Here is a 112,321-nt window from a genome sequence, read left to right as displayed (position 1 = left end):
GCGTTCGCGCGGACGACGTGCTCCTGCCCGTGCTTGCGGTAGACGACGCCCGTGGCGCGCCCGTCCTCGATCAGGATGCGGGTGACGAACGCGTCGGTGCGCACCGTGAGGTTGGGCCGGCCCATCGCCGGACGGATGTAGGCGTCGGCGACCGACCAGCGCTCGCCGCGACGGTGGGTGACCTGGTAGACGCCGGCACCCTCCTGGTGGGCCCCGTTGAAGTCGTCGTTGCGCTTGAGGCCGGCGGCCACGGCCGACTCGACGAACGCCGAGGTCAGCTCGTGGGTGAACCGGCGGTCCTCGACCACCAGGGGGCCCTCGGTGCCGTGGTACGGACCCGACAGGCGCTGATTCGCCTCGGACTTCACGAAGTACGGCAGGACGTCGTCGTAGCCCCACCCCGTGGCCCCGTAGGCGTCGCGCCACTCGTCGTAGTCGGCGGCGTTGCCGCGGATGTAGATCATCGCGTTGATCGTGGAGCTGCCGCCGAGGGCCTTGCCGCGGGGCCAGTAGGCACGGCGGCCACCGAGGTGCTTCTGCGCGCTGGTCTCGTAGTTCCAGTCCCAGCGGGTCTTGAACAGCTGGCTGAACCCGGCCGGGATCTTGATCATGTCGTCCTGGTCGACGGGACCGGCCTCCAGCAGCAGGACCGAGCGGTCGCGATCCTCGGTGAGCCTCGCGGCGATCACACCTCCGGCACTTCCCGCACCGATGACGATGTGGTCGAACGACTCGTCGGCCATGTCCACTCCTGCCCAGCGCAACACGGTGTGACGCTGGCCACAAACCTAGACGGCGGCGAGACCCGAGACAACCGATTGCAGGGCACGGCGCCCGGCGCGCGTGACCTGCACCTCCAGCACCTCGATCCCGACCGGCGCCCGCGAGAGGTAGGCGGCCAGCTGACCGGCCTCGACGAGGCGGTGCTTGATGCCGTGCGCGGCGCAGAGCGCGTCGATCTTGGTGCGGGTGGGCGTGCCGAAGACACGCTCGAACGCGAGCGAGTACTCGGGCGATCCCTGCTCGAGGGTGTGGAAGATGCCGCCGCCGTCGTCGTTGAGCACGACGATCGTCAGGTCGGGCCGCGGCTCGATCGGACCGATCAGCAGACCATTGGCGCCGTGCAGGAACGTGAGGTCGCCCATCAGGGCGATCGCCCGGCCGTAGCTGGCGAGGGCGGCGCCGATCGCGGTGGAGACGGTGCCGTCGATGCCCGCGAGGCCGCGGTTCGCCAAGACGCGCGGGCCGGGGGCGCGGACCGGTGCCACGAGGTCGACGTCGCGGACGACGTTGGACGAGCCGAGAACGAGCAGGCCCCGCGTGGCCGCCTTCCAGACCGCGTCGGCCACCGTGAACTGCTCGGCCTGCAGCAGGGCGTTCTGGATGCGGTCGCCGGCCTGGAGCCAGCTGCGGAGCCAGGACTCGTCGCCCACGCCTCCGCGCACGGAGATGCGGTCGGCGAAGGTGACGTTCCCTCCGGGGACGCCGGGGAACGTGCTCGCGTCGCCGACGTGGATCGTGGGGAGGTTGGTCCGGGTCAGCAGGTTCGTGACGGGGCGCGACAGCGTGGGGTGCCCCGCGCTGACGATCCGCTCGACGCGCTCGATCAGCCGGCCACCCAGCACGACCCGCCCGCACGCGACCGCCGTGGGCGCGCCGCGCAGGCCGGACGACGGCTCCGCGAGGATCGGCCAGCCGGCCTGCTGCGCCACGGCGGCGAGCGCCGGGTCGGCGCCGTCACCGGCCACGAGGAGCGTGCGGGGTCCAGTCTCCAGGGTCTGGGTACGTCCCGCGACCGGGGTGTTCATGGACCACGAATTCTGCGGGAACTTCCACGAGACCGACTCGACGAGCGGCTCGTCGAGCTCGACGTTGAGGTGCACGGGGCCGCCGCCGCGCACGGCACCGGCCAGCCCGGTGATGCGGTCGGTGAACGTGATGCCGGGGAACATGCCCGGCTGCACCGTGGTCTGGTTGGCTCCGGTGCCGCGCAGGTGCCCCGGGCGGTCGGCCGTGACGGCCAGCACCGGGATCCGCGAGTGCAGCGCCTCGAGCAGCGCCGGGTGCAGGTTGGCGACGGCGGTTCCCGAGGTGGTGATGACCGGGGTCAGTCGGCCGGAGGCCTTGGCCAGCCCCAGGGCGAGGTAGCCGGCCTCGCGCTCGTCGACGCGGACGTGCAGGCGGATGAGCCCTTGGTCGTCGGCGGCGTGCAGGGCCAGCGCGATCGGGCCGGAGCGGGAGCCGGGCGAGAGCACCGCGTCGGAGACCTCCTGCGCGAGGAGGGTCGCCACGAGCCTTCGCGCCGTCTCGACGGCGCTCTCGTCGGTCACAAGGTCTCCCGTACGTGGGCCAGCCGGGCCTGCCAGCGCTCGTCGACCTCGGCGGACGCGGCGACCTTCGCGTAGGCCTCCTCGTCGAGCACCGGACGCGTGGGCCACAGGCTGCCGTCGACCGGCTCGAGCGGATCGGCGACGACGTCGCTCGTGAGCAGGTGGGCCGTGCCGATGCCGCAGGCGTAGGGCAGGTCCGGCAGCGCGGCGGCGAGCGCGACGCTGGCCGCCAGGCCGATCGACGTCTCGACGGCGCTCGACACGCTCACCGGCATGCCGATCTGTTCGGCGATCCGCAGGCACGCGCGCACGCCGCCCAGCGGCTGCACCTTGAGCACCGCGATGTCCGCGGCGTCGAGGTCGCGGACGCGGAACGGGTCGGCCGCCCGGCGGATCGACTCGTCCGCCGCGATGGGGACGTCGACCTTGCGCCGTACCTGCGCGAGCTCCTCGACCGTGGCGCACGGCTGCTCGACGTACTCGAGACCGCGCGCGACGTGGTCGAGCTTCTTGATCGCCTTGATCGCGTCCTTCACCTGCCACGCGCCATTGGCGTCGATGCGGATGAGCACGCCGGGCAGCGCGTCGCGGATCGCGGCGATGCGCTCGATGTCGTTCTCGAGGGTCTCGCCGGCCTCGGCGACCTTGATCTTGATCGTGTGGCAGCCGCTCTCGATCGCGGTGCGGGCGGCGGTGGCGCCGTCGCCCACGGCCGGGACGATGCCGTTGATCGGCACGCACTCGCGGACGGGCTCGGGCCACGGCTTGCAGGCCGCCTCCATCGCGGCCTGGAGCCACGGCAGGGACGCGACGTGGTCGTACTCGGGGAAGGGGCTGAACTCGGCCCAGCCTGCCGGGCCCTCGGCCAGCATCCCCTGTCGGTGCTCGAGCCCGCGGAAGCGCGTGCGCATCGGGATCGAGTAGGTACGGAACTCCACCCACGAGAGTATCCACGGAGAACCGCTCAGGTTCCACTGCGCCTCGAACTTCGCGGCGGGCGAACGCTTCGGGACCTGCCTACGGTGGAGGCATGTCCGACATCGCCATCGTGGGAGGCCACGGCCAGGTGGCCCGCCTCCTCGTCCCTCTGCTCACCGAACGCGGCGACCTCCCGGTCGCTCTCGTCCGCAACCCCGACCACGCCGCCGACCTGCCCGGCGCGGCCATCCGGCTGCTCGACATCGAGAAGGCCACGGCCGAGGACTTCGCGACGGCGTTCACCGACTGCGACGCCGTCGTCTTCGCGGCCGGCGGCGGGCCCGACGGCAAGATCGAGCGCAAGCGCAGCGTCGACCTCGAGGGCTCGCTGAAGTCGATCGAGGCCGCCAAGGCGCTCGGCATCCGCCGCTTCGTCCAGGTCTCGGCCATCGGCGTCGACAACGACCTCGGCGACGACGTCCAGCCCGTGTGGAAGGCCTACGTCGAGGCGAAGCGCGACGCCGACGCCGCCCTGCGCGACAGCGGCCTCGACTGGACGATCGTGCGCCCCGGTGCCCTGACCGACGGCCCCGGCACCGGCTCGGTGACCGTCGGCGAGACCGTCGACCGCGCCGAGATCCCCCGCGCCGACGTCGCCGCCGTCATCGCCGCGGCCCTCGCCGACGACGGCACCATCGGCAAGCAGTTCGAGGTCATCGGAGGCGACACCCCCGTCACCGAGGCGCTCCGCGGCCTCTGACGGAACTGACGGATTCCCCGGTGACGGCGAAACTTCCTCCCGCCAGCGCGACCCGGTCGGGCTTGCCGCCCGGGAGCAGCGGCAGGGCGTCGAGGACGTGGACGGCGCGCGGGGTCCACGCGCGGGGGTGGCCCGCGGCCTCGATCGCGGTGGCGGCGCCGGCCCGGTCTAGGTCGCCGACCACGAACGCCACGACGCGCTGGCCCCACTCGGGATCGGGCTGGGCCACGACCACGACGTCGAGCACGCCCGGCTCGTCGCGCAGCACCGATTCGACCGCGGCCAGCGGGACGTTGACCCCGCCGCTCACCGCCACCTGGTCGGCGCGGCCGAGCACGCTGAGCCGGCCGTCGGCGTCGAGCCGGCCGAGGTCGTTCGTGACCAGCCACTCCCCCGTGTCCTCGGCCAGCACCGGCCCGGCGATCGCCACGCGGCCGTCGTCCTCGATGCGCAGCCGCACCCCGTCGAGCGGGAGCCCGTCGTACACGCAGCCGCCGCACGTCTCGGTCATGCCGTAGGTCCGCACGATGCGTACGCCCGCCGCTGCGGCGCGGTCGAGCACCGCCCGCGGCGCGGCGGCACCACCCAGCAGCACGGCGTCGAAGGACGCCAGGTCCCCCGCCCGGCCGGCCTCGACGAGCCGGAAGAGCTGCGTCGGCACCAGCGAGGCGTAGCGACGGACTCCGGACATCGCCTCCGCGGCGGCGGCCACGTCGGCGTGCTCGTCGAGGAAGACCGGCTCGGTGCCCGCGACGATCGATCGCACCAGCACCTGGAGGCCACCGACGCCGGTGGGCGGCAGCGCGGAGAGCCACTGACCCGGGCCACCCAGCCGCTCCAGCGCGGCGTGCGCCGATGCGAGCACGGAGGCGTGGGACAGCCGGATCGACTTCGGCTCGCCGGTGCTGCCCGACGTGCGCATCACCAGCGGCGGCCCGCCGGCGGCGACCCAGGGCCGCAGCAGCTCCAGCACCTCGCGGGCGGAACCGGCGACGGGAGACAGGGAGGCGGCCACCCGACCACTGTAGGACCGGCCCGGATGCCGCCTCCTAGACTCACGGGGTGACCTCCCCGACCGGCCTGAAACTGTGGATCGAGGGCGCGCGGCTGCGCACGCTGCCCGCCGCCATCGCACCCGTCGCCGTCGGCACGGGTGCCGCCGCGTTCGACGACGGCGTCGTCTGGTGGAAGGGGTTCGTGGCGCTCGGCGTCTCGCTGGCGCTGCAGGTCGGCGTGAACTACGCGAACGACTACTCCGACGGGATCAAGGGCACCGACGAGAACCGCGTCGGCCCGCTGCGTCTCGTCGGCTCCGGCCTCGTCGCGCCAGCGAAGGTCAAGGCCGTGGCGCTCGCGTTCCTGGCCCTCGGCGCCGCCCTCGGCCTCGTGCTGGCCGCGACGTCGGGCTGGTGGCTCATCGCCGTCGGCGCGCTCGCGATCCTCGCGGCGTGGGGGTACACCGGCGGGGCGAAGCCCTACGGCTACCGCGCCCCCGGCGGGGGCAGCGGCTTCCTGTTCTTCGGCCTGGTCGCGGTCCTCGGCACCACCTACGTCCAGCTCGGCACGATCAACGACGTCAGCGTGGCGGGCGCGATCGGCGTCGGGGCGCTGGCCTGCGCGATCCTCGTGGCCAACAACCTGCGCGACATCCCCACCGACACCGAGACCGGCAAGCGCACGCTCGCGGTGGTCCTCGGCGACCGGCGCACGCGCTGGCTCTACGCCGCGCTCGTGATGACGGCCTTCGTCCTCGTGGTGGCCTGGTGCGCCACCGAGACGCCGTGGGCGCTGCTGGCCTGGCTCGGCATCCCGTTGGCCGCCCGCTCGGTGGCCGCCGTGCGCTCGGGCGCGACCGGACCCGCGCTGATCCCGGTCCTGAAGGACACGGGCATCGCCGAGCTCGTCTACGCGATCGGGCTGACGGCCGGGCTGTTCATCGGCCCGGTGTGAACGTCCCGCTGCTGGTCAGCTCCGATAGCTGCTGGAGGTAGGGCGTCGGGTCGAGTCCGTGCTCGGCCACCCAGCGGTCGTCGAAGTAGGTGTGCGTGTAGCGGTCTCCGCCGTCGCACAGCAGCGTGACGATCGAGCCCTCGCGGCCCTCGGCCACCATCTGCGCGGCGAGCCCGAGTGCCGCCCACATGTTGGTGCCGGTGGAGCCGCCGACGGGGCGCCCGATCAGGTCGGAGGTCCAGCGCATCGCCGCGATGGAGGCGGCGTCGGGGACGTGCACCATCTCGTCGACGACACCGCCGACGAAGGACGGCTCGACCCGCGGCCGGCCGATGCCCTCGATCCGCGAGGAGACGTCGGTCGTGACGTCGGACCGGTCCTGGTCCCAGCCCTCGAAGAACGCCGAGCCCTCGGGGTCGGCCACCAGCAACCGGGTGTGGAAGCGCCGGTAACGGACGTAGCGGCCGATCGTGGCCGACGTGCCGCCCGTGCCCGCGCTGACGACGATCCACGCCGGGATCGGGTGCGGCTCGGCCGAGAGCTGGGCGAAGATCGACTCCGCGATGTTGTTGTTGCCGCGCCAGTCGGTGGCGCGCTCGGCGTAGGTGAACTGGTCCATGTAGTGGCCGTCGCACTCGTCGGCCAGGCGCTGCGCCTCGGCGTACATCAGCCGGGCGTCGTCGACGAAGTGGCAGCGACCGCCGTACCACTGGATGAGCGAGATCTTCTCGGCACTCGTGCTGCGCGGCATGACCGCCACGAACGGCAGGCCCAGCAGCCGCGCGAAGTAGGCCTCGGAGACGGCGGTGGAGCCGCTCGACGCCTCCACGATCGTGGAGCCGCGGTGGATCCAGCCGTTGCACAGCGCGTAGAGGAACAGCGAGCGCGCCAGCCGGTGCTTCAGGCTGCCGGTCGGGTGGACCGACTCGTCCTTGAGGTAGATCTGCACCCCGTCGAACGGCAGGTCGAGGGCGTGCAGGTGGGTGTCGGCGCTGCGGTTCGCGTCGGCCTCGACCCGGCGGACCGCATCCGCCAACCAGTCGCGGTCCTCAGTCGACGTCTTCGGCACGGCGCGACTCCTCGATGCGCTCGTTGAGAGCCTGTGCCCGCTCCTGCAGCTTCACCGCCACCTGGTCGCGCAGGCGCCTCAGCGTGAGGATCGAGATGATCGACGAGACGATGAGCGCGAGCAGCAGGACCCACAGGTCCACGACGGCGCTCGGGTCGAAGACGAGGCGGGAGATCCCCCACAGCACCGCCCACGTGACGAGGAAGACCCCGAGTCGGGCGAGCGTGTACGTCCAGAAGGCCTTCATACCTCGGATTCTAGTTGTCGTCGCCGAGCACGGGACGGGCGGTGAGGTCACGTCAACACGGCGCGGCGCTGGAACGGGGTCGGTACGCTCTGGCCATGGGCAAGGTCTTCCTCGTACTGGCGGCCGTGGTTCTCATGGTCTACAGCCTGTACGACCTCGTGGCGACGCCGCGCGACCGCGTGCAGCACCTGCCCAAGTGGGGCTGGGCCCTGCTGATCGTCCTGGCGCCCTACGCCGGCGCCGCGCTGTGGCTGATCTTCGGCGTGGCCAAGGGCCGCTCCACGGGCGGCCCTCGCAAGCGTCCGCCGCCGCGCCCGCTGGGCCCCGACGACGACCCCGACTTCCTACGCGGTCTCTGACCCTCGCGCGTCAGGCGTCCCAGCGGAACACGCGCGAGGCGATGAGCGAGCAGACGGCGGCGAAGCCCAGCAGGATCGCCATCGGTGCCCAGATCGCCTCCACGCCCTGACCGCGCACCATGACGTCGAGCATCGCCTCGTTGAGGTGGCGCAGCGGCAGCAGCCTGCTGATCGCCTGGAGCCAGTCGGGCGCACCCTCGAGCGAGAAGAACGAGCCCGACAGGAACGCCATCGGCAGCACGATGAAGTTCGCCAGGCCGACCGCGCCCTCCTCGGTCTTGCTGATCGAGCCGGCCAGCAGCCCGATCGACAGGAAGGCGAGCGTGCCCGCCAGGACGAGCGGGATCACGAGCGGCCAGGACCCGCTGAGCACCAGTCCGAACGCGCCCACCGCCAGGCCCAGGAAGATCGCGGTCTGGCCGAGCGCGACCAGGACGCTGACACCGACGCGGGCCAGCACCACCGACGAGGTGCGGATCGGCGCCAGGCGCAGGCGGCGCAGCAGGCCGGACTGGCGCCACGATACGAGGTTGACCGCGGCACCGAAGGTGGCGCTCATGGCGATCGCCCAACCGAGCAGACCGGGCGTGACGTACTGGATCGGCTCGAGCGACTCGTCCTCGACCTGCTGCGTCTCCAGCGTGAAGGCGGGCGTGCCGCCCGCGGCGGCGAGGTTGGCGGAGTCGACGATGCCCTGGAACGTGCCGCGCACCCGCGCCGCCGTGACCTGGTCGGCCTGCGAGTAGTGCACGACGAGGCGGTCGCCCTCCTCGGTGATCACGGCGGCGAGGTCGCCGTCGCGCACCTCGCGCAACGCCTTCGCCTCGTCGGTGGCCGGCGTGATCTCGATGCTCTGCTCGAGGGCTTCGCGCGCGTCGGGCGCCATGTCGTCGAGCGCCGCCACGTCGCCGACCTGGGCGACCTCGAGCTTCGGGGCACCGTCGTTGGTGAGCAGGTCGCCGAACAGCACGAGGAACATGAGCGGAAACAGGACGGCCCAGAACAGGGTCATCCGGTCGCGGACGAAGCCCAGGAGCATCGCGCGGGAGAGCGAGGTCAGTGCGGTCACGAGCGGTACTTCCGTCCGGTGAGGCTGAGGAACACGTCCTCCAGGGAGGCGCCGGAGGCGCTGAGCCCGTCGAGGGCGTCGAGGCCGGCCAGCGCGGTCAGCACGTCGGCGGGGCGGCGGGTGGACAGGACCGTGCGGTCGGGGTGGACCTCGACGGCCTCCACTCCGCCGATCCCCCGGGCGCGGTCCTCGTCGATGGCTCCGGGCGCGAGGCTGATCCGCGTGGGCGCATCGAGCCCGCGCACGAGGGCGGCCGGCGAGTCGAGCTCGAGGAGGCGGCCGTGGTCGATGATCGCGACGCGGTCGCACAGCACCTCGGCCTCCTCCATGTAGTGCGTCGTGAGCACGACCGTGCGGCCGGAGTCGTTGAGGCCCTCGAGGAAGTCCCAGAGGTTGCGCCGCGCCTGCGGGTCGAGGGCGGCGGTCGGCTCGTCGAGGAAGACCACCTCGGGGTCGTGCACGAGCGCGCACGCGATCGAGAGCCGCTGGGCCTGGCCACCGGACAGGTCCTCGACCCGAGACCCGGCCTTGTCCTCGAGCCCGACCTGCTCCAGGAGGGCGTCCACGCGGTCGCCCCCCACGCCGTAGAGCGCGCCGAACGTGGCCAGCTGCTCGCGGGCGGTGAGCCGCTCGAAGAACGCGGAGGACTGCAGCTGCACGCCGATGCGACGCTGCAGCGCGGGGTCGCGCTTCCAGGGGTCGTGGCCGTCGATCGAGACCGAGCCCCCGTCGGGATGGCGCAGCCCCTCGATCATCTCCAGCGCGGTGGTCTTGCCGGCGCCGTTCGGGCCGAGCAGGCCGAAGAACTCGCCCGGCTCGACCGTGAACGTCAGGTCGTCGACGGCGGTGAGGTCGCCGTAGGACTTCGTCAGCCCCGCGACCTCGATGCGTGCACCCATGCGGACGACGCTAGCGAATCGGTCAGGCGTAGCTGTGCTGACCGGAGATGAACAAGTTGACGATGTAGTAGCTGATGATGAACGTCGTGAACCCGACGAGCGCGAGGTAGGCGGCGCGCTTGCCCTTCCAGCCGGCGGTCACGCGGGCGTGAAGGTAGCCCGCGTAGACGATCCAGGTGATGAGCGCCCAGACCTCCTTCGGGTCCCAGCCCCAGTAGCGGCCCCACGCGAGGTGGGCCCAGATCGGGCCGGAGATCAACGCGCCGAAGGTCCACAGCGGGAAGCCGACCGCGTTCATGCGGAACGCCACCTGGTCGATGCGCGCGGCGGCGGGGAACCGCTCCAGGACCGGGCCGACGCTGCCGCGCTCCTCGGCTCGAGCCTTGACGAGGTACAGCACGCTGGCCGCGGCACCGACCATGAACAGCGCGGCGGCGGTCATGATGGAGGTGACGTGGATGTACTTCCAGAACGTGTTCAGCGCGGGCACGAGAGGTCCGGCCGGCGTGTAGGTGGAGATGGACATCGCGAGGATGAACAGGCAGACGGCCAGCACGACGCCGCCCATCCACTGGATCTTCGAGCGCCACACCATGACGAGGTAGACCGACAGTGCGATCGCCGTGCCAGTCACGCCGAACTCGTACATGTTGCCGTAGGGCGCGCGCTGCGTGGCCAGGCCGCGGGTGACCGCAGCGCCGATCAGCAGCAGCGTGCCGAGCACGGTGAGCGACACGGCGACGCCGACGAGGCGGTCGGGCGTGTCGGTCTCGGCCTCATCGGTGTCCTCGGGGAGGACGTCGCCGCTCCCGGCCGCCACGGCGACGGGAGCCTTGGCGCGAGCCGTGAGCCACTCGGCGACGTGGCAGAAGAACGCGACACACAGCACGGCGAAGGCCGAGCCGGTGAGGTAGTTGGAGAGCTGGGCCCACTGGTCGAGTGTCATGCCTTTTCCTTCTCCTGCTCGCCCAGCTCAGCGTGGAGCCGGGACATCAGGTCGTCGAGTTCTGCGGGCAGGTCGTCACGGGGAACGCGGTCGAGCGCCGCCACCTCCACCACGGTACGTGATCCCTCGGCGCGGGCCCGGATCCAGGTGCGCCGGGGCCGGACGAGCAGGGAGGCGGTGAGGCCCAGGATGCCGAGGCCGACGCCGAGCAACGGGAGCCACGGGACCGGCGTGTGCCCGATCTGGAACCTCGCGAACTGCTTGAGCTCGACGAACTCGATCGTGCCGCCGCCGGGCAGCTCCTGGCTCTCGCCCGGGCCGATGTCGACGCGGAAGTTTCCGTCGCCGTCCTTGACCTGGGTCATCTTGCTGGTGTCGAGCGAGTAGACCGACTGCGAGACGCCCTCGTCCAGGCCGAGGTCGCCGGTCCACAGGTTCATGCCGATCCGCGGGTTCAGCGCGCCGGGGAACACCGAGACCGACGGCTTGTCGGGGCTCGAGGAGAACGCGGTGGGCAGGAAGAAGCCCTGGAAGCCCAGTTGTTCGCCGTCGGCGTCGGGCACCTTCACGACACCGGTGGAGGTGTACGTGGAGTCGGCGGGCAGGAACGGCACGGGGCCGTCGAACGCCACCTTGCCGGAGGCGTCGGTGACCCGGATGACGGGCGCGTAGCCCTGGCCCACGAGGAAGACGTCCTCGCTGCCCACCGAGAGCGGGTGGTTGACCTCGATCTTGAAGTCATCGTCGTCCTTCCCCGCCTCGTTGTAGGTGCCCGTGGCGCGGAACAGCTTGGGGGCGCCGCGCTGGTTGCCCTCGACGTAGAAACGGGCGAGGAGGTCCTCGAGCTGCAGCGACCACGGCTCGAGACCGGACTGGGCGTCGAACATCGCGCCGGAGGAGAACTCGTCGTACTGCGACAGGGTGTTGCTGAAGCCATTGCCCTCGACCACGATCACGTTGCCGCGGTAGCCCCACAGCGCGGCGGCGGCCACGCCCACGAGCGCCACGAGGACACACACGTGGAAGACCAAGTTGCCGAACTCGCGCAGGTAGCCCTTCTCGGCGCGCAGCTCGCCGGTGTCGCCCTCCTGGAGGACGTCGATGCGCGCGCGCCCGAGAGCACGACGACCGGCCTCCAGCACCTCGGTGACGGACCGGTCGGTCTCGAAGCGCTCCGAGGCCGGCATGCGGGCGAAGTTGCGGGGCGCCTTCGGCGGGCGGGCCCTGAGCGCCTGCGCGTAGACCCTCGTGCGCGGCAGGATGCAACCGATCAGCGAGACCATCAGCAGCAGGTAGATGGCGCTGAACCACACCGACGAGAACACGCTGAAGCCGCCCAGCCTCTCCAGCACGGGAGCCAGCTTCGGGTGGTCGAGGTAGTAGGCCTGCACGGCGCGGGCGTCGACGCCACGCTGCGGGATGAACGACCCCGGCACCGCCGCGACGGCCAGCAGCAGGAGCAGCAGCAGGGCCGTACGCATCGAGGTCAGCTGGCGCCAGGCCCAGCGGGCGAACTCGACGGGGCGCAGCTCGGAGGCGGTCTCGTTGCGCTTGTCGCGGGGGCTCACAGGGGGACCTCGAATCCATTGATCCAGTGCTGCAGGGCGATGACGATGTCCTGCCACCAGCCGGTGATCAGCAGGACGCCGGTGGCGATGAGCAGGCTCGCCCCGACGGCCGACACGGCACGCTGGTGGGCGCGCACCCAGCCGGTGACACGCAGGAACCGGGTGAGGAACAGGGCCGCGAGGACGAACGGGATGCCGAGCCCGAGGCAGTAGACGAGCGCAAGGAACGCCCCGCGTCCGGCGGTGGCCTCGTTGGCCGAGAGCGCCAGCACGGCCGTGAGCGTGGGACCGATGCAGGGCGTCCAGCCGACGCCGAAGACGACGCCCAGCAGGGGCGCGGCGAGCAGGCCGACACGGCGGACACCGTGCTTGCGCACGTCGCGCTGCAGCACGGGGACCCAGCCCATGAAGACCACGCCCATCACCACCAGCAGCACGCCGGCGATGATCGAGATCTCCCGCTGGTAGGGCAGCAGCTGCTGACCCGCGGCACCGAACAGCGCTCCCCCGGCGACGAACACCGAGCTGAAGCCCAGCACGAAGAGCAGGGAGCCCGTGACGACCCGGCCACGGCGCGCGGTCTCCAGCTCGGTGACCGCCACCCCCGAGACGTAGGACAGGTAGCCCGGCAGCAGCGGGACGACGCAGGGGCTGAAGAACGAGAGGAGGCCGGCGAGCAGGGCGACGGGGACCGTGAGGACGAGGTTGCCCGACGCGGCGGTCTCGAGGAACCAGTCGCTGACGTCGCCAGCGATCACTGGGTGCTCTTCTTGGTCTGGTCGACCAGACCGCGCAGCGTGGCGTCGGTGAGCTCGCCCATGACGCGCGCCGCGACCTTCCCGTTCTTGTCGATGACCCACGTGGTCGGGATCGCCATGGACGGCAGGACGTCGGCAAAGACGGCCTGGTTGCGGCCCGAGGAGTCGTCGATGCTCGGGTAGCTGATTCCGAAGGACTCGTTGAACGCCTTCGCGCTGGCCGGGTCGTCCTTGGTCAACAGGCCCAGGAACTGCACGTTCTGGTCGGCCAGCTCCCTCGAGGCCTTCGCCAGAGCGGGGGCCTCCTTGCGGCACGGAGCGCACCACGAGCCCCAGAGATTCACGACCAGGATCTTCCCCTGGAAGTCGGCGCTGCTGATCTGGTTGCCGTCCAGGTCGGCGCCGGAGAGCTCGGGCGCGGTCTTGCGCTTGCCGGGGTCGACGAAGGTGATCTCGCCGTTGCCGTTGATGAAGCCGTCCTCACCGGTGTCCTGCACCCCGCCGACGCACGCCGAGAGAACGAGTGCGACAAGAACGACCACGACGAGGCGAGCGAATCGAGTGCTTCTCATGCTCCGCCGACGAACTTCCCGCGCAGGACGTCGGGGATGAGGTGACCGGCGGGCTCGCTGTAGACCAGGCCCTTGAAGGCGTCGTCCTCGAACGTCAGCGTGGTGAGGCTGGCCAGCGAGCACTGGCGGTTGCGGGGGTCGTGCGCGAAGCGGCCCTTCTCGTAGGACTTGCGCGCGATCCACACGGGCAGCTGGTGCGACACGATGAGCGCCTCGTGACCGCGCGCGGCTTCGCGGGCGTCGTCGATCGCCAGCAGCATGCGGGCGGCGATGTGCGCGTACGCCTCGCCCCAGGACGGGCGGAACGGGTTCCACAGCCACGGCCAGAAGCGCGGGTTGAGGAAGGCCTTGGGGCCCACGCCGACGGTGCGGCCCTCGAACTTGTTGCCGGCCTCGATGACACGCTCGTCGGTCTGGATGTCGAGCTTGAGGATGTCGGCCACGGGCCTGGCGGTCTGCTGCGCGCGCTCCAGCGGCGAGGCGACCAGGTGCGTGATGTCGTTGGTCTTCAACGACTCCGCGACCGTGGCGGCCATCTGGTTGCCGAGATCGGAGAGGTTGTAGCCGGCCAGGCGGCCGTACAGGACCCCGCCGGGGTTGTGGACCTCGCCGTGGCGCATCAGGTGGACGATCGTGCGGGTGCTCATCTGGGTTCCTTCGTGTCAGCGGGCCGCAGCGGCTGCCGCGCGGGCCGCGCCGGGGAGGGCTTCGGCCAGTCTAGAGAGGGGCTCGGAGTCGACGTCGGGGTCATGGGCGGCCGAGAGGAACCAGGCCTCGTAGGCCGACGGCGGCAGGTAGACGCCGGCGTCGAGCATGGCGTGGAAGAAGGCCGTGTAGGCGCCGGTGTCCTGGGACTGCGCGCCGGCGAAGTCGGCCACCGGCTCGGCGACGCCCCAGAAGATGCTGAACATCGTCCCGGCGGTCTGCAGGGTGTGCGCGACGCCGGCCTCGGCGAGCGCCTCGGAGACCAGCTGCTGCACCTGGGACGACGTGGCGGAGAGCCGGTCGTAGACCTCGGGGGTGGCCAGCCGCAGCGTGGTGAGGCCGGCCGTGGTGGCGACGGGATTGCCCGACAGCGTGCCCGCCTGGTAGACCGGGCCGACCGGCGCGAGCAGGTCCATCACGTCGGCGCGACCGCCGAAGGCGGCGGCGGGGAACCCGCCGCCCATGACCTTGCCGAACGTCATGAGGTCGGGCTGCCAGCCCTCGACCTGGCCGTCGATCTCCCAGTAGCCGCTGCGCGCCGCGCGGAAGCCGGTCATCACCTCGTCGGTGATGAACAGGGCGCCGTTCGCGGCGCAGGTGCGGGCGAGGTGCTCGTTGAAGCCCGGGTGCGGCGGGACGACGCCCATGTTGCCGGCTGCGGCCTCGGTGATGACGCACGCGATCTGGTCGCCGTACTCGGCGAACGCGGCGTCGACGGCGGCCGGGTCGTTGTAGGGCAGCACGATCGTGTCGGCCGTGACGTGCGCGGGCACGCCCGGCGTGCCGGGGATGCCGAGCGTGACGACGCCCGAGCCGGCCTCGGCGAGGAGCGCGTCCACGTGGCCGTGGTAGCAGCCGCTGAACTTCACGATGCGGTCGCGGCCGGTGAAGCCGCGGGCCAGCCGGATGGCCGACATGGTGGCCTCCGTGCCGGACGAGACCATGCGGACGCGATCGACCGGGGTACGGCCGACGATCTCCTCGGCGAGCAGCACCTCGGGCTCGGCCGGGGTGCCGAAGCTGGTGCCGCGGGCGGCGGCGGCGGTGACCGCCTCGATGACCTCGGGGTGCGCGTGGCCCAGCAGCATCGGACCCCACGAGCCGACGAGGTCGACGTAGCGGTTGTCGTCGGCGTCGGTGAGCCACGCGCCCGAGCCGGACTTCATGAAGCGCGGCGTGCCGCCGACGGCACGGAACGCGCGCACCGGCGAGTTCACGCCGCCGGGCGAGACCTGCTGGGCCCGGGCGAACAGCTCCTCGGATGCGGTGGTGCTCATGCGTGCTCCTCTCGGGTACCCCGGCGGTCGAGTGTTCGCGAGGAAGGAGCGAACGTATCGAGACCACGTGATCTCGATACGACGTCTCGCAAGCTCGCCGTCACTCGATCACCGGCTGCGCAGTCGGCGGGCGACCTCGGCCGCCCAGTAGGTCAGGACGATGTCGGCGCCGGCGCGGCGGATCGACAGGAGGGACTCGTCGATCGCGCGGTCGCGGTCGATCCAGCCCTGGGCGGCGGCGGCCTCGACCATCGCGTACTCGCCCGAGACCTGGTAGGCCGCGACGGGCACGTCCACGGCCGCCCGCACGTCGGCCAGGATGTCGAGGTAGGACATCGCGGGCTTCACCATGACGATGTCGGCGCCCTGCTCGACGTCCAGGAGCGTCTCGCGCAGCGACTCGCGCCGGTTGCCGGGGTCCTGCTGGTAGGTGCGGCGGTCACCCTGCAGCGAGGAGTCGACCGCCTCGCGGAACGGGCCGTAGAACGCCGAGGCGTACTTGGCCGCGTAGGCCAGGACGACGACGTCCTCGTGGCCGGCGACGTCGAGGTCGCGGCGGATCACGTCGATCTGGCCGTCCATCATGCCGCTGGGGGCGACGACGTGGGCGCCGGCCTGCGCCTGCGCCACGCCCATCCGCCCATAGATCTCGACGGTGGCGTCGTTGTCGACCCGGCCATGCGCGTCGAGCACGCCGCAGTGACCGTGGTCGGTGAACTCGTCCAGGCACAGGTCGCTCATGACGAGCAGGTCGTCACCGACCTCCGCCCGCGCGTCGGCGATGGCGACGTTGAGGATGCCCTCGGGATCGAGCGCCCCCGAGCCCTGCGCGTCCTTGTGCTCGGGAACGCCGAACAGCATGACGCCGCCCAGGCCCAGTTCGACCGCCTCGGCGTAGGCCTTGCGGGCGGACTCGCGCGAGTGCTGGACGACGCCCGGCATGCTCGCGATCGGCCGGGGCTCGGTGATCCCCTCGGCCACGAACATCGGCAGGACCAGCTGCGACGGCACCAGGTGCGTCTCGCGCACGAGGCGTCGCACGGCCGCGGTGGACCGCAGCCGGCGTGGGCGTTCGATCATGCTTGCCTCCTGGAGTGATCGTTCCGTGATCTCGATACGGCGTCTCGCTGCGCTCGCCGCCACTCGATCACCGGCTCGGGCCCGGTGATCGAGTAGCTCCGCGAGGAACGAGCGGGCGTATCGAGATCCGCCCGACTCAGGCCTTGCGGCGCGAGGACGGCTTCTTCTGCGAGGGGCGCAGGACGGGGTCGCCGGCCTCGATGAACTGCAGGCGACGCTGCTCGCCGAACTGCGCGAGCGCGTCGGCCAGCTCCTCGGCGGACGGCTTCTCGGCCATCACGTCGACCCGCAGGCCGTGCTCCTCGGCGGTCTTCGCCGTGGCCGGACCGATGCAGGCGATGATCGTCGTCGCGTGCGGCTTGCCGGCGATGCCGACGAGGTTGCGCACGGTCGAGCTCGACGTGAACAGCACGGCGTCGAACTTGCCCGACTTGATCGCCTCACGCGTGGGCGCCGGCGGCGGCGAGGCGCGCACGGTGCGGTAGGCGGTGACGTCGTCGACCTCCCAGCCCAGCTCGACCAGGCCGGCCGCGAGGGTCTCGGTGGCGATGTCGGCGCGCGGCAGGAAGACCCGGTTGATCGGGTCGAGCAGCTCGTCGAACGGCGGCCAGTCCTCGAGCAGGCCGCGACCGGACTGCTCGCCCGACGGCACGAGGTCGGGGCGGATGCCCCACGTCTCGATGGCCTGCGCGGTCTTCTCGCCGACGGCGGCGATCTTCAAGCCGCTGAAGGCACGGGCGTCGAGGCCGTACTCCTCGAACTTCTCGCGGACGGCCTTCACGGCGTTGACGCTGGTGAACGCGACCCACTCGTAGCGGCCCTCGACGAGGCCGCGGACGGCCTTGTCCATCTGCTGCGGATTGCGCGGCGGCTCGACCGAGATGGTCGGGACCTCCTCGGACACCGCGCCGTACATCCGCAGGCGGGAGGCGAGGGACTGCGACTGCTCCTTGGTGCGGGGCACCAGGACGCGCCAGCCGTAGAGCGGCTTGGTCTCGAACCACGACAGGACCTCGCGCTGGGCGACGACCTCGCCCACGACCACGATGGCCGGCGGCGTCATGTGCGAGGCGGCGGCCGCCTCGGCGATCCCGGCCAGCGTGGAGACGACCGTCTCCTGGGCCGTGGTGGTGCCCTGGCGCGTCATCGCGACGGGCGTCTCGGGCGAGCGGCCCGCGGCCACGAGGCCGGCGGCGACCTCGCCGATGCGGTTCACGGCCGAGAGCAGGACGAGCGTCTCGTGACGCGCGGCCTCGCTCCAGTCGACGTTCGAGTCGCCGACGCTGACGACCTTGAACTCGCGGTGCTGCTTGTCGGTCAGCGGCACGCCGGCGTAGGCCGGGACCGCCGAGACCGAGGAGACACCGGGGACGACCTCGAAGGAGATGCCCGCCTTGGCGCAGGCCTGGGCCTCCTCGGGGCCGGTGGCGTAGGTGAACGGGTCGCCGACCATGAGGCGCACGACGTGCGCGCCGGTCTTGGCGTGCTTGACGACGAGCTTGCCTCGGGCGGCGTGGGTCAGGGTCTCGCCGGCGGCGTTCGTGCCGCCGTCGATCACGTCGGCGCCGTTCGTGACGAGCGCGTGCTGCTCAGGCGCTTCGACGATCACGACGTCGGCCTGGGCGAGCACCTCGGTGGCGCGGACGGTCAACAGGCTGGCGTCGCCTGGACCGGCGCCGACGAAGCTCACCCGCCCGGCGGGCTGGGCGGTCGGCGCGGTCGGTGCGGGGGACGTGGGCATCGCGGAGGTGGTGGACACGCTCTTCCTTGCTGTGATCGGTGGCGGAGTCTCGTGCAGGTTGTTGCTCATGAGGTGGTCACCGATCCCATGAGCTGATCGGCGCCCTCGGCCAGCAGCTCCTCGGCGAGACGACGCCCGAGGGCGGCGGCTTCCGTGGGAGCACCGGAGGCGGAACGTCGGATGACGGGGTTGCCGGAAAGGTCTCCGACGACGGCGCGCAGCCAGAGCTCGTCCCCGTCGTCCCCCCAGACGACGTCGGCGAGGGCTCCGACCGGCGCGCTGCACCCGGCCTCGAGGGTGGCGAGGAGGGTGCGCTCGGCCGTGACGGCGGCCCGGGTGTCGGGATCGTCGAGCACGGAGAGCAGTGCGGTGGTCGCGTCGTCATCGGCGCGGCACTCGCACGCGAGGGCTCCCTGTCCGGGAGCCGGCAGCATCTGGAGGGGGTCGAGGACCTCGGTGGCCTCGTCGGCACGGCCCAGGCGCAGCAGCCCGGCGCGGGCCAGCACGATCGCGTCGAGCTCGCCGCCGGTGACCTTGCCGATGCGGGTGTCGACGTTGCCGCGCAGCTCGGCGATCTCGATGCCGAGCCCGAGGGCGTTCAGCTGGCTGACCCGGCGGGGGCTGCCGGTGCCGACCCGGGCGCCGCGGGGCAGCTCGCCGAGGGTGAGGCCGTCGCGGGCGATCAGCACGTCGCGGGGGTCCTCGCGCACCGGCACGGCGGCCAGGGTGAGGCCCTCGGCGGCGCCGGTGGGCAGGTCCTTGAGCGAGTGCACGGCGAAGTCGACCGTGCCGTCGAGCACGGCCTCACGGACGGCCGCGACGAAGACGCCGGTGCCGCCGATCTGGGCCAGCGGAGCGCTGGAGCGATCACCGTAGGTGGAGATCTCGACGAGCTCGACCTCGACGCCGTGCGCCTCGCGGAGGCGGTCGGCGACCCAGCCGGACTGGGTGGTGGCGAGCTTGCTGGCGCGGGTTCCGAGACGGATCACGCGGGATCACCTCCCGGGTCGGTGACGGCGCTGACGGCCGAGGGGTCGAGCTGGAACAGGTGGGCCAGCGCGTCGGCGTAGGTGAGGTTCTCGGGGCCCTCGACGAGCTCCTTGACGCGCACCGTGGGCTGGTGGATCAGCTTCTCGGCGACGCGGCGCATCGCGCGGCGGACCTCGTCGAGCTGGGCGTCGTCGAGGCCGGACAGCCGGCTCTGCAGACGCGCGGTCTCGGAGCTGACGACCTCGGTGGCCATGCTGCGCAGCGCGACGACCGTGGGCGTGACCTTCGCCTGCTGGCGGCTGGCCAGGAACGAGTCGACCTCGGACTGCACGATCTCGCGGACCTGCTCGACGTCCTCGGCGACGGAGTCGGCGGTGGCGTGGGCGGCCAGGACCTCGATGTCGATGACGTCGACGTTCGGCAGGTCGCGCACCTCGTGCGAGACGTCGCGCGGCAGCGCCAGGTCGATGACCGTGAGCGGGCGGCCGTCGCTCGTGGCGCGCTCGATCCGCTCGGTGTCGAAGACGACGCCCGCGGCGCCGGTGCAGGTGATGAGCACGTCGGCGGCGGAGAGCTCCACGTCGAGCGACTCCCAGCGCACGGCGCTGACGCCGTGGCTGGCGACGAGCTCGAAGGCGCGCTGGAACGTGCGGTTCGCGACCCAGATCCGCGACGGCTCGACGCCGCGCTCGATCAGGGTGCGCACCGCGAGCAGGCTCATCGTGCCGGCGCCGGCGACCAGGAAGCGGGCCTGCGGATCGGTGACCGCGTCGCCCGCGGCACCGAGGGCGGCGGTGACCAGCGACGGCGCGAGGCGGTCGATGCCGGTCTCGGCGTGACCGCGCTTGCCGATGCGCAGGGCCTGCTGGAAGAGCGTGTTGAGGCTGGTGCCGGCGGTGGCCTCGGCCTGGGACTGGTGCAGCGTCGAGCGCACCTGACCCAGGATCTGGCTCTCGCCCAGGATCATCGAGTCGAGTCCGGCGGCCACGCGGAACAGGTGGGCCACGGCGGCCTGGTCGTAGTGCACGTAGACGTACGGCAGCAGGGCCTCGCGGCGCAGTCCGGCCATGTCGGCCAGCAGCTGCGTGACCTCCTCGACCGAGCCGTGGAAGCGGTCGGCCTCGACGTAGACCTCGACGCGGTTGCACGTGGAGATGACGGCCGACTCGGTGACGGCCGGGACCTCGAGCGCCAGGTGCGACAGCTTGACGGCCGCATCGGTGTCGAGGGAGGCCTGCTCGAGCAGGTCGACGGGCGCGGACCGGTGGGACAGTCCGACGACGAGAACGCTCATGAGAGAACCGCCTCTTCGCTCGGGGCCGCTTGGCGGCGGTGTGCGTGGTAGCCCAGGATCTGCAGCTCGGCGGCGACGTCGACCTGGCGGAGATCGACCTCGGCGGGGACCTGCAGCGCGGTGGGCGCGAAGTTCAGGATGCTGCTGATGCCGGCGGCGACGAGGGCGTCGGCGACGCTCTGCGCGGCGGCGGGCGGGGTGGCGATGATGCCCAGCGAGACCTCGTCGCGCACGACGATGGCCGCCAGGTCGTCGATCGAGAGGACCTCGTGACCGCCGACGACGGTGCCGATCAGCTCAGGGTCGGCGTCGACGACCGCCGCCACCTTGACGCCCCGGGCACCGAAGCCCTGGTAGGCGGCGAGGGCCGTGCCGAGGTGGCCGGCGCCGACGATGACGACGGGCCAGGGCTGGGTCTGGCCGACGACGGTGGCGATGTGACCGGCCAGGAAGCGGACGTCGTAGCCGACGCCGCGCGTGCCGTAGGAGCCCAGGTGCGAGAGGTCCTTGCGGACGATCGCGGAGTTCACGCCGGCCGCGGTGGCCAGGTGCTCGGACGAGCAGACGTCGGTCCCTCGCTCCGCGAGCTCATCGAGAGCACGCAGGTACAGCGGGAGCCGGGCGACGGTGGCGTCGGGGATCCCAGCGGGGCTGCGAAGAATGGTCACGATGCTCCTGCGCCGCGGAATGACGGGAATTTTGGGCCGTGGCGCGCCGTCAGTCTAAGAGTTTGGGAACCCTTTCACAAAATCGGCGACGACGACGCGGCCCGTTCAGCGGTTACCGGTGGGGAGCCCGTCGACCGCCCCGGTGATGCGGTTCCACAGGAATGGGGCGAGCGTGCGGGTGAACGTCGCGGTGAAATGGTGACGGTCGCGATAGACGTTCACGCCGCCGATCATCGCGGGGCAGACGTCCTCGAGGCAGTAGAAGTCGGTCATGTCGATCCGGTGTACGCCGTCGGTCATCCGGGCCGCCTCGCCGAACGGGTCGCCGTACGGGAACGCGTCCTCACGCGGGACCGAGCACGTGGTCTCGTCCCACGAGTCGACGCGGTCCAGGCACTTCGCCGGCGGGGTGCCGTTGTCGGGGTTGTCGACGAGCGCGGCCACCGGGATGCCCAGCTTCGTCCCGCGGGTCCACGCCTCCGAGAGCGCCTTCGCCTGCTGCGTGCGCGAGCCCGCCAGGTTGCGCGAGTAGCCGGTGGTGACGATCAGGTCGATGTCGTCGCGGTTCTGCCCGAGCCACTCCTCGACGTTGCCGCGCCACGCGGGACACGTGTCGAGGACCTCGGGAACGGCGGTGCGGCCCGGCAGGTCGGTCGACCAGGCGCAGCCGCCCTTGAGGTGGGTGGTCAGCGAGAGCTCGCCGATCTCGGCCAGGCGCACGAAGGCGGGCAGCATGGCGCGCGCGTGGGAGTCGCCCAGGAGCACCACGTGGGGCCGGTCGCCGGAGCGCTCGCCGAACTCGCACGACTTGAGCTCGACCTGCTCGTTCTTGCCCCAGCACTCGCTGCGGCCGCCCCAGTCGCGACTGACGTCGGGCCCGGCGGGGACGCGCATCGTGGCGAGGTCGGGGTTCTCGCACTCCCCCGCCGGCGGCATCGAGCCGGCGCCGAAGCAGTCGGGCATGTCGGCGTTGACGCGCGCGGTCAGCTGCTCGGCACGCTCCTCCTGCGCGCGGCCGGCCTGCCAGCCGTACGCGGCGACCCCCACGACCACGGCCGCGGCGGTCAGCGAGCCGATCGCGGTGATGACGGGCCTGCGGATGCCGAAGCGCGTGCCGAAGCGGATCGGGTTCTCGACGAAGCGCATCGTGAGCCAGGCCAGGACGAACGTCGCGACGAGGATGCCCACGCGCGGCCACAGGCCCATCTCGCCGTCGAGGATCTCGGGCAGCAGGATGATCGGCGGCCAGTGCCACAGGTACATCGAGTACGAGAGGTCGCCCGTGGTCTGCACGGGCCGCCACGAGACCAGAGGCGCCGGCGAGAGGCGCCCCGCGGGGGTGCCGGCCGCGATCACGAGCAGGGTCGCCAGCACCGGCGCGATCGCGGCGGTGCCGGGGAACGGCGTGCTCTCGTCGTAGACGTAGGAGCACACGGCGATCACGCCGAAGCCGATCCACGAGGCGGCGATCGCGGTGCGGCGCGGCAGCCGGATCCGGTCGACGAGGGCCACCGCGAACACGGCGCCAGCGCCGAACTGCCAGGCCCGCGCCGGCGTCGCGAAGTAGGCCAGCTGCGGGTGCTGCGCGGTGAGCCACAGCGAGTAAAGGAAGCTCGCGAGCGTCACGACCGACAGCACGACCACGACGGCCCGCTTCCGGGACAGCCCGCCGAAGCGGCGCGCGAGCGCGAGGGCGCCGATGATCAGCAGCGGCCAGACGAGGTAGAACTGCTCCTCCACCGAGAGGGTCCAGTAGTGCTGGACGGCGGACGGGACACCGTCGGCGGCGAGGTAGTCGACCGAGTCGATCGCCAGGACCCAGTTCTCGACGTACAGGGTCGAGCCGACGATCTCGCGGAAGTTCTGCGTCCACTGGGCCGGCGGCAGCCACAGCAGCACGCCGATGGACGTCACGAACAGCACGAGGTACGCCGCCGGCAGCAGGCGCCGGGCGCGTCGGGCCCAGAACTGGGCGAGGTCGACGCGGTCCTGGCGCTCGACCTCGCGCATCAGGTGGCTCGTGATGAGGAAGCCGGAGATGACGAAGAAGACGTCGACGCCGATGTAGCCGCCGCTCAGGCGGCCGGGCCACAGGTGGAAGCCGACGACCGCCAGGACGGCGACGGCCCGCAGGGCCTGGATCTCGGGACGCATCAATTCAGCGGCTGCGGCGGAACAGGCCGCGGCGCTCGTTCCCCGACTCGAGCTCGGCCACCCGAGCCTCGAGCTTCTTCGCCCGAGCCTCCGCCTGGGCGATGCCCTGGTGCGCCGAGCGCGCCGCGTTCCAGACGCGCAGGTCCATCAGCTCGGGCTCGGTGGAGCGGGGGCGGACGACGAGACCCGGCCGCACGTCGACCTGCGCCACGGCGCGGTCGAACGGCGCCTCACCGGCCGGGAGGTCCAGCGAGTGGCGCAGGCCGTGCTTCTCCAGGAAGCCGGCGAAGCGGGCCAGGCGCTCGGGGTGGCCCTGCACGAGTCGGGTGTAGTCCGACCGCTCGAACAGACGCTCGGGAGTGTCCTCGCGACGGTGCTCGGTGACCTGCGTGTGCGGGATCTCGAAGTACTCGCACAGCTCGCGGGTGCGGCTGTCGTGGACGATGACGTGCGCCGGCGTGCCCGACAGGAGCGAGGCGATGTTGCCGTGGATGCGGTGGCCCACCGTGAACTCACGGTCGGCCATCGACTGGATCCACGTGGGGGCGTGGCAATGGAAGACCGCCTTGTTCTCCAGGAACGCGTGGTGGCGGATGGAGCCGGGGTAACCCGGGGACGTCGACTTCACCGTGGGACCGCCGAGCATCGCGTCGAGGTCGTTGACCTGCTGCGCGACGTACTCGGTGCGGGGGTGGCGGTCGAAGACGTCCTCGACCCAGCCCTTGGGGATTCGCACGTGCGGCGTGAGGTTGAGGCTCACCTTGGTGTGCTCGTCGAACGCCGGCGCGGTGTCGCGGATCCGCAGGTCGGCCCCGCGCAGGAACATCGAGGGGCAGCCGATGACGTCGACCTCGGAGAAGCCGAGGTCGGACAGGTAGGCGGCGGTGCGCTCGCCGCGCACGCCGATCGACGGGCCCCGCGACAGGACCGCGCGCATGAAGCGCTGGGCGGCGGCGTCGACCTCGTCGGAGCGCTCCGGCGTCCCGTCGAGCTGGAACTGCCCGCCGACGCCGAGGATCGTGACCGGGACGGTAAGCCCCTCGATCGCCGACGTGAGGGCGGTGAGCTGCGGGAGGTAGCCGCGGCGGAACGCGTTCGCCAGCGGGATCACGACGTGCCGCTCCTCCTCGTTGAGGCGGTCGACGCTGCGCATGAGGGTGTTCAGGTTGTTCGCCTCGACGTCGACACCGTCGACCATCACCGAGCGCTGCGCGGACGCGGCGAAGATGAGGTTGCCGGAGTTCTTGCCGCAGCCGACACGGAAGACCTTCATCGACGGAGGGTTCATCGGGTCGACGTAACGGCGGACGTAGATGCGATCTGACACGCCTTGAAGTTTCCCTGACTGCGGCAAGGAACGCTAATGCGCCCCGCGGCGACGGCCGTCGCGGCGGCTCAGCCGCGGGCGAGCGCCGCGCGCAGACGCGCCGGATCGACGCGCCAGAAGTCGTGCTGGCGCCCGTCGACGAACGTCACCGGCACCTGGTCGGTGAACCGCTGCCGCAGGTCGGGGTCGGCGTCGATGTCCACGCGCGTCCAGGTGTCGCCGGTCTCGGCCACGAGCTGGGCCACGACCTGCTCGGCGGCCTCGCACAGGTGGCACCCCTCGCGGGAGTACACCACGACGCGGGCGTCCTCGGCGTGCGCAATGCTCATGCTCGCTCGCTCATGCCGATTCCGAGCGGGCGAGGGCGCGCAGGCGTCCCTTCGCGACCTTGCCCGTGGGCGAGTGCGGCAGGGCGGCCACCACGATGACGCGCGACGGCACCTTGAAGCGCGCCAGCCGCTCGGCCGCGATGGTGCGGACCGCATCCTCGACCGGTGCCGAGTCGCCCTCGGGGTCGTCGGGGACGACGAAGGCCACCACGGCCTCGCCGGTGCGCTCGTCGGGGACGCCGATCACGGCGACCGCCTCGACACCCGGGGTGTCGACGATCGCCTCCTCGATCTCCGAGGGGTAGACGTTGAAGCCCGAGACGTTGATGGTCTCCTTCAGCCGGTCGACCAGGACGAGGTTGCCCGCGTCGTCGAGCAGACCGATGTCGCCCGTGGCCCACCAGCCCTCCGCGTCGGGGCCGTCCGAGCCGTCGGGCCAGTAGCCGGAGAAGAGGTTGGCACCCCGGGCGTAGATCTGGGCCGGGTCGCCGGGTGCGGCCGGCTGGCCCAGGAAGTCGCGCAGCGCGATCTCGACACCCGGGAGCGGGCGCCCGACCGAGCCACCGGGCGGCAGCTGGCCCGGCTCACGGCCGTCGCCGATGGTCATGGTGAGCACGGGCGAGGTCTCGGTGAGGCCGTAGCCCTGCTCGACCGGCTGGCCGGCGAGGGCGTGGAACGCCTCGGCCAGCTCGGGGTCGAGCGCCGAGGCACCGGAGACGACCAGCCGGACCCCGGCGAACGCCTCGGTCAAGCCCTCCAGCCCGACGAGGGCCTGGATCACCTGCGGCGCGACGGGCAGGTTGGTGACGCCGTGGTCGACGATGTCGCCCAGCAGCGCGCCGGGGTGGAACTCCTCGACGAGCACAGCGGTGGCGCCGACCCGGACCGAGAGCGACAGCACGCAGTTCAGGCCGTAGATGTGGAACATCGGCAGCAGGCCGAGCACGACGTCGTCGGGCGTGATGACGGGCGGCGAGTCGACCCGGAGCAGCTGGTCGAGGTCGGCCGCGAGCGCGCGGTGCGTGAGCATGACGCCGCGCGGCAGGCCCGTGGCACCGGAGGTGAACAGGACGACCGCGAGCGACTCGGGGTCGCGCGGGGCGATCGGCTCCAGCTCGACCGCCTGCTCGAGCAGCGCCCCGAAGCGCAGCTCCCCCGCCTCGGGGGCGGCGCGGTGGACGACGATGAGCGAGTCGCCCGTCTCGGCCTGGCGCACCTGGGTGATCGACTGGGCGTCGCCGACGACGATCTTCGGCGAGCAGGCCTCGACCATCCGCGAGATCTCGCGCGGGGTGGCGCGCGGGTTGATCGGCACGGCCACGAGGCCGCCGCGGAGCACGCCGTAGTAGGCCACGGCGAGGTCGATGCCGTTGGACATGACGAGGGCGACCCGCTGTCCGGCGAGGACATTGCGTCCGAGGAGGGTCTGGGCGACACGATCGGCCCATTCGTCGAACTCGGCCCACGTCACGCGACGGTCGCTCCGGGGCTCGATCAGGGCGATGCCCTCAGGGTCACGACGCGCGGTCTCGCGCAGATCGTCACTCACGTTGACGGTCATGGCGTCGAGTCAACCACACCTCGCCGTCCGGCAACGCCGTTACAGTGACGCCATGTCCCCGCGACGACCGCACGACGCCCCGCGCAATCTGCAGTCGCGCTCGATCCTGGCCGGCCAGGCGGCGGCCGCCGCCGCCGAGGTGGAGCAGGCTCTCGCCCAGCCCGCCGACCCCACCGCCGCCGCATTCTTCGACGTGGACAACACGATCATGCAGGGGGCGTCGATCTTCCTGCTCGCCCGCGGCCTGCACCGCCGCGAGTTCTTCACCACGCGCGACATCGCCCGCGCGGCCTGGCAGCAGGCCTACTTCAAGTACGTCGGCGTCGAGGACCCCGAGCACATCGAGCAGGCCCGCAACGCCGCGCTCCAGTTCATCGCCGGCCACGAGGTCAGCGAGCTGGAGGAGATCGGCGAGGAGGTCTTCGACGAGTACATGGCCGCCAAGATCTGGCCCGGCACCAGAGCGATGGCCCAGTGGCACCTCGACCGCGGGCAGCGGGTCTGGCTGATGACGGCGGCGCCGGTGGAGATCGCGCAGGTCATCGCCCGCCGGCTGGGCCTGACCGGCGGCCTGGGCACCGTGGCCGAGCACGTCGACGGCGTCTACACCGGACGGCTCGTCGGCGACATGCTGCACGGAGAGGGCAAGGCGATCGCGGTGCGCGCCCTGGCGGAGTCCGAGGGCCTCGACCTCGAGCGCTGCTACGCCTACTCCGACTCCTCGAACGACATCCCGATGCTGTCCCTCGTCGGGCATCCGTGCGCGGTGAACCCTGATGGCGCCCTGCTCTCGCACGCCAAGGCCAACGGGTGGCTCGTGCGCGACTACCGCACCGGCCGCAAGGTGGTCGCCGCCGGCGCGAAGGCCGGCGCCGCGGCGGCCCTGGCCACCACCGCCTGGCTGCTCACCCGGTTGGCCGTCCGGCGCCTGCGCCGCTCCTAGTCGGCGTCGAGCGGCGGCTGGCGTCGCTCGGGCGGGGCGCCGAGGCGGTCGTAGTCCTCGTCGGAGAGCGGCGGCAGCTCACCCTCGGCCTCGGGCGACAGCGCGGGCAGCAGCATCGCGAGGTAGCGGCGGCGGACCGTCTCCGTGGCGACCGGCGAGTTGAGGCCCAGCACGATCATCCGCAACAGCCAGTAGAGGTCGACCGGCTCGAGGTCGCGGCGCAGGACTCCCCGCAGCTGGCCGCGCCGCAGCAGGTCGACGAACGGCTCCGCGAGCACCTCGAGCGCCTCGTCGGTGACCTGGCTCGCGCCCACCTCGCTCAGCACGGGTGCGTAGCGGCCGATCACCTCGACGAAGTGCGCGGCCACGTCGAGCAGGTCGGCATCCTCCTCCTCGGCGCCGTCGACGAGCGGCAGCAGCTCCTCGGCGAAGATCCGCGCGAACACGGCGCTCTCCAGGGCGGCGCGGTTCGGGAAGTGGCGGTAGACCGTGGCGACGCCGACACCCGCCTCGGTCGCGATCTGCTCCATCGAGGGCGCGGCGTCCTCGACCCAGAGGCGCTGGACCGCGACGACGATGCGCTCGGCGTTGGCCCGCGAGTCACGTCGTGACACAGGTCTCCTCCCCTCCCCTCGCTTCGTTCCACTCCCCATCCTACGATGTGAGAGACATCTATCACTTCGTGAGGAACGCCTGTGTCGACTCTCCTGTACCGGTGGGGCAAGTCCGCCTTCGCCCACCCGTTCCGCTTCCTCGGCGCCTGGCTCGTCCTGCTCGTCGTCATCGTCGGGTCGATCGCGGTCAACGCGCCGAAGCTCAGCAGCGAGGTGACGATCAACGGCGTCCCCGCCCAGGAGGTGCTCGAGCAGCTCGAGCGCGAGATGCCGGCCGCCGCGGGCGGCGCGGGCCAGATCGTCTACCGCGCCCCGGAGCGCACCACCTTCTTCGACGAGGCGTCCGCCGCTCCCCTGGCCCAGTCGATGCAGGGGATCTACGAGGACGACAACGTCGTGAATCCGCTCGACCTCGCCGGCTCCGAGCAGGCGCAGGCCGCGGCTCAGGAGCAGATGGCCGCCCAGGTCCAGGCCGCCGAGCAGGCCGTCGCGGCCGCGCAGGCCGGCCAGGAGCTCGACCAGCCCGTGCCGCTCGTGGTCGGAGGCGAGCTCGTTCCCGGCGTGACCATCTCGCCGGACGGCACCGTCGCCATGGCGCAGTTCCAGTTCACGAAGCAGACGATCGACCTCCCCACCGGAGCCATCGAGGAGGTGCTCGACCACGCCGAGGCGCCCCTGGAGGGCACCGACGTGGAGGTCCTGCCCGGAGCCTCGCTGCAGGAGCTGCCCGAGGTGGCCGGCGCGGGCGAGGCCGTCGGCATCGTCGTCGCCGCGGTCGTGCTCTTCCTGGTCCTGGGCTCCGTCGTGGCCGCCGGACTGCCGCTCGCGACCGCGCTGCTCGGCGTCGGCGTGGGCGTCGGCGGCGCCTACGCGCTGGGCCACTTCTACGACCTCGGCTCGATGAGCGTCGTGCTGGGCCTCATGCTCGGCCTGGCCGTGGGCATCGACTACGCCCTCTTCATCGTCAACCGCCAGCGCCGGCTCATCATGCGTGAGCGGCTGTCCGCCCACGAGGCCACCGGCCGTGCCGTCGGCACCGCCGGCAGTGCGGTGTTCTTCGCCGGCACGACCGTCGTGATCGCCCTCGCGGCGCTCACGGTCATCGGCATCAGCCTCCTGACGACGATGGCGATCATCGCCGCCGCCACCGTGGCCGTGGCCGTCCTCGTGGCGCTCACCGCCCTGCCCGCCCTGCTGGGGCTGGTGAACGAGCGGATCGTGTCGAACAAGGCCCGCGAGAAGTTCCAGGAGCGCGAGGCCGCCGGCGTCGACCACGCCACCGCACGCCGCTGGGCGACCTTCCTGTCCAAGCACCGCTTCCTCGCCTCGGGCGCCGTCATTCTGACGACCCTCGTCATCGCGATCCCGGCGCTCGACATGCGCCTGGGCCTGCCGTCGAGTGAGAACTACAACTCCGGCACCGACCAGCGCGAGAGCTACGAGACGGTCAGTGAGGCGTTCGGCGAGGGCCTCAACGGCCCCCTGCTCGTGGTCCTGTCGTCGCGCGACGACCAGCCCGTCGACCAGCAGGCCGCGGGCGCCGTCCTGGCCGAGCTCGGCCAGCTCGACGACGTCGCCTCGGCGACCGCCGCCGGCATGAGCGAGGACGGCCGCACCGTGCTCGTCTCGCTGATTCCCCGCGAGGGCCCGACCGATCCGTCCACCGAGGACCTCGTGCACTCGCTGCGCGACGCGTCGACCGATGTCGAGGCGACGTACGACATCGACCTCGGCGTCACCGGCCAGACCGCCATGGGCATCGACATCGCCGAGAAGATGGGCGAGGTCATGCCGATCTACCTCGGCATCGTCGTCCTGCTCTCGCTCATCGTCCTGACGATCGTGTTCCGCTCGATCATCGTGCCGCTCAAGGCCACGGCGGGCTTCCTGCTGACGATCCTGGCCACCCTCGGCGCCACCACCGCCGTGTTCCAGTGGGGCTGGCTCAACGGCCTCTTCGGTCTCGACTCGACCGGTCCGGTGATGGCGATGCTGCCGATCCTGGTGACGGGCATCGCCTACGGCCTGGCGATGGACTACCAGGTGTTCCTGGTGTCGTCGATGCGCGAGTCGTGGGTCCACGGCCACAGCGGCCGCGAGTCGGTGATCGACGGGTTCAGCCACTCCAGCCGCGTCGTCGTGGCCGCGGCGGTGATCATGACGGCCGTGTTCGCCGGCTTCATCTTCAACGGCGACCCGATGATCAAGCAGATCGGCTTCGCCCTGGCCGTCGCGATCGCGATCGACGCGTTCCTCGTGCGCATGACGCTCGTGCCCGCGCTGATGGCGATGTTCGGCGACCGCGCCTGGCGCCTGCCGGCCTGGCTCGACCGGCTGCTCCCCGACCTGGACATCGAGGGCGACCAGCTGCTCAAGCGCCTCGGCGCGAAGGAGTCCTGACCAGCGCGCGAAAAAAACTCCGGGGGCGTGTAACGCCGGTGCGCTCCCGTGACATGTGAGAGGTGTCAGCAGTCTCCGGACTGCCCATCACCTGAGGAGATCACATGAAGAACAGCGCACGCATCGGCGCGCTCGCCGCCGGCCTCGCCCTCTCGCTTGGCCCTCTGACGGCTCCCGCGCAGGCCGACGCTCCGACCAAGGAGCCCTGCGCGACCCAGACCACCCAGGTCGCCCGCGCCGAGGCGCAGCTGGCGAAGGTGAACGCCGTGTTCGCCAAGAAGCAGGCGAAGGTCAAGAAGGCCAAGAAGGCCGTCGTCCAGGCCGACACCCGCGCCGAGAAGCGTCAGGCCGTGAAGAAGCTCAAGGTGGCCAAGGCGAGTCGCACCAAGGTCGTCAAGATCAAGAAGGCCCAGGTGCAGCGCGTCGCCCACGCCAAGGCGCGCCTCGCCAAGTGCCTGGCGAGCCAGCCCACCACCTGATCGTCCCCCCGGACTCGCCCACGGATCTGCTGCGTGGGCGCGGGAGGCCGGTCCGTCCCAATCCCCCGGGGCGGGCCGGTTTTTCCGTCGGTGCGGGTTCAGACCCCGGGCGCCGCGTCCGGGATCGACTCGAGGGAGGCCCGCACCGACGGTCGCCGCTCCAGCCGGCGTAGGCCGCGGTGCCGTGCCACGCGCAGCGCGACCGCACTGATGCCCAGCACCTCGGCGGCCGTGTGCGGATCCATGCCGAGCCCGTCGATGAGGCCCACGGCCGCGCGCTCGCGGGGCGGCAGGCCGGCCAGGACGGCACGGAGCCACTGCTGGTGGGCGACGTCGGGACCGTGGTCGGGCACCGGCTCGAGCGCCAGCTCCTCCCCCTCGCTCGGACGGGTGTTGCGACGCTGCCACGTGCGACGCGAGGTGGCGCTGATCCGGCGCGCGATGCCGAAGATCCAGCCGCCGAAGTCGGACGACGTCCCCTCGAACTCCGCGATCTTGCTCGCCGCGACGAACCACGCCTCGGCCGCCACGTCTTCCGGTGCGGCCGCGGAGTCGCCGGTGGGCCGGATGCGCAGCCAGGCGACCAGCCGGCCGGCGTGCTCGACGTAGAGGGCGCGCCACGCCTCCTGCTCGCCGCGCTTGGCCGCCGAGACGAGGGCGTCGTCAGTCATCGCCGGCCCCCGGCTCCTTGTCCTGCGGGTCCGCGGGCGCCGGCTTCCTCCCGGTGCGCTCGCCCGCCTGGCCGCCGTCCTGCTCCTGCGCCGAGCCGCCGTCGCCGCGGTCCTTCTTCTCCTTCTCCTGCCCGAGGTGCTGGCCGTTCTCGCCCTTGTCCTCGCTGCGGGTCTCGCCCTGACCCTTTTCCTTCTCGCGGCCCGGAGCCGGGTTCTCGCCCTGGTCCTTGCCCTGCTCCTTGCCCTGCTCCTTGCCCTTCACCGGCGCGTCGGCCGCCGGGGAGTCGGCCCCGCGTCCGGCCTCGTCGTCGCGCGCGGGTGAGCCCGTCTCGCGACCGGAGGGCGCTCCGGGATCGACAGCGCTGCCGCCGGACCCCTCGCCTCGGTCGGCGTCACCGCCGGTCGGAGCACCACCCTGCTCGCCCTGCGGCGCCGGCGGGTCGGGCGTCACGACGGCCTCGCGCAGCGGCGACGGCGGCAGCCCGGGGACCTCGATCGCACCGACGGCCCAGGCTCCACCCACGGAGACGGCACTGATGCCGAGGAACGCCGCGACCGCGACGGCGACGCGGTGCCGTCGGCGCGGAGCCGCGACCGTGACGCCGCTCGTGCGGGCCGCGGCGGCCAGACGCCGGACGAGGTCGTCCGACGGCTCGAGGGTCGGGGTGTCGAGCAGCAGGTCCGGGCGTCGCGACATGGGCGTGCTCCTGGGGCGGATCAGACGAAGGGATTGCCGCGCTCGACCAGCAGCGTGTACAGCGTCTGCTGGATCGTCTCGCGGACCTGGTCGGTGACGTTGAACAGGAGCATCGGGTCGTCGGCCGACTCCGGCGGGTAGGCGTCGGTGCGGACCGGCTCGCCGAACTCGATGATCCACTTGCTGGGCAGCGGAATCAGGCCGAGCGGACCGAACAGCGGGAAGAACGGCGTGATGGGGATGTACGGCAGACCCAGCAGCCGGGCGAGCGACGGGATGTTGCCGATCAGCGGGTAGATCTCCTCGGCACCGACGATCGACACGGGGATGATCGGCACCTGCGCGCGCATCGCGGACGAGACGAACCCGCCGCGACCGAAGCGCTGCAGCTTGTAGCGCTCACTGAAGGGCTTGCCGACGCCCTTGAAGCCCTCGGGCCACACCGCGGCGAGCTCCCCGGAGGTCAGCAGACGCTCGGCGTCCTCGGCGCACGCGAGGGTGGCGCCCATCTTGCGCGCGATCTGGCCCACGTAGGGCAGCCGGAACACGAGGTCGGCGCCGAGCGGGCGGATCGGCCGGCCGGTGTGCTTGCGCACGGCGTAGCCGGTGATCAGGCCGTCGACGGGCACGGTGCCGGAGTGGTTCGCCACCAGCAGGGCGCCACCGTCGGTGGGGATGTTCTCGACACCGCGCACCTCGAGGCGGAACCAGCTCTCGGCCAGCGGCTCGACGAGGTTCGAGAGCAGGTCGAGCACTTCGGGGTCGAGGCCGAACTCGTCCACCTCGTAGCCGCCCGACAGGCGCCGACGCAGGTTGCCGACGATGTCGACCACCTTCACCTGCCAGTCGGTGCCCATGAGCCGGCGGGCGCCCTCGGCGAAGGCCGCCGCCACGTCCTCGGGATCGATGTCGGCCGTGGCCTCGCGGGGCGGCTCCTGGCGGGGCGGCTCGTCCTCGGGCACGGCGTGCAGGTGGCGCTCACGCTGGGGACCGGGCGCGGTCTCCTCGGGCTCCACCGTGGGCTGCTGCGGCGCCTCGGCCGGCTTCTTCGCCGCGGGCGCCTTCCTGGTGGTCTTCTTCGTCGCCTTCTTCGCCGGAGCGGTGGCGGCGGCCTCCTTGGCAGCGGCGGAGGTGGCCGCCTCGGACTGCGCGGCCGAGGTGGGCTTCGTGCCCGAGCCGGTCTTCTTCGCCGCGGCCTTCTTGGCGGGGGCCTTGGCAGTCGCCTTCTTGGCGGCGGGTCCGGCGAGCGTGCGCGCCGCTCGCGAGGGCGACGTCGAGCCGTTGCCGCGACCCGCACGCCCCGACGTCCCGATGCCCTTGAGGTCGTCCTTCATCCCGTGATCCCCCATGAGTGCAGCAGACCGGGACGCGCCGTCTCGGCGTACCACTCGAAGGTCTCCCGCGTCGTGTGCCGGGGACTGTAGCCGAAGATCTCGCGCAGGGCGGTGGTGTCCAGCACCCGGCCGTACGTCAGCAGGCGGTGGACGCCCGGCGACACGTCCGAGCCCATGTAGTGCACCATCCGGCGCAGCACCGAGCCGAAGCCCAGCGGCGGCAGCGGGATCGTGGGCTTGCCCATGATCCGGGCGGCCTGGGTGAGCATGAGGATGCCGTCGCCCGCGACGTTGAAGGTGCCGGGCCGGTCGGACAGCGCGGCCATCGAGATGACCTCGAGCGCGTCCTGGGGGTGCAGCAGCTGCAACCGGGCGTCGAAGCCCATGGGGACCGGGAGCACGGGATTGGCGAAGTACGACCCCAGCACGGTCGGGAAGTGCGGCGACAGCCACTGCGCCATGCGCAGCGTGGTGACGGTGACGTCGGGACGACGGCGCGCGAAACCGCGCGTGTAGCCCTCGACCTCGACGATGTCCTTGGCGAAACCGGACTTCGTGCCGCCGCGTGCCGTGGCGGACTCGGTGAACACCGCGGGATCACGCGGCGACGCGCCGTACACGGCAGCACTGCTGGCGAGTACGACGCGCTGGACGGTGTCGGAACGCTGGCAGGCGGCGAGCACCTGCATCGTGCCGATGACGTTGATCTCCTTGGTGGCACTGCCGCCCCCGCGCGATCGCATCGGCGCCAGGTCCATGTGGACCACGGTGTCGACGTCCTCGACGGCAAGAACCTTGGAGATGACCGGCGTGCGGATGTCCGCACGCACGAATTTGACTGACCCGAGATCGTCGGTGGGCAGGGTCGTGTCGACTGCGACGACCCTGGCATCACCAGCTTCAGCGATGCGCCTCGCAGCGAGTGCCACGCCCGGCGTGGCCGCGCCCGTGACGAGGACGACCCCGGCCATCGGTCACTTGCCCAGACGGCGGCGCTGCACGCGTGTGCGCTTCAGCATCTTGCGGTGCTTCTTCTTCGACATCCGCTTGCGGCGCTTCTTGATGACAGAACCCACGACTCACCTCGATCTGATCTTTCACACAGGACAGACCAACCCTAGGCGATCGCACCCCGCCTGCACACAGCGGTGGGCAGGGGAACGTCAGCGACCGTCGGTCCGCCCCCCGCGGACCTCGGGCCGGATCAGCCGGCTTGGTAGAACGACTTCTGCAGCAGCTCCTCGACCGCGTGCTCAGGCACACGGAAGGAACGGCCGACACGCACGGCTTCGAGCTCGCCGGAATGCACGAGCCGGTACACCGTCATCTTCGAGACACGGATCTGGTCCGCGACCTCGGCAACGGTCATGAAGCGGGTTCCCTCAGACATCTCACACCATCCTCCCAGGGGCACGCGCGCTCTCCGGCTTCCCCACCGGAGAGTGAGCGCGCGTGCTTGGTGTGAAGACTAGTGGCAGAAGGGTCACCTGGGAACGAAAAATTTGAAACTCATGGCCTCTTGGCGTACCGTCCGCGCTCGACCCGCTCCTTGTGTACCGCGACCGTACCCCCAAACCCGCAGCTGCGCCGGGGATTTCGGTCAGTACGAGGGATCGAGGCCGATCAGGGGAAAAGTCTCTGTCCGGGTGGCCTGGATCGATCGGTCGAGCCACGAGGCCGGGTCGTACCCGTCCTCCCAGCGCCGGTAGAGCGCTCGCCGGCCGTCGGTCATCCGGGTGGGCGCGGGCTGGCCGCGCAGCTCCTCCACGGCCCGCCGCCACGCCTCGGGCGTCTCGGTCTCGGGCGGGAGCGGATGACCGCTGACGATCGACAGCAGGTGGCCCCACGCGCGCGGCACGACGTCGACGACGGCGTAGCCGCCCCCGCCGGTGGCGAGCCACTTGCCCGCGGTGACCTCCTCGGCCAGGTCGCGCACCGCCAGGTAGGACGCACGTTGCCCGTCGACGCTCAGCATGAGGTTGGTCAGCGGGTCGTCCATGTGCGAGTCGCAGCCGTGCTGGCTGACGATCACTTCGGGCGCGAACTCGCGGACGATCGGCGGCACCACCGCGTGGAACGCGCGGAGCCAGCCGGCGTCGGAGGTTCCGGGCGGCAGCGGGACGTTGACCGCCGAGCCCTCGGCTCCCTCGGCGCCGACCTCCGTGGAGTAGCCGGTGCCCGGGAACAGGGTCTGCGGCGACTCGTGCAACGAGATCGTCAGCACCCGGGGGTCGTGGTAGAAGATCGCCTGCACGCCGTCGCCGTGGTGGGCGTCGACGTCGATGTAGACGATCTTCTGGGCCCCGTGGTCGAGCATCCACTGGATGCCCATCGCCACATCGTTGTAGACGCAGAACCCGCTCGCGCGGCCGGGCATCGCGTGGTGCAGGCCGCCGCTGACGTTGATCGCGCGCTTGCGCTCGCCGGTCCAGACCAGGCGCGCGGCCTCCAGGCTCGCTCCGGCGATCAGGGCGCTGGCGTCGTGCATCCCGCGGAAGACCGGGTTGTCCTCGGTGCCCAGGCCGTGGGCGGCGTCGGTGTGTGTCGGGTGCTTGCTCAGGTTGATCACGCGCTCGACGTAGTCGGGCGTGTGGACGCTGAGCAGCTCGCGCTCGGTGGCGGGCCGAGCGCCCACGACGTCGAGGTCCTGCAGCACCCCCAGCTCCTCGGCGAGTGCCATGGTCAGCTTGACCCGGATCGGCGCCATCGGGTGCGAAGGCCCGAAGTCGTAGTCGGTGAGGTGCTCGTCGAACACCACCGCGGCGCGATCGTCCATGCCCGTCACCCTAGTTCCGCGGACCGGGCGATCGCGGCGAGAACGCCGGCTCGGATCCCCTCGCCCACCCCGTGCTGGTCGAACGTGGTGATCGCGGCGTGCGTGGTGCCGTTCGGCGAGGTCACCCGACGGCGCAGCTCCTCGGGCGACTCGTCCGAGCCGGCCAGCAGCTCGGCCGCGCCGGCGAGGGTCTGCACCGTGAGGGTGCGCGCGTCCTCGGGGGCGAGTCCGCCCTCGATGCCGGCGGCGATCATGTGCTCGGCGAGGTGGAACAGGTAGGCCGGTCCCGATCCGGAGACCGCGGTGACCGCGTCCTGGTGGGACTCGTCGACCACGACGACCTCACCGCCGGCGCCGAGCAGTTCGACCACGGCCTCGAGCCGGTCGGCGGGCACCCGGCTGCCGGGCGAGACGCCGAACATCCCGCGCCCGATGACGGCCGGCGTGTTCGGCATCGCGCGGACGACGGCGGCGGTGTCAGGCAGGGCGGCCTCGATCGTGGCGGTGCGCACCCCGGCGGCGAGCGAGACCACGGTGGCCCCGGCATCGACCGAGGCGGCGATCCCCGGGAGCACCGTGGCGACGTCCTGGGGCTTCACGACGAGCAGGATCACGTCGGCCCCGGCGACCGCGGCGACGTCCTCGGCGGTGGCGTGCCCGAGGGCCTCGAGCTCGGCCCGGCGCTCGGCGCTGCGCTCGATCACGACGATGTCGTCGTGCCCGGCACGCGCCATCGCCTCGGCCAGCGTGCCACCCATGACCCCGCCACCGACGACCGCGATCCTCATGGGTCCGAGGGTAGTTCCCTGCGGGCCCGTCCCGGCTCCGGCCCTGCCCTCAGGCGTGACCGGCGTCTCTCATGCGTCGATCCCCAAGACGGCGAGCGCCTCCTCGACGGACGCGACGATCGTGAACAGCTCCTCGTCGCGCGGACCGATGAAGCCCTCGGACGCCCCGTGCGAGACGATCTCGCGCAGTGGCCCGTAGTAGCCGGCGGTGTCGACCACGACGATCGGCTTGTCGTGGAAGCCCAGCTGGCGCCACGTGAGGATCTCGAAGAACTCCTCGTACGTGCCGAGGCCGCCGGGCAGGACGACGAACGCGTCCGACAGCTGGTGCATCAGCGCCTTGCGCTCGTGCATCGTCTCCACGACGTGCATGTCGGGATCGCCGCGGTGCCCGCCCTCACGCTCGAGCAGCGACTGGGGGATGACGCCGACGACGCGGCCGCCGCCCTCACGGGCCGCGCGGGAGGCGGCTCCCATGATGCCGATCCCGCCGCCGCCGAACACCAGGTCGACTCCGGCGCGGGCCAGCGCGGCACCGAGCTGCTCGGCGACGGCGAGGTACTCGGGGCGGGCTCCGTCGCGCGCTCCGCAGAACACGCAGACGGCGCCGATGGTGGTCTCACTCATGGAAGTCACGGTGCCAGTGTGGGACGAACCGACGGCGACCGGACGGCGACCCCCGGGCGACGGCGTGCCGAAGCGGCCTATCGTGGCCCGGTGCGCATCGACCCGTTCGTGCTGATGATCCTGGGCCTGGCCGGCCTCGGCATCGTTCTTCCCGCGCAGGGTGTCGTGCTCGACGTGGTGTCCGTGCTGGTCCAGGTGGGCATCGTCGCGCTGTTCTTCCTCTACGGTGCGCGGCTGTCGACCGCCGAGGTGGTGCACGGCCTGACCGCGTGGCGCGTGCACGCCGTGATCGTGGCCGTCACGTTCGTGGTCTTCCCGCTCATGGGCCTGGCCCTGTCCCCGCTGGCGCCCGCCGTGATCTCGCAGCAGCTGCTCGCCGCGCTCGTTTTCGTGTGCCTCGTCCCCTCCACGGTGCAGTCGTCCGTGGCCTTCACGTCGATCGCCGGCGGCGACCGGGCGATCGCCGTGGTCGCGGCCTCGACGTCGAGCCTGCTCGGGGTCTTCCTCACGCCGCTGCTGGTGGCGCTGGTCCTCGGGGGCGACGTCACGGTGGACGCCGAGGCGGTCCTGCGGATCGTCGGCCTGCTGCTCGTGCCGTTCCTCGCCGGGCAGATCGCACGTCGGTGGCTGCGGCCGTGGCTCGTGCACCACGAGACGGGACTGCGACGCTTCGACCGGTCGACCGTGCTGCTCGTGGTCTACGCCGGATTCAGCCGGGGCACGAACGCCGACGTGTGGAGCGTGCTCGACTGGGGCGACGGCGCCGTGGTGGGCGCCGTGTGCGTCGGGCTGCTGGCCGTCTCGTCGGTGCTCTGCTGGCTGGCCGGCCGCCGGTTCGGCCGTGGCGCCGGGATCGCGATCTACTTCTGCGGGACCAACAAGTCCCTCGCGGCGGGCCTGCCGATGGCCAGCGTGCTGTTCTCCGCGACCACGTTCCCGCTGATGATCCTGCCGCTCATGGTCTACCACCAGCTCCAACTGGTCGTCGGCTCGCTCATCGCGACCAGACTGTCGGGGCACGGCCCTAGCGTGGGCCCATGACTGTCACTCCAGCGATGATCACGTGCGACACGACCGACGCCACGGCGTTGGCCACCTGGTGGGCCGAGCAGACCGGCGGCACCATCACCGAGGAGAACGACGGCTGGTACGTCATCGTCTCCGTGCCCGACAGCCCCACGCTGGCCTTCCAGAAGGTGGAGGACCCCACGCCGGGCAAGAACCGCCTGCACCTCGACGTGCTCACCGACGACCTCGACACCGAGGTCGCCCGGCTGCGCGAGGCCGGTGCCGGCCTGGTCGCCGAGCGCGGCGACGAGAACTTCCGGTGGGTCACGCTCACCGACCCGGCCGGCAACGAGTTCTGCGTCGCCCAGCGGTCCTGACCCGGCTCAGACGGGCGTGGGCGCCAGGTGCAGCCGCGCGTAGGCCAAGGCCTCCAGCAGGTCCGCGTCGCGGTCGGCCGCCTTGCGGGTGTTGACCTCCACCACGACATGGCCGGTGAAGCCGCGGTCGGCGAGGTGGCCCAGCAGCTTGTCGCACCCCTGCGTGCCGCGGCCGGGGATGAGGTGCTCGTCCTTCATCGACCCGGATCCGTCGGCGAGGTGGATGTGCGCCAGTCGGTCGCCCAGGTCGTCGATGAGCTGCATGGAGTCGATCCGCGAGGTGGCGCTGTGCGAGAAGTCCACCGTGACGTTCTCGTACTCGAAGGGCACCGGGTCCCACCCGGGCGCGTAGGCCTGGAACTCGCGCTTGCCCGAGCGCCACGGGTACATGTTCTCCACCGCGAACGCCACGTCGTACTCGTCCTCGAGCCGGGTGATGCCCTCGACGAAGCCGCGGGCGTACTCGCGCTGCCAGCGGAAGGGCGGGTGCACCACCACGGTGTCGGCGCCGACGTCGAGCGCCATCTCGGCGCTGCGGTGCAGCTTGCCCCACGGGTCGGTGCCCCACACGCGCTGCGTCACCAGCAGGCAGGGCGCGTGGATCGAGACCACGGGGATGTCGTGCGACGACGCCAGGGCCTTGATCGCGGTGGTGTCGGCGCTGACCTCGTCGAGGCCCACCATCACCTCGACCCCGTCGTAGCCCAGCCGCGCCGCGGTCGCGAAGCCGGCTGCCGTGCCCTCGGGATAGACCGACGACGTGGACAGCGAGACCATCGGGTCGCTCGAGCGCGTGCTCACGACTCCCAGCCTAGAGCGGTGCTGGTCACATGTGGTCCAGGTACTCGATCAGCACACCCTCGCGCAGGGCCCACGGACAGATGAGCAGCTCCTCCAGTCCGAAGAGCTCCATCGTCGCCTCGGCCACCACGGCGCCCGCTCGCATCTGGTGCGCGCGCAGGGCGGACACGCCGGGCATCGCGGCGATCTGCTCGTCGGACGCGACCCGCAGCTCCTGGCCCAGCTCGACGAGGTCGCGGTGCTTCAGGGTGCGACGCACGTAGGGGCCGTCGCCCGACGGGGCAGCACCGCACATCCGCGCCAGCGAGCGGAAGGTCTTGCTCGTCGCGACCGCCTGGTCGAAGGGCCCGCCCCGCAGCAGCGGGCCGGCGACGGCACCGATCTCGCGTCGCACCTCACGGCGCAGGTCGTCGTGGTCGAGACCCCGGTCGAGCCACTCGCGGGTGAGTCGGCCGGCTCCGAGGGGCAGCGACGTCGCGGTGTCGGGCGTCTCGTCCGACCCGACCGCGAGCTCGAGCGAGCCCCCGCCGATGTCGAACACTCCCAGACGGCCCGAAGACCAGCCGAACCAGCGGCGCACCGCGAGGAACGTCAGTCGCGCCTCGTCGTCGCCGGGGAGGATCTGCAGCTGGATGCCGCTGGCCTCGGCGACGCGGGCGATGACCTCGTCGGCGTTGCCCGCCTCGCGCACCGCCGAGGTGGCGAAGGCCAGCACGCGCTCGGCGCCCTTGTCCTCGGCCTGCGAGCCCGCCTCGACCACGTACTTGGCGAGCCGGTCGATGCCCTCGCGGGTGAGGTGACCGTCGGTGTCGAGGTTCTCCGCGAGCCGCAGTGGCTCGCTGAAGGAGTGGGCCGGCACCGGCGGTCCGCCCCGGAAGGCGTCGACGATGAGCAGGTGCCCGGTGTTGGAACCGATGTCGAGGACGCCGATGCGCATGGGCTCAGTCTGACATCGAGGCGACCGCCTGCGCAGCGGTCCACCGCGGCTCGAACACCCCGGTGCGGGCGATCTCGCGGTAGAGGACCGGCGCCAGCGTGGCCGAATAGGTCGCCGAGACGTGGTTGTAGTCGCGGTAGACGTTGACCCCGCCGATCACGGCCGGGCACCGGCCGTCGACACAGAACAGGGGCCTGGTGTCGACGAAGTGGGCGCCCTCGAGCTGCTCCGCCGCCGGCTCGAAGGGATCGAACTCCGGGACGAGGTCCTCGACCGGGACGTCGCACCTCGACCACTCGCGCGAGTCGAGCTCGGTCAGGCAGTCCAGGGTGTCCTCCTCGAGCCGCGGGTTGTCGCGCAGCGCCACGACCGGCACGCCCGCCTCGACCACCGGCTTCCAGGCCTCCACGTGGCTGGCCACCTGGCGGGCGTCCGGGCCCTTCATCCGGCCGTTGTACGCGGTGGTGACGACGACGTCGTAGTCCTGGACGTGGTCGACCAGCCAGTCCGCCAGCCGCCCGCGCCACACGTCGCACCGCGGGCCACGCTCGGTGTCCTTGCGGTCCAGGACCGGAAGGGTGCTCCACCCGCAGCTGGCCTTCGTCGCGGCGTCGACCTCGATCACGCCGCGCTCATCGAGGCGGCGGAAGGCGCCCAGCAGCACGCGGGCGTGGGAGTCGCCCAGCACGAGCACGCGGGGCACGTCGGGGTCCGGACTCGCGTCCTCCCCCAGCTGGCAGACGTCGAGATCGGCGTCGCTCGGGTCCGACCAGCAGTCGAGGTAGGACTCGAAGTCCCACCGGGCCCGGTTCAGGGGCGGACGGATGACGCCGTCGAGCTCGGGGTTGGCGCAGTCACGACCGTCGCTCACGGCGGCCATCGTCATCGCACCGAGACAGTCGGGCAGGTCGGCCGTCATCACGGCCTCGACCCGGGCGACGTCGCTCTCGATCGCCTCGACCCGGCCCAGGCCCGGCACGGTGACCAGGAAGGCGGCCAGGACCGAGGCGGCCGCGACGCCGACCCAGACCCCGCCGCGATCGACGAGCGCGCGCACGGCGGCGATCAGGCCCACCGTGGCGACGGCGACGGCACCCACCATCAGGAGCAGCAAGGCACGGTCGCGCAGGCCGAGCTCGCGTCCGATCACCTCGGGCGCGAGCCGCAGCGCGGGGCCCGCCCAGCACAGACCGGCCCAGGCGACGGCGCCGAACCAGGCGGCCAGCCGCGGGCCGAGCAGGACCGCGGGCGAGCCCGGGGCGGGCCCGCTCAGCACCAGGATGAGGCCGACCACGGCGCCCGTGACGGTGTCCAGCACCCCGCCCGTTCCGAGAACGGCGACGCCCGCCACGGCCAGCGTCGTGAGCCAGGCGATGACCGCGAGCTCCCGCCGCCCGGCCGCCTCGGGCCGCCGGGCCATCGCCAGGGACACCAGGACGCCGAGTCCGACCGGCCAGAACCTCGCCCCGAGATGCCCCGCCGGGTCGAACGCCCACCAGGCGAACGAAGCGACCGACAGCGCGAGCACGATGAGGCCGAGTCCGCTCGCGAGCCGGCCAGCGACCCAGCGCAGCACCAGGACGAGCGCGGCCGACTGCACCAGCAGCGCGACGATCCAGAAGAGGGAGACGGGCGACTCGGCGGCGACTCCGCGGATGTTGGTGGCCGCGACGGCTGCGTCGCGGACCTCGTCCAGCACGGGGTCCCACGCACGGACGTCGACCCAGCGCTGCACCGCGAGCCCGGTGGCGACAAGGACGAGCAGGGGCGGCACGAGGAGCCGCAGTCCGGCTCCCAGGGCGGGCCCGAGCGGGCGGCCACGCTCCACCAGCAGCGTGTGCCCCAGCAGCGCGCCGGCGGCGACCAGCAGGATCTCGGTGGCCGCACCCGCGCCGGGCAGGCGGCCGGGCCAGTACAGGCCGAGCACGACGAGCGCCGACGCGGCGCCCGCGATCGTGCACCACGCCGTGGTGGGTCGTCCCCCGGTCATCACGTTCGTCAACCCTACGTGGCGCCGCCACGTGACCTACTGTGTGACCGTGCCCGAGGTCGACCTGGGATTTCCCCGCTCCTTCGTGGAGTTCGCGAACCCCGACGACGCCACCGAGGTCTTCCGCTGCGACCTCACGTGGCTCACGTCGCGGTGGACCTGCATCTTCGGCGCCGGCTGCCCTGGCATCTACGCGGACGCCCCCGACTCGGGCTGCTGCACCCTCGGGGCCCACTTCAGCGACGAGGACGACCACGCCCGGGTGGCCGGCTTCGTGGAGCGGCTGGACCCCACCGAGTGGGAGCTGCACGACCTGGGGCACCGCGACGGGTGGACCGAGCGCGACCAGGACGGCGAGCTGAAGACGCGCGTCGCGGACGGCGCCTGCATCTTCCACAACTCCCGCGACTTCCCCGGCGGCTACGGCTGCGCGCTGCACGCCCACGCCCTGGCCACCGGCCTCGAGCCCCACACGACGAAGCCCGACGTGTGCTGGCAGCTGCCCCTGCGACGTCAGTTCCGCGAGGTCGACCCGGGCGACGGCTCGTCCTACACCGAGGTCAGCATCGGCGAGTACACCCGCGCCGGGTGGGGCCCGGGCGGCGCCGACCTCGACTGGTACTGCTCGTCGAACACCGAGGCCCACGTGGCTGCCGACCCGGTCTACGTCGGCAATCGCGCCGAGCTGACGGCGCTGATGGGCGAGGCCGGCTACGCCGAGCTCGTCGTCCACTGCGAGCGCTTCGTCGCGGCGGGACGGCCGGTGCCGCACCCCGCCGACCCAAGGTGACCCTGACTGCGACCGCGATCACATGACGGGCAACAATGCCGTATGCACCTCGATCATCTGTCGTTCGCAGTCGGTCCGGCCGGTCTCATCGAGACCACGACCGAGCTGAGTGAGAAGTTCGGCGCCGTGTTCCAGGCCGGCGGCGTCCATCCCCGCTTCGGCACCAACAACATGATCCTGCCGCTGAGGAACCGTCAGTACCTCGAGGTCGTCGAGGCGCTCGAGCACCCCGCCTCCGACAAGGCACCCTTCGGCCAGGCCGTCAAGGCACGCTCCGAGCTCGGCGGCGGCTGGATGGGCTGGTGCGTCTCGGTCGACGACATCACGTCCGTGGAGCACCGCATCGGCCGTCACGCCGTGCCGGGCAACCGCCACCGTCCCGACGGCTACAACCTCACGTGGCAGCAGATCGGCGTCCACGGCATGCGCGCGGATCCGCAGCTGCCGTTCGTCATGAGCTGGGGCGTGCCGCCCGAGGAGCACCCCTCGCAGATGGCCGAGACCGAGATCGCGCTCGTCGGCCTGGAGATCGCCGGAAGCCCCGAGCGCCTGGCCGACTGGCTGGGCGAGCCGGCCGTCGGCGCCCTCGAGCAGATCGAGGTCCGGTGGGTCGCCCCGAACGGCGCGCCGGGCATCCTCGCGGCCGAGTTCGAGACGCCCGACGGGACCGTCCGCATCTGATCCCGAGGTCTGTCGGACCTCGCGTCTAGGCTCCTTCCATGCCACCGAAGACCGCCTCCGCGTTCGCCTGCTCCGAGTGCGGCTGGACCACCGCCAAGTGGGTCGGCCGCTGCGGCGAGTGCCAGGCGTGGGGCACCGTCGACGTCGTCGGCGGCAGCTCGCGCAACGGCCGCACGACGGCCGGCCCGGTCTCCAGCCCCGCCGTCCCGATCGCCCAGGTCACCGCCACGGAGGCGGCCTCCGTGGGCTCGGGCATCCCCGAGCTCGACCGCGTCCTCGGCGGTGGCGTCGTCTCCGGTGCCGTGATGCTGATGGCGGGCGAGCCGGGCGTGGGCAAGTCCACGCTGCTGCTCGAGGTGGCCGCACGCTGGGCCCGCGCCGGCCGCCGCACGCTGTACGTCTCGGGCGAGGAGTCCGCCGCCCAGGTCCGGCTGCGTGCCGAGCGCACCGGCGCCCTGGCCGACGAGCTCTTCCTCGCCGCCGAGACCGACCTCGGCGGCCTGCTCACCCACATCGACGCGGTCAAGCCCAGCCTGCTGATCGTCGACTCGGTCCAGACCATCGGGTCGGCCTCGATCGAGGGCGTCCCCGGCGGTGTCACCCAGGTGCGTGAGGTCGCTGCCACGGTGATCGGGCGCGCCAAGGCCGAGGGCATCGCCACCCTCCTGGTCGGCCACGTCACCAAGGACGGGTCGGTCGCCGGCCCCCGCGTCCTCGAGCACCTCGTCGACGTCGTCCTGCAGTTCGAGGGCGACCGCACCAGCCGGCTGCGGCTGCTGCGCGCCACCAAGAACCGGTTCGGCCCGGTCGACGAGATCGGGTGCTTCGACCTCGTCGACGCCGGGATCGTCGAGGTGCCCGATCCGACGGGGCTGTTCGTCTCGCGTCACGAGTCCCCGGTCCCGGGCACGTGCGTCACGGTCACGATGGAGGGGCGCCGGCCGCTGCTGGCCGAGGTCCAGGCCCTCACCGTCGCCGCCACCACGCCGTCGCCCCGGCGCTCCTCCAGCGGCCTGGACTCCTCCCGCGTCGCGATGCTGCTGGCGGTGCTGAGCAAGACCGGTGTCTCGCTGGGCAACCAGGACGTCTACACCGCCTCGGTCGGCGGTGCCCGCCTGCACGAGCCGTCGGTCGACCTGGCCGTTGCGCTGGCCGTCATCTCGGCCGCGGGTGGCTCGCCGCTGCCCGGCGGGCTCGTCGCCATCGGCGAGGTCGGACTTGCCGGCGAGGTCCGTCCCGTGCGCGGGCTGGAGGCCCGGCTGCGCGAGGCCGCGCGGATCGGCTTCACCCACGCGATCGTCCCCATGGGCAGCGAGAACCTCGACCGCGTAGGCCTCAAGGTGCTGCGAACCGGAGATCTGGCCGCCGCGCTCCGGGCGCTGCCCTAGGATGAGGCGACCACGTCCATGACCGAGAGCGGGGGATGTCGTGGCGGTTCCGGACCTGAGGGCCACACTCACCTCCGTCGCGCCCGGAACGGCGCTGCGTGAGGGACTCGAGCGCATCATGCGAGGGCGCACCGGCGCCCTGATCGTGATCGGCCAGGACCGGATCGTCGACTCGATCTCCACGGGCGGCTTCGCCCTCGACGTGCCCTTCACGGCCACCGGCGTCCGCGAGCTGGCGAAGATGGACGGCGCGATCATCCTGGACTCCTCGGCCACGCGGATCATGCGGGCCGCGGTGCACCTCATGCCCGACCCGTCGATCCCCACCACCGAGTCCGGCACCCGCCACCGCACCGCCGAGCGCGTGGCCCGCCAGACCGGCGTCCCGGTGATCTCCGTGTCGGCGTCGATGCACACGATCGCGCTCTACCAGGACGACCAGCGCTACGTCCTCGAGGAGCCCACGGTCGTCGTCAGCCGCGCGAACCAGGCGCTGCAGACGCTCGAGCGCTACCGCACCCGCCTCGACGAGGTGTCCGACGCGCTGTCGGCGCTCGAGGTCGAGGACCTCGTCACCGTCCGCGACGTCACCGCGGTGGCCCAGCGCCTCGAGATGGTGCGACGCATCTCCGACGAGATCGACATGTACGTCCTCGAGCTCGGCTCCGACGGCCGCCTCCTGTCGCTCCAGCTCAACGAGCTCGTCGGCGGGGTCGAGTCCGAGCGCACCCTCGTGGTGCGCGACTACCTGCCCGCCGGCGCCGACGACCAGGTGGTCAAGGTCCTCGACGAGCTGGCCGCGCTGGAGTCGCAGGAGGTGCTCGACCTCGGTGTCGTCGCCGCCGCCCTGCAGATCGGCGACGGCAACTCGCTCGACGCCTCGGTCTCGCCGCACGGCTACCGGCTGCTCGCGCGCATCCCGCGCCTGCCCGGCTCGGTGGTGGAGCGCCTCATCACGCACTTCGGCACGCTGCAGCGCCTGCTGGGCGCCAGCCTCGACGACCTCCAGGCCGTCGAGGGCGTGGGCGACCTGCGGGCCCGCGGCGTGCGCGACGGCCTCTCCCGCCTCGCCGAGTCCAGCATTCTGGAGCGCTACGTCTGAGAGTTCGGCGGCTCAGCTGGGCAGATCGGCCACGGCGCGGTCGTCGGACGCGTAGTACTCCGCGAGGATCTTCTGCGCGACGCGGGCGCCGCTCTCCTCGAGGCGCCGCTTCCCGCCGGGCAGCCGCCCCAGCACCCGGTGCCGCGCCGAGTTGGCCACCCAGAGCATCACGTGCGCCCACGGAGGTCGCCACGGCAGTCCGAGCTCACGCATGCTCTCGCGGCCGAGGAACAGGCTCAGCATGCTGAGTGAGCGCTCGGTCTTCCAGCGCCCGTGCGGCAACCGGCCGAGCACGGCGATGATGTCCTGCGAGAGCTGCGGTCCCGCTTCGGTGATCCCGTCCTGGGCCAGCACGACGTGGTAGTTGATCCGTTGGCGCTCGCGTTCGGAGTCCACCAGCCACGGCTCGTCAACACCCATCAGCCAGCCCACGTACTTCCACAGGTGCATCACGGCACGTGAGTCGTCCTGACTCACCGGCACCCCGAGCGCCTTCACACCGATCAGCACCGTGCCGTCGAACAGGCCGAGCGTGCCCGCCTGGTCGGCCTGGTTGATCGGCAGGCCCCACCGCTCGACGTCCCACCGCGGCTCGAACGTGTGGTTCACCAGCGCGTGCATCGCCCGCACGTGCGCCGTGGTGCGCCAGCCCTCGCCGTGCACGTCCAGGCCGCCGGCCGTCGTCACCGCCACCGCCCACGACTGGGTCTCGGCGAGCCGACGCTGCGTGCTCTCCCCGGCCAGCGCTCCGGTCGCCACGAGCAGGTCCGGAGGCCCGCCGAAACGGTAGCCCCCGATCAGCGAGAGCTGCAGCAGCACGTCGGCCGCGTTCCGCCCGAAGCGCCGGAAGACCCGCGCCCCCTCCTCGACCAGGTCGCGGTCGAGCCAGGGCGGGTCCTCCCGCAAGGTCCCCACGAACTCCGCGAGCGCGGGCGGCGCCTCGGCGTCGATGCCGTGCTCCAGCGCGGCGCGGAACTGCGCCATGGACACGCGCTCGGGATCGCCGGCAGGCAGGCGCATCGCCGCTGCCAGCCGAGCGCCCAGCTCGTCGCGTTGCGTGAACCCCCGTCCGATCCGCGCCATCAGGAGCTCGTCGACCTCACGTACCCCGGCGAGGACCTTGAGCACCCGGCCCAGCCTCACGTTGCGCTCTCCCCCGGCCCGGAAGCGGGCGGGCGGACTCTGGACCGTCGTCATGACGACACCGTGACACGAGTAATTGCTCGCATACAATTCGCGTCATGGCCCTGAGGAAGCTCCCCCGTCAGCAGCGCTCACGCGACATGGTCGACCGGATCGTCGCCGCGGCCCGCGAGGTGCTGGTGGCCGACGGCTACGACCGGCTCACCACGAACCGCGTGGCCGACCGGGCCCGGGTGAGCCCCGGCTCGCTCTACCAGTACTTCCCCGACAAGGCCTCGATCGTCGAGGAGGTCACCGCCCGGTACGTCGACCGGCTGGCCGAGGACGTGGTCGCCTCGCTGGTCGACCATGTGCACGAGGATCCCGAGGCGATGGCCCGCGCGACGGCCGAGGCCCTGTTGTCGGCACTCGAGCGCGACCCCACGCTGCTGCGCGTGGTGTGGCAGGAGCTGCCGGCGTCGCGTCACCTCGACGACCGGCACGGCCTGGAGCGACGGGTGCGCGACGTGCTGCGCGCCTACCTCGGCGGCCGGCAGCCTCCCGGCGCCCGGCGTCGCGACCCGGCCCGCTCCTCGTGGCTGATCGTCCTGGCGGTGGAGTCGCTGGCCGTGCGCTTCGTGCTGGACGACGATCCTCCCCTGACTCGCGAGGAGCTCGTGGAGGACCTCGTGGCCCTCGGCCTCGCCTGGTGGTGACCGCGCCACAACAGACGAGCGCCCGGCCGAAGCCGGGCGCTCGTCAGTGAGTGGGTTGCTGCGTCAGGAGGCGAGGACCTCGTCGAGACGGATCTCGGCCTTGTCCTCGTTCGTGTTCTCGGCGAGCGCGAGCTCGGAGACGAGGATCTGGCGCGCCTTGGCCAGCATCCGCTTCTCGCCGGCCGAGAGGCCACGCTCGTGATCGCGGCGCCAGAGGTCGCGGACGACCTCGGCCACCTTGAGGACGTCGCCGGAGTGCAGCTTCTCCAGGTTCGCCTTGTAACGTCGGGACCAGTTGGTGGGCTCCTCGACGTGCTCGGCACGGAGCACGCTGAAGACCCGCTCGAGTCCTGCTTCATCGACCACGTCGCGGACGCCCACGAGATCGACGTTGTCGGAAGGGACGCGGACGACCAGATCGTTCTGAGCGATGATCCGGAGAACGAGGTACGTGCGGTCCACGCCCTTGATGTTCCGGACCTCGATGTCTTCGATCACCGCCGCGCCATGATTGGGGTACACGACGGTTTCGCCGACAGAGAAAGCCATGGAGAAAGCACCTTTCCTAGGTGACCAGAATAACATGGCGGAACGAGTACCCTGCCTGCCTTCGTTCCCGGGTGCCCCGGATACCATGCCAGCGTGAGCACTCGTCGCACCCTTGCCGCCATCACCCTGGCCGTCGTCGCCCCGTTCGCGCTCTCCGCCTGCGGCACCAGCTTCGGCGCCCAGACGAATCAGCAGTACCAAGCCGCTGTCGGCTCGAACCTGCGCACGGGCCCGATCGGCGTCTACAACGGACTGTTCGTGGACAACGCCGACGGCACCGCCACCTTCTCCGGCGGTCTGCTGTCCACCGAGAGCCAGACCATCGAGTCGGTCACGGTCGACGGCGCCGCGAAGAAGCTGGCCCGTCCGATCACGCTGAAGCCCGACACGCTGCTGACGCTGGGCACCGCGGGCGAGATCGTCGTCAAGAGCGACATCGCGGCCGGCGACTACGTGGTCATCAGCTTCGCGGCCACCCCCGGTGGGGACGTCAGCATCGAGGTCCCGGTCGTGGCCCGCACCGAGATGTACGCCGACGTCGCGAAGCGGCCCACCGGCGAGGCCAAGACCGTCCAGGAGCAGGAGTCCGACCCGGCCGAGGGCGGCGAGGACCAGTCCGACGTCGAGCAGAAGGACACGTCCCCGCCCTCGTCGTGATCCTCACCCCGAGCACGACGAACGGCCCCGGCGATCGCCGGGGCCGTTCGCGTTCCGAGGTCAGGCGACGGGAAGCTCGCCCGTTACGAGGTAGACGACGCGGCGGGCCATGCTGACGGCGTGGTCGCCGATGCGCTCGTAGTAGCGACCCAGCAGCGCGAGGTCGATCGCCGTGTCGACGCCGTGCTCCCACGTCCCGTCGAGCAGGACCCGGAAGAGCTCCTGGCGCAGGCGGTCCATCTCGTCGTCCTCGATCTCGAGCTCGGCGGCCGCGCCGAGGTCGCGCTCGGAGACGATCCGGGCAGCCGACCCGATCATCGAGTGGGCGACCCGCGCCATGTCGCGGATGAGCGGCTGCACCGGCAGCGGCACGGCCGCCTCGGGCGCGCGGCGGCGGGCGATCTTGGAGACGTGCACGGCCAGCGCGCTCATGCGCTGCAGGTCGGCCACCATCCGCAGGGTCGAGACGAGCTGCCGCAGGTCGGTGGCGACGGGCTGCTGGGTCGCCAGCAGCACGAGGGCCCGCTCCTCCACCTCGTCGATCGCCTCCTCGATGCCACGGTCGGAGCCGATGACCGCCTCGGCGGTGGCGATGTCGGTGTCGAGCAGTGCGGTCGTGGCGTCGGCCACCGCGGTTCGCACCCGGTCGGTGATGAGGACGAGCTCGTCGACGATGACGTCGAGCTGCTCGTAGTACTGGTCGCGCATGGCTCGACGGTAGGCGCGCCGCATGAATGCGAGACGACCTGCGGTGAACGGGGGGTGAACGCCAGCGGAAACCGTGCCTCTCGGGCCCGCCGCGATGGTGGCCGGCACGTGTCGTCGGCCTACGATCGGTCCCGTGGAGGTCTCCCAGATCCTGGCCGGCGCTGCCGGCATCGTGCTCGGCGCCGTGATCACGTACGTGTGGCGGTTCTCCGAGCGATCCCAGGAGGTCGTCCCGCCCGCTCCGGCCGCGGCCGTCCCGCCGGACATCGCGACCGTGCTGTCGGTGCTGCGGTCCTCGGCCGTGGTCCTCGACCAGGAGGAGCGCGTCCTGCGCGCCTCCGCGCCGGCGATCGCCCTCGGCCTGGTCACCGACGACGACCGGCTGCGCAGCGGTGAGCTGCTCGACCTGGTCCGGCAGGTCCGCCGCGACGGCGAGGTCCGCGAGGACGAGTTCGAGATCCGCATCCGCCGCCGGCCGCTCGTCTACGTCCGCGCCCGGGTCGCGCCGCTGTCGCACGGGCTCATGCTGGCTCTCGTGGAGGACCGCACGAGCGAGCAGCGCGTCGAGGCCCTGCGCCGCGACTTCGTCGCCAACGTCAGCCACGAGCTGAAGACCCCCATCGGCGCGATCAGCCTGCTCGCCGAGGCGGTCAGCGAGGCGCGCGACGACCCCGAGGCGGTCGACCGGTTCGCGGGCCGCATGCAGACCGAGGGTGAGCGCCTGACTCGCCTCGTGCAGCAGATCATCGACCTGTCCCGGCTGCAGGCCGACGTCGCCAGCGACGATGCCGCGCTCGTGAAGGTCGGCGAGCTCGTGGCCGAGGCGATCGAGCACTCGCTCACCGACGCGGAAGCCAAGTCCATCGCCATCTCGCAGGACGTCCAGCCCGACCTCTACGTCCAGGGCGACCGGGCCCAGCTGCACGCCGCGGTCAGCAACCTCGTCGAGAACGCCGTCACCTACAGCCCCGACAGCTCGGTCGTCGCGGTCTCCGCCACGGGCGACGGCGAGGACATCCGCATCACCGTCTCCGACCACGGCGTGGGCATCCCGCCGGAGGAGCAGGACCGGATCTTCGAGCGGTTCTACCGGGTCGACCCCGCGCGCGCCCGCGCCACCGGGGGCACGGGCCTGGGCCTGTCGATCGTCAAGCATGTCGCCGCCGGCAACGGCGGCTCCGTCGAGGTCTGGAGTGAACCAGGCCTCGGTTCGTCCTTCACGCTGGTGCTTCCGGCGCGGGACGTCGATGAAGGAGAGTTCGAGTGACCAAGGTCCTGATCGTCGAGGACGAGGCCAGCTACAGCGAGGCCCTGTCGTACGTCCTGCGCAAGGAGGGCTACGACGTGGCGGTCGCCGAGACCGGCCCCGACGCGCTGACCGCGTTCGAGCGTGGCGGCGCCGACATCGTCCTGCTGGACCTCATGCTGCCGGGCCTGTCGGGCACGGAGGTGTGCCGCACGATCCGCCAGACGTCCTCGGTGCCGATCATCATGGTCAGCGCGAAGGACACCGAGGTCGACAAGGTCGTCGGGCTCGAGCTGGGGGCGGACGACTACGTCACCAAGCCCTACTCCCCGCGCGAGCTGGTGGCGCGGATCCGCGCGGTGCTGCGTCGCGGCGCGCCCGAGGAGGTCGACGACGACGCCGTGATCGAGGTCGGCGGCGTCCGGATGGACGTCGACCGTCACCTGGTCACGGTCGACGGCGGCGAGGTGAAGCTGCCGCTCAAGGAGTTCGAGCTGCTCGAGTTCTTCCTGCGCAACAGCGGTCGCGTGCTGACCCGCGGCCAGCTGATCGACCGGGTGTGGGGCGCCGACTACGTGGGCGACACCAAGACCCTCGACGTCCACGTCAAGCGCCTGCGCGCCAAGATCGAGGACGACCCGGCCCACCCCACGATCCTCACGACCGTGCGGGGGCTGGGCTACAAGTACGCCTAGTCAGCGGCCCTGGTTGGCCACGGCGGCGATGGCGGCCGCCGCGGCGTCGGGGTCGAGGTACTGGCCCCCGCGCTGCGTGGGCTTGAGGTCGTCGTCGAGGTCGTAGACCAGCGGGATGCCGGTGGGGATGTTCAGTCCCACCACCTCGTCCTCGCCGAGCCCGTCGAGGTGCTTGACCAGCGCGCGCAGCGAGTTGCCGTGCGCGGTGACGAGCACCGTCTTGTCGGCGCGCAGGTCGGGCACGATCTGGTCGTACCAGTACGGCAGCATCCGCACGAGCACGTCGGCCAGGCACTCGGTGCGCGGCATCAGCTCGTTCGGCAGGTCGGCGTAGCGGGCGTCGCCCACCTGGCTGAACTCCGAGTCGTCGGCCAGCGCCGGCGGGGGCGTGGAGTACGAGCGCCGCCACGTCATGAACTGCTCCTCGCCGAACTCCTCGAGGGTGGCCTTCTTGTCCTTGCCCTGCAGGGCGCCGTAGTGGCGCTCGTTGAGTCGCCAGCTGCGCTTCACGGGGATCCAGTGGCGGTCGATGCCGTTCAGGGTGATCTCGGCCGTGCGGATCGCGCGCCGCAGCAGCGAGGTGTGCGAGACGTCGGGCAGCAGGCCCGCCTCGCGCAGCAGCTCCGGGGCGCGCAGCGCCTCCTGGAGCCCCTGCTCGTTGAGGTCGACGTCGACCCATCCGGTGAACAGGTTGAGGGCGTTCCACTCGCTGTGACCATGACGCAGCAGGATCAAGGTGCTCATGGCGACAGCCTAGTGCCGCGCCCGGGAGCCCGGCTCAGGACTGCGCGGTGATGGACTGCAGGGCCCGGAGGTAGTCGTCCTGCGAGTGCACGCGCGCGAGCGTGTAGCGCGCCTCGACCACGACGAACGGCGCGGCGTCGGCCCCGATGGCGGCGGCGGTGGTCCGCTGCTCCCCCACCTCGACCAGCAGCTCGTCGCTCGCCAGGAGAGCCTCGGAGGTCTCCAGGTCGAGCCCCACGAGGGCGGCACGGCTGGCCAGCACGAAGCCGTCGGCGATGTCGGCGCCCTCGAGGAAGTGGGCCCGCCACAGCTGGTGCAGGAGCTCGCGCTGGACCTCGGGCCCGGACTCCGCCGCCCACGTCAGGAGGCGCCACGCGTCGGTGGAGTCGGCCGGCACCACCTCGTCGACGTTGAGGTCGATGCCGGTGATGCGAGCGGCGGCGACGACGTCGTCGGCCGGGGCGGAGGCGTCGAAGGTGGCGGCCCGATAGGAGACCTCGACCGGCTCACCGGTCAGGATCGTGAACAGCGCCGCGGCGCGCTCGAAGCGCACGGCGCCGACGTAGGACCAGGCGTCGACGACGTCGGCGAAGACGATGGCTTTCACGGCTCAGTCCTGGGGACGCAGGTGGCGGAACGCGTCGAGGTTGCGCGTGGGCTCACCCCGGGACTCGCGCCAGCGCCACTCCTTGCGGATGCTCGAGGCGAAGCCGAGCTCGAGGATCGTGTTGAAGGACTCGTCAGCGTACGACAGCACCGAGCCCAGCAGGCGGTCGAGCTCGTCGGCGGTGACCGCCTCCAGCGGCAGCCGGCCGTCGAGGTAGATGTCGCCCGCGGAGTCGATCGCGAAGGCGACGCCGAACAGCTTGAGGTTGCGCTCCAGCATCCAGCGGTAGACGGCCTCGTGGTTCTCGTCGGGGTTGCGCGCCACGAAGGCGTGGACGCCGAGCGCGTGCCGGCCCACCTCGAGGCGGCACGTGGTCTTGAGCTTGCGTTCCCCCGGCAGCTCGACCTCGAACACGTCCTGCCCGTGGCGCACGTACTCCAGGCCGGCGTCGTCGAGCGAACTGACGATCACGTCGCGAACGTCGGTCATCCTGCCTCCTCCCGCGCCGCCTCGCGATCGTGCAGGGCGGCGGCATAGACGTCGAGGGTGCGCTCGGCGGTGACGTCCCAGCCGAACGACTCCGCGTGGCGCACGGCCTTGGCGCCGGCGTCGGACCGGAACTCCGGGTCGGCGAGGTACGGCCGCAGCGCCGCCGCGTAGGCGGCCGGGTCGTGCCCGTCGACGAGCGTGCCGGTGACGCCGTCGGCGACGGCCGTGGTGAGGCCGCCGACCGCCGCGGCGACCACGGGGGTGCCGCAGGCCTGGGCCTCGATCGCGACGAGCCCGAACGACTCGCTGTACGACGGGACGCAGACGACCGCGGCCCGCGAGTACCACGTGGCCAGCTCGGCCTGGGTGACCGTGGGGACGAACTCCACCCGGTCGGCGATGCCCAGCTCGTGGGCGAGGTCGGTGAGCTCGGTGGGGCGGTCCAGCCCGCTGCCGGACGGCCCGCCGATGATCGCGACCCGGTGCGGCACGTCGAGCAGCGCCGAGGCGTGCAGCACCACGTCGGGTGCCTTGAGCGGCTGGATCCGGCCGGCGAAGACCACGAGCGGCGGCTCGTCGTCGGGCTCGCTCGCGCTGAAGACGTCGAGGTCGACACCGGGGTGCACGACCGCGACCGCGCGCGGGTCGGCCTCGTAGAGGTCGATCAGCTCGCGCCGCTCCTCGGCGGTGTTGGCGATCAGCCGGTCGGCGAACCGCACGATCTCCTCCTCACCGGCGACCCGGCCGACGGGCTCGGGACGGTCGCCGGCCGCGAGCGACGCGTTCTTGACCTTGGCCATCGTGTGCATCGAGTGCACGAGCGGGACGCCCCAGCGCTCGCGCAGGACCGTTCCGACCTGGCCCGAGAGCCAGAAGTGGGAGTGGACGAGGTCGAAGTAGCCCGGCTCGTGCCAGGCCTCGACGCGCAGCACGTCGCGGACGAACGAGCAGAGCTGGCTCGGCAGGTCGCCCTTCGTCAGTCCCTCGAAGGGTCCGGCGGCCACGTGGTGCACGCGGATGCCCTCGTCGGCCTCGACGACCGGAGGCAGGTGGCGGGACGTGGCCCGGGTGAAGACCTCGACCTCGATGCCGCGGGCGGCCAGCCGGCGCGAGAGCTCGAGGACGTAGACGTTCATGCCGCCCGCGTCGCCGGTGCCCGGCTGGTCGAGGGGGGAGGTGTGCGCCGACAGCATCGCGACACGACGGATCCCTCGGGCAGCCATGCGATCCATTCTGGCACGCTGTCCCCATGCCCACAGCCGTCGTCACCGGAGCCAGCAGCGGGATCGGCGAGGCCACGGCCCGCGCCCTGTCGGCCGCCGGCTACACCGTCCTGGCCGCCGCCCGCCGGCGCGACCGCATCGAGCGGCTCGCCGAGGAGATCGACGCCATCGCACTGCCGTGCGACATCACGAACCCCGACGACGTGGCCCGGCTGGCCGAGGCCGTCGGCGACCGGCTCGACCTGCTCGTCAACAACGCCGGCGGCGCGAAGGGCCTCGAGGACGTCACCGAGGCCGACCTGGACGACTGGCGCTGGATGTACGAGACGAACGTCCTCGGCACCGTCGCGGTCACGAAGGCGCTAGCGCCGGCGTTGATCAACTCCGGTGCCGGCACGATCATCAACGTCGGCTCCACCGCGGGCCGGGTGACCTACGAGGGCGGCGGCGGCTACACCGCGGCCAAGCACGCCCTGGCCGCCGTCACCGAGACCCTGAGGCTCGAGCTCAACGGACAGCCCGTCCGGATCACCGAGATCGCGCCGGGCATGGTCCGGACCGAGGAGTTCAGCCTGACCCGCTTCGACGGCGACAGCACGCGCGCCGACGCCGTCTACGCGGGCGTGGACGAGCCGCTCGTGGCCGAGGACATCGCCGACGCGATCACCTGGGTCGCCACGCGGCCGCGGCACGTGGACGTCGACCTGATGGTCATCAAGCCGGTCGCCCAGGCCGCGCAGTGGAAGGTGCACCGCCGGCCCCAGTGAGTGGCAGGGCCGGCGGGTCCTCTCAGTCGGACGCGGGAGCGTCGGCGCTCGCCGGGTTCTGCGGCGTGGCCGGAGGCGGCGTGGCCGCCGTGGTCCCGGTGGCGGGCGTCGTCGCCTTGCGCGCGGCGGTCTTACGGCCCGGCGACGCGGTGCGCTTCGCGGTGGACGTCGCACCGGCCTTCTTGGCCGGCGCCTTCTTCGCCGCGGTCTTCTTCGCGGTGGTGGTCTTCTTCGCCGCCGCGCGACCCGAGTCGCGGGCCTCCTTCTCGGCAGCACCCGTCGAGGTGGGCGCGGCCGACGTGTTCTTCGGCGGCACCTTCCGGCCCGTCGTCTTCGCGGGGGCCGTCGTGGCGGTGGCCTTCTTCGCCGGGGACTTCTTGGCGGGCGCCTTCTTGGCGGCGGCCGGGCGCTTCGCCGCGGCCTTCGCGACCGGTTCCGGCGTCACTTCGGCCGTCGGGGCGGTGCCGGGCACCTCGGGGTCGACGGGCCCGCTCGCGTCGGACGCGGCCAGTGCCTCGCCGGCGAAGGAGAGCCTGTCGTCGGCCTCGGTGGCGGAGTCCGGCAGCGTGGCCTTCTTCGCGGCCTTCTTCGCGGTCGTCTTCTTCGCCCCGGCCTTCTTCGCCGGAACGCTCTGCGCCGCAGCCTCGCCCAGGGGGTCGCCGTGCGGCCGGTCCGAGCCGGTCTCGGCCGTGGGCGGAGGTGTGCCCTCGGCAGGCGATGGCGTGGCGGAGCCTCCGGGCTTGACGAGGTCGGGGGCGAGCCGGGCGACCATCGCGGTCAGGTCGGCGATCTGCTTCGCCGTCGTGTCGCGGACCTGGGCCACCTCCTCGCGCACCTTCTTCAGCTCGGCGGAGGACGACCGGGTGGCCTTGTCGATCTGCTGGGCCGCCGCCTTCTCGGCCGCCTTGCGGACCTTCTTGAGCTCACCTCGCAGGTCGTTGATCGTGGAGATCGTGTCGCGGAGCTTCTTCTCGACCTTGCTCTTGGCCATCGGGGGATCCTCTCGGTGGTGCGGAGTCGGTGCTGCCAGCCTAGGAGGATCGGGGCTCATGCGCCCGCCGCGAGTCAGTGCGTGCCGGCCTCGGTGCGGCCGCGGTCGATCGTGCCGTCGGGCTTCCACCCGGGCGGACCGAGCACGTAGCCGACCTTCTCGCGCCACGTGGACGCCGACCTCACGTCGGCAGCCATCTTGCGGTAGTCGCCGTACTGCAGCGTGAGGATGTTGTAGGTCTCGACCGGATGCGTGAGCCCGTACCGCGGACGGTGCAGCTCGCGCTGGAAGGTGCCGAACATCCGGTCCCAGACGATGAGGATGCCGCCGTAGTTCTTGTCGAGGTACTCGGGGTCGGAGCCGTGGTGCACGCGGTGGTGGGAGGGGGTGTTGAACACCCACTCGATCGGCCGCGGCAGCTTGCCGACGACCTCGGTGTGCACGAAGAACTGGTAGATCAGGTTGATCGCGAAGGCGGCGAACAGGGTCCACGGCGCGAACCCCAGCAGCGGGAGCGGCAGCCAGAAGAAGAACTCGAACCACGGGTTCCACTTCTGCCGCAGCGCGGTCCCGAAGTTCATGAACTCGCTGGAGTGGTGCGACTGGTGGCCGGCCCAGCCGATCCGCACGCGGTGGCTGAAGCGGTGGTGCCAGTAGTAGCAGAAGTCGAGTCCGACGAGCAGCGCCGGCCAGTACCACCAGGCCGAGACGTCCAGCTCGAACAGGGCGAAATGGGCGAACACGAAGACGAACGCGAAGAACGTGATGATCTTGAAGACCGTCAGGAACAGGATCGAGCCGATGCCCATCGAGATCGAGGTGCGCGCGTCCTTGAAGGCGTAGCCCGTGACGTTGTCGTCGTGGTCGAGCCACTTCAGCGCGGCCAGCTCGATCGCGATGCTCAGCACGAAGAACGGCACCGCGTAGGTCAGTGGGTTCTTCATCGGGTCCAGGAGTTCGGCCAGCACCCCACCACGATACGCGAACCCTGTGACTACCATCACAACGCATGGGCATCGATCCGGCCGGGCAGGTCGTCGTCATCACGGGCTCCTCCAGCGGCATCGGCGCCGCGGCCGCGCGCCGGCTCGCCGCGCGCGGTGCGACGGTGTGCCTGCTGGCCCGGCGCGAGGCCGAGCTGGAGGCCGTCGCCGCGGCGATCCGGGCCGACGGCGGCGACGCCCACGCCCATCCGGTCGACCTCACCGACGAGGCGTCCACCCGCTCGGCCGTCGAGCGCATCCTGGCCGACCACGGCCGCGTCGACGTCCTCGTCAGCAATGCCGCGCGCTCGATCCGGCGCCCCATCGTGGACTCGCTCGACCGCCTGCACGACCACGAGCGCGTCATGGCGATCAACTACTTCGCGGCCGTGCGCCTCATCCACCTCGTGCTGCCGTCGATGCTCGCCACCGGGCGCGGCCACGTCGTGGTCAGCTCGACCCTGTCGACCCAGGTCCCGATCCCGCTGTTCTCGGCCTACCTGGCCAGCAAGAGCGCACTGGAGTCCTACGTACGCTCGCTGTCGGCCGAGCTGGGACACCGCGGCATCACCACCAGCACCGTGCACTTCCCGATGGTCCGCACCGAGATGTCCGGTGGCACCGAGATCTACCGGGCGATGTCGATGATGAGCCCGGACGAGGCCGGCCGGTGGATCGAGCGCGCCGTGGTGTCGCGCCCCTCGCGGATCACGAGCGCGTTCGGCGTGGCCGGCGAGACGTCGATGGCGCTGCTGCCCGGCGTCGTGACGCGCGCGACCGCGCCGTTCTTCCGGCGCATGGACCGCAACCTCGCACGTCGTGCCGCCGCCGGCGACGTTCGCGAGTAGCGTGGGTCACAGCGGCCACCACCCCCGGCCGCGCGACACCACCGCAACCGACAGGCCGGCACCACCCCCGCCAGCCCAGGAAGAGGAAGCATGAGCACGCCCAGCAGCTTCGGCACCCACCACGAGCAAGTCGTCTTCTGCCACGACGAGGCCTCCGGACTGCGGGCGATCATCGCCCTCTACTCCACCGCCCTCGGTCCCGGCCTCGGCGGCACCCGGTTCTTCCCGTACGCCAGCGAGGGTGACGCGCTGGCCGACGTGCTCAACCTCAGCCAGGGCATGGCCTACAAGAACGCCCTCGCCGGGCTCGACCTCGGCGGCGGCAAGGCCGTGATCATCGGCGACCCGCACACCGACAAGTCCGAGGCCCTCCTGCGCGCCTACGGCCGCTTCGTCCAGACCCTCGCGGGCCGGTACTTCACGGCGTGCGACGTGGGCACGTTCTCCACCGACATGGACGTCATCGCGCGCGAGTGCGACTACGTCACCGGTCGCACGGTCGAGCACGGCGGCGCCGGCGACTCCAGCGTCCTGACCGCCTTCGGCGTCTACCAGGGCATGCGCGCCTCGGCGCAGTTCGCGTGGGGCGACACGTCCCTGGCCGGCAAGCGCGTCGGCATCGCCGGCGTGGGCAAGGTCGGGCGTCACCTGACCGCCCACCTCGTGCAGGAGGACGCCCAGGTGGTGGTCACCGACATCGACCCGGCCGCCGTGGCCCGCCTGGTCGAGCAGTACCCGGGCCTCGAGGTCGCCGAGTCCACCGAGGCGCTGATCGCCGCCGACCTCGACGTCTACGCGCCGTGCGCGCTGGGCGGAGCACTCAACGAGTCGTCGGTCGAGGCCCTCACGGCGCGTGTCGTGGCCGGGGCGGCGAACAACCAGCTGGCGCACGACGGCATCGGCAAGCTCGTGACCGACCGCGGGATCGTCTACGCGCCGGACTACTGCGTGAACTCCGGCGGCGTCATCCAGGTCGCCGACGAGCTCGACCCGAGCGGCTTCTCCTTCGACCGCGCGAAGGCGCGGGCCACCGGCATCTTCGACACCACGCTGGCCGTCCTCGAGCGCGCGGCGAGCGAGGGCATCACCACCGCCGAGGCCGCCGACCGCCAGGCCGAGCAGCGCATCCGCGAGATCGGGCGGCTGGCGCAGATCCGGCTCCCTTGACACCGGCGGAAGGACCGGTGGGCATCCCGATGTACCTCCGATTTAGTTAGATCGCCTAGCCTTCTAGCGTGCCTCCAGTCGACCATCGGTCCTTTCCGCTCGCGCGCCTCGTGGGGCCGCGCCGATCCATCGTCGTGGTGCTGCTGGGGCTGATCGTCTCCGGACTGATCATGGCGTTCGCCCCGGAGCCCACCTCCGGCAACGAGGCAGGCTCCAACCTGCCCGAGTCGGCGGAGTCCGCGCGCGCCGAGGCGCTGCTCGACGAGCTGCCCCAGGCCGACGAGGCACCGGCGATCGTCGTGTTCTCCCGCGAGGGCGGTCTCTCCCCCGAGGACCTCACGGCGCTCGGCGAGCGCTCGCAGGCGATCGGCGCGGAGCTGGACCTCGAGGCGAGCCCACCCGTGCCGTCCGAGAACGGTGCGGCCGCGATCGTCGCGATCCCGGTGAAGACCGGGCTGAGCAATGACGACAACGCCGAGCTGGTCGAGCAGATCCGTGAGGTCGCCCGCGCCGACCTGCCCGACGGCGTGAAGGCCGAGGTCACCGGCGCCCCAGCGGTCCAGGCCGACCTCGGAGCGGTGTTCGACGGCGCCGACGTGCGCCTCCTCGCCGTCACCGCCGCCGTCGTGGCGGTGCTGCTGATCATCACCTACCGCAGCCCGTGGCTGTGGCTCGTCCCGCTGACCGTCATCGGCATTGGCGACCGCGTCGCCGCCCGCACGCCCGAGGGCATCTCCGGGGCCTTCGGCCTCGAGATCGACGGCTCGATCACCGGCATCACCTCGGTCCTCGTCTTCGGCGCGGGCACGAACTACGCGCTGCTGCTGATCGCGCGCTACCGCGAGGAGCTGCGCCGCCACGACTCGCGCCACGAGGCGATGCAGACCGCCGTGGGCGGGGCCGCCCCCGCGATCCTGTCCAGCTCCGGCACCGTGGTCCTGGCCCTGCTGTCCCTCCTGATCGCCGACTCGCCGTTCGTCAGCGGCATCGGCCTGGCCGGCGCGATCGGCATCGTCATCGCGGTGGCGTTCGCCCTGCTCGTGCTGCCCTCGGCGATGGTCCTGCCGGGCCGCTGGCTGTTCTGGCCGTTCGTTCCGCGCAACGGCGACGAGGACCCGTCCGAGCGCGGCTGGTGGTTCCGCGTCGGCAGCACCGTCACGTCGCGCCCCTGGCCCGTAGCCATCGCCTCCCTGGGCGTCCTGACGGCCATGGCCGCCGGTGCCCTCACCCTCACCACCGGCCTCGGCCAGAGCGAGCAGTTCCTCGACACACCCGAGTCGATCCAGGCGCAGGAGACGCTGCGGGCCGGCTTCCCCGCCGGCATCTCCGCGCCCACCGTCGTGGCGACCTCTCCCGATCAGGTCGAGGCCGTCACGGCCGCCGCGAGCGAGGTCTCCGGCGTCGAGAGCGCCCGACCGGCCGGCGCCTCCGACGACGTGGCCGAGGTCCAGGTCGTGCTGTCGGTCGCACCCGAGAGCGACGAGGCCCTCACCGCCATCGAGGACCTGCGCACCGCGGTCCAGGACGTCGATCCCGACGCCCTCGTCGGCGGCCCGGACGCCCAGGCGCTGGACGAGGCACAGACCGCCGCGGACGACCGCGCCACGGTCATCCCCATCGTGCTGGCCATCGTGCTGATCATGCTGCTGGTCCTGCTGCGCTCCGTCGTGGCCGCGGCGATCCTGTGCGCCACCACGGTGCTGTCGTACCTGTCGGCGCTCGGCGTGGGCTGGCTGCTGTTCGACAACGTCCTGGGCTGGTCGGCGATGGACGTCAGCACGCCGCTGCTGGCCTTCATCTTCCTGGTCGCGCTGGGCGTGGACTACAACATCTTCCTCACCGCGCGGGCGCGCGAGGAGATGGCCCTCACCGGCGACGCGACCGGATCGATCGTCAAGGCGCTGGCCGTGACGGGCGGCGTGATCACCAGCGCGGGCGTGCTGCTGGCCGCCGTCTTCACCGTGCTGGGCGTGCTGCCGCTCGTGCTGCTGGCCCAGCTGGGCGTCGTGGTGGGGTTCGGCGTGCTGCTCGACACCGTGCTGGTGCGCGGTGTGGCGACGCCGGCCCTCGTCGCGCTGTGCGGCCGCCGCTTCTGGTGGCCGAGCAAACTCTCACGCTGAGGGCGGGAACGCCGAGCACCCGTGGGGCACAGAGGTGCCCCACGGGTCGTGAGCTCGATGTCCGATGCAGGCGCTGGAGAGAGCCGACACCAGGGAGAAGTTCGCCCTACCGCTCAACTGGCGGCAGGGTCTCCCAGTTTCTTGGCGAGATCAACGTACTGGTCGGGAATCGGGTCGCCCGACTCTCCATGAAGCTCTCGCTCCAGATCATTGAAGTCCGTGTCCAATGTCCGGTACTTGAGATCGCGAGCGACCTTGGTCTGCTTCGCTTTGGCACGGCCGCGGCCCATGGGCTCGACCCCCTCGCACTCAGTGGTTCAGTATGTCGTGCCCCCAAGAGTACCCAAAGGACCTCGGAACGCATGAACGACCCCCGGTCAGGCGAGCCGCCTGACCGTCGTTGCAACGAATATTCTCAGCTGAGGGTGACCGAACCGCCCGCGCCGTGGGTTCCGGCCGCCGCGACCTCGCCCGCGATCCACGCGTCGACGCCGTGCTGGCCGAGGAGGGCGACCGCCGCGTCGGCCGCGTCGGCCGGGACGATCGCGACCATGCCGACGCCCATGTTCAGGGCCAGGTCGAGGTCGGCCTGCGCGACCTTGCCGAGCTCGCCCACGAGGCCGAAGACGGGGGCCGGGGTCCACGAGGACCGGTCGAGCCGGACCGAGACCGAGTCGGGCAGGACCCGCTCGAGGTTCGCCGCGAGCCCGCCGCCGGTGATGTGCGACATGGCGTGCACCTCGACGGCGTCGGCCAGGGCCAGGCACGGCTTCGTGTAGAGGCGGGTGGGGGTCAGCAGCTCCTCGCCCAGCGTGCGGCCGAACTCCGGCACGTCGCGGTCGAGCTTCCAGCCGGCGATGTCGAAGAAGACGTGGCGCACGAGCGAGTATCCGTTGGAGTGCAGACCGGAGGAGGCCATCGCCACCACCACGTCGCCCTCGCGCACGAGCTCGGCGCCGAGGAGACGGTCGGCCTCGACGACGCCCGTGGTGGATCCGGCGACGTCGTACTCGTCGGGGGCCAGGAGTCCGGGGTGCTCGGCGGTCTCGCCGCCCAGCAGCGCGGTGCCGGTCTCGGCGCACGCCGCGGCGATGCCCTTGACGATGTCGGCGATCCGCTCGGGCACGACCTTGCCGGTGGCGATGTAGTCGGTGAGGAACAGCGGCTCGGCGCCGCACACGACGAGGTCGTCCACGAGCATGCCGACCAGGTCGAAGCCGATGGTGTCGTGGCGGTCCATCGCCTGAGCGATGGCGACCTTCGTGCCGACGCCGTCGGCACTCGTGGCCAGCAGCGGGCGCGTGTAGCTCTTCAGGGCCGAGGCGTCGAACAGGCCGGCGAAGCCGCCGATGCCGCCCACGACTTCGGGACGGGTGGCCTTGGCGACCCACTGCTTCATGAGCTCGACCGCGCGGTCGCCCTCCTCGATGGAGACTCCGGCGGAGGCGTACGAGGTCACTGGATCACCTTCAAGGGCTCGGTCCCGTTGGCCGGCAGCTCCAGAAGGTGCTTGCCGATGAGGTCGTCGTCGGGCAGCTCGATCGGGTAGACCCCGTCGAAGCAGGCCCGGCAGAGGTTGTCGGCCGGGACGTTCGTGGCGGCGATGAGGTCGTCGAGCGAGACGTACGACAGGCTGTCGGCGCCGATCGAGCGACAGATCTCGTCGACCGTGAGGCCGTTGGCGACCAGCTCGGCACGCGAGGCGAAGTCGATGCCGTAGAAGCACGGCCACTTCACCGGCGGGCTGGAGATCCGGACGTGCACCTCGGCGGCGCCGAACTCGCGGAGCATCCGGACGAGGGCGCGCTGGGTGTTGCCGCGCACGATCGAGTCGTCGACCACCACGAGGCGCTTGCCCGCGATGACGTCGCGCAGCGGATTCAGCTTGAGCCGGATGCCGAGCTGGCGGATCGTCTGCGAGGGCTGGATGAACGTGCGGCCCACGTAGGAGTTCTTGACCAGGCCGTGACCGAAGGGGATCCCGCTCTCCTCGGCGTAGCCGATCGCGGCGGGCGTGCCGGACTCGGGCACCGGGATGACGAGGTCGGCCTCGACGGGCGCGGTGTTGGCCAGGCGGCGACCGATGCGCTCGCGCACGCTGAAGACGCGCTGGTCGTTGATCGTGGTGTCGGGACGCGCGAGGTAGACGTACTCGAAGATGCAGCCCTTCGGCGCGGCGTCGGCGAACCGGCTGCTGCGCAGGCCGTTCTCGTCGATCGCGACGAACTCCCCCGGCTCGATCTCGCGGATGTAGGAGGCACCGACGATGTCGAGCGCGGCGGTCTCGCTCGCGATGACCCAGCCGCGCTCGAGGCGGCCGAGCACGAGCGGGCGGATGCCCTGGGGGTCACGCGCGCCGTAGAGCGTGGTCTCGTCCATGAACACGAGGGAGAACGCGCCGCGCAGCTGGGGCAGGACCTCCAGCGCCGCGTCCTCGACCGAGCGGTCGCGGTAGGACGCCAGCAGCGAGGCCATCACCGACGTGTCGGTGGTGGCGGTCTCGGCCGACACCGACTTGGCGTCGCCCTCCGTCCGCTCGCGGAGCAGCTGCACGAGCTCGTGCGTGTTGGTCAGGTTGCCGTTGTGCCCGAGCGCGACCGAGCCCTGAGCCGTGGGCCGGAACGTGGGCTGGGCGTTCTGCCACACGCTGGCGCCCGTGGTGGAGTAGCGCGCGTGGCCGATGGCGATCTGGCCCTGGAGCGACTCGAGGGTGGCCTCGTCGAAGACCTGGGACACCAGGCCCATGTCCTTGTAGACGAGGATCTGGCGGCCGTTGCTCACGGCGATGCCGGCCGACTCCTGCCCGCGGTGCTGCAGGGCGTAGAGGCCGAAGTAGGTGAGCTTGGCGACTTCCTCGCCGGGGGCCCAGACGCCGAACACGCCACAGGCGTCCTGGGGTCCGGCGTCACTGGGATCGAGCTCGTGGGTCAGGAGACCATCTCCGCGGGGCACACCGGCAGTCTACCGGCCGTTCCCGCCTTCCCCGACCAGTACCGCCCGGAGCGGACGCGCGCACTAACAGTCAAGGTTGACTGGAAGTCTTCCGTCGAGGCACTCGGAGCACTACGGTGTGAGGCACATCACAGCCAAGGCCTCAGAGGGAGACCCATGTCCGATGCGACGTTCATCGCCGATCACGCCCGAGCCGCCGCGCAGGCCGCGCCCGACCAGGCGGGTTGGATCTACGAGGGCCGCGAGTGGACCTGGGCGCAGGTCTGGGACTCGATCCGGCGGACCGCCGGCGCGCTCTCGGCGGAGGGCATCGGTCGCGGCGACCACGTCGCCGTCGTGGACAAGAACAACCCGGCGATCCTGCAGCTCGTGCTCGGCGCCAGCCTGATCGGCGCCTCCACGGCCATCGTGAACTGGCGCCTGGCCGGCGACGAGCTGGACTACACGATCAACGACGCCGGCGCGAAGGTGCTCTTCGTCGGTCACGAGCTGCTGGACCAGGTCGACGTCATCCGTGACCGGCTCACCACCGTGGAGAAGATCGTCGTCATGGGCGGCGACGCCGATGAGTTCGAGGCGTGGCAGGCCGCCGGCGAGCCCCTCGAGCAGGCGGACGACTCGTCCGTCGACGACACCGTCGTCCTGATGTACAGCTCGGGCACCACGGGCCGTCCCAAGGGCGTGATGCTGACCCAGCGCAACCTGGTGGCGCACACCGAGAACGCCGACACCGGCATCGCGTACGGCGAGGGCGCCAAGATGCTGGTCGCGATGCCGATGTTCCACGTCGGCGGCACGTCCTACGCGATGTTCGGCCTCAAGAACCGGGTGCCGGGCCACATCATCCGCGACGTCGAGCCCGGCGCGCTGGCCGGCGCGATGATGTCGGGCGTCACGCACGCCTTCCTCGTGCCGGCGGTGGTGGCGATGCTGCTGCAGGCCGGGCCCGACGCGATGAAGCTGTTCAGCGGGCTGCGCGGCTTCTCCTACGGCGCCGCGCCGATGCCGCTGACGATCCTGCGCGGCGCGCAGGAGCACTGGCCCGACACGGCGTTCTACCAGGTCTACGGCCTGACCGAGTTCTGCGGCGTCGTCACGATGCTGCACGACGACGAGCACCGCGACCTGGAGCATCCCGAGCGGCTGCTCTCGGCCGGCAAGCCGATCCCGGGCGTCGAGGCCCGCGTGGTCGACCCCGCCACCCTGCAGGACGTGGCGACCGGCGAGGCCGGCGAGCTGTGGTTCCGCACCGAGCAGGCGACCGCCGGCTACCACGGACGTCCCGAGGCGACGGCCGAGCTGTACGCCGAGGACGGCTGGGTCCGCACCGGCGACATCGGCCGGATCGACGCCGACGGCTACGTCTACGTCGAGGACCGCATCAAGGACATGATCATCACCGGCGGCGAGAACGTGTACTCCCCCGAGGTCGAGCGGGTCCTGTCCGAGCACCCCGACCTGCTCGAGGTTGCGATCATCGGCGTGCCCGACGCGACGTGGGGCGAGTCCGTGAAGGGCGTCGTGGCGCTGCGTCCCGGGGCCGAGGCGACCGAGGCCGAGATCATCGCGTGGGCGCGTGAGAACCTCGCCCACTACAAGGTGCCGCGGAGCATCGACATCGTCGAACTGCTGCCGCGCAACCCCTCGGGCAAGATCCTCAAGCGCGACCTGCGCAAGCCCTACTGGACCGACGCGGCACGCCAGGTCTGAGTCAGGAGACCGACGCGATCACGACATCGCTCTTGGGGGCGACTCCGTCCGGGCCGTTGCCCTCCTCGGCGATGGCCCGGGCGGCCTCGAGCCCGGCCTCGTCGACCGTGCCGAACACCGTGTAGGCCGCCGGCAGCTCGGCGTCGTCGAGCACGATGAAGAACTGCGAGCCGTTGGTGTCCGGGCCGCTGTTGGCCATCGCGAGCGTGCCGGCCGGGTACGTCTCGTCGCCGCTGAGCTCGTCCTCGAAGCTGTAGCCGGGCCCGCCGCTGCCGGTGGCCGACGGGTCGCCGCACTGCAGCACGAAGCCGGGGACGAGGCGGTGGCACTTCGTGCCGTCGAAGTAGCCCTGCTCGGCCAGCGACGCGAACGAGTTCACGGTGCATGGTGCGGCCTCGGCGTCGAGGGTGAGCGCGAAGTCGCCCCGGTTCGTCTTCATCGTGAGCGTCTCGGGCGCGAGCAGGTCCGACGGCGGCAGCTCGGCGTCCTTCGCGGCCGCGCCCTCCTGCGCGTACGTGCACTCGCCGGACGAGGAGGCGGAGTCGTCGTCCCCTCCGCCGCAGGCAGCGAGGATCGGGAGGACGAGGGCCGACAGGAGCAGGAGTCGCACGCGCATGGGGAAGACCCTAGCGAGCGTCGTCCTGCACCAGCGGCAGCAGTGGCGTGAGGTCGGAGCGCTCCCCGCTCGCGCGGACCCGCGCATCGGCCCAGGCGAGTCGGCCACGCGCGAGCGCGATCCAGGTCTCGGGGTCGGTCTCGACCACGGCCGGCGGCGTGCCCCGCGTGTGGCTGGCGCCCTCGATGCACTGGATCGCGGCGAACGGCGGGATGCGGACCTCGACGCTGTGCCCCGGCGCCCGACGCTGCAGCAGCGCCAGCAGGTGCTTCGTGGCGGCCTTCAGGTCGGCCCGGTCGGCCGTGCCCGTGTCGATCCGCGCACAGATCGCGGTGAACTCGGCGGGGTCGAGCGGGGTGAGGGAGCGCGCCACGCGGCCACCCTAACCGGGCGGCCTCAGCTCAGCCGCAACGCCGAGTGGCGCGGGCGCGGGGCGGAGAGACGGCCGGCCATGTACTCCTCGGTGGAGACGCCGGTGACGTCGGCGGGGTCGCGCCCCTCCTCGGCGAAGACGCGACGGGCGATGTCGGCCCACGACTCGACGGGACCGCGGCCGGTGACGTGGTGGATGCCGTACGGCGCCTCGGAGCGGAGCAGGTCGAGGATCCCCTCGGCCAGCACCGACGCCGGTGTGAGCCGGCCGAACTGGTCGTCGACGACCGACGGCGAGACGCCGTCGCGGGCGAGGCGGCGCATCGTGTCGACGAAGTTCGCGCCCTCCCCCACGACCCAGCTGGTGCGGACCAGGTAGCCCTTCGGCACGACCGACGTCACGGCCTCGGTGGCCGCCTTCGTCTGGCCGTAGACGCCCAGCGGCGAGACGGGCTCGTCGACCTCGTGCTCCTCCTTCGTGCCGTCGAACACGTAGTCGCTCGAGACGTTGACGAAGGTCAGGCCGTGGGCGATCGCGATCCGGGCCATCGCGGCCACGCCGGTGACGTTGATCGCCCAGCACAGCGTGCGGCCCTCGGGGGTCTCGGCGCCGTCGACGTTCGTGTAGGCCGCGGCGTTGATGAGCGTGCCGACGCCGTTCCATTCGATCGAGTCGAGAGTCTGGGGCTTGGAGAGGTCGACCTCGGGGAAGTCGTGGTACTCGGCGTCCGGGAGGAGCTGCTGCAACGCCTTGCCCAGCTGGCCGCCGGCCCCGATGACCACGGTGCGGCGCGGCGCGAGCGGCGTGACCTCGGCCAGCAGCGGGTGGTTGCGGTCCTTCTCGGACATCTCGGCCACGGGCAGCGGCCACGGCACGGCCACCTCGGGGTCGAGCAGGTTGACGTTGGCGTAGACCGCGTCGGGGCGCCAGTGGTCGTTGACGAGGTAGCTGTAGGCGGTGCCGTCCTCGAGGACCTGGAAGGAGTTCGCGACCCCGCGCGGCACGAACACCGCGGTCTGCGGGTTCAGCTCGACCCAGAACGTCGAGCCGAACGACTCGCCCTCGCGCAGGTCGACCCAGGCGCCGAAGGCGCGACCCGACGCGACCGAGACGTACTTGTCCCACGGCTCGGCGTGGATGCCGCGGATCGTGCCGGCGACGCCGTTGAACGAGATGTTCTGCTGGACGGGCCCGAAGTCGGGCAGCCCGGCGGCGACCATCTTCTCGCGCTGCCAGTTCTCCTTGAACCAGCCGCGGTTGTCACCGTGGACGTCCAGGTGGACGACGAGCAGGCCCGGGACGGGAGTGGTCTCGATCTTCATCGGCTCCCTCACTGACCCGTCGCTGCGTACTTGGCCTCGGTGGCAGCCTTCGCGGGGCGCCACCACTGCTCGTTCTCGCGGTACCAGCGCACCGTGTCCTCGAGGCCCGACGCGAAGTCCGAGAACTGCGGCGTCCAGCCCAGCTCGGTGCGCAGCTTGGTGGAGTCGATCGCGTAGCGCAGGTCGTGTCCCGCGCGGTCGGCCACGTGGTCGAAGTCGTCGGGCTCGCGGCCGAAGAGCTGCAGCAGCGCCTCGACGACCTCACGGTTGGACTTCTCGCCGTCGGCGCCGATGAGGTAGGTCTCGCCCATCGCGCCCGACTCCAGAATCGTGAGCACGGCCGAGTTGTGGTCGTCGACGTGGATCCAGTCGCGCACGTTCAGCCCCTCGCCGTACAGGCGCGGACGGACGCCGTCGATCAGCCCGGTGATCTGGCGCGGGATGAACTTCTCGATGTGCTGCCACGGCCCGTAGTTGTTCGAGCAGTTGGAGATCGTCGCGCGGACGCCGAAGGAGCGCACCCAGGCCCGCACCAGCAGGTCGGAGCCGGCCTTCGTCGAGGAGTAGGGGCTCGACGGGTTGTACGGCGTCGACTCGGTGAACCGCTCGGGATCGTCGAGCTCCAGGTCGCCGTAGACCTCGTCGGTGGAGATGTGGTGGTACCGCACGTCGTGCTTGCGGGCCGCCTCCAGCAGGGCGAAGGTGCCGATGATGTTGGTGTCCAGGAACGGGCGCGGCCCGACCAGCGAGTTGTCGTTGTGCGACTCGGCGGCGAAGTGCACGACCGCGTCGTGCTGCCCCACGAGCGAGTCGACCAGCTCGGAGTCGGCGACGTCGCCCACGACGAGCGACACCCGGTCCTCGGGCAGCCCCGCCAGTGACTCACGGCTGCCCGCGTAGGTGAGCTTGTCCAGGACGGTCACGTGATCGTCCGTCCGGTCGATGACCTGACGGACGAAGTTGGACCCGATGAACCCGGCACCGCCGGTGACCAGCAATCGACGCATGCGCACGAGCGTACCGGCCGACGGATGCCGTCCCTCGCGGCGATCACCTAGGGTACGAACCATGCGCGGCATCATCCTGGCCGGGGGAACCGGCTCGCGACTGCACCCGATCACCCTCGGCGTCAGCAAGCAGCTCGTCCCCGTCTACGACAAGCCGATGATCTACTACCCGCTGTCGACGCTGATGGCGACGGGGATCCGCGACATCCTCATCATCACGACGCCGCACGACGCGGAGGCCTTCGAGCGCCTGCTCGGCGACGGGTCGCGGTTCGGCGTGAACCTGACCTACGCGCAGCAGCCCTCCCCCGACGGGCTCGCGCAGGCGTTCATCATCGGCGCCGACCACGTGGGCGACGAGGGCGCCGCGCTCGTCCTGGGCGACAACATCTTCTACGGGGCCGGGCTGGGCACGAGCCTGCACCGCTTCGACCACACCGTGGGCGCCGCGGTCTTCGGCTACCAGGTGGCGAACCCGCGTGCCTACGGCGTCGTCGAGTTCGACGAGAGCGGCCGGGCGATCTCGATGGAGGAGAAGCCGGAGCACCCGCGGAGCAACTTCGCGGTCCCCGGCCTGTACTTCTACGACAACTCGGTGGTCGAGCGGGCCCGCGACCTGAAGCCCTCGCACCGGGGCGAGCTGGAGATCACCGACCTGAACCGCACCTACCTCGAGGAGGGCACCCTCCAGGTCGAGGTCCTCCCGCGCGGCACCGCCTGGCTCGACACCGGCACCTTCGACGACCTGGCCGACGCGGGAGCGTTCGTGCGCACGATCGAGAAGCGGCAGGGCCTCAAGGTCTCGTGCCCCGAGGAGATCGCCTGGCGCCAGGGCTGGCTGACCGACGACCAGCTGGCCGAGCTGGCCCAGCCACTGGTCAAGAGCGGCTACGGCAGCTACCTGCTGGGGCTGCTCGGCGCCTGAGGGCCGAGCCACGCGTCCACCACGCGGGCCGTGACTTCGCCGTCGTCCAGCGGGGCGAACCGCTCGCGGAACGCGCGCGCCTGCTCCGACGTCCCACCGGCGCCGGCGAGCGCCTCGACGACCTCCTCCGTGGAGGTCACGATGGGGCCGGGCGGCGCCTGCTGCAGGTCGAAGTAGAAGCCGCGGTCGTCGCGGTACTGGTCGACATCGGGCACCAGGAGCACCTGCGGGCGCTCGGTGACAGCAAAGTCGAACATCACCGAGGAGTAGTCGGTCACGAGCACGTCGGCGGCCGCCAGGAGCGCGGTGATGTCGGGGTGCGCCGTCACGTCAAGGACACCGGGGCCGCTGATCCGGCCGCGACCCGCCGCGGCGTTGCTGTGGCTGCGCAGCAGGACGGTGGCACCGGTCTGCTCGTGCACGGCGGCCGCGTCGAGGTGGGAGACGAACGCCCGGCGGCCCTGCTCGGTGCGGGCGGCATCGCGCCACGTGGGCGCGTAAAGCACCACGCGCTCGTCGCCGAGCCCGAGTGCCATACGGGTGGCGTTCCTCAGCGCCCGGCCCGAGTCACCGGCGAGTGCGTCGTTGCGCGGGTAGCCCTCGCCCAGGACCCGGCCGGCGAAGCCCAGCGCGCGCGGCAGCGTCTCGGCCGCGAACGGGTTCTGCGCCAGCAGCGCCTCCCAGACGGCGGCCTCGCGGGCCATCGCGGCGGTGTAGCCGGCCGAGAGCCGGGGTGAGGCGATGTCGCGGCCGATGCGCTTGAGCGGGGTGCCGTGCCAGGTCTGCAGGTAGCGCTGGCCGTCGCGGAAGCGCACGTAGTGCGGGAACTCGGCGTTGTTGACCAGGTACCGCGCGTGCGTGAACGCCTCGTGCCACTCGCGCGAGTGCAGCAGCACGGGCCGGGTGCCGTCGGGCACGGTCACGGAGTGGTCGGCGACGACCCAGTCGACCGGGATCCCCCGGTGGACGAGCTCGCGCGCCACGGGGGCGACGCTGTCGCCGGCGCCCGCGCCGCCGAAGCACATCGCGACGGCTCGCTCGCGCAGCGGACCCGCCTGCTCGCGCACCTCGTCGAGCAGGAGTCGCTGGCGGCGGCGTCCGCGGTCGTGCACCGGGATCGGGTTGCGGACCACGAGCGACACGGCGGCCTCGCCCGGCGACCATCCCCGCGGCGTGACGAGCAGGTCGACGAGGTCGATCGCGCGCTCGGCCAGGGGCAGCTCGAGCACCGACGGGTCGGCGAGGTCGAGGGCCTCGTCGGCGGTGACGGCGAAGCGCCCCGCCGGGATCGTGGCGGCGACGCCGAACCGGTCGATCCGGGCCTCGAGCGCGAGCGGTGACGGCCCGGCGCCCCAGCCCTCGGACGTCGCGGCCACCCGCAGCGTGTGGTCGCCGGCGTCGAGCAGCACGCCCGACCCGGTGGCACTGACGGCCACGGGCACCGCCCCGGTCAGCGCGGGCACGACGGCCTCGGCGGTGCGCGTCACCCCGGCCGACTCGATGGTGACCGTCAGGGTGATCGGCTCGCTACGGTCAGCTTCGATCGTGGCCCACCAGGACGCGCCGGTCTGGTCGGCCCAGCGCTCCCCCGACTCGGCGTCGGCGACGGGATCGGGTCGCATCGTCACGGCCGTCTCGAGGGCGCCACGGCTCGTGGCGGCCTCGACGCGGACGGAGTCCGCCTCGGGGTCGAAGGCCAGCCCGGAGATGAACGACGTCCCGGCCACGTGCACGGGTTCGGAGCCGGCGACCTCGACGGTCAGCCGCGTGACGAGGTCGTGCTCCTGCGCCGCGAGGAGCCACTCGGGCACCGCGACCGGGTCTCCGAGGTCGATCCGCAGGGTGTCGCGATCGACGAGGAACGAAGGGCCGTGGACGGTGCGTGACTCGGCCAGGCGCTCGACCGTGGGGCGGTCGGCTCCGGAGGCGGCGTACAGGGCCACTCGGTCGCGCACGGGCAGGTCGAGCCAGTCGGCATGGGTCCACGCCCTGGCTCCTGCCGCCGCCTCGTCCACGAGGGCTCGCCACTGCTGGTCGTCGAGCCGGAACGCGGTGCGCACCCGCTTGGCGAGGACGGGCGGCGACGGCGCATCGCCGTGGCCGCGCAGTCGCTGCACGATCCTGCGCACGAGATCCATCCGCTCAACCTACCGATCCGTGCGGGTCCCGCTCGTCACCCGGTGAGCGTCAGGGGGCGGTAGTGATCGTTGCGTCGCCAGGGCTCGCTGGGACGTCGCCGGAACTCGACGATGTGGTCGGTGGCGTGGAGCCGGACCTGCCATCCGCGGTCGTGGACCTCGTGGTGGTGGCGTGCGCAGAGCAGCACTCCGTCGTCGACCGTGGTGGGCCCGCCCCGCGACCACGGAACGATGTGGTGGCTCTCGCACCAGCCGGGCGGCCGGTCGCAGCCCGGGAACGCGCAGCGGAGGTCGCGGAGCGCGAGGGCTCGTCGCTGGGGCACCGAGTGGAGGCGCTCCTCGCGACCCAGATCGAGCGCGGTCGACGCGCCGCCCATGACGGCCGGCAGGATCCCGGCGTCGCAGGCGAGCCGGCGCAGCTGCCCGGCCGAGAGCGTGGTGCCGTGCTCGGTGACCCCGGCGCGGTCAGTGGTGCCGCGCAGCGTGGACTCGTCGACGGTGACGACGAGGGTGGCCGGGATGCCTCCGTGGTTGCCGAAGGCGTCCTTGGGCAGGTGTCGGACGAGCTGGACGAACGCCTCACCCTGCGCACGGGGACGATCCGGGACGCCGTCCTGCTTGCGGGGCGCCGTGGCCGAGTCCATGAGCGAGCGCAGGACGTCCCCCGTGACCGCGTCGACCTCGAAGCCGCCCTTCACCATGCCGGTCTCGGGGTCGGGGCGCGACATCCAGAAGGAGGCCTGCGTGGCCTGGTGGCGCTCGTCGCGCTCGACCTGGCGGTTCTCGATGGCGTCGGCGCGGTCGACGTCGACGACCTCCACCGCGCGGCGCGCCTTACGCCGAAGCTGCTCCAGCGGGAGGTCGGGCGCGGCCGCGGTGAGGTCGCACTCGATCGCGCGACGCTCGTCGGCCGTGAGGTCGAGAGGCAGGTCGCCGAGGGCATCGGACACGATGCGCGCCTTGTCGGTGGACATGCCAGCGCGACCGAGCGACTCCCGCAGGACGGGCGCGGCGTCGAGCTGCTGGGCGAGCCGGACCTGCTGCGCCGCCTCGCGCCGGGAGACGCCGGCCTCCTTCGCGACGAGCGCCGTCATCGACAGCTCGCCAGCCGTGCGGTGCGCCTCGGCGCGCGAAGCCTCCGCCATCGCGGCCAGACCCAGCGCGGTGGCCTTCCGGACCAGGTCCTGCGCCAGGCGATTCAGCCGGACCAGCTCCTCAGCAGTGAGCTCGCTCAGGTCGCAGCCCAGCGCCGCGTCGAGGGCCCGCGGCCCCGACTCGATCTGACTGAACACCCGATGCATGCGTCCCCCGACGGCTCGAACTGATGTTCTGAGTCTACTGCATTGGGCCCAACAAAACAAGCATCAGTTGGGAGGTTCTTCCTCGCCCGCGTGGTCACGCTGCCACCAGAACGTGAGCTGCTCGCGCGGCACCTTCGGCTGCACGACCACCTTCAGTCGGCGCGGCCCGGCCAGCGCGAGGTAGCCCTGTCGGTCCTCCAGCTCGAAGTCCCACGGCAGCTGGAGCGCCAGCGCTTGGTCGACCAGCCGCCCGGGCACCTCGTGCTCCCCGATCTCGGTCGGGATCTCCACGTCGGCCGGATCCGCGAGGTCGCCCTTCCACAGGACGACGTCGTCGCGGTCGAGCGCCCACGGCTCCTCACCCGTGAGGGTGAGCCCGGCGGCCTCCTCGCGGATCGCCGCCGATCCCAGCGGGTCGATCCGCGTGACCACCTCGCGCCGGGTGCGCCCGTGATGGGTCAACTCCACGACCAGTTCCGAGGAGTCGACGTCGTCGAGGTCGGGCAGCGCGAGCTCGAGGTTCCAGACGCTGTCCTCGTTGCTGCGCCGTGTCGTGCGTACCCGGTGACCGATGAACTCGTCCGACGGAGTCACGGCGAACTCGCGCTCCCAGCCAGTGATGTCGCGCAGCCACGCCCGGCAGGTTGGCACGGCGTCCACGTGCCGCAGCCAGGCCGCGATCGTCAGTCGCAGGCCCGACTCGTCGAGCCGCGCGCGCAGGACGGTCGCGTCCAAGGGCGTCTGACGCTCGGACAGGACGCGCGCCTCGGCGGGCACGTCGGGGTCGCCCGTGAACGGAAAAGCCAAGGCTGGCCGACCATCGACGTCGTCCGACCTCAGCGAAGGGAGGTCGAACCCGCCCCGCTCGACGAACACCTGCACGTCCGCCGCTCGTCCGGCCTGCAGGAGCGCGTAGACCACGCGCGCCTCGGCCGGCGCCTGTGACAGGTCGAGCCCCGATTCGCCGAGGAGATCCAACGCTCCGCGGAAGAGTCGCTCGCGGTACCCCTCGTCGGCGACCTTGGCGAGCGTGCGGAGGTAGCGCGGCACGTCGTTCGACAGCACCTGCGAGGCGCGTGCGGCGCGAGCGCCGGACACGCCGTCGAGCGCGTCGAGGCTCAGCGCGATCGCATCGAAGAAGGCGCCGATCGAACGCTCCGTCGCCTCTCGCGTGATGGAGCCCGGACGGACGCGCCACAAATAGGCCAGGTCGGGCACGAGGTCGATGCGGTCCGCCGCGGCGAAGGCCCGCGCGGTGACCTCCTGATCCTCGTAGAGGACACCCTCACGGAAGGCGAGGCCGGCGCGGTCCCAGAAGGAGCGACGGTAGATCTTCGACCAGGCCGTCGCCTGCGCCAAGGTCTCCGGGTGCTCGTGCGCGACGACCGTACGCACCTCGTCCCCGTAGATTTCGGCGATCCACGGCGGTACCGGACTGGGATCCTCGATGTCGCGGAACTGCTGATAGGGCATCAGCGCGTAGTCGGAGCCCGTCTCCTCCAAGGACCACATGGCCGCCCAGATGGCGGTGGGGCTCATCACGTCGTCCGAGTCAACGAACGTCACGTACGGCGCGCTTGCATGCTCCAAGCCGGTCATCCGAGCCGCGCTCAGGCCTCCGTTAGGGCGCGTGACGACCCCCACCTCACGATGGTGCCGTGCGAACCGGCGAGCGATCTTCGCGCTCCGATCCGTCGATCCGTCGTCGACGAGGATGATCTCCTGATTCAACGGCGTGAACAGCAACGACTCCAGGCACTCCGCCAGGTACTCCTCGACGTTGTACACGGGCACGATGACACTCAGCAGCGGCTCGGGAGCCGCGCGCCGGAACAACCTCACGCGTCCCACCCGAGCAGCCCGTCGACGACCCGCTCGGCGGCGCGCCCGTCGTGGAACCGGTTGAACCGCTCGTTGAAGGCGACGTACGCGGCGGCGTGCTCGGCCACCCACGACGTGTCGCGCACCAGCGCCGGCAGCTCACCCGAGTCGCGCACCACGGGACCGGGTGCGGACTCCTCGAACGGGAACAGGAAGCCGCGCAGCTCCTGCTCGTACTTCTCGAGGTCCGGCACGAAGAACACCATCGGCTTGCCGGTGATCGCGTAGTCGAACCGCAGTGACGAGTAGTCCAGGATCGCGAGGTCGGACGCGAGCACGAGGTCGTTGATCTCGGGGTGGTCGGTGACGTCGACGACCCCTCCCCCGGTGCCGTGCCGTTGGTCGGACCGCGCCACGGAGTGGTGACTGCGCTGGAGCACGACCACGTCGTCGCCGAGCTCCTCGGCGAGCGCCTTCACGTCGAGCAGGTTCGGGTCGGCCGACGTGTTGTCGCCGCGCGAGAGGTCCTCGCGCCACGTGGTGGCGTGCAGGACGGCCACCTGGTCGTCGCGGATGCCCAGCAGGTGGCGCGTCGCGCGACGCACCTCCGCGGCGTCCTCGGCGAGCAGCGAGTCGGTGCGCGGCAGGCCGTGGTCGAACGCCGGGCCCTCCCAGTCGTAGGCCTCGCGGTAGAACTCGGCCGCCTCGGGGTACGGCAGGCAGATCACGTGCCAGTACGCCGAGCGCCGGTCGGTGGCCTCGAACTGCGCCCGCCACGGTGCCATCCGGCGCACGAAGTCCGGCCGGCCCATCCGCTTGAACGGCTGGCCGTGGAACGTCTGGAGGTACACCTGGCCCGGGCGCAGTCTGGTGTACGCGCCGACCTCGGTGTTCTTCACGAGGTACTTGGCGGACGCCAGCGTGGAGTACCACTCACGCGTGCCCGCGACGACGCGCTTCGCGCCCTCGGGCAGCGGCACGGAGTGGTCGACGGTGCCCCAGTAGAGCCGCATCCGCGGGTCGCGGCGGTGGAACTCGCGATGGATGGCGGCCTGGCTGTCGGTGGCGACCTCGGCCCAGTAGCACTGGAACATCGCGGCGCGCGCGTCCACCTCGACCTCGAGCGCCTCGTACGCCTCACGCAGATACCGCTGGCCGTACATGGTGTTCTCGTCGGGCTGCCGCGGCTTGATCAGGCGCAGTCCGAGGTCGGTGGTGTGGCCGACGAGCGGACCGTCGGCGAGGTCGGTGGGCCAGTCCACGAGCTCGGCCGCGAGGGGCAGCGGCATCCCGTCGGACACGACGGCGTAGTCGCCCAGCGGCAGCGGCAGGGCACCGCGCCCCCACCGGTCGGCGCTGGCCGGGAAGACGGCGCGGAAGCTCGAGCCCAGGCGGGTGAACTCGGTGGCGGGGAGGGTGAGCCCGGCGGACTCGAGGGTGGGCGCGGCGTCGAGTCCGCGACCGCTCACCACGATCGTGCCGCGCTCGAGCGAGATCGTGTCGACGACCGGACCGACCGGCTCGGGGTGCGCGATCAGTCCGATCCGGCCGGAGGCGGTACGGCCCGCGAGCCGGACCTCCACCTCCACCTCGAGCGCCTGCTCCGGGCCGAGCCGCGACAGGGGCACGTCGAGCGCCCACGTGCTGCGGTCGTAGGTCTCGCGCCACATGGCGGGACCGCCGCGGTGACCCGAGGTCTCGCCGGTCCACTCGACCCGCACGCCGGGGGTCACGACGGTCAGCTCGGGAACGGCGCCCGGCGCGTCGACGTGGGCGAAGCCGGCGCGGAACACGGCCTCGAAGCGGTCGCCCACGACGCGGGAGCGGACGACCTCGCCGGCGAAGCGGGTCTCGGAGTCGGCCAGCACGAACGCCTCGCGGGGGATCGCGGGGTCGTCCCAGCCGGGGAGATGGGCCACCGGCTCGCCCTCGTGCAGGCCGCCGGCGTGCAGGCGCACGTCGAGCAGGCCCCGGTTGAGCGCGGCGTGGAGCGCATCGGCGTCACCGTGCTCGAGGTGGTGCAGCGCGACCTTCGCCCACGAAGGGATGCGACGCACGAGGGCGGCGCGGTCCACGCCCTCCAGCAGCTCGGGCAGTCCGGCGCGGAGGTCGGCCTCGACGCTGCCGTCGAGGTCCTTCGGGAGTCGGCGGACGAGCGGAGGGAACTCCTTGACGAACACGTCGAGGGGCTTCGCCGGACCTGTCGCGAGGTCCAGCACCCGCCGCGAGAGCGACCGCAGCCTGCCCATGTCACCTACGCCTTCACCGAACATCCCGGACGGCCTCGATGCTATACGCTCGCCGCGTGTCGCCTTCCGCTGCTGCACCGGGCGAGCCTGCCACGAGCTTCCCCGACGGAGCCTGGTTCTCGGTCGTGGGCAACGTCCGCCTCGGCGCCGGCGGCCAGACCCGCATGGTGCTGCTGCGCCACCGGCTCTTCGTCGCGGCCGGGCTCGACTTCCCGATCCTGACCTACAACCCGGTGCCGTCGTACGCGCCGATCCGTACGGGCCTGCTGGCTGACGGCCTGCTGCTGCCCGAGAGCAGGCTCCTCAACCTGCACGAGGACCTCCGCGAGCGCGACCTCAGCGCACTGCCCGCTGTCGAGGCCACCTCGATCCTGCCCGGTGCGAGCACCGAGGACGACGTCGAGGGCGGCTATGCCTGGCGACGCCGCCACCTCGACGCCGCGGGCACCGAGACCACGTGGGAGTACCTGCGGCCCGACGGCACGACCTACGCGTTCACGCCGCCGGACGTCATGGAGGGCGAGACCCGCGTGCTCGACCACGACGGCCGCGTCGTGCTGGCCGGCGACGGACTCGGCGACCTGTGGCGCTGGTGGACCCGACAGCTGGCGCCGGCCGACAGCACGGTGTTCCTCGTGAGCGACAGCCGGTTCGTCGCCGAGGAGCTCGGCCTGCTGCACGACCCGCGCTTCGTGCTCATGCACCAGATGCACAACCCGCACCTGCGCGGCGACCGGCGCTGGGACTCGCCCCTCGAGCCGTCCTACGCGTCGTCGCTGGAGCACGTGGACCGGTTCGACGCCCTGAACACCCTCACCGAGCGCCAGCGGCACGACCTGCGGCTCCGCTTCGGCGACCTGCCGCAGTTCCACGTGGTCGCGAACCCCGTGGAGGCCGTCGAGCCGCCCTCGCCCGCACCGGCGCGCGTGCCCGGACGCATCGTCGTGATCGCCCGGTTGCACCCGCAGAAGCAGCTGGACCGGGCGATCGACGCCTTCGCCCTCGTGGCGCCCCGGCACCCCACGGCGACGCTGGAGATCTACGGGGACGGCGACGAGGAGGAGAAGCTGCGGGCCCGCGCCGCGCAACGCGACGTGGCCGACCGGGTGGTCTTCCACGGGCACGTGCCCGACGCCGCCGATCGGCTCTGGGAGGCCGACCTCGCGTGGCTGACGAGCCGCTTCGAGGGCTACGGGCTCTTCATCCTCGAGGCGCGGATGCGCGAGTGCCCGGTGCTGGCGTTCGACGTGCCCTACGGCCCCGCCGAGCAGATCGAGTCGGGCGTGGACGGCGTGCTCGTGCCCGCGGGTGACGCGGCCCGCCTGGCGCACGCGACGCTGGACCTCCTCGCCGACCGTGAGCGGCTCGAGTCGATGCGCCCGCGAGCGCGGGCGGGAGCCATCGCGCACGGCCACGAGTCGTTCCTCGCCGACTGGGCGCAGGTGGCGCGCGACGCACAGGCTCGCACTGCAGAGCGCGTGGACCTGCGGGATGTCGCCGTGGACTTCGCGGGGCGCTCGGCCGTCGTCCGGGTGAGCGGCGAGGGAGACCTCGACGCGGTCGAGCTGCGCTGGCAGGCGTGGCAGCAGGGCGACGACGCCCCTACGGACCTCACGACCTCCCTCGAGCGCGAGGGCACGACCTTCGAGATCCGGGCCGGGCGCGCGCCCAAGGGCGCGCACGAGCGGCTGCTGCTGACCTGGCGGAACGCCTCGTGGCAGCAGTCCGTGCCGCAGCGACGCTGGTGGCAGCGCGGCCGCTAGGTCACTCGGGCCGGGCGTGCTCGCGGTTGAGCTCGTCGCTCAACGCCTCGAGGCTCGCTCTCACTCCGGCAAAATCCTGATGGAGCACCCGAGGGAGGTACCAGCCGATGATGACGAACTGCGTGATCGTGGCCGCGGCCATGATCACCAGCACGGTCCAGAGCTGCGGCCCAGTCATGCCGAAATCCCCTTCCCGTCCCTGACCTCCACCATGGCAGACCTCAGCGACGCCCACCAGAGTGGGCGGCGGGTCTGTGGACAGACTTCAGGCGGGGGCGGGGCCGGCCTCGGAGGTGGTCTCCTCGTCGTCGTCCGACGGGAGCCGGCAGGTCCACTCGAGGACGAGCGCGGCGATCAGCAGAAGCAGGGCCGCGGCGGCGGCGGCGCCGGCGCGCCAGAACCTCAGCTCACCCAGCTCGGTGGACGAGCCAAGGTAGGCCAGCGCGTAGCCCGCGTAGCCGCCGGTGAAGACGCCCCCGACGAGCACGGCGGCCTTGGCCAGCGCCAGCAGGCGGATCGCGTGGTCGGCGGTGAAGCGGCGCTGGCGCCGGTGCAGGTTCTGCCAGGTGCCCCACGCGAGGGCCCCGACGGCGATGGCGCCGCACAGCAGCACGATCGCGGCGGCCCAGCCGGGAACCGGCGGGGAGGTGCCGTCGAGCCGCACCGTGAGGGGCGGCAACAGGCGACCGGCGACGAGACCCGACGCGATGAGCACCGCGACGTAGAGGGGCGAGCTGCGCCGGGCCTTCCTCATCGGACGATCACAGAATGATCTCGACGTCCTCGCGCTTGGTGACGCCCGAGGTGTCGACGCCCGACACGAGGTCGGCCACGAAGCCGTGGCCGGGAATCTCGCCCTCGGGATCGATCTCGAGCCACGGCACGAGCACGAAGCCCCGCTCGTGGGCGCGCGGGTGCGGCAGGGTGAGCGAGTCGTCGTTGGCGACGCGGTCGCCGACCACGATGATGTCGACGTCGAGCGTGCGGGGGGCACCCGGCTCGCTGCGCTCGCGCTCGAAGGCGTCCTCGATCGCGAGGGCGCGGTCGAGCAGCGTGTGCACCGTCAGCGTGGTGTCGATGAGGACGACCGCGTTGAGGAAGGACCCCGAGCCCTCGGGGGTGCCGACCGGCTCGGTCTCGTAGACCGAGGAGATCGCGACGACCGTGACCTCGGGTGTGTCCTCCAGCGCGGAGACGGCGCCCTGCAGGCGGCCGGCACGATCGCCGAGATTCGAGCCGATCGACAGGACGGCCTGGCGGATGGGTCGCATTCCCCCGGTCATCGTGTCGGCGTCGAGCTCGTAGGGCGTGGGTGCTTCGGTCACAGCTTGCTCCGCTCCATCGTCACGGTGACATCGGTGAACGCCACCTCGATCGGCGCCTCGGGCTTGTGCACCGTCACGCTGACCCAGCGGACGGGCTCATGGCCCAGACACACGTTCACTATACGGAGGGCCAACGTCTCGATGAGATCCACGGGGTCCCCCGTGATGATCGCGTGGACCTCCTCCGCGAGTTCGCCGTAGTGCACGGTCTGCGTCAGATCGCCCGAGACGGCGGCAGGCTCGAGGTCGACCGACAGCACGAGGTCGACGACGAACGTCTGACCATCCCTGCGCTCGTGGTCGAAAACGCCATGGTGGCCCACCGCGGAGAGCCCTCGGAGCTCGATCCGGTCCCCCAGGTTGTGGCTCACGCATCCTCCGGTTCGATCAGGGACGAGGCGTGCCTCGCGAAGAATCGCCATTGTCCCGCATCGCGGACCAAGATGCTCGTGGCGACCGCGCGACCGCCGTTGAACGACTCCACCGACCCTGCGTCGGACAGGATGTTCTCGGTGCACACGACGATCGCCGTGGTCGGGTCGGTGGCGGGCAGCAGGGTGACCTCGACGTCGGTCAGGAAGAACTGGATGTAGCCGACGCCGGCCATCAGCACGGTCCACGACCGCAGGATCGGACCCGTCCCGTTCAGCGGCGGAGCGCCCGGGTGCACGCAGGTGGTGGCGACGTCGTCGACCCACAGCGACGCCATGAGGTCGACGTCGCCGGTCTCGATCGCGTCGTAGAACGCGCGGTGGGCGGCCAGGACGTCAGCCACGGGCGGCCTCCGAGCGCAGGCGGGCCGCGACGCGCACGGCGTCGGCGCTGGGCCGGGGGTCGTGGACGCGCACGCCCCACGCCCCCGCCATCGCCGAGAGGGTGCTGATGGCCGCGGTCGCGTCCTCGCGGCCGTCGACCGGGCGCGGGCCCACGGAGTCGGCCAGCAGGGCGCCGAGGAAGCCCTTGCGGCTGGCGGCGACGAGCAGCGGTCGGCCGAGGTCGGTGAAGCGCTCGAGGTGCGCGAGCAGGGTCCAGTTCTGGTCGCCGGTCTTGCTGAAGCCCAGGCCGGGATCGAGGATGACCCGCTCCGGGTCGACGCCCGCCTCGCACACGGCCGCGTACTGGCTGCGGAGCTCGGAGACCACGTCCTCGACGACGTCGTCGTAGTCGGTGTGCTGCTGCATCCGGTCCGAGTGCGCGCGCCAGTGCATCACGACGAACGGGACGCCGGCACGGGCGACGAGCGGCACCATCTGCGGGTCGGCACGGCCGCCCGACACGTCGTTGACGATCGCCGCGCCCGCCTCGATCGACTGCTCGGCCGTCTCGGACCACATCGTGTCGACGGAGACGACGACGCCCGCGTCGGCCAGCCGGCGCACCACCGGGACGACGCGGCGCAGCTCCTCCTCGCGGTCGACAGGTAGCGCACCCGGACGGGTGGACTCGCCGCCGACGTCGACGAGGTCGGCACCGCGCCGCACCAGGTCGAGTCCGTGCTCGGCGGCCGCACCGGGGTCGAACCAGCGACCTCCGTCGGAGAAGGAGTCGGGCGTGACGTTGACGACCCCCATCACGACGCACCGGTCCTCGGGGAGTCCGGGGATCGGTGGGGTCGTCATGCGCGCTCCTGCCTCACCTGCTGATGAGGTTCATCGCCTCGGCGCGGGTGGCTGGGTCGAGCAGCTGGCCGCGCACGGCGCTGGTGATGGTGCGGGCGCCGGCCTTGGCGACGCCGCGCATCGTCATGCACAGGTGCTCGGCCTCGATGACGACGATGACGCCCTCGGGCTCCAGGACCTCCACGATCGACTCGGCGATCTGCGTGGTGAGGCGCTCCTGCACCTGCAGCCGCCGGGCGTAGACGTCGACGAGGCGGGCGAGCTTGGACAGGCCGGTGACATGGCCGTGCTCACCCGGGATGTAGCCCACGTGGGCGACGCCGAAGAACGGCACCATGTGGTGCTCGCACATGCTCCACAGCTCGATGTCGCGCACCAGGACCAGCTCGCGGTGCCCCACCTCGAAGACGGCGGAGAGCACCTCCTTGGCGTCCTGGTCGTACCCGCGCAGCAGCTCGGTGTAGGAACGGGCGACGCGCGCGGGGGTGTCCTCGAGTCCGTCGCGCTCGGGGTCCTCACCGATGGCTGCGAGCAGTTCGCGGACGGCCGCCTCGGCACGGGGTAGGTCGACGGACACGGCGCTCCTCAGATGGTGGGTGACTCGCCCGGCTGGGGCTCGTCGACAGGAGGTGCGTCGGGGCCGGTGTCCGGTCCGACGACGATACCGTCCTCGCGATCGTCACGGCTGGAGCCGTTGCGATGCGGCACGACGATGGGCGGCTGCGACGACGGGAGGCGCGTGTCCGAGCCGGTCCACGCGGGACGGATCTCGCGCCGGTTCAGGGCCTCGAAGATGCGGGCGACCTCGGCCTTGTCGAGGGTCTCCTTCTCCATCAGCTCGCGCACGAGGCTGTCGAGCACCTCGCGGTTGTCCACGAGGATGTCGAACGCCTCCTGGTGGGCCTGCGCGATGAGCGAGGAGATCTCGTCGTCGATCGTCGCGGCGATGTCCTCGGAGTAGTTCCGCGAGTGGCCGATGTCGCGGCCCAGGAACGGCTGGCCGTTGTCCTCGCCGAACCGCACCGCACCGATGCGCTCGCTCATGCCGTACTGCGTGACCATCGCGCGGGCCAGGCTGGTGGCCTTCTCGATGTCGTTGCCGGCACCCGTGGTGGGGTCGTGGAAGACCAGCTCCTCGGCGGCGCGGCCACCGAGCATGTAGGCCAGCTTGTCGAGCAGCTCGGCGCGCGTCTGGCTGTACTTGTCCTCGTCGGGCAGCACCATCGTGTAGCCGAGGGCACGGCCGCGCGGCAGGATCGTGATCTTGTGCACGGGGTCGCTCTGCGGCAGCGCCGCGGCCACCAGGGCGTGGCCGCCCTCGTGGTAGGCGGTGACGAGGCGCTCGTGCTCGTTCATGAGGCGCGAGCGCTTCTGCGGGCCGGAGATGACGCGGTCGATCGCCTCGTCCAGCGCCTCGTTGTCGATCGTCGTGGCGGCACCGCGCGCGGTGAGCAGCGCAGCCTCGTTCAGGACGTTGGCCAGGTCGGCGCCGCTGAAGCCGGGGGTGCGGCGCGCGACGGCCTCGAGGTCGACACCGGGCGCGATGGGCTTGCCCCGGGCGTGCACCTTGAGGATCTGGGTGCGGCCCGCCAGATCGGGGGCCTCCACCGCGATCTGGCGGTCGAAGCGACCCGGACGCAGCAGCGCGGGGTCGAGCACGTCAGGACGGTTCGTCGCGGCGATCAGGATGACCCCGCCGCGCACGTCGAAGCCGTCCATCTCGACGAGCAGCTGGTTGAGGGTCTGCTCGCGCTCGTCGTGGCCGCCGCCCATGCCGGTGCCGCGGTGACGGCCGACGGCGTCGATCTCGTCGATGAAGACGATCGCGGGGGCGTTGTCCTTCGCCTGCTCGAACAGGTCGCGAACGCGGCTGGCGCCGACACCGACGAACATCTCGACGAAGTCCGAGCCGGAGATCGAGTAGAACGGCACGCCCGCCTCGCCGGCGACGGCGCGGGCAAGCAGGGTCTTGCCGGTGCCGGGCGGCCCGTAGAGCAGCACGCCCTTGGGGATCTTCGCGCCGACGGCCTGGAACTTCGCGGGCTCCTGCAGGAACTCCTTGATCTCGCCGAGCTCCTCGATCGCCTCGTCACAGCCGGCGACGTCGGCGAAGGTGGTCTGCGGCGTGTCCTTGGTCATCAGCTTCGCCTTGGACTTGGCGAACTGCATGACTCGGCCGCCGCCGCCCTGCATCGAGTTCATCAGCCACAGGAAGATCAGGATGAAGATGACGAACGGCAGGAAGCTCAGCAGCACCGAGAGGAACGTGTTCTTCGGCGGGATCTTGACGTTGTAGGCGTTCATCTGGTCGTCGTCGACCAGCTTCTGCGCCTGGGTGACGAGCTGGGACCCCTGGTCCTGGCCGAGCCACGTGGCCTTGACCTTCTTCTCGTCGTCGCCCTTGAGGGTCGCGCGGACCTCCTGGTCGCCGTCGACGAAGGTGACGTCCTTGATCTTGGCGTCGTTGAAGTAGCCCACCATCGTGGCGGTCTTGACCTCGCGGTACCCGTCGGCCGAGCCGGAGAACGACAGCACGCCGATGACCACGCCCGCGATCAGGATGATCCACAGCCACGGTCCCTTGAACACGCTCTTGATGCTCATGCCGCCTCGTCGTTCATGCAGGTGGTGTTCCGTTCGATGCTCACAGCCGCGTACTCAGGAGTACATGTGCTTGGCCAGTGTGCCGATGCTGCGCAAATTGCGGTACTTCTCGTCGTAGTCGAGTCCGTAGCCGATCACGAAGGCGTTCGGGATGTCGAAGCCGACGTACTTGACGTCGACGGGCATCTCGAGGGCCTCGGGCTTGCGCAGCAGCGTGGCGATCTCGACCGAGGCCGGGCCGCGCGACTTCAGGTTGGCGACCAGCCAGGACAGGGTCAGGCCGGTGTCGATGATGTCCTCGACGATCAGCACGTGACGGCCGTCGAGGTCGGTGTCGAGGTCCTTGAGGATGCGGACGACGCCGGAGGACTTGGTGCCGGCGTAGGACGACACGGCCATCCAGTCGATCTCGACGTGGCGGTTCAGCTCGCGGGAGAGGTCGGCCATCACCATGACCGCGCCCTTGAGGACGCCGACGAGCAGTACGTCGCGGCCCTCGTAGTCGGCCTCGATCTGGCGGGCCATCTCGGCCAGCCGGGCCTTGATCTGCTCCTCGGTGAAGAGCGTCTGGGTCAGGTCGAGGTCGGCTTCGACGTGCGAGGTGTCCACGACGCCCAGCGTGCCACAAGCGGCGGAATCGGTCTCAGCCGGTGGCGAGGTCGCACGATGAGGCATTCGGGTGCCGCAGCGGGGCGGAATGCCTCATCGTTCGTCGCGGAACCGGACCCCGGCGCCCTCGCGGACGGCGACGACATGACCGGGGAGCTCGATCCGTGTGCCGCCGCGGGCGTTCAGCAGCCCGTCGAGGGCGAGGGTGTGGGCGTGCGACAGCTCGCCCGGCGCCGCGCCGGCGGCCACCGCCAGACGGCGCCACACCCGCAGGCGCAGGGCGCGATCGAGGTCGCCGAACGACTCGACGTCGTCGATCTCGCCCTTCGTCGGCGTCTCGTTGGAGGCCATGGCGTCGAGGAGGTCGGCGTCCGCGCGCACCAGGTCGGCGGTGCGCCCCAGCGCCTCGGCCACGCCCCCGCCGAGCACGTCCTCCAGCAGCGGCAGCAGCTCGCGCCGCACGCGGACACGGCGGTAGGAGGAGTCGTCGTTGTGCGGGTCCTCCCACCACTCGAGGTCGTGCAGCGCGCAGATCCGCTCGGTCTCGGAGCGTCGCAGGGTGAGGAAGGGCCGGTGCAGTCGGCCGCTCACCGAACGCATCCCGTCGATCGCGCGGGGACCCGAGCCGCGCGCCAGGCCCAGCAGGACCGTCTCGGCCTGGTCGTCGAGGGTGTGCGCAAGCAGCAGGCCGCCGCGGCCGGCCTCGCGGTGCAGCGCGCGGTAGCGGGCGACGCGCGCGGCGTCCTCCGGTCCGGTGCCGAGGTCACCGACCTCCACGGTGCTGACCGAGGCGGGCAGGCCGAGCGACGCGCACTGCTCGGCGGCGCGGGCGGCGACCTCCGCCGAGCCCTGCTGGAGGCCGTGGTCGACGACCACCGCGCGCGCCTCGACGCCGCGGCGGCGCACGAAGAAGGCGACGACCGCGGCCAGGGCCAGGGAGTCGGCACCGCCGGAGACCGCGACGACCGCTCCGGGGGCCAGGTGGGGCTCGACGAGGTTCCGCGCCCGCGCGACGAGCGGGTCGAGCCGGGTCACGCGTGGGCCACCCTGATCTCGATACGCGGGCTCGTCCCTCGCCCTGCTACTCGATCACCGAGGAGCGCGCAGCGGTCGACGCGACGCGAGCCCGTCCCTCGGTCACCGAGCAGAGCGCAGGGGTCGACGCGACGCGAGCTCGTTCCTCGATCTCCGAGCGGAGCGCAGGGGTCGACGCGACGCGAGCTCGTTCGTCGCCCTGCTGCTCGGTCGCCGGGCCGGTGGTCGAGTAGTACGCGAGCGCAGCGAGCGACGTATCGAGACCACGTCGACGGGCGGCCGGACACGTCCGCGCCTCAGCCGTGGACGCGGGCGACCCAGGACTTCGGGTCGACGATCTCGGCGCGCGTGGGCAGGTGCTCGGGGGCGGCCCAGACGGCGTCGAAGCCGTCCTTGCCGACCTGGTCGGTGACGGTGCGGACGAAGGTGGCGCCCTCGCTGTACTGGCGCATCTTGGCCTCGTAGCCGAGCAGCCGGCGGAAGACCTTCGACAGCGTCGAGCCGGAGGCCCGGCGCTTGGTGAACTTGCGACGGATCTCGGCGACGCTCGGCACGATCTCGGGGCCGATGTCGTCCATCACGACGTCCGCGTGGCCCTCGAGCAGCGACATCAGTCCGGTGAGCCGGTCGACCACCTCGCGCTGCTGCTCGTTCTGGAACAGGTCCGACAGGGACTTGTCCGAGTCGCCGCGGACGATGCGCACCAGCTCGGGCAGCGCTTCGGAGAGCAGGTCGGTCACCGCTCCCCCGCCGACGTCGGTGACATCCATCAGCTGGTCGACCTGGCTCAGCATGTGGCCGCGCATCCACGGCACCGCGGTGAACTGCGCGCGGTGCGTCTCCTCGTGCAGGCACACCCAGCGCCGGAAGTCGGTGGGGTCGACGTTGAGCTCGCGCTCGACGTGCACGATGTTCGGCGCGACCAGCAGCAGGCGCCCGGGTCCGTGGCCGCCCTCGGCGAACGGGTCGAACTGGCCCAGCACCTTCCCACCGAGGAACGCCACGATCGCGCCCAGCTCGACGCCGGTGACGCGCCCGCCGACGGCCTTGGGCAGGCCCGTGGGCAGCTTGCCCTCGGCGGCGAGCTTCTCGTTGAACGGGGTCATCAGGACCTCGAACGCGGCGAGATTGGCATCGGCCCAGCGCGGACGGTCGACCACCAGGACGGGCGTCGGGTAGGCGGGAACGAGGCCGGTGAACTCCCGGACCGGCCCCTCGGCGATCGCCGAGGCCTCGCGCAGCTCGGCGACGACCTCCTCGACCTCCGCCGCGCTGAGGTCGGGCCCGGGCTTCATGAGCCGCCGGGCCGTGGAGCTGGCGACCTTCCAGTCGATCATGGCGTCCAACCTACGTCGCCCGGCCTCACCCCACGGCCGACTTCTGTGACGCCGTTCGGTCCGCGTCGGCGATCCGCACCGAATGACGTCACAAAAGTCGCGGGCCGCGGGCCGGGGCGGCGGTCAGCGCGGACCGATGTCGAGGACGCGGACCACCGGCTCGCCCTCGGCGTCGGAGGCGTCGAGGTCGACCTCGGCGCTGATGCCCCAGTCGCGATCGCCCTCGGGGTCGTCGAACACCTGCCGGACCTGCCAGACGCGGCGCGTCTCGTCCTCGACCATGAACAGCTGCGGGCCGCGGGCCTGGGCGCCGCTGCCCAGTTCGCTGTACTCCTCGCGGTAGCCGGCGATCGCCTCGCGCCACGCCAGCGCGTCCCACCCGGAGGCCGCGTCGAGCTCGCCGAGCGCGTCCCACCGGCCGAACGCGGCCAGCTCGACCCGGCGGAACATCGCGTTGCGCACCAGCACACGGAAGGCCCGGGCGTTCGCGGTGAGCGGGCGCGGCGTCTCGGCGCCGGTGGCCTGCGGGCGCACGTCGGCCGGGTCCTCGCCGGGCGCGATCAGCTGCTCCCACTCGTCGAGCAGGCTGGAGTCGGTCTGGCGCACCAGCTCGCCCAGCCACTCGGTGAGGTCGGTCAGCTCGTCGTTGCGCACCGCCGTGGGCACCGTGCGCACGAGCGTCTTGTAGACGTCGGAGAGGTAGCGCAGGACGAGCCCCTCGGACCGGGCCAGGCGGTACTCGGCGATGACCTCGGAGAACGTCATGGCCCGCTCCCACATCTCGCGCACGACCGACTTCGGCCGCAGCTCGTGGTCGGCCACCCACGGGTGACCGTTGCGGTACATCTCGTAGGCGGCGTTCAGCAGGTCCTCGAGCGGCTTGGGGTGCTCGACGTCCTCGAGCAGCTCCATCCGCTCGTCGTACTCGATGCCGTCCATCTTCATCTCTGCGACCGCCTCGCCGCGGGCCCGGAATCGCTGGGCGCTGATGATCGGTCGCGGGTCGTCGAGCGTGGACTCCACGACCGACACGACGTCGAGGGCGTAGGTGGGCGACTCGCGGTCGAGCAGGTCGAAGGCCGCGACCGCGAACGGCGACAACGGCTGGTTCAGCGCGAAGTTCGCCTGCAGGTCGACGGTCAGGCGCAGGGTGCGGCCCTGGGCGTCCGGCGGGTCGAGCCGCTCGACGACCTCACCGGCCAGCAGCGCCTCGACGATGTTCTCGACCTCGGCCAGCAGGCGCTCCTGCGACTCCTCGGTCTCGCCGCTCTCGCGGATCAGGTGCTCCAGCGCCGCGCGCGCGTCGCCGGGCCGGGTGATGACGTCGAGCACCATCGCGTGACTGACCTTCATCCGCGAGACCAGCGGCTCGGGCGTGCCGTTCACGAGTCGCTCGAACGTGCCGTGCCCCCAGGAGACGAAGCCCTCGGGCGGCTTCTTGCGCTGGATGCGCTTGAGCTTCTTCGGGTCGTCTCCGGCCTTGCGCACGAGCCGGGCGTTCTCGATCTCGTGCTCGGGCGCCTCGACGACGACGTGCCCCACGGTGTCGAACCCGGCGCGGCCCGCGCGCCCGGCGATCTGCTGGAACTCGCGCACCTGGAGATGGCGCTGGCGGGTGCCGTCGTACTTCGACAGGCCGCTGAAGAGCACGGTGCGGATCGGCACGTTGATGCCGACGCCGAGCGTGTCGGTGCCGCACACCACCTTGAGCAGCCCCTGCTGCGTGAGGGTCTCGACGAGGCGGCGGTACCGCGGCAGCATGCCGGCGTGGTGGACGCCGATGCCCATGCGGATCAGACGCGAGAGGGTCTTGCCGAAGGCCGAGGTGAAGCGGAAGTCGCCCAGCGCGTCGGCGATCGCGTCGCGCTCGGCGCGGGTGGCGACCTTGGCGCTGGTCAGGGCCTGCGCGCGCTCCAGCGCGGCCGCCTGCGAGAAGTGCACGACGTAGACCGGCGTCTGGTGCGTCTCGACGAGCTGCTCCAGCGTCTCGTGCACCGGCGTGGTGACGTACTCGCTGACCAGCGGCACCGGACGCTCGACCGACGTGACCGCCACGGTCTCGCGGCCCGTGCGCCGGGCGAGGTCGGACTCGAGGCGCGTCGTGTCGCCGAGCGTGGCCGACATGAGCAGGAACTGGGCGCGCGGCAGCTCGATCAGCGGCACCTGCCAGGCCCAGCCGCGGTCGGGGTCGGCGTAGAAGTGGAACTCGTCCATCACGACCAGGCCGATGTCGGCCGCGGCGCCCTCGCGCAGCGCCATGTTCGCCAGGATCTCGGCCGTCGCGGCGATGATCGGCGCGTCGGCGTTCACGGCGGCGTCGCCGGTGACCATGCCGACGTTGTCGGCGCCGAAGACCTCGCACAGGTCGAAGAACTTCTCGCTGACGAGCGCCTTGATCGGCGCGGTGTAGACACTGCACTCACCGCGCGCGAGCGCCGCCCCCATCGCCGCCGTGGCGACGAGGCTCTTGCCCGAGCCGGTGGGCGTGGCCAGCACGACGTTGGACCCGGCGACCATCTCGAGGATCGCCTCGTCCTGCGCGGGGTACGGCGTCAGGCCGCGGTCCTGGATCCAGTCGAGGATGGCCTCGTGCACCGCGTCGACGTCGTCGGTGGTGCCGGCGGGGAGCCGGTCGACGAGACGGGAGGAGGCCACCTGAGCAGCCTAGAGGTCACCTCGCAGGGTTGATCTCGATACGCCCCCGCAAGCGGGAGGTGCCCCTACGTCTCGCTTCGCTCCGCCCCGGTGGTCGAGTGGCACGCGAGCGCAGCGAGCGGCGTATCGAGACCAGAGGCGCGCTAGGCCCCGCAGGCGCAGGTGGCCATCGACGCGGCGACGCGGTCGAGCGCGGCCTGGGTGACGAAGGGGTTGACCTGCTCGGTGTCGTCGGCCATCACCGCGAAGGCCACGGGCCGGCCACCGTCGAGGGTGACGATGCCGGCCAAGGAGTGCACGCCGGTGAGGGTGCCGGTCTTCGCGCGCACGACGCCGCGCGCGTCGCTGCGGTCGTAGCGGTTCTCGAGGGTGCCGCTGAAGCCGCCCACCGGCAGGCCGCTCAGTGTCGAGGACAGGCGCGGCCGGGCCGACGCCTGGACCATCGTCTCGGCGAGCGTGGTGGCGGAGATCCGGTTCTTGCGCGAGAGCCCGCTGCCGTCGTTCAGCACCAGTCCCTCGGTGCTGACGCCCGACCTGGCGAGGACCTCGGTGGCCACCTTCGCACCACCGGCGAAAGAGCCAGGCTGCCCTCCCCCGAGCGCGGCCTGGCGCAGCAGGACCTCGGCGACCTCGTTGTCGGAGTCGGCCAGGAACCGCTCGACGATCCGCGACAGCCGGGCGCTGCGGGCCTGCGCGACCTTCGTGGCCCCGGCGGGCGCCTCCACCCGGGCGGGCTCGCCTGCCACGTCGACGCGCCTGGCCCGGAGCAGCTCGGCGAAGCGACGGGCGGCGTCCGCGGCCGGCTCGGTGGAGCGTGCGGCGCCGACCCGCCCGCGGTCGATCCACAGCGGACTGACGGGCGCGACCACGCTGCCGACGTAGCCCTCCTCCCAGGCCGGGCTGACCGACGGCCCGGAGAACAGGGAGACGTCGTAGCCGAGCGTGACCCGCGCCCGACCGACCTTCGTCGCCGTGGCGGCGGCCAGCGTGGCGAGGTCGGCGCGCTCGACCGGCGAACCCTTCGTGCGGGTGTCGGTGAGGTAGGGGTCGCCGCCGCCGACCAGCACGAGTCGGTCGCCGTCGCGCACCACCGAGGTGGTGAAGGTGGCGTCGGGACCGAGGGTGTCGAGGGCCGCCACGGCGGTGAGCAGCTTCGTCGTGGAGGCGGGAATGTGCGTGCCGTCGCCCGACTCGGCCAGCACGGTGCCGTCGCGGGCGTCGAGGGCGACGAGGCTGGTGCGACCGCCGAGCGCGTCGGACGCCAGCGGATCCTTCACCGCGGCCGCGAGCGCGGCGGCGTCGACGGGCGCGGAGCCGACGCCGGTGGCCCGGTCGGACGCGGGCGACGCGGACGCCAGGCCGGTGGGGGCGGTGACGTACTCGGGTCCGCACGCGCCGTCGCACAGGATGGGGTTGAGGTCGCCGCGCACGTACAGCGCGCCGATCGCCGCGAGCGTCACCACCACGAGCAACGGCAGCATCCAGGCCGCATGCACTCTCTCCCCCCTGCGGGAGCCACGGGCCTTCACGTGCGTCAGACTATGTGACAGCCATCAACACCAAGCCGGAGGAACCGTGTTTTTCGACGTCACCGTGGAAATCCCCAAGGGCGAGCGCAACAAGTACGAGCTCGACCACAAGACCCACCGCATCCGGCTGGACCGCACCCTCTTCACGTCGATGCAGTACCCGGCGGACTACGGGTTCATCGACAACACCCTCGGCAACGACGGTGACCCGCTCGACGCGCTCGTCATCCTGCCCTTCCCGACGTTCCCCGGCTGCGTCATCGAGTGCCGCGCGATCGGCATGTTCAAGATGACCGACGAGGCCGGCGGCGACGACAAGATCCTCTGCGTGCCCGCGGGCGACCCGCGCCACGACCACACGCAGGACGTCGGCGACGTGTCCGACTTCGACCTGCGCGAGATCGAGCACTTCTTCACCAGCTACAAGGACCTCGAGCCCGGCAAGTCGGTCGAGGAAGGCTCCGAGTGGGTCGGCCGCGCCGAGGCCGAGGCCGAGATCCAGGCCAGCTTCGAGCGCTTCAAGGCCAACGGCGGCTACTGAGCCGCGGGGTCCCTCCGGGGCCTGACGAGACCGGCGAGCACGTCGCCGAACACGTCCATGTCGATCTTCGGGTCGAGCGCGCGCAGGCCGCCGAGTCCGGCGCCCACCGCGAGCAGGGCCGTGGCCACGTGCTCGACCGGGACCGTGGTCTCGAGCCCCGCGTCCTCGACCGTGGCCGAGATCAGCTGCGCGATCAGGCGGCGCACCTCGCGGTGACGCTTCACCAGCTCCGACGCCACCCAGGGGTTGTGCCGCGCGACGGCGGCGAACTCCACCTCGAGCGCCGTCCAACGGGGCTCGCCCAGGCCGGACCGCGACCACTCGACGAAGCTCTTCAGGCGCGTCTCGATCGACGTGTCCTCGGTGAACATCTCGTGCACGAGGCGGATCTTCTCGGCGTGGATCGTGTCGAGCGCCGCCATGCAGAGCTCTTCCTTGCCGGCGAAGTTCGAGTACACCGCGCCCTTGGAGAAGCCGGCCTCGACCGCCACCTTGTCCAGCGACGTGCCGGAGTACCCGACGTCCAGGAACATCTGGGTGGCCACCTCGACGAGGCGGTCACGCGTCTGCTGCTGACGCTCGGCACGGCTCACTCTGGTCTGCGTCACGGCGGGCTCCTTCCGGCTTCGCATACCGATGGTATCTGAATCCGGGAGACTGTCGTCCGGCAATCCCCCATTTGGACGCCGCTAGGGTCGGCCCATGACCTCACGAGCCCTCTGGTCGGCGATCGAGAACCTGCACGGCGGCGTCTACTTCGCCCCCGACTCGAAGGCCAGGTACGAGTCGGTCGGCCTCAAGGGCTACTGGATGGGGTACTTCGCCAGCCGGGCCGCCGCGCTCGGGACGCCCGGCCCCCGGCTCGTCGTCGCCACGTTCCACGGCTTCGCCCCGCGCCTCGTGGAGCGCGCGCTGCCCGACGCGTGGCGGATGGCCGACCGCGACCGCGTGCTCGAGCAGCGGTACGCCCTGGCTCGCGACCTCCTCGAGGGCGTCGCCGAGGGCGCGGCGGCCCTGGCGCCGCGGGTCCGATCCGTGCTGCAGGGCGTCGACTGGGCCGGCAAGCCGCTGGCCGCCGCCCACGCCGACCTGTCCGCCTCGGACGATCCGGTCGTCGACTTCTGGCAGTCCGTCACCGCCCTGCGCGAGTACCGGGGCGACTGCCACCTCGCCGTCCTCACGGCCGCGGGGCTCGGCGGCGCGGCGGCCAACGCCCTGGCCGTCGGCACCGGCTGGTCCTGGTTCTCCGACCAGCGCACGATGCGCGGCTGGACCGAGCAGGAGTGGGCCGAGGCGATCGCCGGACTCGTGACGCGCGGCTGGCTCGAGCCCGACGGCACCGCGACCGACACCGGCCGGGCCGCGCGCGCCCAGCTGGAGGACGCCACCGACCGCGTGGTGGCCGCGGGCCTCGACCGCGAGGCCGCTTCCCGCCTGGTGACCCTCGAGGCCGAGCTCGTCGATCTCGCGGGACAATGGGCAGATGATCACCCCGCCCTCGCAGGACGCTCTCTCCGCAGCTCGTGACCGCCTCGCCGCACTGGCGATTCCCGCCGGGGCCCTCGGGCGTCTCGGCGAGCTGGCGGTGTGGTGGTCGTCGGTCCGCGGCGAGGCCACCCCGGCAGCTCCCTCCAACGTGCGAGCCGTCGTCTTCGCGGGCGACCACGGTGTCGCGGCGCACGGCGTCTCGGCCTATCCGCCGGCCGTCACCGGCGCCATGGTGCGGGCCTTCGTCTCCGGCGTCGCGGGCGTGGCCGTCCTGGCCCGCCAGCACGACGTGCACCTGCGGGTCCAGGACCTCGGCGTCGACGGTGAGTTCCCCGACCTCGACCCCTCGATCAGCGCGTACAAGATCCGCCGGGGCACCGAGCCGCTGCACCTGACGGACGCGATGACCGCAGACGAGGCGCAGCGCGCCGTCGACGCGGGCGCGGCGATCGCCGCCGAGGAGATCGCGGCCGGCGCCGACCTGCTGATCGGCGGCGACATGGGCATCGGCGACACCACCACGGCGGCGGTCCTCACGGCCGCGGTCCTCGGTCTCCCGGCCGTCGACGTCGTCGGGCGCGGCACCGGCATCGACGACGCGGCGCTGCGGGTCAAGACCGACGTCATCGACACGGCCCTGCGTCGCGCGCAGGACCGCACGTCCGACCCGATCGACCTGCTGAGCGCGCTCGGCAGCCCCGACATCGCCGCCCAGGCCGGGTTCATCAGCGCCGCTGCGCAGGCGGGCGTCCCGGTCCTGCTCGACGGGGCGATCGCCACGGCCGCCGCGCTCGTCGCCGAGCGCCTCACGCCCGGCGTCGCCCCGTGGCTCGCCGCCGGTCACCGCTCCACCGAGGGCGCGCAGTGGCACGCACTGAAGGACCTCGGGCTCGAGCCGCTGCTCGACCTCGGCATGCGCCTCGGCGAGGGCTCGGGCGCGGTCGCCGCCGTGCCCCTCGTGCGGTCCGCGGCCCTGCTGCTGTCGGAGATGGCGCGGCTCGACGAGCTCCTGTGAGCCGATTCGGGGACGCGGTCCGGCTGTCCGTCGGGACGTTCAGCGCCGTTCCGGTGCCGGCTCCGCGACGGGTGGACCGCGCCACCGCCGGCGTCGCCGTCGCGATCGCGCCGCTGGCGGTCGTCCCGGTCGGTGTGCTGGTGGCCCTGGTCGCCTGGGGCGGGCAGGAGCTCGGGCTGTCCTCAGTTGTCGTCGGCGCGCTCGCGATCGGCCTCGGCGCGTGGGCGACCCGCGGGTTCCACCTGGACGGGCTGGCGGACACCGCCGACGCGCTCGCCTCCTCCTACGACCGCGACCGGGCGCTCACCGTCGCGCGGACGGGTGACGTGGGGCCCGCCGGCGCGGCCACCCTCGTGCTCGTCCTGCTGGTGCAGGCCGCCGCGGCGGGGACCCTGGCGACATGCTGGTCGTGGGGCCCCGTGGCCCTCGGGGGGCTGTGGTGCCTCGCGCGCGTCGCGGCCACCGTGGGCCTGCGGCGCGGCGTCCCCGCGGCCCGTCGCGACGGCATGGGCGCCACGTTCGCCGGCAGCATCGGACCCATCACGCTGGCCGTGGTCTGGCTGGCGGCAGCCGCCGTCGGCGCGGCGCTGACGGCGACGACCTCGGCCCCCGTGCTGCAGGGCGTGGCCGCGGTGGCCGTGGCACTCGTAGTGGTCGTCGCCCTGATCGCCCACGTCGTGCGCCGCCTCGGTGGCATCATCGGCGATGCGGTGGGCGCCTCGGTCGAGGTCGCCCTCGCTGTCCTCCTGATCGGCTTCTCGGCGGTGATCCCATGACGTTCCTCGGCCCCGACGGCGAGCCGCGCTGCGACTGGGCCGGCGGCGCCCCCGGCTTCGTGGAGTACCACGACGGCGAGTGGGGCTTCCCGGTCTCCGACGACGTCAGGCTGTTCGAGAAGTTCTGCCTCGAGGGTTTCCAGTCGGGCCTCTCGTGGCGCACGATCCTGGACAAGCGCGAGAACTTCCGCGCGGCGTTCGCAGGCTTCGAGCTCCAGGCCGTCGCTGCGTTCGACGAGTCCGACGTGCTCCGGATGCTCGCCGACGCGGGCATCGTGCGGCACCGCGGCAAGATCGAGGCGGCGATCAACAACGCCGGCCGCGCGCTGGAGCTGATCGAGTCGGAGGGCTCGCTCGCGGCGTTCGTGTGGCGTCACGAGCCCGATCCCGCCGAGATCCCCGAGCCCCAGTCGCTGACCACCTCGCCCACCGCGATCTCCCTGTCGAAGGACCTCAAGCGGCGCGGCTGGAAGTTCGTCGGCCCGACCACGGTGTTCTCGTTCATGCAGGCGATGGGCCTGGTCAACGACCACGCGCACGACTGCGTGGTCCGCGCCCGCGTCGCCGACGCCCGCGCGGCGTTCACGCCGCCCGCCTGAGGCACCGCTACCGATCAGAGCCGCAGGACGCGTCCCGAGACGACGAGCAGGACCTCGTCGCAGTCCATCGCGAAGCGCTGGTTGACCTTGCCGAGCAGGTCGCGGAACAACCGCCCGGAGCGGTGCTCGGGCACGACGCCCCAGCCCACCTCGTTGGTCACCACGACGACGTCCTCGGCGTGGGCCGTCATGGCCTGGACGGCGCGCTCGACCCGGAGCCAGAACTCGGGCTCCCAGTCGTCGAGCGTCTGGTCCCAGCCGTCGAGCTCGCTGATGAGGGCGGTGACCCACGTGCCGAGGCAGTCCACGATCACCGTCCCGTCGGCCATCGCGATGGCGCGCTCCAGGTCGGCGGTCTCGACCGTCTTCCAGTGCTCGGGGCGCCGCCCGCGATGGGCCTCGACGCGCGCCGCCCAGTCGGGGTCGAACTCGGGATCGGGGGCCGGACCGGGAGCGATGTACGTGACGTCGGTGGCCGCGACGAGCATCGACTCGGCATGGAACGACTTGCCCGACCGCACGCCTCCGGTGATGAGGGTCCTCACGCTCGAAGCCTAGTCCCGCGCCGGTCGGTGCCGGTCAGCCTTGGTCGAACACGGAGTCGAAGGAGGCGGTGGGCAGGTCGAAGTCGAACCGCTTGAGGAATTCGAGCGCCTCGGGCGCGCCCCGGAGCCGGTCCATCCCGGCGTCCTCCCACTCCACGGAGATCGGCCCGTCGTAGCCGATGCGCGCGAGCGCACGGAACGCGTCCTCCCAGGGCACGTCACCGCGACCGGTGGAGACGAAGTCCCAGCCGCGACGCTGGTCGCCCCACGGCAGGTGCGACGAGAGGATGCCGTTGCGGCCGCCGCCCATCCGCATGCGGGTGTCCTTGCAGTCCACGTGGTAGATCCGGTCGGCGAAGTCGCTGATGAACGCGACCGGGTCGAGGCCCTGCCACAGCATGTGGCTGGGGTCCCAGTTGATGCCGAACGCCTCGCGGTGGCCGATCGCCTCGAGCGTGCGCACGGTCGACCAGTGGTCGTAGGCGATCTCGGAGGGGTGCACCTCGTGCGCGAACCGGACGCCGCACTCGTCGAAGACGTCGAGGATCGGGTGCCAGCGGTCGGCGAAGTCCTGGTAGCCGGCCTCGATGCGCTCGGCGGGAACGGGCGGGAACATCGCCACGTACTGCCAGATCGACGAGCCGGTGAAGCCCACCACGACGTCGATGCCCATCCGCTGAGCGAGGCGCGCGGTGTGCTGCATCTCCTCGGCGGCGCGGCGGCGCACGCCCTCGGGCTCCCCGTCGCCCCACACCCGCGGCCCGACGATGGACCGGTGGCGGTCGTCGATCGGGTCGTCGCACACGGCTTGGCCCTTGAGGTGGTTCGAGATCGCCCAGCAGCCGAGGCCGTGCCGGCGCAGGATCTCCAGCCGTCCCTCGACGTAGTCGTCGTCGTCCCAGCGCCACGCGTCGAGGTGCTCGCCGGACACGGCGATCTCGAGGCCGTCGTAGCCCCAGCCGGCCGCCAGCTCGGCGACCTCCTCGAGCGTCAGGTCGGCCCACTGGCCCGTGAAGAGCGTGAAGCGCTTGCCCATGGTGTCCCTCCTTCGATGATCAGGATCTCGCGAGTGCGACCGTGTCGCGTCCGGCGACGGCACTGCGCTCGATCGCGTCGAGCACCCGCTGCACCGCCAGACCGTCCTCGAACGACGGCGTGGGGTCGGTGCCGTCCGCGATCGCGGCGAGGAAGCCGGCGGCCTGGGTCGTGAACGTGTGGTCCCAGCCCAGCACGTGACCGGGCGGCCACCACGGCTCGAGGTGGGGGTGGTCGGGCTCGGTGACGAGCACGCGGGTGCGTCCCTCGCCGGTGTCGATCCACAGCTCGTTGAGGCGCTCGAGGTCGAAGGCGACCGAGCCGCGGGACCCGTACACCTCGATCTGCAGGGCGTTCTTGCGCCCGGTGGCCATCCGGCTGACCTCGAGGCTGACCATCGCTCCGCGCGACGTGCCCAGGAGCGCCCACGCGGCGTCGTCGACCGTCACCGGCTCGGGACCGGAGGGTCCCGGACGCGACCCGACGAACGTCTCCAGCCGGCCCGCCACGCTCGAGACCTCGTCGTCCAGCAGGAAGCGCACCTGGTCGACCACGTGCGAGCCGAGGTCGCCCAGCACCCCGGACCCGGCCTCCTCCTTGCGCAGCCGCCAGGTCATCGGGGCCTCGGGATCGACGAGCCAGTCCTGGAGGTAGGAGGCCCGCACCTGGCGGACCTCGCCGATCCGGCCCTCGGCGATCACCTGGCGCGCCAGGGCGAGCGCGGGCACGCAGCGGTAGTTGAACCCCACCATCGAGCGGACCCCGCGCGCGCGGGCCTGCTCGGCGGCGACGACGAGCTCCGCGGACTCCTCGAGCGTGTTGGTCAGCGGCTTCTCCACGATGACGTGCTTGCCGGCGCGCAGGGCGGCCAAAGCGATCTCGTGGTGCAGGTGCCCGGGGGTGCAGATGTCCACGATGTCCACGTCGTCGCGGGTGACGACGTCGCGCCAGTCGGTGGCGGACTCGCGCCAGCCGAACTGGTGGGCTGCCGAGCGGACGGCCGAGGGATCGCGGCCGACCAGGACCTGCTGGGCGACCGGGGGCAGGTGCGGGTGGAACGCCCCGACGTTGCGCCAGGCGTTGGAGTGGGCCTTGCCCATGAAGGAGTAGCCGATGACGGCCACCCCGAGCTCGCGCGTCATCGTGACTCCCCCGTTCGGTTCAGCTCGCGCAGGAACGCCAGTCCGTCGCGCGCCAGGTCGTCCTGCGTCGGCGCGAGGGGCCGCCAGATCGACGCCGCCGTGGCGATCGAGGCGTTCTCGGCCGTGAAGCTCTCGATGACGAGAGGGCCGGTGTGCCCGACCTCGTCAAGGGCGCCGATCAGGGCGTCCCAGTCGGTCTGGTCGCCCCCGGGCGCACCGCGGTCGCTGCCGCAGACCTGGATGTGCACGAGGTGCTCGCCCGCCGCACGGATCGCGCCCGCGCTGGACCGCTCCTCGATGTTCAGGTGATAGGTGTCCAGCGCGAGGCCGAGCGACGCCCCGAGGAGTCCGTCGAGGCCCTCGAGCGCCTGGTCGACCGTGTTGACGAGCGACGTCTCGTAGCGGTTCAGCGGCTCGATGCCGATCCGCACGCCGCGGGACGCCGCGTGCTCCACGACCGGCGCGAGACTCTCGCGCCACTGCCCGTAGGCCTCGCGGCGCTCGTCGGGCGACAGGCGCCACGTGCGGCCGGTCGCCGCGTAGAAGGGGCCGCAGACCGCCTCCGCGCCGATGCCGGCGGCGAGGTCGACGCACCCGCGCAGGTAGTCCTGCGTCGCCGCGACGGCCGCGTCATCGGCCCCGACGAGGTCGCGTCCCGGCGCCATCGCGCCGACGACCGAAGGGGCCAGGCCGGTGCGCGCGAGCGCCGGACCGACGACGTCCGCCGTCAGGTCGCCGAGGTTCTCCAGCGGCAGCTCGACCGCGTCGAAGCCGAGGGCGGCGACGTGCTCCAGGCGAGCCTCGACCGTGGCGTCGGTGAGCGGCGACTGCCAGACCCACGTGTTGATGCCGATGCTGCGCACGACTTCTCCTGTCGAGAGGGACGGGTGGGTCCCGGGTGGCGGCGCCGAGTCGCCGCCACCCGGTTCGCGATCAGCGGTCCTGCCAGGCCTTCGGGAAGCCCGGGAGGTCCTCGCCGCCGAACTTGGCGTAGTGCCCGTCCGGCATCCCGTCGTTCGCCTTCAGGTAGTCCGCGCGGTCGTCCTCGGTGATCGGCGACTGTGGCAGGACCCACTCGGCCGGCACCTCCTCGCCCGCGAAGATCTTCTGCAGGGCCAGCAGCGGGGTGCGCCACTGGAAGTTGGAGTAGACGGGCGCCAGGCCGGTCAGGCCGGTGTCCTCCCACTTGCGCAGGAAGCTCATCTCGTCCTCACCGGTCATGACCGGGTAGTCCTTGCCCGCGTCCTCGAAGGCCTCGATGGCCGCGACGGCACCGTCACCGGCGTCCATCCAGACGCCCTTGATGTCGTCCTGGTTGATGGCGTCGGTGATGATCTGCTTGATCTTGGTGGGATCGGCGTCGGTGAACTGGTCCTCCGCCTCGATGTCGTTCTCCTCGAAGATCTTCTCGGCCGCGGCCCAGCGGGTCTCCAGGACGTCGACGCCGGGCAGGATGCGCAGCGCGATGACCTTGTCGCCCTTCTCGAGGTTGTCCACGAGGAACTCGGCCGTGTCGATGCCCCACGCGTAGCCACCGATCGGGTGGATGAACGTGGTGGCGCAGTCGGTGTCGACGCCGCGGTCGAACACCACGACCGGCTTGCCGGTCTCACAGGCGCGCTCGACGGCCGGGGTCATCGCCGCCGTGGAGTTCGGCGAGATGATGAAGGCGTCGCAGTTGCCCTCCTTGATGAAGTAGTCGATGTCGGCGATCTGCGTGTCGTCGGAGTCCTGCGCGTCGCGGGTCTCCATCTCCGAGACGACGCCCTCGTCCTGCATCACCTTCAGCTGCTGCTGCATCGTGATCCAGCCGGTCTGGCGCCACGGGTTGCTGATCGAGGCGTTCGCGAAGCAGACCTTCTTGGCGCCCTCGGTCTTGAACTTCGCGGTGTCGGCCATGTCGCCGGCGATGTACTGCATCCACGGCGTGGCGGGATCGCCCTCGAAGGTGGCGCTGCGCTGTTCGTCCTGACGGTCGAAGTCAGCCTGGACGAACCACTCGGTGTCCTTGGATCCCGAGTCGTCGTCGCCGGAGTCGGGCACGTCGTCCGTGCTGCAGCCGGCCAGTACCAGGACGGCCGCGGCCGACACCAGTACCCCTCTCATGGATGCGCGCATCAGTTCTCTCCTGTCGTTGCGCCCGTGGCGGGCTGGGGTGATGGGGGTGGAGAAGTCGTGGGGCCGCGGCGGCGCCCTGCGCCCTGCCAGGCCCGGCCCGCGAGGGCGACGGCGGCGATGATGATGAGGCCCTGCACGGTGTCGCGCCACGTCGACGCGATGCCGAGGCTGGTCAGCAGCACGAAGAGCAGCTCGAGCGCGAAGGCGCCCGCCGCGGCCGAGAGGACCCAGCCGCGTCCGCCGCCAAGCACGACGCCGCCGAGCACGACCGCCGTGATGGCGGCGAACTCGTAGCCGCCGCCGACCGAGGGGTGAACGCCGGCGTAGCCGACCAGCAGGATGCCGGCGACTGTCGCGGACAGGGACGAGATCATGAAGGCCCGCGTCTTGGTCCACCACAGCGGCGTGCCGGAGAAGCGTGCGGACTCGGGGTTGTCGCCGGCGGCGATCAGGGTGCGACCGAACGGACGGCGCATGAGCCACACGGCGAACGCTCCGACAGCGATGAGCACGATCAGCGGGTACGGGATCATCCCGACGACCGGCACGTTCTCGATGCCGCCGCGGCCGATCTCGCGGAAGCGGTCGGAGGGGTTGCCGGTCGCGGCGCCGCCGGTGACGTATCGCACGAGACCCGTCAGCGACAGCATCATGCCGAGCGTGACGATGAAGCTCGGCACCTTGAGCAGCGTGGTGGCCAGCCCGTTGAGCAGCCCGATCCCGGCGCCGACGGCCAGCATCAGCAGCAGCCCCGGCAGGATCCGCGACTCGTCCTGACCGATGACGTTGCCGGCCAGGACGACCTGGGCGGCGATCACCGCGCCCATGGAGAGGTCGAACTCGCCGCTGACGATGACGAAGTACTGGCCCATCGCGGCGATCGCGATCGGCGCCGTGCGACCCGCGAACCGAATCAGCGAGTTGCCCTCGGCGAAGCTCGGGTTGGACACGATGATCGCGAGGAGCAGCGCGATGACGAGGAGGAAGACGGCGCCGCCGGGGGTGGCCAGGACGCCCAGGAACCGTCGGCCGGGGGTGCCCTCGTGGAGGGGCAGCGCGCGCACGCTCATGCTCATGAGACGACCTCCTTCGTCGCGCCGAAGCGCTCGGGTCGCCGGTCGATCTCGCGGCGCGCGTAGACGGCGACCGCGACGACGATGACGATGCCGCGCACCACGTCCTTCAGGAACGGGTTCAGCTCCATGACGCCCATGACGTTGTCGAGGACGGCGAAGATGCCGACGCCCGCGATCGTGCCGACGATGCTGCCCTTGCCGCCCGAGAGGAGGGTGCCGCCGAGCACGACCGCCGCGATGGACATCAGGTCGTAGCCGGCCTGCGAGCCGACCGTCGGCTGGCCGACGCCGAGGCGCGCGAGCAGCAGCAGTCCGGCGAGCGCGGCCGTCACGGAGCAGATGACGTGCGCCGCGACGATCGGCACCTGCGTCCGGACGCCCGACATGCGGGCCACCTCGGCGTTGCCACCGACGGCGTAGATGTGGTGGCCGAGGCGCGTACGGCGCAGCATCAGCACGGCCAGCCCGGCGCACACGAGCATGATGAGCGTGGCCACCGGCACGGGGCCGATGCGCGTGGCGTCGAGCAGCCGGAAGGCGTACGGCGCCGTGCCCGAGCTGCCCTGGTAGTTCGACCCGAGGAAGCCCGAGACGATCAGGCCGGTGCCGAGCGTGGCGATGAAGCCGTGGACGTGGAGCATGCTGACGATCAGGCCGTTCAGCAGGCCGAAGAGCACCGCGACGCCCAGCGCCACCGCGACGCCGAGGGCGATGTTCGCGGAGCGGTCGGCCATGATCCCGCCGGCCAGAACACTGGCGAGGCTGACCATGAAGGGCACGGAGAGGTCCAGCGAGCCCACGAGGATCACGAGGGTCTGGCCGATCGCGATCAGGCCCAGGATCGTCATGGTGGTCAGGACGTTGTCGATGTTGCCGACGCTGAAGAAGTTGCGGCCCTCGAGCGCCGTGATGATCGAGCCGGCGACGATCGAGACCGCCAGCACGACGAACACGATCATCGTCGAGTCCAGACCTGCCAGACGTGCCTTCATGAGGCGATCTCCTCGTCCAGTCCGGCCGCGAGCGACAGGATCGTCTCCTCGTCGGACCCGCCGGGCAGCTCGCCGGCGAGCCGGCCGTCGCGCATCACGAGGACGCGGTCGGACATCCCGATCACCTCGGGCAGCTCGCTGGACACCATGAGCACGGCGATCCCGCGGGCGGCCAGCTCGCGCATCACCTCGTAGATGGCGTGCTTCGCGCCGACGTCGATGCCGCGCGTGGGCTCGTCGAGGAGCACGATCCTCGGGTCGGTGACCAGCCATCGGGCCAGGACGACCTTCTGCTGGTTGCCGCCGGACAGGAACTGGGCCTCCTGGCTCAGCGAGCGGGCCGAGACCGACAGCGAGCCGAACAGACCGGGCACCTCGCGCCGAGCCGCCTCGGTGCGGCGCGGGAAGACGGCGCGGACCACGCCGAGCGCGTTGTCGAGCAGGGACTGCTGCAGGGACAGGCCGGTGGCCTTGCGGTCCTCGGTCACGAGCGCCAGACCGGAGCGGATGGCGCGGCGCGGGGAGCCGATCGGGGTCGCCGCGCCGTCGACGGTGAGCTCGCCGCGGGTGAACGGCTCGATCCCGAAGATCCCCTCGAGCAGCTCGGTGCGGCCGGAGCCCTGCAGGCCCGCGATGCCGACGATCTCGCCGGCGTGCAGCGTCAGGTCGATGTCGTCGACGTAGCCGTTGCCGGCGCCGCGCAGCTGCAGTCGCGGCTCGCCCACCGTGGTGCCGGGGGTCGGGTCGGGGATGAACGAGTCCATCGGCCGGCCCACCATGAGGCGCACCAGCGTGGCCTCGTCCAGCTCGGAGGCCGGGCGCGTGTCGACCTGGCGGCCGTCCTTCAGCACGGTCACCGTGTCGCACAGGTCCAGCACCTCGCGCAGGCGGTGGGAGACGTAGACGATGGCGACACCGCGCGAGGTCAGCCGGCGGACGATCCCGTAGAGCAGCTCGACCTCGTGGTCGGCCAGCGCGGCGGTCGGCTCGTCCATCTGGATGACGCGGGCGTCGAAGCTGACGGCCTTGGCGATCTCGACGATCTGCTGCTCGGCGACCGAGAGCGAGCGGACCCGGCGCGACGCACGCAGGCCCTCGATGCCCAGCCCGGTCAGCAGTGCGGTGGTCTCCTGCTCCATGCGGCGCGTGTCGACGAGGCCACCGCGACCGCGGGGTTCGCGACCGAGGTGGATGTTCTCGGCGATCGTCCGCTCGGGCAGCAGGTTGAACTCCTGGAAGACCGTGGCGAGCCCGGCGCGCTGCGCCTCGACGGGGTGGCCGAAGGTCACCGCCTCGCCGTCGAGCTCGATGGAGCCGGAGTCGGCCGGGTGCACGCCGGCGAGGATCTTCATCAGCGTCGACTTCCCGGCGCCGTTCTCGCCCACGAGTCCGAGCACCTGTCCGGCGACCAGATCCAGGTCCACACCGTGGAGGACCTGGTTGCCGACGAAGGCCTTCGTCACGGCGCGGACGCGCAGCACCGGCGCGTTCTCGCGCACGTTCGGGTCAGCCTCGTTCACGCAAGCACTGTGACACAGATCTCCACTTCTGTCGAGTATTCGGTAAAAGTTGTCGGCTGGACGTTCAAAAGGCTGAATGGTTGAATCAGCACCGTGAAGACCAGCGACGTGTTCGCACTGCTCCAGCGCGAGGGTCGGCCCATGACCCGCGCCGAGCTGGCGGCGTCGAGTGGTCTGGCGCGCTCCACCGTGGCCTCACGCGTGGACCTCCTTCTGAAGCTCGGGCTGATCGCGCCGTACGGGGGCCGCAGCTCCACGGGCGGCCGTCCGCCGTCGCTGCTCGCGGTCAACACCGGGGCGCGCGTGGTGGCCGCGATCGACCTCGGCGCCCGGCACGCCCGCGCCGCGATCGTCGACCTCTCCGGTGCCGTGCTGGCGCAGGACCGCGAGGACCTGGACATCGCCGACGGCCCCGTGCCCGTCCTGCGTTGGGTGACCGCGACCGTCGACCGCCTGATGCTTCAGACCGGCCGCCCCCGCACGGACCTCGCCGGCATCGGCATCGGCCTGCCCGGCCCCGTGGAGCACTCGACCGGTCGCGCGATCAACCCGCCGATCATGCCCGGGTGGGACCGGTTCGACGTGCCGCAGTTCGTCCGGCGCTCGTTCGACGTGCCCGTGCTCATCGACAACGACGTGAACATCATGGCGCTGGGCGAGCAGGACACCCAGTTCCCCGACGAGGACGACCTGATCCTCATCAAGGCGGCCACGGGCATCGGCGCGGGCATCATCGCCGGCGGCGAGCTCCAGCGCGGCGGGCAGGGCACCGCCGGGGACATCGGGCACATCCGCGTCTCCCGCGGCAGCGACGTGCTGTGCCGGTGTGGCAACGTCGGCTGCCTCGAGGCGCTGGCCGCCGGGCCCGCGATCGCGCGGGTGCTGGACCGGCCCGGGGTGACCACGGCGACCCACGTCGTCGACCTCGTCCGCTCCGGCGACCTGGCCGCGATCCAGGCGGTGCGCCAGGCGGGCCGCGACATCGGCGACGTGCTGGCGATGATCGTGAACTTCATCAACCCGTCGGTGGTGGTGATCGGCGGCGCCCTCGCCGAGGCCGGCGAGCACCTGCTGGCCGGCATCCGCGAGGAGGTCTACCGGCGCTCGCTTCCGCTGGCCACCGAGCACCTGCGCATCGTGCCGTCGGTCAGCGGCGAGCAGTCCGGCGTCCTGGGCGCCGCGGCCATGGCGATCGCGCACGTGCTCTCGCCCGAGGCGATCGAGCAGGCCAGCGCCGAGTTGCTGGCCGCCGCCGACTGACGCCGAGTGGCGCAAACCGGGGTCACGAGGGGCGCAAGAACGCCCGCCACTCGGCGAGTGGCGGGCGATTCTGCGCCACTCGCGGTTCCGGTGGGCGAGTGACCGGGGGTCAGTCGCGGCGGCGGCGCGCGACGACGAAGGCGGCCACGGCCACCAGCAGGGCGGCGACGATCGCGATGGGCAGCGCGACCGTGGCGAGGGAGGACGACTCATCGTCGGTCACGGCCTGGTCGCCGTGGTTCTCGTGGTCCGCGACCTCGGCATCGGCACGCGTGGAGGCGTCGGCGGCGGCGTCGACCGGGACGTTCTCGCCGTCGGCCATCAGGTGGTACCTGAGCGCGATGAAGTCGCCCGGGACGAGCTCGTACTCCTGCAGGCCCACCGAGGCGTAGCCCCAGTCCTGGCCCTCCTGGGCCACCAGGAACGCCCAGTAGCCCGGGCCGTTCAGCGCGTTGCCGCACTTCTCCTGCTCCGGTGCCGGCAGTCCGTCGATGCGGCACACCATCGGCATCGCACCGCTCGTCTCCGCGGTCTCGACGCCGGCGGCGTTGAGGGCCTCGAGGCCGGTCGTGCCCACGGCGTCCTGGGCGCACACGACCCGGTCCTCGCCGTCGAGCGAGCCGAACTCCAGCACGATCGGGACGTCGCCGGCCGCCTCGCAGGACTCCTCGGCGGTGGCCGTCGTCGGCAGCGCGACGACGCTCGCCGACAGCAGGGTCACCGCGGCGAGGCGGGCGAGCAGGCTCTTCATGTGGACTCCTTGGAGAGGTACCGGGCGCGCCGGGCGGCGCGCCTCAACGTGGCCAGGACGGCCGGCCCGAGCACGAGCACCAACACGCAGTTCGTGATCGCGCGGCCGAGGTCCCAGCCCCAGAACGAGGTGAGCAGGGTGAAGACGAGGAAGCGCTGCAGGTTCTCCAGCACGGGGTCGCCCGGCACCATGGCCAGCGAGTCCTCCGCGCCGGGGATCGCGATGCCGAGGGTGAACGGCCAGGACGACAGGTTCATCAGCAGCCCGTAGGCGAACGCCGCGATCACCGTGTAGACCGCGAGCACGGCGATCTCCGACCGCCCGGTGAACCGCCGCGGCAGCAAACCGGCGCCCATGCCGACCCACGCCGCGCACAGCATCTGGAACGGCAGCCACGGCCCCACGCCGGAGGTGAGCAGCGCCGACGCGAACAGGCTCGTGCACCCGAGCACGAAGCCGAAGCCCGGCCCGAAGACCCGACCGCCGAGGATCAGCAGGAAGAAGATCGGCTCGACGCCGGCCACGCCCGCGCCGAGGGGCCGCACGGCGGCGTTGATCGCGCTCAGCACCCCCAGCATCGCGAGCGCCTTGGAGTCCAGGCCGCCCTCGGACAGCTCCGCGATCACCACCAGGACGACCACGGGCATCAGCACCATGAAGATGAAGGGCTGGTCCACACGGGTCTGGTCCGGCGCGGGCGCGAAGATCAGCGGCCACAGCAGCATGAGCAGCCCCGCGACGCTGGCGGCGCCGAGCACGAGCGCGGACCGCAGGGTGACCGGGACGGCCTCGGCGGATCGCAGGCCGCTCACCGGACCACCTCCGTGGGCAGCGCGGCCGACACCTCGTCGACGGTGAGCCAGTCGTGACCGAGCACCTTCGACACCTGGGGCGCGAAGGCGGGCGACTCCGCCAGCACCGTGCGGACCGGCCCCGTGGAGACGATCTCGCCCTCGGCCATCACCGCGACGGTGTCGGCCACGGTGGCGACGAACTCCACGTCGTGGCTGGACACGACGATCCCGCGACCCTCGGCGGCGAGGTCGCGCAGGATCGCCGCGAGGGCCGCCTTGCCCGGGTAGTCGAGGCCGCGGGTCGGCTCGTCCAGCACGACCACCGCGGGGTGGGCCGTGAGGACGATCGCCAGGACGAGGGCCAGCTTCTGCCCCTCCGAGAGGTCGCGCGGATGACGGTCGCCGGGGATGCCCGGCGCGAGACGGTCGAGCAGCGCGCGGCAGGTCCCCGGGTCGACGACGGACTGGTCGTCGGCGGCGGCGCACTCGCGGTCGACGGTCTCGAGGTACAGCAGGTCGGAGGAGGTCTGCGGGACCAGGCCGACCAGCATCCGCGCCTCGGCCGGGCGCACGTCGCCCGGGTCCACCCCGTCGACGTCGACGACGCCCGCGGCCCGCGCGCCCGTGCCCTGCACGGCCCAGAGCAGCGAGCTCTTGCCCGACCCGTTGCGGCCCATGAGCGCGACGACCTCACCGTGGCCGACCTCCAGGTCGACCTCCTTCACGGCCGCGAAGCGCCCGTACTGCACGGTGATCCCCCGCGCTCGCAGCGCCGGCGGACGCTCGAACGGCACGTGAACGGGCGGCGGACCGAGCCGCGAGGCGAGCGGCCTCACCCGGCGCCGCGCCTCACGGACGGACAGCGGCAGCGGGCTCCAGTCGGCGAGGCGTCCGAGGTGCACGAGCGGCGGCGCGACCGGCGCGTCCACGAGCAGGGCCGCCGTCTCGCCGATGCGGACCCGGCCGTCCTCGACCACGACGAGCCGGTCGGCGAACGGCACGACGCGCTCCATCCGGTGCTCCGCGACGACGACGGTGAGCGCCAGGTCGTCGACAAGGCGCGCGATCGTGGCCAGGACGTCCTCGGCCGCGGTGGGGTCGAGCGCCGAGGTGGGCTCGTCGAGCACGAGCACGCGCGGGTGCATCGTCAGCACCGAGCCGATCGCGACGCGCTGCTGCTGGCCACCCGACAGCGAGCGCACCGAGCGGCGCCTCAGGTCGGCGATGCCGAGCAGGTCGAGCGTCTCCTCGACGCGGCGACGCATCGTCTGCGGGTCGAGGCCGAGGTGCTCCATGCCGTAGGCGAGCTCCTCCTCGACCACGTCGGCCACGAAGCCCGAGGCCGGGTCCTGCGCGACGTAGCCCACGAGGTGCGCCAGCTCGCGCGGCGGCCTGCCGAGGACGGACGAGCCGTCGATGCGGATGTCGCCGCCGAGCGTGCCGCCGGTGAAGTGGGGCACGAGGCCGTTGAGCATCCCCAGCAGCGTCGACTTGCCCGAGCCGGTGCGGCCGGACACCAGCACCAGCTCGCCCTCCTCGATCTCGAGGGTGACGTCGCGCAGCGTCGGGTCCTGGGCGCCGTCGTACCAGAAGGTCACGTCGCCGAACGAGATCATGCGTCCTCACCCCCCACCTGGTCGTGGGCGACGGGCGCCTGCGGGGCGACGAACACGGGCAGGATGCCGATGGCGACCACCGCGAGCGACAGCACGCTGAGCGGGGGCCAGCCCGGGACGTCGGGGTAGATCACGGGGATCTGCTGCGTCGACAGCGCCTTGAGGCCGATCGCCACGGCCACGCCGGACGCCGCGGTGAGGTACTCGGCCGCCTGCCAGGCGATGGGCCGGTAGCGGGTGCGGTGCACCCGGCGGCCCGCCGACCGCAGGGCCAGCACCGCGAAGACCAGGCCCACGGCCAGCATCGGGTAGGACAGGAAGCGCGGGGCCGTGCCGTCGAGGTAGCCGTAGGTGCCCACGCTGAGGCCGAACAGGCCCACCAGCATCAGCACCCCCGTGGCGAAGCGGTCGCGAGGCGCGACCGTGCCGGAACGGCCGTAGCCCCGCGCGTCCATCCCGGCGGCGAGCGTCATCGAGCGGTCGAGGGCGTCCTCCAGCACGGGGATGACGATGCGGTGCATCGCGCCGGTGCCGCGGCTCGCGTCACCGCGCAGCTTGCGCGCGCGGTTCACCCGGCGCACGCTCTCGGCCAGCTGGGGGAAGACCGAGACGGCGACGACCAGGGCCGCGCCGACCTCGTAGAGCGCCGGCGGCGCGGCGGCGAGCAGCTTCTTGGGGTTCGCCAGGGAGTTCGCCGCGCCGATGCAGATGATCAGCGTGGCCAGGCGCATGCCGTCGTAGAGGCCCAGCAGCACCTCGTTGACCGTGACGTCACCGAGCAGCTGGACGCCCCGCGCCACCTCGGGCAGCGGGATCTCGGGCAGGCCGAACAGCACGGGGTCGCCCGGTGCCGAGCCGCCGCCGAGCAGGATGCGGAAGACGACGCGCATCACCACGATCAGCAGCCCGAAGTACAGGTAGTAGCGGAACGACAGGGCCCACGGGGCGTCGCCGCGGCACGCCGCCACCACGAGCGCCGCGATCGCGACGATGACCAGCAGCAGGAAGGGGTTGAGCGTGAACGACGCGCCCGCCGCGAGGCCGAGCGCCCACAGCCACCACGCGCCGGGGTGCAGCTCGCGCCGGGGACGCCCGGTGGCTGGGCTCCTGACGGGGGTGGAGTCGACGACGGCGGTCATCCGGTCCCCTTCCCCGCGGTACGGGGGCGAGGTCCACGAGGGCGATCGCCCACCCGTCGTTGCGCGACAACATGTGGTGGTGGCCGTCCGGCGCGGGTTCCCGGCTCACTCCGCCGGGTGGGGCGGGGCTCACGGTTGCGGCACAGCACCGGAATCTCACCGGTTTCCCCTGGGCCGGACGTTGGTCCAACGCCCGCGAGTCTACTCCCCCGCGACCGTCAGCCGGACCGGCGTCGGTACCACGTGACGCCCCCGGCAGCGGCCAGCAGCACCACGACGCCGGCTCCCGCGACCAGGGCGGCGGGCGACGTCGAGTCGGACCCGGCCTCGGCTGCCGTGGGCTGGACCGCGGGCGCACCGGCGACCGGCTCGTCCCCACCGGAGGTCGTCGGCGCCTCGGTGGTGGGCGTGGCACTGG

The 112,321-nt window shown here is 71.9% G+C and carries 112 protein-coding genes and 1 riboswitch (2 of these 113 running past the window's edge); of the genes, 29 read left to right on the top strand and 83 right to left on the bottom strand.

Translation table 11 applies throughout. The features are described 5' to 3' along the window. The 3 genes in view from H1W00_RS05375 to H1W00_RS05365 are tightly spaced (at most 45 nt apart) and all read right to left on the bottom strand, a layout consistent with a single transcriptional unit that may run on beyond the window. A protein-coding gene (locus H1W00_RS05375) for a GMC family oxidoreductase (RefSeq protein ID WP_181754331.1) crosses the window boundary here: on the bottom strand, positions 1-743 show its 5' end (the start). 838 nt of this gene lie to the left of the window's left edge; only the first 743 of its 1,581 coding nucleotides appear in the window; it begins with the start codon at positions 741-743; its stop codon lies beyond the left edge, outside the window. A 45-nt stretch (positions 744-788) separates the two neighbouring features. Beyond that, positions 789-2,330 carry a 2-succinyl-5-enolpyruvyl-6-hydroxy-3-cyclohexene-1-carboxylic-acid synthase gene (gene menD / locus H1W00_RS05370; RefSeq protein WP_181754329.1) on the bottom strand — a complete coding sequence of 514 codons (1,542 nt, stop codon included), beginning with the start codon at positions 2,328-2,330 and terminating at the stop codon, positions 789-791. Then, complete coding sequence (locus tag H1W00_RS05365; RefSeq protein WP_181754327.1) at positions 2,327-3,268, bottom strand: o-succinylbenzoate synthase; 942 nt, start codon at positions 3,266-3,268, stop codon at positions 2,327-2,329. Before H1W00_RS05365 ends, menD begins: the two co-directional genes overlap by 4 nt. Positions 3,269-3,360: 92 nt before the next feature. Here H1W00_RS05365 and H1W00_RS05360 point away from each other — a divergent pair, with 92 nt between their 5' ends. Then, the gene (locus H1W00_RS05360; RefSeq protein ID WP_181754325.1) at positions 3,361-4,008 is read left to right on the top strand and encodes an SDR family oxidoreductase; all 648 of its coding nucleotides are present in this window, start codon (positions 3,361-3,363) and stop codon (positions 4,006-4,008) included. On the opposite strand, the gene H1W00_RS05355 is transcribed toward H1W00_RS05360, so the two are convergent. Continuing rightward, positions 3,983-5,023, bottom strand: a complete 1,041-nt coding sequence (locus H1W00_RS05355; protein WP_338072831.1) for an AMP-binding protein — start codon at positions 5,021-5,023, stop codon at positions 3,983-3,985. The genes H1W00_RS05360 and H1W00_RS05355 overlap by 26 nt on opposite strands. A 47-nt stretch (positions 5,024-5,070) precedes the next feature. Between H1W00_RS05355 and H1W00_RS05350 the strand changes: the two genes are divergently transcribed. Then, complete coding sequence (locus tag H1W00_RS05350) at positions 5,071-5,958, top strand: 1,4-dihydroxy-2-naphthoate polyprenyltransferase (RefSeq protein ID WP_338072830.1); 888 nt, start codon at positions 5,071-5,073, stop codon at positions 5,956-5,958. Here the strand turns inward: H1W00_RS05350 and cds1 are convergent. Next, on the bottom strand, positions 5,942-7,027 hold the full coding sequence (cds1, locus tag H1W00_RS05345) for an L-cysteine desulfhydrase Cds1 (protein ID WP_181754322.1): 1,086 nt from the start codon (positions 7,025-7,027) through the stop codon (positions 5,942-5,944). The two genes, H1W00_RS05350 and cds1, sit on opposite strands and share 17 nt — an antisense overlap. Then, the gene (locus H1W00_RS05340; protein WP_181754321.1) at positions 7,008-7,274 is read right to left on the bottom strand and encodes a DUF4229 domain-containing protein; all 267 of its coding nucleotides are present in this window, start codon (positions 7,272-7,274) and stop codon (positions 7,008-7,010) included. The genes cds1 and H1W00_RS05340 overlap by 20 nt, the downstream gene beginning before the upstream one ends. A gap of 95 nt (positions 7,275-7,369) precedes the next feature. On the opposite strand from H1W00_RS05340, the gene H1W00_RS05335 reads away from it, so the two are divergent. Next, positions 7,370-7,633 (top strand): PLD nuclease N-terminal domain-containing protein, encoded by a 264-nt coding sequence (locus tag H1W00_RS05335; RefSeq protein ID WP_181754319.1) that lies wholly within the window; start codon positions 7,370-7,372, stop codon positions 7,631-7,633. A 10-nt stretch (positions 7,634-7,643) separates the two neighbouring features. Here H1W00_RS05335 and H1W00_RS05330 read toward each other — a convergent pair whose 3' ends face one another. From H1W00_RS05330 to H1W00_RS05250, 17 genes are all read right to left on the bottom strand, one after another. Further along, positions 7,644-8,702 carry an ABC transporter permease gene (locus tag H1W00_RS05330; RefSeq protein WP_206679973.1) on the bottom strand — a complete coding sequence of 353 codons (1,059 nt, stop codon included), beginning with the start codon at positions 8,700-8,702 and terminating at the stop codon, positions 7,644-7,646. Beyond that, the gene (locus H1W00_RS05325; RefSeq protein WP_181754317.1) at positions 8,699-9,601 is read right to left on the bottom strand and encodes an ABC transporter ATP-binding protein; all 903 of its coding nucleotides are present in this window, start codon (positions 9,599-9,601) and stop codon (positions 8,699-8,701) included. Before H1W00_RS05325 ends, H1W00_RS05330 begins: the two co-directional genes overlap by 4 nt. A 22-nt stretch (positions 9,602-9,623) precedes the next feature. Further along, entirely contained in the window at positions 9,624-10,547 is a 924-nt protein-coding gene (ccsB, locus tag H1W00_RS05320) for a c-type cytochrome biogenesis protein CcsB (protein ID WP_181754315.1), read from the bottom strand. After that, a complete protein-coding gene (resB, locus tag H1W00_RS05315; RefSeq protein ID WP_181754313.1) occupies positions 10,544-12,115 on the bottom strand; it encodes a cytochrome c biogenesis ResB family protein in 1,572 nt (523 codons plus the stop codon). Before resB ends, ccsB begins: the two co-directional genes overlap by 4 nt. Continuing rightward, positions 12,112-12,873 carry a cytochrome c biogenesis CcdA family protein gene (locus tag H1W00_RS05310; protein WP_338072829.1) on the bottom strand — a complete coding sequence of 254 codons (762 nt, stop codon included), beginning with the start codon at positions 12,871-12,873 and terminating at the stop codon, positions 12,112-12,114. Before H1W00_RS05310 ends, resB begins: the two co-directional genes overlap by 4 nt. After that, the gene (locus H1W00_RS05305; RefSeq protein WP_181754311.1) at positions 12,870-13,445 is read right to left on the bottom strand and encodes a TlpA family protein disulfide reductase; all 576 of its coding nucleotides are present in this window, start codon (positions 13,443-13,445) and stop codon (positions 12,870-12,872) included. The genes H1W00_RS05310 and H1W00_RS05305 overlap by 4 nt, the downstream gene beginning before the upstream one ends. Then, positions 13,442-14,092, bottom strand: coding sequence for a histidine phosphatase family protein (locus H1W00_RS05300; protein ID WP_181754309.1), 651 nt, complete (start codon positions 14,090-14,092; stop codon positions 13,442-13,444). Before H1W00_RS05300 ends, H1W00_RS05305 begins: the two co-directional genes overlap by 4 nt. Positions 14,093-14,107: 15 nt before the next feature. After that, positions 14,108-15,427, bottom strand: coding sequence for a glutamate-1-semialdehyde 2,1-aminomutase (hemL, locus tag H1W00_RS05295; protein WP_181754307.1), 1,320 nt, complete (start codon positions 15,425-15,427; stop codon positions 14,108-14,110). Between the two features lie 108 nt (positions 15,428-15,535). Then, complete coding sequence (gene hemB, locus H1W00_RS05290) at positions 15,536-16,507, bottom strand: porphobilinogen synthase (RefSeq protein ID WP_181754305.1); 972 nt, start codon at positions 16,505-16,507, stop codon at positions 15,536-15,538. A 136-nt stretch (positions 16,508-16,643) separates the two neighbouring features. Continuing rightward, a complete protein-coding gene (cobA, locus tag H1W00_RS05285) occupies positions 16,644-18,248 on the bottom strand; it encodes a uroporphyrinogen-III C-methyltransferase (RefSeq protein WP_181756178.1) in 1,605 nt (534 codons plus the stop codon). A gap of 65 nt (positions 18,249-18,313) precedes the next feature. After that, the gene (hemC, locus tag H1W00_RS05280; protein WP_338072828.1) at positions 18,314-19,237 is read right to left on the bottom strand and encodes a hydroxymethylbilane synthase; all 924 of its coding nucleotides are present in this window, start codon (positions 19,235-19,237) and stop codon (positions 18,314-18,316) included. After that, positions 19,234-20,532: a glutamyl-tRNA reductase gene (locus tag H1W00_RS05275; RefSeq protein WP_181754303.1), complete on the bottom strand. Its 1,299-nt coding sequence runs from the start codon at positions 20,530-20,532 to the stop codon at positions 19,234-19,236. The genes hemC and H1W00_RS05275 overlap by 4 nt, the downstream gene beginning before the upstream one ends. Then, positions 20,529-21,200, bottom strand: a complete 672-nt coding sequence (locus H1W00_RS05270; RefSeq protein ID WP_181754301.1) for a redox-sensing transcriptional repressor Rex — start codon at positions 21,198-21,200, stop codon at positions 20,529-20,531. The genes H1W00_RS05275 and H1W00_RS05270 overlap by 4 nt, the downstream gene beginning before the upstream one ends. 105 nt (positions 21,201-21,305) lie before the next feature. After that, the gene (locus tag H1W00_RS05265) at positions 21,306-23,354 is read right to left on the bottom strand and encodes an acyltransferase family protein (protein ID WP_181754299.1); all 2,049 of its coding nucleotides are present in this window, start codon (positions 23,352-23,354) and stop codon (positions 21,306-21,308) included. Between the two features lie 4 nt (positions 23,355-23,358). Further along, a complete protein-coding gene (locus H1W00_RS05260) occupies positions 23,359-24,681 on the bottom strand; it encodes a polysaccharide pyruvyl transferase family protein (protein WP_181754297.1) in 1,323 nt (440 codons plus the stop codon). Positions 24,682-24,749: 68 nt separating this feature from the next. Continuing rightward, positions 24,750-25,010, bottom strand: coding sequence for a glutaredoxin family protein (locus tag H1W00_RS05255; protein ID WP_181754295.1), 261 nt, complete (start codon positions 25,008-25,010; stop codon positions 24,750-24,752). Positions 25,011-25,020: 10 nt separating this feature from the next. Beyond that, the gene (locus tag H1W00_RS05250; protein WP_181754293.1) at positions 25,021-26,571 is read right to left on the bottom strand and encodes a class I adenylate-forming enzyme family protein; all 1,551 of its coding nucleotides are present in this window, start codon (positions 26,569-26,571) and stop codon (positions 25,021-25,023) included. Positions 26,572-26,623: 52 nt separating this feature from the next. Between H1W00_RS05250 and H1W00_RS05245 the strand changes: the two genes are divergently transcribed. Next, positions 26,624-27,514 carry an HAD family hydrolase gene (locus tag H1W00_RS05245; protein WP_181754292.1) on the top strand — a complete coding sequence of 297 codons (891 nt, stop codon included), beginning with the start codon at positions 26,624-26,626 and terminating at the stop codon, positions 27,512-27,514. Here the strand turns inward: H1W00_RS05245 and H1W00_RS05240 are convergent. Beyond that, positions 27,511-28,128, bottom strand: a complete 618-nt coding sequence (locus H1W00_RS05240) for a TetR family transcriptional regulator (RefSeq protein WP_181754290.1) — start codon at positions 28,126-28,128, stop codon at positions 27,511-27,513. The genes H1W00_RS05245 and H1W00_RS05240 overlap by 4 nt on opposite strands. A gap of 81 nt (positions 28,129-28,209) precedes the next feature. On the opposite strand from H1W00_RS05240, the gene H1W00_RS05235 reads away from it, so the two are divergent. Further along, positions 28,210-30,528 carry an MMPL family transporter gene (locus H1W00_RS05235; protein ID WP_181754288.1) on the top strand — a complete coding sequence of 773 codons (2,319 nt, stop codon included), beginning with the start codon at positions 28,210-28,212 and terminating at the stop codon, positions 30,526-30,528. Positions 30,529-30,632: 104 nt separating this feature from the next. Next, positions 30,633-31,007, top strand: a complete 375-nt coding sequence (locus H1W00_RS05230) for a hypothetical protein (protein ID WP_181754286.1) — start codon at positions 30,633-30,635, stop codon at positions 31,005-31,007. A gap of 98 nt (positions 31,008-31,105) precedes the next feature. Here the strand turns inward: H1W00_RS05230 and H1W00_RS05225 are convergent, their stop codons facing one another. The 9 genes from H1W00_RS05225 to H1W00_RS05185 all read right to left on the bottom strand — a co-directional run bounded on the left by H1W00_RS05225 (position 31,106) and on the right by H1W00_RS05185 (position 37,900). Beyond that, the gene (locus H1W00_RS05225) at positions 31,106-31,678 is read right to left on the bottom strand and encodes an RNA polymerase sigma factor (RefSeq protein ID WP_181754284.1); all 573 of its coding nucleotides are present in this window, start codon (positions 31,676-31,678) and stop codon (positions 31,106-31,108) included. Continuing rightward, positions 31,671-32,375: a hypothetical protein gene (locus H1W00_RS05220; RefSeq protein WP_181754282.1), complete on the bottom strand. Its 705-nt coding sequence runs from the start codon at positions 32,373-32,375 to the stop codon at positions 31,671-31,673. The genes H1W00_RS05225 and H1W00_RS05220 overlap by 8 nt, the downstream gene beginning before the upstream one ends. Positions 32,376-32,395: 20 nt before the next feature. Next, the gene (locus H1W00_RS05215; protein ID WP_181754280.1) at positions 32,396-33,709 is read right to left on the bottom strand and encodes a lysophospholipid acyltransferase family protein; all 1,314 of its coding nucleotides are present in this window, start codon (positions 33,707-33,709) and stop codon (positions 32,396-32,398) included. Then, positions 33,706-34,680 (bottom strand): NAD-dependent epimerase/dehydratase family protein, encoded by a 975-nt coding sequence (locus H1W00_RS05210; protein WP_181754278.1) that lies wholly within the window; start codon positions 34,678-34,680, stop codon positions 33,706-33,708. The genes H1W00_RS05215 and H1W00_RS05210 overlap by 4 nt, the downstream gene beginning before the upstream one ends. A gap of 3 nt (positions 34,681-34,683) precedes the next feature. Then, positions 34,684-34,785 carry a 30S ribosomal protein bS22 gene (locus H1W00_RS05205; RefSeq protein ID WP_019143756.1) on the bottom strand — a complete coding sequence of 34 codons (102 nt, stop codon included), beginning with the start codon at positions 34,783-34,785 and terminating at the stop codon, positions 34,684-34,686. Positions 34,786-34,913: 128 nt separating this feature from the next. After that, positions 34,914-35,099: a helix-turn-helix domain-containing protein gene (locus H1W00_RS05200; protein ID WP_078699209.1), complete on the bottom strand. Its 186-nt coding sequence runs from the start codon at positions 35,097-35,099 to the stop codon at positions 34,914-34,916. Positions 35,100-35,309: 210 nt separating this feature from the next. Next, positions 35,310-36,485 (bottom strand): acetoin utilization protein AcuC, encoded by a 1,176-nt coding sequence (locus tag H1W00_RS05195; RefSeq protein ID WP_181754276.1) that lies wholly within the window; start codon positions 36,483-36,485, stop codon positions 35,310-35,312. A gap of 5 nt (positions 36,486-36,490) precedes the next feature. Next, positions 36,491-37,273, bottom strand: coding sequence for a pyrroline-5-carboxylate reductase (gene proC / locus H1W00_RS05190; RefSeq protein ID WP_181754274.1), 783 nt, complete (start codon positions 37,271-37,273; stop codon positions 36,491-36,493). A gap of 69 nt (positions 37,274-37,342) precedes the next feature. After that, on the bottom strand, positions 37,343-37,900 hold the full coding sequence (locus tag H1W00_RS05185; RefSeq protein WP_181754272.1) for an LOG family protein: 558 nt from the start codon (positions 37,898-37,900) through the stop codon (positions 37,343-37,345). 90 nt (positions 37,901-37,990) lie between these two features. On the opposite strand from H1W00_RS05185, the gene H1W00_RS05180 reads away from it, so the two are divergent. Further along, positions 37,991-38,941 (top strand): bile acid:sodium symporter family protein, encoded by a 951-nt coding sequence (locus H1W00_RS05180; RefSeq protein WP_338072827.1) that lies wholly within the window; start codon positions 37,991-37,993, stop codon positions 38,939-38,941. Continuing rightward, a complete protein-coding gene (locus H1W00_RS05175) occupies positions 38,938-39,285 on the top strand; it encodes a VOC family protein (RefSeq protein WP_181754270.1) in 348 nt (115 codons plus the stop codon). The genes H1W00_RS05180 and H1W00_RS05175 overlap by 4 nt, the downstream gene beginning before the upstream one ends. Positions 39,286-39,291: 6 nt before the next feature. Here the strand turns inward: H1W00_RS05175 and H1W00_RS05170 are convergent, their stop codons facing one another. Genes H1W00_RS05170 through H1W00_RS05160 form a run of 3 tightly spaced genes read right to left on the bottom strand, consistent with a single transcriptional unit; the run spans position 39,292 to position 43,013 of the window. Then, positions 39,292-40,086, bottom strand: a complete 795-nt coding sequence (locus tag H1W00_RS05170; RefSeq protein WP_376785959.1) for a sugar phosphate isomerase/epimerase family protein — start codon at positions 40,084-40,086, stop codon at positions 39,292-39,294. Between the two features lie 25 nt (positions 40,087-40,111). Next, a complete protein-coding gene (locus tag H1W00_RS05165) occupies positions 40,112-41,023 on the bottom strand; it encodes a Ppx/GppA phosphatase family protein (RefSeq protein ID WP_181754268.1) in 912 nt (303 codons plus the stop codon). Positions 41,024-41,027: 4 nt separating this feature from the next. Further along, positions 41,028-43,013, bottom strand: coding sequence for an SGNH hydrolase domain-containing protein (locus H1W00_RS05160; protein ID WP_181754266.1), 1,986 nt, complete (start codon positions 43,011-43,013; stop codon positions 41,028-41,030). 49 nt (positions 43,014-43,062) lie between these two features. Between H1W00_RS05160 and H1W00_RS05155 the strand changes: the two genes are divergently transcribed. The 4 genes from H1W00_RS05155 to disA are packed head-to-tail and all read left to right on the top strand — an operon-like array spanning position 43,063 to position 46,974. After that, positions 43,063-43,803: a DUF3109 family protein gene (locus H1W00_RS05155; RefSeq protein WP_181754264.1), complete on the top strand. Its 741-nt coding sequence runs from the start codon at positions 43,063-43,065 to the stop codon at positions 43,801-43,803. A 42-nt stretch (positions 43,804-43,845) separates the two neighbouring features. Then, positions 43,846-44,484, top strand: coding sequence for a VOC family protein (locus H1W00_RS05150; RefSeq protein WP_181754261.1), 639 nt, complete (start codon positions 43,846-43,848; stop codon positions 44,482-44,484). A 38-nt stretch (positions 44,485-44,522) separates the two neighbouring features. After that, entirely contained in the window at positions 44,523-45,872 is a 1,350-nt protein-coding gene (gene radA, locus H1W00_RS05145; protein WP_181754259.1) for a DNA repair protein RadA, read from the top strand. 40 nt (positions 45,873-45,912) lie between these two features. Beyond that, complete coding sequence (gene disA, locus H1W00_RS05140) at positions 45,913-46,974, top strand: DNA integrity scanning diadenylate cyclase DisA (RefSeq protein WP_181754257.1); 1,062 nt, start codon at positions 45,913-45,915, stop codon at positions 46,972-46,974. Positions 46,975-46,986: 12 nt separating this feature from the next. On the opposite strand, the gene H1W00_RS05135 is transcribed toward disA, so the two are convergent. Further along, entirely contained in the window at positions 46,987-48,171 is a 1,185-nt protein-coding gene (locus H1W00_RS05135) for an oxygenase MpaB family protein (protein ID WP_181754255.1), read from the bottom strand. 44 nt (positions 48,172-48,215) lie between these two features. Here H1W00_RS05135 and H1W00_RS05130 point away from each other — a divergent pair, with 44 nt between their 5' ends. Further along, the gene (locus tag H1W00_RS05130) at positions 48,216-48,812 is read left to right on the top strand and encodes a TetR/AcrR family transcriptional regulator (RefSeq protein ID WP_241732821.1); all 597 of its coding nucleotides are present in this window, start codon (positions 48,216-48,218) and stop codon (positions 48,810-48,812) included. Positions 48,813-48,875: 63 nt separating this feature from the next. Here the strand turns inward: H1W00_RS05130 and H1W00_RS05125 are convergent, their stop codons facing one another. Further along, positions 48,876-49,361 carry a CarD family transcriptional regulator gene (locus H1W00_RS05125; protein ID WP_181754253.1) on the bottom strand — a complete coding sequence of 162 codons (486 nt, stop codon included), beginning with the start codon at positions 49,359-49,361 and terminating at the stop codon, positions 48,876-48,878. Positions 49,362-49,454: 93 nt separating this feature from the next. On the opposite strand from H1W00_RS05125, the gene H1W00_RS05120 reads away from it, so the two are divergent. Next, on the top strand, positions 49,455-50,018 hold the full coding sequence (locus H1W00_RS05120) for a hypothetical protein (protein ID WP_181754251.1): 564 nt from the start codon (positions 49,455-49,457) through the stop codon (positions 50,016-50,018). 60 nt (positions 50,019-50,078) lie between these two features. Here H1W00_RS05120 and phoU read toward each other — a convergent pair whose 3' ends face one another. After that, positions 50,079-50,726, bottom strand: coding sequence for a phosphate signaling complex protein PhoU (phoU, locus tag H1W00_RS05115; protein ID WP_181754249.1), 648 nt, complete (start codon positions 50,724-50,726; stop codon positions 50,079-50,081). Between the two features lie 133 nt (positions 50,727-50,859). Here phoU and H1W00_RS05110 point away from each other — a divergent pair, with 133 nt between their 5' ends. Together H1W00_RS05110 and H1W00_RS05105 are read left to right on the top strand one after the other, a co-directional pair. Next, positions 50,860-51,993, top strand: coding sequence for a sensor histidine kinase (locus tag H1W00_RS05110; RefSeq protein ID WP_286930193.1), 1,134 nt, complete (start codon positions 50,860-50,862; stop codon positions 51,991-51,993). Further along, positions 51,990-52,667, top strand: a complete 678-nt coding sequence (locus H1W00_RS05105) for a response regulator transcription factor (protein ID WP_078699966.1) — start codon at positions 51,990-51,992, stop codon at positions 52,665-52,667. The genes H1W00_RS05110 and H1W00_RS05105 overlap by 4 nt, the downstream gene beginning before the upstream one ends. Here the strand turns inward: H1W00_RS05105 and H1W00_RS05100 are convergent, their stop codons facing one another. From H1W00_RS05100 to mshA, 4 genes are read right to left on the bottom strand one after another with little or no spacing between them, the layout of a single operon-like run. Next, on the bottom strand, positions 52,668-53,411 hold the full coding sequence (locus H1W00_RS05100) for a phosphoglyceromutase (protein ID WP_181754247.1): 744 nt from the start codon (positions 53,409-53,411) through the stop codon (positions 52,668-52,670). Between the two features lie 34 nt (positions 53,412-53,445). Beyond that, positions 53,446-54,018 carry a DsbA family protein gene (locus H1W00_RS05095; protein ID WP_181754245.1) on the bottom strand — a complete coding sequence of 191 codons (573 nt, stop codon included), beginning with the start codon at positions 54,016-54,018 and terminating at the stop codon, positions 53,446-53,448. Positions 54,019-54,021: 3 nt separating this feature from the next. Beyond that, positions 54,022-54,507, bottom strand: a complete 486-nt coding sequence (locus H1W00_RS05090; protein WP_181754237.1) for a type III secretion system chaperone family protein — start codon at positions 54,505-54,507, stop codon at positions 54,022-54,024. After that, positions 54,504-55,730 carry a D-inositol-3-phosphate glycosyltransferase gene (gene mshA / locus H1W00_RS05085; protein WP_181754235.1) on the bottom strand — a complete coding sequence of 409 codons (1,227 nt, stop codon included), beginning with the start codon at positions 55,728-55,730 and terminating at the stop codon, positions 54,504-54,506. The genes H1W00_RS05090 and mshA overlap by 4 nt, the downstream gene beginning before the upstream one ends. Before the next feature lie 26 nt (positions 55,731-55,756). On the opposite strand from mshA, the gene H1W00_RS05080 reads away from it, so the two are divergent. Further along, on the top strand, positions 55,757-56,497 hold the full coding sequence (locus tag H1W00_RS05080) for an SDR family NAD(P)-dependent oxidoreductase (RefSeq protein WP_181754233.1): 741 nt from the start codon (positions 55,757-55,759) through the stop codon (positions 56,495-56,497). Between the two features lie 22 nt (positions 56,498-56,519). On the opposite strand, the gene H1W00_RS05075 is transcribed toward H1W00_RS05080, so the two are convergent. Beyond that, entirely contained in the window at positions 56,520-57,488 is a 969-nt protein-coding gene (locus H1W00_RS05075) for a hypothetical protein (RefSeq protein WP_181754231.1), read from the bottom strand. 74 nt (positions 57,489-57,562) lie between these two features. Then, on the bottom strand, positions 57,563-58,456 hold the full coding sequence (locus H1W00_RS05070; RefSeq protein WP_286930209.1) for a sterol desaturase family protein: 894 nt from the start codon (positions 58,454-58,456) through the stop codon (positions 57,563-57,565). A 41-nt stretch (positions 58,457-58,497) separates the two neighbouring features. Here H1W00_RS05070 and H1W00_RS05065 point away from each other — a divergent pair, with 41 nt between their 5' ends. From H1W00_RS05065 to H1W00_RS05055, 3 genes are all read left to right on the top strand, one after another. Continuing rightward, entirely contained in the window at positions 58,498-59,319 is an 822-nt protein-coding gene (locus tag H1W00_RS05065; RefSeq protein ID WP_194956242.1) for an SDR family NAD(P)-dependent oxidoreductase, read from the top strand. 90 nt (positions 59,320-59,409) lie between these two features. Further along, on the top strand, positions 59,410-60,486 hold the full coding sequence (locus tag H1W00_RS05060) for a Glu/Leu/Phe/Val dehydrogenase dimerization domain-containing protein (RefSeq protein WP_181754229.1): 1,077 nt from the start codon (positions 59,410-59,412) through the stop codon (positions 60,484-60,486). A 68-nt stretch (positions 60,487-60,554) separates the two neighbouring features. Continuing rightward, positions 60,555-62,606 (top strand): MMPL family transporter, encoded by a 2,052-nt coding sequence (locus H1W00_RS05055; RefSeq protein ID WP_206679971.1) that lies wholly within the window; start codon positions 60,555-60,557, stop codon positions 62,604-62,606. A gap of 113 nt (positions 62,607-62,719) precedes the next feature. On the opposite strand, the gene H1W00_RS05050 is transcribed toward H1W00_RS05055, so the two are convergent. The 3 genes from H1W00_RS05050 to purF form a co-directional block, all read right to left on the bottom strand. Continuing rightward, a complete protein-coding gene (locus H1W00_RS05050) occupies positions 62,720-62,896 on the bottom strand; it encodes a DUF3073 domain-containing protein (protein ID WP_078699958.1) in 177 nt (58 codons plus the stop codon). Positions 62,897-63,021: 125 nt separating this feature from the next. Beyond that, positions 63,022-64,065, bottom strand: coding sequence for a phosphoribosylformylglycinamidine cyclo-ligase (gene purM, locus H1W00_RS05045; protein ID WP_181754227.1), 1,044 nt, complete (start codon positions 64,063-64,065; stop codon positions 63,022-63,024). After that, positions 64,062-65,558, bottom strand: coding sequence for an amidophosphoribosyltransferase (gene purF, locus H1W00_RS05040; RefSeq protein ID WP_181754225.1), 1,497 nt, complete (start codon positions 65,556-65,558; stop codon positions 64,062-64,064). The genes purM and purF overlap by 4 nt, the downstream gene beginning before the upstream one ends. A gap of 156 nt (positions 65,559-65,714) precedes the next feature. On the opposite strand from purF, the gene H1W00_RS05035 reads away from it, so the two are divergent. After that, a complete protein-coding gene (locus H1W00_RS05035; protein WP_181754223.1) occupies positions 65,715-67,268 on the top strand; it encodes a long-chain-fatty-acid--CoA ligase in 1,554 nt (517 codons plus the stop codon). A gap of 1 nt (position 67,269) precedes the next feature. Here H1W00_RS05035 and H1W00_RS05030 read toward each other — a convergent pair whose 3' ends face one another. The 4 genes from H1W00_RS05030 to rfbB are packed head-to-tail and all read right to left on the bottom strand — an operon-like array spanning position 67,270 to position 70,586. Further along, on the bottom strand, positions 67,270-67,884 hold the full coding sequence (locus tag H1W00_RS05030; RefSeq protein WP_206679970.1) for a peptidylprolyl isomerase: 615 nt from the start codon (positions 67,882-67,884) through the stop codon (positions 67,270-67,272). Between the two features lie 10 nt (positions 67,885-67,894). Continuing rightward, on the bottom strand, positions 67,895-68,257 hold the full coding sequence (locus tag H1W00_RS05025; protein ID WP_181754220.1) for a sterol carrier family protein: 363 nt from the start codon (positions 68,255-68,257) through the stop codon (positions 67,895-67,897). 23 nt (positions 68,258-68,280) lie between these two features. Further along, complete coding sequence (locus H1W00_RS05020; protein ID WP_181754218.1) at positions 68,281-69,579, bottom strand: sugar nucleotide-binding protein; 1,299 nt, start codon at positions 69,577-69,579, stop codon at positions 68,281-68,283. An 8-nt stretch (positions 69,580-69,587) separates the two neighbouring features. Further along, positions 69,588-70,586 (bottom strand): dTDP-glucose 4,6-dehydratase, encoded by a 999-nt coding sequence (gene rfbB, locus H1W00_RS05015; RefSeq protein WP_181754216.1) that lies wholly within the window; start codon positions 70,584-70,586, stop codon positions 69,588-69,590. Positions 70,587-70,647: 61 nt separating this feature from the next. Here rfbB and rfbA point away from each other — a divergent pair, with 61 nt between their 5' ends. Continuing rightward, positions 70,648-71,511, top strand: a complete 864-nt coding sequence (gene rfbA / locus H1W00_RS05010; protein ID WP_181754214.1) for a glucose-1-phosphate thymidylyltransferase RfbA — start codon at positions 70,648-70,650, stop codon at positions 71,509-71,511. Here rfbA and H1W00_RS05005 read toward each other — a convergent pair. From H1W00_RS05005 to H1W00_RS04990, 4 genes are all read right to left on the bottom strand, one after another. Next, positions 71,484-73,649, bottom strand: coding sequence for a CDP-glycerol glycerophosphotransferase family protein (locus H1W00_RS05005; RefSeq protein ID WP_181754212.1), 2,166 nt, complete (start codon positions 73,647-73,649; stop codon positions 71,484-71,486). The two genes, rfbA and H1W00_RS05005, sit on opposite strands and share 28 nt — an antisense overlap. A 35-nt stretch (positions 73,650-73,684) precedes the next feature. After that, on the bottom strand, positions 73,685-74,941 hold the full coding sequence (locus tag H1W00_RS05000; RefSeq protein WP_181754210.1) for a DUF222 domain-containing protein: 1,257 nt from the start codon (positions 74,939-74,941) through the stop codon (positions 73,685-73,687). A gap of 72 nt (positions 74,942-75,013) precedes the next feature. Then, positions 75,014-76,792: a glycosyltransferase gene (locus tag H1W00_RS04995; RefSeq protein ID WP_181754209.1), complete on the bottom strand. Its 1,779-nt coding sequence runs from the start codon at positions 76,790-76,792 to the stop codon at positions 75,014-75,016. Beyond that, positions 76,789-79,020, bottom strand: coding sequence for a CDP-glycerol glycerophosphotransferase family protein (locus H1W00_RS04990; protein ID WP_181754207.1), 2,232 nt, complete (start codon positions 79,018-79,020; stop codon positions 76,789-76,791). The genes H1W00_RS04995 and H1W00_RS04990 overlap by 4 nt, the downstream gene beginning before the upstream one ends. A 56-nt stretch (positions 79,021-79,076) precedes the next feature. Between H1W00_RS04990 and H1W00_RS16995 the strand changes: the two genes are divergently transcribed. After that, complete coding sequence (locus tag H1W00_RS16995) at positions 79,077-80,783, top strand: glycosyltransferase (protein WP_181754206.1); 1,707 nt, start codon at positions 79,077-79,079, stop codon at positions 80,781-80,783. A 1-nt stretch (position 80,784) separates the two neighbouring features. Here H1W00_RS16995 and H1W00_RS04980 read toward each other — a convergent pair whose 3' ends face one another. From H1W00_RS04980 to dacB, 13 genes are all read right to left on the bottom strand, one after another. Then, a complete protein-coding gene (locus H1W00_RS04980; protein WP_181754204.1) occupies positions 80,785-80,961 on the bottom strand; it encodes a hypothetical protein in 177 nt (58 codons plus the stop codon). A gap of 87 nt (positions 80,962-81,048) precedes the next feature. After that, entirely contained in the window at positions 81,049-81,537 is a 489-nt protein-coding gene (locus H1W00_RS04975; RefSeq protein ID WP_181754202.1) for a DUF3180 family protein, read from the bottom strand. A gap of 7 nt (positions 81,538-81,544) precedes the next feature. Continuing rightward, positions 81,545-82,108, bottom strand: coding sequence for a 2-amino-4-hydroxy-6-hydroxymethyldihydropteridine diphosphokinase (folK, locus tag H1W00_RS04970; RefSeq protein WP_181754200.1), 564 nt, complete (start codon positions 82,106-82,108; stop codon positions 81,545-81,547). Then, positions 82,105-82,479 carry a dihydroneopterin aldolase gene (gene folB / locus H1W00_RS04965; RefSeq protein ID WP_338072826.1) on the bottom strand — a complete coding sequence of 125 codons (375 nt, stop codon included), beginning with the start codon at positions 82,477-82,479 and terminating at the stop codon, positions 82,105-82,107. Before folB ends, folK begins: the two co-directional genes overlap by 4 nt. Next, complete coding sequence (locus H1W00_RS04960; protein WP_181754196.1) at positions 82,476-82,883, bottom strand: nuclear transport factor 2 family protein; 408 nt, start codon at positions 82,881-82,883, stop codon at positions 82,476-82,478. The genes folB and H1W00_RS04960 overlap by 4 nt, the downstream gene beginning before the upstream one ends. After that, on the bottom strand, positions 82,876-83,727 hold the full coding sequence (gene folP, locus H1W00_RS04955; RefSeq protein ID WP_241732820.1) for a dihydropteroate synthase: 852 nt from the start codon (positions 83,725-83,727) through the stop codon (positions 82,876-82,878). Before folP ends, H1W00_RS04960 begins: the two co-directional genes overlap by 8 nt. 13 nt (positions 83,728-83,740) lie before the next feature. Next, positions 83,741-84,304, bottom strand: coding sequence for a GTP cyclohydrolase I FolE (folE, locus tag H1W00_RS04950; RefSeq protein ID WP_181754195.1), 564 nt, complete (start codon positions 84,302-84,304; stop codon positions 83,741-83,743). An 8-nt stretch (positions 84,305-84,312) separates the two neighbouring features. Continuing rightward, a complete protein-coding gene (gene ftsH, locus H1W00_RS04945; protein WP_181754193.1) occupies positions 84,313-86,331 on the bottom strand; it encodes an ATP-dependent zinc metalloprotease FtsH in 2,019 nt (672 codons plus the stop codon). Positions 86,332-86,385: 54 nt separating this feature from the next. After that, positions 86,386-86,940, bottom strand: coding sequence for a hypoxanthine phosphoribosyltransferase (gene hpt / locus H1W00_RS04940; protein ID WP_286930255.1), 555 nt, complete (start codon positions 86,938-86,940; stop codon positions 86,386-86,388). Positions 86,941-87,033: 93 nt separating this feature from the next. Then, complete coding sequence (tilS, locus tag H1W00_RS04935) at positions 87,034-87,975, bottom strand: tRNA lysidine(34) synthetase TilS (RefSeq protein ID WP_181754189.1); 942 nt, start codon at positions 87,973-87,975, stop codon at positions 87,034-87,036. A 296-nt stretch (positions 87,976-88,271) separates the two neighbouring features. Then, a complete protein-coding gene (locus H1W00_RS04930; protein ID WP_181754182.1) occupies positions 88,272-89,312 on the bottom strand; it encodes a zinc-dependent metalloprotease in 1,041 nt (346 codons plus the stop codon). Positions 89,313-89,435: 123 nt separating this feature from the next. Continuing rightward, on the bottom strand, positions 89,436-91,967 hold the full coding sequence (locus H1W00_RS04925) for a DUF3516 domain-containing protein (RefSeq protein ID WP_181754180.1): 2,532 nt from the start codon (positions 91,965-91,967) through the stop codon (positions 89,436-89,438). A gap of 143 nt (positions 91,968-92,110) precedes the next feature. Next, entirely contained in the window at positions 92,111-93,448 is a 1,338-nt protein-coding gene (gene dacB / locus H1W00_RS04920; RefSeq protein ID WP_181754178.1) for a D-alanyl-D-alanine carboxypeptidase/D-alanyl-D-alanine endopeptidase, read from the bottom strand. A 94-nt stretch (positions 93,449-93,542) separates the two neighbouring features. Between dacB and H1W00_RS04915 the strand changes: the two genes are divergently transcribed. Beyond that, positions 93,543-94,037, top strand: coding sequence for an inorganic diphosphatase (locus tag H1W00_RS04915; RefSeq protein WP_181754176.1), 495 nt, complete (start codon positions 93,543-93,545; stop codon positions 94,035-94,037). On the opposite strand, the gene H1W00_RS04910 is transcribed toward H1W00_RS04915, so the two are convergent. Further along, a complete protein-coding gene (locus H1W00_RS04910) occupies positions 94,031-94,645 on the bottom strand; it encodes a TetR/AcrR family transcriptional regulator (protein ID WP_231948696.1) in 615 nt (204 codons plus the stop codon). The genes H1W00_RS04915 and H1W00_RS04910 overlap by 7 nt on opposite strands. A gap of 94 nt (positions 94,646-94,739) precedes the next feature. Between H1W00_RS04910 and H1W00_RS04905 the strand changes: the two genes are divergently transcribed. The 4 genes from H1W00_RS04905 to H1W00_RS04890 are packed head-to-tail and all read left to right on the top strand — an operon-like array spanning position 94,740 to position 97,915. Further along, on the top strand, positions 94,740-95,564 hold the full coding sequence (locus H1W00_RS04905) for an SCO6745 family protein (RefSeq protein ID WP_181754174.1): 825 nt from the start codon (positions 94,740-94,742) through the stop codon (positions 95,562-95,564). Then, complete coding sequence (gene cobT / locus H1W00_RS04900) at positions 95,521-96,540, top strand: nicotinate-nucleotide--dimethylbenzimidazole phosphoribosyltransferase (protein WP_181754172.1); 1,020 nt, start codon at positions 95,521-95,523, stop codon at positions 96,538-96,540. Before H1W00_RS04905 ends, cobT begins: the two co-directional genes overlap by 44 nt. Beyond that, positions 96,537-97,316 (top strand): adenosylcobinamide-GDP ribazoletransferase, encoded by a 780-nt coding sequence (locus H1W00_RS04895; RefSeq protein ID WP_181754170.1) that lies wholly within the window; start codon positions 96,537-96,539, stop codon positions 97,314-97,316. The genes cobT and H1W00_RS04895 overlap by 4 nt, the downstream gene beginning before the upstream one ends. Next, entirely contained in the window at positions 97,313-97,915 is a 603-nt protein-coding gene (locus H1W00_RS04890) for a DNA-3-methyladenine glycosylase I (protein WP_181754168.1), read from the top strand. The genes H1W00_RS04895 and H1W00_RS04890 overlap by 4 nt, the downstream gene beginning before the upstream one ends. Before the next feature lie 14 nt (positions 97,916-97,929). Here H1W00_RS04890 and cobU read toward each other — a convergent pair whose 3' ends face one another. The 8 genes from cobU to H1W00_RS04850 form a co-directional block, all read right to left on the bottom strand. Continuing rightward, positions 97,930-98,460 carry a bifunctional adenosylcobinamide kinase/adenosylcobinamide-phosphate guanylyltransferase gene (gene cobU / locus H1W00_RS04885; RefSeq protein ID WP_181754166.1) on the bottom strand — a complete coding sequence of 177 codons (531 nt, stop codon included), beginning with the start codon at positions 98,458-98,460 and terminating at the stop codon, positions 97,930-97,932. A gap of 34 nt (positions 98,461-98,494) precedes the next feature. After that, complete coding sequence (locus tag H1W00_RS04880) at positions 98,495-99,496, bottom strand: sugar phosphate isomerase/epimerase family protein (RefSeq protein WP_181754164.1); 1,002 nt, start codon at positions 99,494-99,496, stop codon at positions 98,495-98,497. Between the two features lie 19 nt (positions 99,497-99,515). After that, a complete protein-coding gene (locus tag H1W00_RS04875) occupies positions 99,516-100,637 on the bottom strand; it encodes a Gfo/Idh/MocA family protein (RefSeq protein ID WP_181754162.1) in 1,122 nt (373 codons plus the stop codon). Next, a complete protein-coding gene (locus H1W00_RS04870; protein ID WP_181754160.1) occupies positions 100,634-101,500 on the bottom strand; it encodes a TIM barrel protein in 867 nt (288 codons plus the stop codon). Before H1W00_RS04870 ends, H1W00_RS04875 begins: the two co-directional genes overlap by 4 nt. A 70-nt stretch (positions 101,501-101,570) precedes the next feature. Then, complete coding sequence (locus H1W00_RS04865) at positions 101,571-102,743, bottom strand: substrate-binding domain-containing protein (protein WP_206679969.1); 1,173 nt, start codon at positions 102,741-102,743, stop codon at positions 101,571-101,573. Positions 102,744-102,754: 11 nt separating this feature from the next. Further along, the gene (locus tag H1W00_RS04860) at positions 102,755-103,831 is read right to left on the bottom strand and encodes an ABC transporter permease (RefSeq protein ID WP_206679968.1); all 1,077 of its coding nucleotides are present in this window, start codon (positions 103,829-103,831) and stop codon (positions 102,755-102,757) included. Then, a complete protein-coding gene (locus tag H1W00_RS04855; protein WP_181754156.1) occupies positions 103,828-104,823 on the bottom strand; it encodes an ABC transporter permease in 996 nt (331 codons plus the stop codon). The genes H1W00_RS04860 and H1W00_RS04855 overlap by 4 nt, the downstream gene beginning before the upstream one ends. Then, positions 104,820-106,343: an ATP-binding cassette domain-containing protein gene (locus H1W00_RS04850; RefSeq protein WP_181754154.1), complete on the bottom strand. Its 1,524-nt coding sequence runs from the start codon at positions 106,341-106,343 to the stop codon at positions 104,820-104,822. Before H1W00_RS04850 ends, H1W00_RS04855 begins: the two co-directional genes overlap by 4 nt. 93 nt (positions 106,344-106,436) lie before the next feature. On the opposite strand from H1W00_RS04850, the gene H1W00_RS04845 reads away from it, so the two are divergent. Then, positions 106,437-107,603 carry an ROK family transcriptional regulator gene (locus H1W00_RS04845; RefSeq protein WP_338072825.1) on the top strand — a complete coding sequence of 389 codons (1,167 nt, stop codon included), beginning with the start codon at positions 106,437-106,439 and terminating at the stop codon, positions 107,601-107,603. A 109-nt stretch (positions 107,604-107,712) separates the two neighbouring features. Here H1W00_RS04845 and H1W00_RS04840 read toward each other — a convergent pair whose 3' ends face one another. From H1W00_RS04840 to H1W00_RS04820, 5 genes are all read right to left on the bottom strand, one after another. Continuing rightward, positions 107,713-108,354, bottom strand: coding sequence for a hypothetical protein (locus H1W00_RS04840; protein WP_181754152.1), 642 nt, complete (start codon positions 108,352-108,354; stop codon positions 107,713-107,715). Next, the gene (locus H1W00_RS04835) at positions 108,351-109,166 is read right to left on the bottom strand and encodes an ECF transporter S component (RefSeq protein ID WP_286930281.1); all 816 of its coding nucleotides are present in this window, start codon (positions 109,164-109,166) and stop codon (positions 108,351-108,353) included. Before H1W00_RS04835 ends, H1W00_RS04840 begins: the two co-directional genes overlap by 4 nt. Continuing rightward, complete coding sequence (locus H1W00_RS04830) at positions 109,163-110,764, bottom strand: ABC transporter ATP-binding protein (protein WP_181754150.1); 1,602 nt, start codon at positions 110,762-110,764, stop codon at positions 109,163-109,165. The genes H1W00_RS04835 and H1W00_RS04830 overlap by 4 nt, the downstream gene beginning before the upstream one ends. Beyond that, positions 110,761-111,903, bottom strand: coding sequence for an energy-coupling factor transporter transmembrane component T (locus tag H1W00_RS04825; protein WP_181754142.1), 1,143 nt, complete (start codon positions 111,901-111,903; stop codon positions 110,761-110,763). The genes H1W00_RS04830 and H1W00_RS04825 overlap by 4 nt, the downstream gene beginning before the upstream one ends. A 74-nt stretch (positions 111,904-111,977) precedes the next feature. Next, positions 111,978-112,113: riboswitch (cobalamin riboswitch) on the bottom strand. An 8-nt stretch (positions 112,114-112,121) separates the two neighbouring features. Next, positions 112,122-112,321, bottom strand: the 3' end of a protein-coding gene (locus tag H1W00_RS04820; protein ID WP_181754140.1) for a hypothetical protein. Its footprint extends 646 nt past the window's final position; the window shows 200 of its 846 coding nt (coding positions 647-846); the start codon falls outside the window, past its right edge; its stop codon occupies positions 112,122-112,124.

Origin of the sequence: Aeromicrobium phoceense (assembly GCF_013868155.1) — a bacterium.
Classification (GTDB): domain Bacteria; phylum Actinomycetota; class Actinomycetes; order Propionibacteriales; family Nocardioidaceae; genus Aeromicrobium; species Aeromicrobium phoceense.
The sequence above is the reverse complement of the archived record's forward strand: the minus strand, read 5'-3'. Positions and strand labels throughout refer to the sequence as shown.

Coding starts and splice junctions, on each gene's coding strand:
- H1W00_RS05360 (WP_181754325.1), top strand. CDS start 3,361: ATGTCCGACATCGCCATCGTGGGAGGCCACGGCCAGGTGGCCCGCCTC.
- H1W00_RS05340 (WP_181754321.1), bottom strand. CDS start 7,274: ATGAAGGCCTTCTGGACGTACACGCTCGCCCGACTCGGGGTCTTCCTC.
- H1W00_RS05335 (WP_181754319.1), top strand. CDS start 7,370: ATGGGCAAGGTCTTCCTCGTACTGGCGGCCGTGGTTCTCATGGTCTAC.
- H1W00_RS05325 (WP_181754317.1), bottom strand. CDS start 9,601: ATGGGTGCACGCATCGAGGTCGCGGGGCTGACGAAGTCCTACGGCGAC.
- ccsB (WP_181754315.1), bottom strand. CDS start 10,547: ATGACACTCGACCAGTGGGCCCAGCTCTCCAACTACCTCACCGGCTCG.
- H1W00_RS05305 (WP_181754311.1), bottom strand. CDS start 13,445: ATGAGAAGCACTCGATTCGCTCGCCTCGTCGTGGTCGTTCTTGTCGCA.
- H1W00_RS05300 (WP_181754309.1), bottom strand. CDS start 14,092: ATGAGCACCCGCACGATCGTCCACCTGATGCGCCACGGCGAGGTCCAC.
- hemL (WP_181754307.1), bottom strand. CDS start 15,427: ATGAGCACCACCGCATCCGAGGAGCTGTTCGCCCGGGCCCAGCAGGTC.
- hemB (WP_181754305.1), bottom strand. CDS start 16,507: ATGATCGAACGCCCACGCCGGCTGCGGTCCACCGCGGCCGTGCGACGC.
- cobA (WP_181756178.1), bottom strand. CDS start 18,248: ATGCCCACGTCCCCCGCACCGACCGCGCCGACCGCCCAGCCCGCCGGG.
- H1W00_RS05275 (WP_181754303.1), bottom strand. CDS start 20,532: ATGAGCGTTCTCGTCGTCGGACTGTCCCACCGGTCCGCGCCCGTCGAC.
- H1W00_RS05265 (WP_181754299.1), bottom strand. CDS start 23,354: ATGCGTCCCGAGATCCAGGCCCTGCGGGCCGTCGCCGTCCTGGCGGTC.
- H1W00_RS05255 (WP_181754295.1), bottom strand. CDS start 25,010: ATGAGCATTGCGCACGCCGAGGACGCCCGCGTCGTGGTGTACTCCCGC.
- H1W00_RS05250 (WP_181754293.1), bottom strand. CDS start 26,571: ATGACCGTCAACGTGAGTGACGATCTGCGCGAGACCGCGCGTCGTGAC.
- H1W00_RS05245 (WP_181754292.1), top strand. CDS start 26,624: ATGTCCCCGCGACGACCGCACGACGCCCCGCGCAATCTGCAGTCGCGC.
- H1W00_RS05230 (WP_181754286.1), top strand. CDS start 30,633: ATGAAGAACAGCGCACGCATCGGCGCGCTCGCCGCCGGCCTCGCCCTC.
- H1W00_RS05225 (WP_181754284.1), bottom strand. CDS start 31,678: ATGACTGACGACGCCCTCGTCTCGGCGGCCAAGCGCGGCGAGCAGGAG.
- H1W00_RS05220 (WP_181754282.1), bottom strand. CDS start 32,375: ATGTCGCGACGCCCGGACCTGCTGCTCGACACCCCGACCCTCGAGCCG.
- H1W00_RS05215 (WP_181754280.1), bottom strand. CDS start 33,709: ATGAAGGACGACCTCAAGGGCATCGGGACGTCGGGGCGTGCGGGTCGC.
- H1W00_RS05210 (WP_181754278.1), bottom strand. CDS start 34,680: ATGGCCGGGGTCGTCCTCGTCACGGGCGCGGCCACGCCGGGCGTGGCA.
- H1W00_RS05200 (WP_078699209.1), bottom strand. CDS start 35,099: ATGTCTGAGGGAACCCGCTTCATGACCGTTGCCGAGGTCGCGGACCAG.
- H1W00_RS05195 (WP_181754276.1), bottom strand. CDS start 36,485: ATGGACGATCGCGCCGCGGTGGTGTTCGACGAGCACCTCACCGACTAC.
- proC (WP_181754274.1), bottom strand. CDS start 37,273: ATGAGGATCGCGGTCGTCGGTGGCGGGGTCATGGGTGGCACGCTGGCC.
- H1W00_RS05185 (WP_181754272.1), bottom strand. CDS start 37,900: ATGAGTGAGACCACCATCGGCGCCGTCTGCGTGTTCTGCGGAGCGCGC.
- H1W00_RS05175 (WP_181754270.1), top strand. CDS start 38,938: ATGACTGTCACTCCAGCGATGATCACGTGCGACACGACCGACGCCACG.
- H1W00_RS05165 (WP_181754268.1), bottom strand. CDS start 41,023: ATGCGCATCGGCGTCCTCGACATCGGTTCCAACACCGGGCACCTGCTC.
- H1W00_RS05160 (WP_181754266.1), bottom strand. CDS start 43,013: ATGACCGGGGGACGACCCACCACGGCGTGGTGCACGATCGCGGGCGCC.
- H1W00_RS05150 (WP_181754261.1), top strand. CDS start 43,846: ATGCACCTCGATCATCTGTCGTTCGCAGTCGGTCCGGCCGGTCTCATC.
- radA (WP_181754259.1), top strand. CDS start 44,523: ATGCCACCGAAGACCGCCTCCGCGTTCGCCTGCTCCGAGTGCGGCTGG.
- H1W00_RS05135 (WP_181754255.1), bottom strand. CDS start 48,171: ATGACGACGGTCCAGAGTCCGCCCGCCCGCTTCCGGGCCGGGGGAGAG.
- H1W00_RS05130 (WP_241732821.1), top strand. CDS start 48,216: ATGGCCCTGAGGAAGCTCCCCCGTCAGCAGCGCTCACGCGACATGGTC.
- H1W00_RS05125 (WP_181754253.1), bottom strand. CDS start 49,361: ATGGCTTTCTCTGTCGGCGAAACCGTCGTGTACCCCAATCATGGCGCG.
- phoU (WP_181754249.1), bottom strand. CDS start 50,726: ATGCGCGACCAGTACTACGAGCAGCTCGACGTCATCGTCGACGAGCTC.
- H1W00_RS05100 (WP_181754247.1), bottom strand. CDS start 53,411: ATGAGCACCTTGATCCTGCTGCGTCATGGTCACAGCGAGTGGAACGCC.
- H1W00_RS05090 (WP_181754237.1), bottom strand. CDS start 54,507: ATGACCGACGTTCGCGACGTGATCGTCAGTTCGCTCGACGACGCCGGC.
- mshA (WP_181754235.1), bottom strand. CDS start 55,730: ATGGCTGCCCGAGGGATCCGTCGTGTCGCGATGCTGTCGGCGCACACC.
- H1W00_RS05080 (WP_181754233.1), top strand. CDS start 55,757: ATGCCCACAGCCGTCGTCACCGGAGCCAGCAGCGGGATCGGCGAGGCC.
- H1W00_RS05075 (WP_181754231.1), bottom strand. CDS start 57,488: ATGGCCAAGAGCAAGGTCGAGAAGAAGCTCCGCGACACGATCTCCACG.
- H1W00_RS05065 (WP_194956242.1), top strand. CDS start 58,498: ATGGGCATCGATCCGGCCGGGCAGGTCGTCGTCATCACGGGCTCCTCC.
- H1W00_RS05060 (WP_181754229.1), top strand. CDS start 59,410: ATGAGCACGCCCAGCAGCTTCGGCACCCACCACGAGCAAGTCGTCTTC.
- H1W00_RS05050 (WP_078699958.1), bottom strand. CDS start 62,896: ATGGGCCGCGGCCGTGCCAAAGCGAAGCAGACCAAGGTCGCTCGCGAT.
- H1W00_RS05035 (WP_181754223.1), top strand. CDS start 65,715: ATGTCCGATGCGACGTTCATCGCCGATCACGCCCGAGCCGCCGCGCAG.
- H1W00_RS05030 (WP_206679970.1), bottom strand. CDS start 67,884: ATGCGCGTGCGACTCCTGCTCCTGTCGGCCCTCGTCCTCCCGATCCTC.
- H1W00_RS05020 (WP_181754218.1), bottom strand. CDS start 69,579: ATGAAGATCGAGACCACTCCCGTCCCGGGCCTGCTCGTCGTCCACCTG.
- rfbB (WP_181754216.1), bottom strand. CDS start 70,586: ATGCGTCGATTGCTGGTCACCGGCGGTGCCGGGTTCATCGGGTCCAAC.
- rfbA (WP_181754214.1), top strand. CDS start 70,648: ATGCGCGGCATCATCCTGGCCGGGGGAACCGGCTCGCGACTGCACCCG.
- H1W00_RS05005 (WP_181754212.1), bottom strand. CDS start 73,649: ATGGATCTCGTGCGCAGGATCGTGCAGCGACTGCGCGGCCACGGCGAT.
- H1W00_RS04990 (WP_181754207.1), bottom strand. CDS start 79,020: ATGGGCAGGCTGCGGTCGCTCTCGCGGCGGGTGCTGGACCTCGCGACA.
- H1W00_RS04980 (WP_181754204.1), bottom strand. CDS start 80,961: ATGACTGGGCCGCAGCTCTGGACCGTGCTGGTGATCATGGCCGCGGCC.
- H1W00_RS04975 (WP_181754202.1), bottom strand. CDS start 81,537: ATGAGGAAGGCCCGGCGCAGCTCGCCCCTCTACGTCGCGGTGCTCATC.
- folP (WP_241732820.1), bottom strand. CDS start 83,727: ATGACGACCCCACCGATCCCCGGACTCCCCGAGGACCGGTGCGTCGTG.
- ftsH (WP_181754193.1), bottom strand. CDS start 86,331: ATGAGCATCAAGAGCGTGTTCAAGGGACCGTGGCTGTGGATCATCCTG.
- H1W00_RS04930 (WP_181754182.1), bottom strand. CDS start 89,312: ATGATCGACTGGAAGGTCGCCAGCTCCACGGCCCGGCGGCTCATGAAG.
- dacB (WP_181754178.1), bottom strand. CDS start 93,448: ATGCTGCCGTTGCTCGTGGTGGTGACGCTCGCGGCGATCGGCGCGCTG.
- H1W00_RS04905 (WP_181754174.1), top strand. CDS start 94,740: ATGACCTCACGAGCCCTCTGGTCGGCGATCGAGAACCTGCACGGCGGC.
- cobT (WP_181754172.1), top strand. CDS start 95,521: ATGATCACCCCGCCCTCGCAGGACGCTCTCTCCGCAGCTCGTGACCGC.
- H1W00_RS04890 (WP_181754168.1), top strand. CDS start 97,313: ATGACGTTCCTCGGCCCCGACGGCGAGCCGCGCTGCGACTGGGCCGGC.
- H1W00_RS04880 (WP_181754164.1), bottom strand. CDS start 99,496: ATGGGCAAGCGCTTCACGCTCTTCACGGGCCAGTGGGCCGACCTGACG.
- H1W00_RS04875 (WP_181754162.1), bottom strand. CDS start 100,637: ATGACGCGCGAGCTCGGGGTGGCCGTCATCGGCTACTCCTTCATGGGC.
- H1W00_RS04865 (WP_206679969.1), bottom strand. CDS start 102,743: ATGAGAGGGGTACTGGTGTCGGCCGCGGCCGTCCTGGTACTGGCCGGC.
- H1W00_RS04860 (WP_206679968.1), bottom strand. CDS start 103,831: ATGAGCATGAGCGTGCGCGCGCTGCCCCTCCACGAGGGCACCCCCGGC.
- H1W00_RS04855 (WP_181754156.1), bottom strand. CDS start 104,823: ATGAAGGCACGTCTGGCAGGTCTGGACTCGACGATGATCGTGTTCGTC.
- H1W00_RS04840 (WP_181754152.1), bottom strand. CDS start 108,354: ATGAAGAGCCTGCTCGCCCGCCTCGCCGCGGTGACCCTGCTGTCGGCG.
- H1W00_RS04830 (WP_181754150.1), bottom strand. CDS start 110,764: ATGATCTCGTTCGGCGACGTGACCTTCTGGTACGACGGCGCCCAGGAC.
- H1W00_RS04825 (WP_181754142.1), bottom strand. CDS start 111,903: ATGACCGCCGTCGTCGACTCCACCCCCGTCAGGAGCCCAGCCACCGGG.